Below are 111,456 nucleotides of genomic sequence, written 5' to 3'. Positions count from 1 at the left end.
CTCGCGCCGCCGCAGGCCCATCGCGAGCGACAGCCGGGTCGAGTTGCCGTCGGCGGCGACGACCAGCGGCGCGTGGAACTCGACGTCCTCGCCCTCGTACTTCGCGGTGACGCCGGTGATGCGGTCGGTGCGCTCGTCGAGGATCGGGCCGGTCACCGTGCAGCCCTGCAGCAGCCGGGCGCCGGCCTTCGCGGCGTGCTCGGCGAGGAACTGGTCGAAGTCGGTGCGCTTGCGGACGAGCCCGAAGTCGGGGAAGGACGCGAGCTCCGGCCACGGCAGCTCCACCTTCACGCCGCCGCCGTAGATGCGCAGCCCCTTGTTGCGCCCCCAGCCGGGGTCGTTGACGTCGACGCCCATCCCGATGAGGGCGCGGACGGCGCGCGGGGTGAGGCCGTCACCGCAGATCTTGTCCCGCGGGAAGGTGGCCTTCTCCAGCAGGAACACCTCGAGACCGGCCTGCGCCAGCCAGTAGGCGGTCGACGATCCGGCGGGGCCTGCCCCGACGACGATGACGTCTGCGTGTCGGGCGGAGTCGGTCACGGCGTTCCTCTTCAGCTCGTTCGCTTGTGAAGCACTTCACAAGGATCCGACGGGGAGTCTATTCCTTTATCAGGACTGGTGGGTACTTCTGGGTGGTCCGGATCTGGATCGCTCCCACCGGCCGTCCATGCCTCACCCCGGATTCACGGCGTGGTGGAGCGCGGCCACCCCGAACGTGAGGTCCCGCCAGCGCACCTCGCCCCAGCCCGCGTCCTGGAGCAGCCGCGCCAGCGCCGCCTGGTCCGGCCAGGCGAGCGTCGACTCGGCCAGGTAGCGGTAGGAGTCGGGGTTGGAGCTGACCCGCGCCAGCAGCGGCAGCCCGAACTTCAGGTGCGTCCGGTGGCCGAGCGCGAGCAGCCCGTTCGGGGGGTGGCTCACCTCGCACACCAGCAGCCGGCCGCCGGACCTCGTCACCCGCCGCAGCTCGCGCAGCGCCTGCCCGGTGTCCGCGACGTTGCGCAGCCCGAACGAGATCGTCACGGCGTCGAACACGCCGTCCGCGAACGGCAGCCGCAGCGCGTCCCCAGCCACGAAGCTCAGCCGCCGCACACCCGCTTGCCGCCGCACCCCGACCCGCAGCATGCCGAGCGAGAAGTCGCACGCGACGGTGTGCGCGCCCGCCTCGGCGAACGGCACCGAGGACGTCCCCGTCCCCGCCGCGAGGTCGAGGATCCGCTCCCCGGGGCGGGCCTCCACGGCCCGCACGACCTCCCGCCGCCACCGCCGGTCCTGCCCACCGGTCATCAGCGTGTTCAGCAGGTCGTACCGCTCGGCGGTGCCATCGAACATCGCCGCGACGTCGGCGGGCTTCTTGTCAAGGGAGGCGCGGCTCATGCCCCCACCCTAGAAGGCGCGGCACGCCGGTTACGAACCGCGGGGCGGCCGCTCCCGCTAGGCGTCTTCTTTGGTTACCGACCTTTGGAATTTCTGTCGCTGGGTGCGGACGCCGGAGACCACTACCGAGGACATCCGGTCGCGCTGTGTGGAGAGCAGGACGTAGCTGACCACTCCGCTGATGAGCAGTGCCATCAGCAGCAGGAGGAATCCGCGTGCTCCGAGCAGCGCCAGTACACCCGCGGTCGCCGCGAAGATCGCTAGCCGCGCCAAGGTATAGAGAACGACGGTACGCATGACACTCCCGAGGCTACCCCCCGCCCCCACCAGCCGGGATCCGGGCCCCCGGCGGCGCGGCGCTCCTACTTGAGGATGTCCAGGAGGAGGGCCGGGTCGATGTTGCCGCCGGAGAGGATTGACACGTACGTGCGGGCCGGGGGCAGTTCGGCTTGGCGGTGCAGGTAGGCGGCGGTGGCCACGGCGCCACCGGGTTCGGCTATCAGGCGGGCTTCACGGGCCAGGCGGCGCATTGTCGTTTCGATCTCTTCTTCTGTGACGGTGACTATGCCGTCCACGTGGGCGCGCATGTGGGCGAAGGGGAGGTCGCCGACCCGCTGGACGCGGAGGGCGTCGGCGATGGTGCGGCCGGTCTTCTCCGCGTCCCAGGTGACGGGGCGGCCGGCGCCCATGGAGTCGCGGGCGTCGGCGGCCAGTTCCGGTTCGACGCCGATGATCGTGGCCTCGGGGCGCAGGGCCTTGACGGCGGCGGAGACGCCGGCGATCAGGCCGCCGCCGCTGACGGGGACGAGCACGACGTCCACGTCGGGGCGGTCCTGGACGATCTCGACGCCGACGGTGCCCTGGCCGGCGATGACGCGGGCGTCGTCGTAGGGCGGGATCATCGCGAAGCCGTGCGCGTCGGCGAGCTTGGCGGCGGTCTCGGCGCGGGCCTGCGACGTCGGCTCGACGTAGACGACCTCGGCGCCCAGGGCGATGCACGCGTCGACCTTCACGCCGGGGGTCGTGTGCGGCATGACCACGACGGCCTTGATGCCCAGGGCGCGGGCCGAATAGGCGACGGCCTGCGCGTGGTTGCCGCTGGAGTGCGTCACGACGCCGCGTGCGCGCTCGGCCGGCGGCAGGGCGGAGATGGCGGCGTACGCGCCGCGCAGTTTGAACGCGCCGATCGGCTGCAGCGACTCGGCCTTCAGCAGAAGTGCCGACTCGCCGGCCGCCGCGGGTGCGGGGTCGCGGGGAAAAGGCACGAGCGGCGTGCGGGCCGCCACGCCCGCAATGCGTTCTGCGGCACGCTCTATCTCCGGCAGGGATACGAGGTCGGACATGTTCTGGGAGACTACTTCGCACGGCGGACAGGGGCTGCCCCGCGGCCCGTCCCGGACGTGACATGGCAGGTCAAACGGGGTCAACGTGAACGGCGTTGCCCATGTCGCGGGTACCGAGAGTCATCGCTCCTGCTCGGCGTACTACGGACCGTGATCTTTTCCGAAAACAAGGGAGAAATCGGTCTTGACCCGCCACACTGTTAAACAGTCCACCCGCGCCGAGAGCGGGACAAAGGGGGAGAGAAAACGTGGAGAGCACGAGCGAGCGCCTGCTGACCCCAGGAGAGGTCGCCGCCCTCTTCCGGGTCGACCCGAAGACGGTCACCCGGTGGGCCGCCGCGGGCCGGATCAGCAGCATCCGCACTCCGGGAGGGCACCGGCGCTTCCGCGAGTCCGAGGTGCACGCGCTGCTGCGCGGCGAGGAGCCCGTCGCCGAGCATTCGGCCCGCTGACCGGACCTCAGCCGCCCGGACCGCCGCGCCGTGGCAGTCCCCTCCGCCCGGGCGGCCGGGGCCCTTCCCTCCCCGTCACACCTGGTCTCCCGCGTCGTCCGCCTTCCACTCCTCGAACCGGCGGAGCAGGTCCGCGTCCTCGTCCCGCCAGCGGCGCCGCCGCTCCGCCAGTTCCTCCTCCGTGAGCGACTCGCCCAGGAGGCGGTCGTAGTCCGGGTCGCCCGGCCCGATCTCGACGTAGGCGTCGGCGATGATCCGTCCCTCGCCCGCTCCGGAGTCCGGCTCGCCGGGTTCGGTGAGGACGCTGTGCGGAACCCGGAGCGTGCCATCGGGGAGCCGGATCACGTACATCCTCGATCGCCCTCCTAGATCCCGTACCTGCGGTTGAAGAAGAGCATGACCTCCAGGGCCGTCCGGATGTTGCCGCCGAGCATATCCACGAGGGCGGGGCGCTGGCGGGAGGAGATCGCGGCGAAGGCGTCCGCGAAGAACTCGCGGCGCCCGAGGGCGTTCGGCTGGCGGTGGAAGTCGCTCGCCAGGTGCGGTCTGCACTCCTCGTACAGCTTCCGGAACGCGGGGCTGTCGGAGGTCCACTCGCCGTCGTCGCCGTCGATGTCGTCGAGCGCGTGGCCGACCTCGTGCAGCATCACGTCGGGGGTGGGGGACGGCCGGTCCCCCACGACGATCTTGCGGTCGCCGTACGCGCCGGCGCAGATGTCCCAGGTGGCGCGGCCGGAGGGGAGCGGCCGGTCGCGCAGGTGGCCCATGTCGTCGAGCTGCGGGACGCCGCCCGGCCCCACGTAGATCCCGTCGAGCCCGCCCGCGAGCTTCTCCTTCAGCGGCGCGGGCAGCGACGCCAGGCTGTCGATGGCGCCGATGACCTCGGGTGTCGGCGGGCCGTCCCGGACGTCCCACTGCCGGTAGAGGATGCCCTCCAGGGGGCCGCAGTGCCGGCGGCCGTCGGCGGCGTGCGGCGTGCCCGGCGGGTACGGCTCGACGCGCAGCCGGTCGTCCTCCAGCTCGAAATCGCTCCACGAGTAGTCGCCGGACCGGGGGCGGCCGAGCCTGCGGCGTACCGGCCCGCGCCGCTCCGGCCGTCCGGTGAGCTCGGTCACCGGGTCGGGGCCGCCGTCCACGGCGCCGGGGCCGAGCGCGTAGTCGTCGTCGCGGCCCGCCTTGCGGAACCGCCCGAACCGGTCGCGGGGCTGGTTGCTGCGCGGCCGCACCTGCCCCGAGTCGGGCGGCGACGAGGAGTACGCGGTGTCGTCCTTGCGGCTCCGTACGCCGCGCAGCGACTCCCGGCTCCGGAGCTCCCGGGGCTTGCGGTGGACGCCTTTGAAGCGCATCAGGCTCCTCTGTCAGCGGGCCCCGCGGGGGTCACGAGCGACGCTCGTCGAGTCCGGTGCCGGACAGGGCCCCTCCGGAAGGGTAAGCCGGGACCCGACTCGGCGTCATCCCCGCAAGTCACGGATACCCTTTTAGCGTGATATACGTGCTGGTAACCCTGCTTTTGGTTGGTTTCTGGGTCTTCTGCATCCTGGACGTGCTCCGGACCGACGCGTCCGAAGTGCAGCACCTGCCGAAGGGGGCCTGGTTCGCGATCGTCCTGGTCCCCCTCGTCGGCTCGGTGCTGTGGCTCCTTGAGGGGCGCGCACGCCGGTCGGCCGCCCCGGGCCCGCGGGTCGCCGCCCCGGCCCCGAAGGGCCCGGAGGACGACCCGGCGTTCCTCCGCGATCTGGAGCGCCGCCTCCGCGACGGGGACGGCTGAGGACGCCCCGCCGGGGTGACGGGGCGACGGGGGTGCGGGGTCAGGCGTAGGAGTGCAGCCCCGAGAACATGTAGTTGACGCCGAAGAAGTTGAACATCAGGGCCGCGAAGGCGATCAGCGAGAGGACCGCGGCCTTGCGGCCCTTCCACCCGGCCGTCGCGCGGGCGTGCAGGTAGGCGGCGTAGATGATCCACGTGACGAAGGACCAGACCTCCTTCGGGTCCCAGCCCCAGTAGCGGCCCCACGCCTGGTCGGCCCAGATGGCGCCCATGACGATCGCGGCCGTCCAGATCGGGAACGCGAACATCGTGACCCGCATCGCGAGGCGGTCCAGGCTCTCGGCGGACGGGATGCGGGCCAGCACGCCGCCGTCCGCGGCGGTCCCGCGGGACTCGGCGCGGGCCTTCAGCAGGTAGAGGATCGTGGCGGCGCCCGCGACGGTGAACGCGCCCGTCGCGACGATCGCGGCACTGACGTGGATGGCGATCCAGTACGAGTTCAGCGCCGGGGTGACCGGGCCCACCGAGTCGTACAGCCAGATGTTCGCCACACCCAGCGCGATGACGGCGGCCAGCATGACGAACGCGCCGAGGAACCGCGCCTTGTACCGGTACATCACGACCAGGAACGCGGTGACGGCGGCGAAGGCGATCGCGGTGAGGAACTCGTACATGTTCCCCCACGGCCAGCGGCTCGCGGCCAGCCCGCGGGACACCATGACGCCGAGGTGCGCGGCCCAGCCGAGCACGCTCATGAAGACCGCGAGGCGGACCCAGTCGACCTGCGGGCGCTCGCCCTCGTCCGCGGCCTCGTCCCCGGCTTCGGCGGTTGCCGGGTCGTCGGCCGCGGCGCCCGCGGCGCCCACCAGGACCTTCGCCTCGGACTTCTCCCGTGCCTCCGCCGCCGCGCGGCGGCGGCCGAAGCCGAGGTCGACGGCGTAGGCCGCCAGCGCGACCACGTACATCACCACGGTGGTCAGCATGAGCTTGTCGCTCAGGTTCGCGAGGTCGGCGTCGCTCACCTCGTCACTCCTTCGGTTCGGTCGCCGGACCGGATCCGCGGTCGGCGTCGGGCTCGGACTCGGACTCGGACTCGCTACCGGGCCCCTCATCGGGCCCCTGGTGGGACTCGTCGTCGGGCCCGTCGCCGGGCTCGTGCTGCGGACCGCGCAGCGCGGTCACGATCTCGTCGAACTCGGGGGTCGGGTTCCCCAGCGTGAGGCCACCGACCTCGACCACCGTACGCCCGCCCTCCGCGGCGCTCGCACGGACCCACACCCTGCGCCGCCGGACCATGAACGACGCCGCCACGCCCAGCACCGCGAGGATGGCCGCGACCAGGGCGGGGATGCGTCCCGGGTCCCGGTTGACCGAGAGCGTCACGTACTGCCGCAGCCCGTCGAACGTGATCGAGCCGCCGCCGGGCACGTCGAACGTCTCGCCCGGTTCGAGGAGCTTCTGGCCGTCCTTGACGGGGTGCAGCGTCTCGCCGAGCCCCTCCAGCTTGTAGACCGACTGGGGGGTTCCGGAGTCGAGGCCGATGTCGCCCTTGAACGAGGTGATCGTGACGACCGGGCGCAGCGGCGCGGGGAACCCCGAGACGATCTGCTTCCCGTCCTGGCTCGCCATCGCGGTCGGCCACAGGATCCCGTAGAAGGCGAGCTGGTCGGGCTGCGCGTCCGGGACCTTGATGACGCCCTCGGACGTCAGGTTCCGCGGCTCCATCTCCAGGAACGGCACCGAGTCCTGGAACGCGATGTCGCCCTCGGCGTCCCGCACGGTGAAGACCGGCGCGTAGCCGTGCCCGAGCAGGTACACCTTCGCCCCGCCGACGTTCAGCGGATGGTTGATCCGCAGGTCGTACGGCTTCTCGGCGGCGTCCGGGCCGGAGCGGTAGCGGATGTCGGCGTTGAACGCGGTGGCCTGGCCGCGCTTGTCGCCCTCGGTCTCGTACTCGGCCTTGAAGTCGTCCAGGGTGAGGGTGAACGGGGCCAGCTCGCCGTCCTCGAAGGCCCGCCCGGGGGTGAACTGGTCGTACAGGCTCAGCGAGTTGGCGAACGTCTTGCCCTCGGTCAGCAGCACGTTGCCCTGGTAGCCGAACAGGTTCCCGAGGCCGAGCGCGAACAGCAGCGCCAGCAGCGAGACGTGGAAGAGCAGGTTGCCGGTCTCGCCGAGGTAGCCCTTCTCGGCGGACGCGGCGCCGCCCGCCACGTCCACGCGGAACCGCCGTCCGCGCAGCACCTTGCGCGCCTCGGCGAGGACGTCCTCGGGGGACGCGTCCGTCTCGTACTTCGCGGACTGCGGCAGCCGCCCGAGGTTCCGGGGCGCCGCCGGCGGCCGGGCCCGCATCGACCGGTAGTGCTGGAACGCGCGCGGGACGACGCAGCCGGCGAGGGAGACGAACAGCAGGATGTAGATCGCCGCGAACCAGGGCGCGGCGAACACGTCGAACATCGACAGCCGGTCCAGCCACGGACCCGCGGTCTTGTGGTCCTCCAGGTAGGCCGCGACCTGCTCGGGCGCCTGCCCGCGCTGCGGCAGGATCGACCCGGGCACCGCGCCGAGCGCCACCAGGAACAGCAGGATGAGCGCCGTGCGCATCGTGGTGAGCTGCCGCCAGGCCCAGCGCAGCCAGCCGAGCGGGCCGATGCCTGCGGGACGCGGCGTCTCCCCCGGCGCCTGCCGCGCGGCGGGCGCGCGGGTGCCCGAGGCGTCGGCCGTGTCCGCCGTGTCGGCGGTGCCGGTGGCGGCGCCGGTCGTGTCCGTGGTTTCCGTGCCCTGGTAGTCAGTCATCTCAAATCACCGGTTGGAAGCCGCTGATCCACGACTTCAGCTCGATGTTCAGGTCACCCCAAAGGCCGCTCACCAGCAGCACCCCGATGAGGACGAGCATCCCCCCGCCGATCCGCATGACCAGGGGGTAGTGGCGCTTCACCGCGCCGAACGCGCCGAGCGCCCGGCGGTAGCCGATCGCGGCCGCCACGAACGGCAGCCCGAGACCGAGGCAGTACGCCAGCGACAGTAGTGCGCCGCGCCCCGCGCTCGCCTCCGTGACGGCGAGACTCTGCACGGCGCCGAGCGTCGGGCCGATGCACGGCGTCCAGCCGAGGCCGAACAGGACGCCGAGGAGCGGCGCGCCCGCGAGCCCGGCCGCGGGCAGCCGTCCCGATTTCACCGTCCGCTGCAGCCCCGGGACGAACCCCATGAACGCGAGGCCGAACAGGATCGTGATGACGCCGAGGACGCGGGTGATGGGCTCCTGGTACTCCAGCAGCCACCGGCCCAGCCCCCCGAAGACGGCGCCGTAGCTGACGAACACGACGCTGAAGCCCGCGACGAACAGCAGGACGCCGGCGAGCAGCCGGCCCCGCTTCTGCTCGGCCAGCTCGACGCCGGACATGCCCGTCACGTACGACAGGTAGCCGGGCACCAGCGGCAGGACGCACGGCGAGGCGAACGACACGAGCCCGGCGAGCGCCGCCAGCGGCGCCGCCGCCACGAGCGACCCGCTGACGACCGTATCGTCGACCGAGCTCACTGGTCCGCCGTGCTCATCGTTCGGCGGAGACCTTGGAGACCAGCGGGGCGAGCTTGGAGACGGTCGTCGCGCCGATGACGCGGGCGGCGACCCGGCCCTCCCGGTCGAGGACGAGCGTGCTCGGGATCGCGCTCGGCGGCACCTCGCGGAACGCCAGCGTCACCTGGCCGCCGGCGTCGAACAGGCTCGGGTAGGTGATCTTGAACTTGCGCTCGAACGCCTCGGCGTTGGGCTTGGAGTCCTTGAAGTTGACGCCGAGGAACTCGACGCCCTCGTCCTTCTTCTCCGTGTAGACGTGCTGCAGCGACGGCGCCTCGCCGCGGCACGGCGCGCACCAGGACGCCCAGAAGTTGACCACCACGACCTTGCCCTGGAAGTCCGACAGCTCGAACCGCTCGCCGGTCAGCAGCTCGCCGCCGACGCCCCGCACGCTCGTGCGGTCCGCGGGCTTGTACTCGGTGACGTTCCCGTCGCCCGAGATGAAGCGGTTGTCGTCACCGCCGGGCCCGCTCCCGGCCGCGCCGGTCCCGGCGCAGCCGGCCAGCAGCGCGCAGAGCGCGACCGCGGCGGCGGCCGCGCGCGGTGGGGAGACTCGGGGGCTCAACGGACCCTCCTACTACAGGACGTAGTACACAATCTACCGGCGCCGTCAGGCACCCGGGACACTGGGTCCCTTCGCGATCCCGGCGGCGGGCTCGTTGTAGGCGACCTCCACGAGCCGGCTGCCGTTGAACGTCAGGCTGGTGACGCTGGCGAGGGAGCACTCGCGCTTGTTCGGCAGGTGCCAGAGGCGGCGGCGCTCGGCGTGCAGCCGCAGCGTGTAGATGGGCAGCTGGTGGCTGACGCAGATGGCCTCGTGCCCGCGCGCCGCCTCCCGCGCCCTGATCACGGCGCCGCGCATCCGTGCGGCGAGCGCCCGGTACGGCTCGCCCCAGGACGGGCGGAACGGGTTGCGCAGGTGGTACCAGTGCTCGGGACGCTTCAGCGACCCCGCCCCGGCCCCGAACGTCAGGCCCTCGAAGTGGTTGTCGGCCTCGATGAGACGGTCGTCCACGGTCACGGGCAGGTCGAACGAGTCGGCGAGCGGCGCGGCCGTCTCCAGCGCCCGCTGCATCGGCGAGGAGAACAGTGCGGCCACGTCCCGGTCGGCGAACCATTTGGCGGCGGCCTTCGCCATGAGGACGCCGTCCTCGCTGAGGCGGTAGCCGGGCAACCGCCCGTAAAGGATCCCCTCGGGGTTGTGCACCTCGCCGTGCCGCATCAGGTGAACGATCGTCTTGTCAGTCATCGCGAGGTCAGGGTACCTTCGCCGCCCCCTCCCCCGGCCCACCGGTCCACCCGCGGCCGCGGGGCGGGCGGGTCGGGCGGGCGACTCAAGCGGAGGCGTCGGTGAAAACGGGGATGCCGGGGGGCACGGCGGCGCGCAGCGCGCCGACGACGGCGCGGATCGCGGGCCGGCGGGCGGCCTCCTCGCGCCAGAGGGCGTAGACCCGGCGCGACAGGGGGTCGGCCAGCGGGACGACCGCCACCCCCGGCGGCACGTCGCAGCGGCCGAGCCGCGGCAGGATCACGTTGCCGAACCCCGCCGCGACCAGGGACAGCTGCGAGGCGAACTCGTAGACCATGTGCTCGATGCGGGGCTCGCTGTCGACGGCGCGGAGCGTCCGCAGCAGCCAGTCGCAGCAGATGCTGTCCGGGGAGGAGCTGATCCACGGGTCGCCGGCCAGCTCCTTGAGGTCGATCGCGTCGCGGCCGGCGAGCGGGTGCCCGGCGGGCAGCGCCACGTCGGCGACGTCGTCGCAGATGACGCCCTTGCACAGGCCCTCCGGCAGCGGGAGCGGCTCGTTGTTCCAGTCCTGGACGACCGCCATGTCGAAGTCGCCGCGCGACACGAGCGGCATGCTCTGGTTCGGGTCCTCCTCGCGGACCAGGATGCGCAGGTCGGGATGGTCGGCGCGCAGGATGCCCAGCGCGGCGGGCATCAGCCCGCGGACCGCGGTCGGGAACGCGGCGACGGTGAGCTGCCCGACGACGGAGCCGCGGTGCGCCTCCAGGTCGGCCTGCGCCTGCTCCACCAGCGACAGGATGCGCTCGGCGTGCGCGACGAGCAGCTCGGCGGCGTCGGTGAGCCGGACACCGCGCCCGTTGCGCTCGAGGAGCTTCTGGCCGGTCTCCCGCTCCAGCTTCGCGAGCTGCTGGGAGACGGCCGAGGTCGTCACGTGCAGGACGTCGGCGGCCGCGCTGACCGAGCCGTAGGTCGCGACGGAGTGCAGCGCGCGCAGCCGTTCGAGATCAAGCATGAAGCAATACTAAAACGAAACGTCAAGAAATTCTCGCTTGCCCTAAAGCAAGTCGCCGACGACGATCGGACGCATGACCCCACGCCATGTCCTCCTCGCCACGCTGGTCGCCGCGATGTGGGGCTTCAACTTCGTCCCGATCAGCGTGGCGCTGGACGACTTCCCGCCGCTGCTGATGGGGGCGCTGCGGTTCACGGCCGCGGCCGTGCCCGCCGTCTTCCTCGTGCGGCGGCCGCCGGTGCCGGCGCGCTGGCTCGTGCTGGTCGGCCTGCCGCTCGGGGTGGGGCAGTTCGGCCTGCTGTTCATCGGCATGCACATGGGGATGCCGGCGGGGCTGGCGTCGGTCGTCCTCCAGGTGCAGGCGATCTTCACCGCGCTGTTCGCGGCGCTGCTGCTGCGGGAGCGGCTGGGCGCCCGGCAGGTCGCGGGCATGGTCGTCGCGTTCGGCGGCGTCGCGCTCATCGGCATGGCGCAGTCCGATGGCGGCGGCCCGGCCGGGGCGTTCCTCGTCTGCCTCGCCGCCGCCGCGAGCTGGGGCCTGGCGAACATCGCGATGCGGCGGACGAACCAGGCGGCCACCGGGCCGGTCGACGCGTTCGGGTTCATGGTGTGGGTCTCGCTGGTGCCGCCGCTCCCCCTCTTCGCCCTCTCGCTGCTCTTCGAGGGGCCGGGCGCCGTCCCGGAGGCGGCGCGGAACCTGTCGGTCGCGGGCGTCTCCTCGCTGGCGTTCATCGCCTACGCCGCGACCCTCGGCGGGTTCGGCGCGTGGGGCTGGCTGATGCGCCGGTACGAGGCCAGCACGGTCGCCATGTACTCGCTGCTCGTCCCGCCGTTCGGGCTCCTCTCCGCGGTCGTCCTGCTCGGCGAGCGGGTGGACGCGGCCCGGCTCACCGGCGCGGTCCTCGTCGTCGCGGGCGTCGCCGCCGGGACCGTCCGCCTGCGGCAGCGCGCCGCCGCCCCGCCCACCGACCTGCCACCCACCGACCTGCCACCCACCGACCTGCCCCCCGCCGACGTCAAGCTCGCGGAGACAAGGTGAGACTGATGCACGGAATCCACGCCTCGCTCGTGACGCCGTTCACCCCGTCCGGCGAGGTGGACACCGCGTCGCTCGAACGGCTCGCCGTCCACTGCCTGCGGAACGGGGCGGACGGCCTGGTGGCGCTCGGCACGACCGGCGAGGCCGCCATGCTGAGCCCGGCCGAGCAGCACACGGTGCTGGAGGTGTGCCGGGCCGTGTCGATCGAGCACGGCACGCCGCTGATCGCCGGCGCCGGGACGATGTGCACCGCGGAGTCGATCCGGCAGGCCCGCGAACGCGCCCCGCTGGCCGACGCGCTGCTCGTCGTCGTCCCGTACTACCTGCGCCCGTCGGACGAGGCCGTCCTCGACCACTTCGCCGCGATCGGCAACGCCGTGGACGTGCCGATCCTCCCGTACAACATCCCGTACCGGACGGGGAAGCACCTCGCGGCCGACACCCTAGTCCGGCTGCTGTCCCTCGGCTCCGTCGCCGGGATGAAGCACTGCGCGGGCGCCATCGACCGCGACACCCTCGCCCTGCTGGCGACCGGTACGGGCAAGGCGGTACTGGCCGGGGACGACGCGTACGTCTTCCCGATGCTCCAGCTCGGCGCGGCCGGCGCCGTCGCCGCGTCGGCCTGCCTCGCGCCGGCCGCCTACGCCGCGCTGGCGGCCGCGGCGCGCGACGGCGACGCGGCGCGCGGGCTGGCGCTCCACAACGCGCTGTTCCCGTTGGCGGAGGCGCTGTACAGCGAACCGGCCCCGGCCGTCCTCAAGGGGTGCCTCGCCGAGGTGGGCGTGATCGACGAACCCGCGGTGCGCGCTCCGCTGCTCGCACCGGACCCTGGATCGGTCTCCACGGCCCTGGCCGCCTTCCACGCGCTCCCTGCACTCGCCCTAGAAGGCGTTTAGGACGACGCTGGACGCCTTTCAGGACGCTGCGCGGGCCGCGGCTCGGGCTGCGTAGGGAAGGGCGTCCAGTACCCGTCCCAGAGCTTCCTCGTCATGCGCCGCAGACAGGAACCACACCTCGTACGCCGACGGCGGCAGGTAGACGCCGCGTTCCAGGGCGGCGTGGAAGAACGCCGCGTACGCCTTGGAGTCCTGGTGCTGCGCGGCGGCGAAGTCGCCCACCTCGCCGCGGGTGAAGAAGATCGAGAACAGGTTGCCGGCGTGCTGCGCCGAATGCGGGACGCCCTCCCGGGTCAGCGCCTCCGACGCGGCCTTCGACACGAGCTCCGCCGACCGGTCGATCGCCGCGTACACCTCGTCCGTCGCGTTGCGGAGCGTGGCGAGCCCGGCGGCGGTGGCGAGCGGGTTCCCCGACAGCGTGCCCGCCTGGTAGACGGGACCGGCGGGGGCGAGGCGGTCCATGACGTCGGCGCGGCCGCCGAACGCGGCGGCGGGCAGCCCGCCGCCCATCACCTTCCCGAACGTCATCAGGTCGCCCGGCACGCCCTCGATCCCGTACCAGCCGGACTTCGACGCCCGGAACCCGGTGAGCACCTCGTCGATCACCAGCAGCGCGCCGTACCGCTCGCACAGCCGCTTCAGCAGCGCGTTGAAGCCGTCCAGCGGCGGCACCACGCCCATGTTGCAGGGCACCGCCTCGGTGATGACGCAGGCGATGTCGGTGCCGTGGTCGTGGAACGCCGTCTCCACCGCCGTGACGTCGTTGTAGGGCAGGATCAGCGTGTCGGCGGTCGTCGCGCCCGTCACGCCCGGCGTGTCGGGCAGGCCGAACGTGGCGACGCCGGAGCCCGCCGCGGCGAGCAGCGCGTCGACGTGCCCGTGGTAGCAGCCGGCGAACTTCACGATCTTGGTGCGGCCGGTGAAGCCGCGCGCCAGCCGGATCGCCGACATCGTCGCCTCGGTGCCCGAGTTGACCAGCCGGACCTTCTCCACCGGGGTGCGCGCCACGATCTCCCCGGCGAGCTCCACCTCGCCCGGCGTGGGCGCCCCGTAGGACGTGCCGCGGCCCGCCGCGTCCCGCACCGCCTCGACGACGGCCGGGTGCGCGTGCCCGAGGATCATCGGCCCCCACGAGCACACCAGGTCGACGTACTCGTTGCCGTCCGCGTCCGTCAGGTACGGGCCGCGCCCCGACGCCATGAAGCGGGGCGTGCCACCCACGGCCCCGAAGGCCCGCACCGGCGAGTTGACGCCCCCGGGCACGAGCCCGGCGGCACGGTCGAACAACTGCTGCGAGCGCTCAATACCAGTCACGCGGTCCAGTGAACCATCCCCGTCCGGGGCGCCGTGCGCGCCCGCCGGCGCCCCGCCGCGAGCGAAATGAGGCAGTCAGTCCGTTGCAGTTCGGCGACTTGCCTTGACCTCGCACGGTACGGGCCGATATTCCACCAAGTACGACATCGGCGCCCTGTCTCGCTCACGGTCTCACGGCGCCTCCCGCACTCACCGGCTGTACTCACCGGCCGTACTCATCTGACAGGCCGTATCGGAGGGATGGCTTTCAACGTGGTTGACGGCTGGACGGTCCCGGGCTTCACCCACGACCGGGAGCTCGGCGGCGGCGCCTCGGGCCGGGTGATGCTGGCGACCGACGACCTGACCAGCACCAAGGTCGCGATCAAGTACCTCGACGGCGCGCTCGCCGGCGACGAGGCGTTCCTCGTGCGGTACCGCGCGTCCGCGCGCAGCCTGTCGCAGATCGAGGACCCCAACGTGGTCGACCTGTACGACTTCGTCGAGGCCCCGGACGGCGCCGCGATCGTGATGCAGTACGCCGAGGGCGTCAGCCTGCGCCGCGTCCTGGCCGCGCAGGGCCCCAGCGGCCCCCTGGCGGCCCTGTCGATGCTCGGCGGCACGCTCCTCGGCCTCGCGGCGGCGCACGACCAGGACGTCGTGCACGGCGCGCTGCGCCCGGCGAACATCCTCGTGGACGCGGACGGCAACGCGCGGCTCACCGACTTCGCGACGGCGCCCGCGGGCACCGAGGCGCAGTCCGCCCCGCCGTACGCCGCGCCCGAGCTGTGGGACGGCGCGCCCGCCACCGTCGCCACCGACCTGTACGCGGCCACCGCGGTCTTCTACGAATGCCTCACCGGGCGGCCCCCGTACGCCGGGCGGAACATGGCGCGGCTGCACCGCGAGGCGCCGGTGCCCGCCGAGGAGGTCCCCGGGCCGCTGCGCAACCTGATCCACAAGGGCCTCGCCAAGGACCCGGCGCAGCGGCCCCGGTCCGTCGCCGACTTCCTCGGCGCGCTGGAGGACGCGGCCGTCTCCGCGTACGGCCCGTCCTGGGAGGCGCAGGGCCGCGGGCGGCTCACCGAGCTCGCCGCGCAGGCGGCGGCGTACCCGGAGCCGCCCAAGCCGAAGCCGGCCCGCGCCAGCGGCCGCAACCCGATCGTCGCGGGCAAGCAGTCCGGTGGCGGCGGGTCCCGCGGGCGCTGGGTCCTCGCGGGCGTCGCCGTCCTCGTGGTCGCCGGCGCCGGCGCGAGCGCCATGACGCTGCTGCGGGGCGACGACAAGCCGCCGCCCGACCCGGCGCCCGCGCAGAGCAGCACACCGCAGCCCTCGCTGCCCGTCGGCGGCGTGGACCCGGCGCCGCTCGTCGCGCAGATCGACCAGGCCGTCAACCAGGCCCCCGGCGCGCTGTTCAGCTACCGGCAGTCGGGCTGCTGCGGCTTCCCCGCCACGGCCAAGGGGACGTTCGGCCTCGCGCAGGGCGGGGAGGCGTCCTACTCGCTGACGCTCGCGGGGACGGGCTCCGCGCGCAAGCCGGTGCGCGCCTTCATCGTCCAGGACCGGCTCTACGTGCGCGTGGGCCGGCAGTGGAAGGCGTCGGCGCTCGGCGGGCGCGGCTACCCGGCGGCGGCCGACCAGGTCCGCCAGGGCAGCTCGGTCGGCAACCTGACGGCGCTCCTGCGGTCGGCGACCAAGCTCACCAAGGGCGAGAGCACCGAGACGGGAACGATCTACGAGGGCGAGGCCCCGGCGGCGAAGCTCGCGGAGGCGCCCGGCATCGGCCCGGTGTACGCGCAGATGGCGCAGGCGACCGGCGCGCAGCAGCTGGCCTTCGCGATCAAGGTCGACCCGGGGTACCGGCCGACCGCGTTCTGGGTCCGCGCGGGCGCCGAGGACGGCCGCAACCAGACGATGCGCGGCTCGTACTCCAAGTGGGGCCGCAAGCCGCCCATCCAGGCCCCGCGTACTGCTTGATCAGGCGTCCTCGCAGCTGTCGGCGAGGACCTCCAGCAGCCGCAGGGGGTCGGGGAGCGGGCCGCGGGCCGGCGGCCGCAGCCAGCTGACCTCGCGCCCGTACGGGAGGACGGACGGCGGCGCCACGACGTAGCTGTCGCGGCAGTGCCACCGCATGCCCGGCGTCTCCGCGACGTCCTCCGGCAGGGTGTCGAGGTGGCAGGACCACCACTCGTCCTCGTCCACGGGCGCGCCGCGCGTCGCGACGAAGAACAGGTGCCGGTCCCCGCCGAAGGACGCGACGGGCCCGACGGGCAGGTCCTCGTCCTCGATCCGGTCGAGCGCGATCGCGCCCGCCGCGGCCGGGACGTCGAACACGTCGAACACCCGGCCGGTCGGCAGGATGATGTTCGCCAGGGGGCGCTTCACCCACCAGCGGTCGATGACGCCGGTGTCCACGCTGGCCTGGTGCGCCCAAGTCGCCGACACCGGGTGCGCGCCCGGGTCGGGGCAGCCGATCCGGTCGCACGAGCACGCCCGGTCGCCGCCGTTGGGGGGATGCGCGCCGGGGAAGGAGGGCCAGCCCAGCCCGGCGTACCGCCGCGCCGCGGAGGCCATCCGGTCACGCGCCGCCTTCTGCCGCCTGCTCCCCGACACCACCAGCATGTACGCCCCCAATACCCAAGGTCGAAGCGCGGTTCCCGACTAACGCGGTTCCTGACCAACGATGATGCCCGCCGCGCAAACCCCCGGGCACGGCAACCCCCGGATACGACCGAAAGTGACTAGGGAGTGTCCTAGGACAGGCGGCGGGCGACCTCTGTCGCCCAGTAGGTCAGGGCGATGTCCGCGCCGGCGCGGCGGATCGACAGGAGGGACTCCATGATGGTGCGCTCGCGGTCGATCCAGCCCTTCGCCGCGGCGGCCTCGATCATCGCGTACTCGCCGCTGACCTGGTAGGCGGCGACGGGCACGTCCACGGTGTCGCGGACGCGGCGGACGACGTCGAGGTAGGCCCCGGCGGGCTTCACCATGACCATGTCGGCGCCCTCGTCGAGGTCGAGGAGCACCTCGCGCAGGGACTCCTCGGCGTTCGCCGGGTCCTGCTGGTGGCTGGCGCGGTCGCCGAATCGCGGCGCGCACTCGGCGGCCTCGCGGAACGGGCCGTAGTACGCCGAGGCGTACTTCACCGAGTACCCCATGATCGCGATGTCCGGGTGGCCGGCGCCGTCGAGCGCGGCGCGGATCGCGGCGACCTGGCCGTCCATCATGCCGCTCGGGCCGACGACCGCGGTGCCCGCCTCGGCCTGCGCCACCGCGATCGACGCGTACCGCTCCAGCGTGGCGTCGTTGTCGATCTCGCCGGAGTCGGTGAGGACGCCGCAGTGCCCGTGGTCGGTGTACTCGTCCAGGCACAGGTCCGTCATGACGACGGTCGCGTCGCCCAGGTCGCTGCTCAGGTCGCGCAGCGCGAGCTGGACGATGCCGTCCGGGTCGTCGGCGGCCGAGCCCGTGCCGTCCTTCACCGCCGGGACGCCGAACAGGATGATCCCGCCGACGCCGGCCTCCGCCGCCTCGTGCGCGGCCTTGCGCAGGCTGTCGCGGGTGTGCTGGTACACCCCCGGCATGGACGAGACGGGCTGCGGCTCGGTGATGCCCTCCTTGACGAACATCGGCAGGACCAGATCGGCGGGCGCGAGCCGCGTCTCGGCCACGAGCCTGCGCAGCGCGGGCGTGCGGCGCAGCCGTCGCGGCCTGGCGACGGGGAACTGTGCGGACATGTCCTTCTCCCGGTTCGGGTGTTCCGCGCCGGCGCGCCCCGGCGGCTTCGGTCTCGTCACGGTCTCATCGGCGGCGCCGGGCGCCCCGGCGCATCTGGCTGGGCTTGCGGAGCGGGTCGCCCGCCTCGATCTGGGCGGCCCGCCGCTTGGCACCGTACTCCGCAAGCGCCGCCGCGAGGGTCGAAACGGACGGCTTCTCCGCCATGACGTCCACGCGCAGCCCGTACTCCCGCGCGGTCCGCGCGGTCTGCGGGCCGATCACGGCGATCACCGTCACGTTGTGCGGCTTGCCCGCGATCCCGATCAGGTTCTTCACCGTGGACGACGACGTGAACAGCACGGCGTCGAACCCGCCGCCCTTGATCGCCTCGCGGATCGGCGCGGGCGGCGGCGCCGCGCGGACCGTCCGGTAGGCGGTCACGTCCTCGCACTCCCAGCCGAGCTCGGTCAGCCTGGCGATGAGCACGTCGGTGGCGATGTCGGCGCGCGGCAGCAGCACCCGGTTGATCGGGTCGAGGTCCTCGTCGTAGGGCGGCCACTCCGCCGCGAGGCCCTCGCCGGACTGCTCCCCGGACGGCGTCAGGTCGGGCTGGACGCCGAACTCCACCAGCGCGGCGGCGGTCTGCTCTCCGACGGCGGCGACCTTCAGCCCGGCGAACGCGCGGGCGTCGAGGCCGTAGTCGACGAACTTCTCCCGGACGGCCTTGACGGCGTTGGTGGAGGTGAACACCACCCACTCGTACCGCCCGGTGACCAGGCCCTTGACGGCGCGGTCCATCTGCTGCGGGGTGCGCGGCGGCTCGACGGAGATCGTCGGGACCTCGTCGGGGACGGCCCCGTACCCGCGCAGCTGGTCCGACAGCGACGCGGCCTGCTCCTTCGTCCGCGGCACGAGGACCCGCCACCCGAACAGCGGCTTGGTCTCGAACCAGGACAGCTTGTCGCGCCAGCCGACCACGTCCCCGACGATGATCAGCGCGGGCGCCTCCATGCCCTTGGACGCGGACGCCAGCTTCTGCAGGGTCGACACGACGGTCTCCTGCTCGGTGGTCGTGCCGAGGCTCGTCATCGCGGCGGGCGTGGAGTCGGGGCGCCCGGCGGCGACCAGGCCCTTGCACACCTCGGCCACCGCGTGCTCCGCACCCATGATCACGAGCGTGCTGTCCGGGGCGGCGAACCGCTCCCAGTCCACCCCGCCCTCGGAGGCGTCCACGACCCGGATCTCGCGGTGGTCGGCGTCGGTCAGCGGGATGCCCGCGTACCCGGGTACGGCCGTCACCGCGGACACGCCCGGCACGACCTCGAACGGGACACCGGCCTTGGCCAGCGCGGAGCCCTCGGCGGCCAGCCCGCATCCGAGGCCCGGGTCGCCGCTCACCAGCCGGACGACCCGCCGCCCCGCCTTCGCGGCGCGCGAGGCGAACCGGACGGGGTCGCCCTCCGCCGAGTCGATGATCTCCACGTCGGGGCGGCAGTGGGCGAGGATCTCCTCCGGGCACTGGGCACGGCTCACGATCACCGTGTCGGCGCGGCCGAGCTCGGCCGCGGCGCGCAGGGTCAGCAGGCCCGGGTCGCCCGGCCCCATCCCGACGATCGAGACGGTGCCGAGCGCGGGCGGCGCCGCGGCGGGCTCGTTCGTCGCGCCGGTGCTCGTCGCCTCGATGTCCGTCACCTCGGTGTTCTCGGCCTCGGTGTGCTTCGCCTCGGTCTGCTTCGCCTCAGTGCTCTTCGCCTCGGTGCTCTTGGCGGCGGTGCTCTTCGCGGCGGGGCTCAATCGCGCTCCCCCATCAACTGGTCGGCCCCCTGCGCGAGCAGCCGGTCCGCGAGGTCGCGGCCGATCTGCTCGGCGGCATCCGGGTGGCCGCTTGCGGACAGCCTGATCTGCCGGCTCCCGTCGTACGCGGCGACGGTCGCCGTCAGATGCAGTTCTTCTTCTACTTCGGCAGCGTACGTCCCCACGGGCGCGGAGCAACCCGCCTCCAGGACGGCGAGGATCGTCCGCTCGGCGGTGACGGCCCTCCTGGTCGCGGCGTCGTTGACCGTTCCAAGCAGTTCGAGGAGGTCTGCCCTGTCGGACCGGCATTCCAGCGCGAGCGCGCCCTGTCCGGGCGCGGGCAGCATCTGGTCGGTGTCGAAGACCTCGCCGACCGCCTCGACCCGCCCGATCCGCCGGAGGCCCGCGTGCGCGAGCACGACGGCGTCCAGATCCCCGTCGGTGACCTTCGCCAGCCGGGTGTCGGCGTTGCCGCGGATCGGGATGACCTCAAGGTCGGGACGCAGCGCCCGCAGCTGCGCGATGCGGCGCGGCGACCCGGTGCCGACGCGCGCCCCGTGCGGCAGGTCGGCGAGCTTCACCGGGCTGCACAGCGCGTCCCGCGGGTCGTCGCGGGCCGGGGTCGCGGCGAGCGCGATCCCGGGCGTCTCGGACGTCGGCAGGTCCTTCAGCGAGTGCACCGCGAAGTCCACCTCGCCGGAGAGGATCTTGTCGCGGAGCGCGTTGACGAAGACCCCGGTCCCGCCCATCTGCGCGACCAGGGCCTTGGAGACGTCACCCTGGGTGGTTACCCCCACCAGCTCGACGGCACGCCCCGTGCGCTCCGTCAACAGGTCCGCGACCCGCTGCGACTGCGTCGTCGCCATCAGGCTCTTCCGGGTCCCGAGCCGCAGCGGGCCCCCGGTGGCGCCCGGCCGACCGCTCAATCCCTGACTCAATGGCTCGCTCCGCTCGGCTCCCGGCGGGCGGCGCCGCCGCCCGCGATCACGTCGTGTCTCCTTCGCGCGCCGCGACGGCGTCGCCGGCGCTGACGGCCCGGACGCTCGCGGCCTGCGCGTTCACCGTCTCCGCGCGCACGCCCTCCAGCTCGTGGGCGTTGACGTCGCGCACGCTCACTTCGTCCGTGCGCGCGTCGTCCACGGCTGCGTCGCCCATGGCTGCGTTGTCCACGGTTGCGTTGCCCATGGCGGAGTTGCCCAGGGCGGCGGTGCCCGGGGCCGCGTCGTCCGTGCCGGTCCCTCGCGCGCCCTCGGGCGGGGACGGGATGCTCACACAATCGGCTTCGGCGCACTCGGCGTCAACCTCGGCGGCCGGACGGGCCGCGGGGGCCGAAGCGTTCCAGTCCGGCGCGGCCGCCGGCTCGTCCTCGTGGATGTCGGCGTCCATGTCGGCGTCCATGTCGGCGCGGGCGACGGCCTCGGGCGCCTTCGGGTCCAGGTCGAACAGCTCGCGCAGCGCGTCGGCGTAGGAGTCGCCGCCCGGCGCCGCCGCCAGCTCCTTCACCCGGACGGTCGGCGCGTGGAGCAGCTTGTCCACGACGCGCCGGACGGTCTGGCCGATCTCCCGGCGGGCCCGCTCGTCGATCTCGGGGAGCCGGCCGCTCAGCCGGTTCAGCTCCGCCTCCACGACATCCGCGGCCTTGCTGCGCAGCGCGACGACCGTCGGGGCGACGGCGGCGGCGCGGGCCGCGCCGAGGAACGCCTCGACCTCCTCGCGCACGATCCGCCGGACGGCCTCGACGGCCTTCGGGCCGATGGCCTGCGCCGCCTCCTGCTCGGTGCGCAGGTCGTCCAGCCCGGCCAGCCGGACGCCCGGCAGGTCGCCGGCCTCCCGCTCGATGTCGTGCGGCAGCGCCAGGTCGAGCAGGAAGCGCTTGCGCCCGTCGGAGCCGACGCCCCGCGCCGCGAGCTGCGCCGCGGTCAGCACGACGCCGGTCGCGCCGGTGCAGGAGACCACCAGGTCGGCCTCGGCTATGGCGGCGTCCAGCAGCGACAGCTCGACCGCCCGGGACGGCACGTCCAGCGACTCCGCGAGCCGCACGGCCCGCTCGTGGGTGCGGTTCGCCACCACGACCTCGCGGGCGCCGGAGCGGCTCAGCGTCGCCGCGGCCAGGGAGCTCATCGAGCCGGCGCCGATGACCAGGGCGCGCACGCCGTCCAGCGGCCCGAGGTGCCGGACGGCGACCTCCAGGCCCACGCTGACCAGGGACGCGCCCGCCTTGTCGATGCCGGTCTCGTGGTGGGCGCGCTTGCCCACCCGCAGCGACTGCTGCAGGACGTCGTGCAGGGCGCGGCCGAGCGTGCCCTCGTCCTTGGCGAGCCGGAACGCCTGCCGGATCTGCCCGAGTATCTGGCCCTCGCCGACGACCATCGACTCCAGGCCGCACGCCACCGCGAACACGTGCTGGACGGCCCGCTCCTCGTAGTGGACGTAAAGATGCCGCGACAGGTCGTCCAGCGGGATGCCGGAGTGGAGGGCGAGCAGTTCGGAGATGGCCGAGACGCCGCCGTGGAACTTGTCCACGACCGCGTAGATCTCGACGCGGTTGCACGTCGACACGATGGCGGTCTCGGCGACGTTCACGGACCTGTGGACGGCGTGCAGCAGCTTGACCAGGTCGTCTCCGGCCACCGCGGCGCGCTCCAGCACCGCGACGGGTGCGCTCCGGTGGCTGAGTCCCACGACCAGAATGCTCATATGGCCTCTCCCGCGTCTCCCTGGTTACCCGGTCGGACTGCCCCGATCATGCCTCTACAGTTTCCACATACTGTGACGTACCGGGAGGCGGGTCCCCCTCCTGGAGGGGGGCGAGACCGTCCGGTCCCCCGGCCTTGCGCTGCTCGTGGAACGCAAGGATCTGCAGTTCGATCGACAGGTCGACCTTTCGCACGTCGACGCCTTCCGGCACCGAGAGCACGACCGGCGCGAAGTTCAGCACGCTGGTGACGCCCGCGGCCACCACGCGGTCGCAGACCCCCTGGGCCGCGCCCGCGGGGGTCGCGATCACGGCGATGGACACGCCGTGGTCGGCGATGATGTCCTCCAGCCGGTCGATGTGCTCCACCACCATCCCGGAGATCTCCTGGCCGACGATGGCCTCGTCCGCGTCGAGCAGCCCCGCGACGCGGAAGCCGCGGGACGCGAAGCCGCCGTACCCGGCCAGCGCACGGCCCAGGTTACCGACGCCGATGATGGCGACCACCCAGTCCTGGGTGAGGCCGAGTTCGCGGGAGATCTGGTAGACGAGGTACTCGACCTCGTACCCCACCCCGCGCGTCCCATACGAGCCCAGGTGGGAGAGGTCCTTGCGGAGCTTGGCCGAGTTGACGCCCGCCGCCGCCGCCAGCTCCTCCGAGGACACGGTGGCGACGCCGCGCTCCTGCAGCGCGGTCAGCGCGCGCAGGTACACCGGCAGCCGCGCCACGGTGGCTTCCGGGATGCCGCGGCCCGCGCGGTCGCGGGATCGGTTCTGTCGAGGTGTCACGGCCTGCTCTTCGGGCTCGTCGCTGGGCACGGGGACGCGGACCCGCGGCCCCGGTCTGGCGCGGTCCGGCAGGCGGCCTCACACCGCTTTCCGACCGCCCCGGGGCTGCCCATCAGGTTAAGCCTTTGTGAACAGACGCACAAAGTCACCCCCGCTTCCGCGGGCGCCGCCCGGCCCGCTCACGACAACGAGAACACCGCCCACCAGGGACTTTCCAGCGTACGTCGCGTTCATGAGACCGCCACGGGATGTGACCGACTCGACAAACCGGGCACCCGAAAACGGGCGTCGCGCACTGCCCGCCGCGCGGGCCGGGTGTCAGGCCGCTTCGCGCAGTTTCGCGATGGCGGCGCGGAGGCGGTCCTCGTCGACGCGCCAGAAGTCGTGCTGGACGCCGTTGACGAGCGTGACCGGGATCTGCTCCCAGTACTGCTCGGTGTCCTGCTCGGAGAGGGTGATGTCCCGCTCCTCCCACGGCACGTCCAGCTCGCGGGCGACCCGCTCGATGACCGCGCGGGCGTCGTCGCACAGGTGGCAGCCGGGCTTGCCCAGCAGCGTGATCACGATGCCGGGCGCGGCCCGCTCCGTTCCGGTCATGTCACCTCCCGGGGAACTCCGGCGCCGGGAGCGGCACCTTGGCCGCGCCGAGGCGCAGCTCGATCACGTTGGTGGCCAGCACGTGCGTCCGGGACTCCGCCAGGAACCGCTGCAGGTGCGGCTGGCGGCGGTGCGCGGCGAACGCGGCGTCGTCCCGGAAGAGCTGGTAGAAGATCCGCTGCGTGGGGGCGCCGACCACCTCGTGGCTGGCGAAGATCACGGTCTCCGGCTCCAGCGCGCGGGCGGCCTTGACGAGCTCGGCGGCGAGCCGGTCGAAGGCGTCCTCGCGGCCGTCCAGGAGCGTGTAGACGGTGATCTGCCCGCACGCCCCGCCCAGCCCGCCGGTCCGGGGCTGGTCGGCGGCCGGGAGGCCGCCCAGCGCGGCGGCGGCGCCGACCCCGTCCACGGCCGTGGGGCCGGCGGGGTTCTCCCGGAAGCGGAGGTCCTCGGCCGGGGCCGGCTCGGGGAAGCGCAGCTCGCCGCGGCGCGGGTCGCGCGAAGGGGTCGGCGCCGGGACGGGCTCGCGCCGTCCGGGCGGGTAGCCCTGCTCTTCGTATCCGGTCACCGGCTCATCCCCGTAGTCGTCCCCGTGGTCGTCATAGTCCTCGTCGTCGTACACCGGGATGGTGCGCATCGCCCCATACCAGACCAGGCCCGCCGCCCCGCCGAGCGCGAGCACCGCGAGCGGGGCGGGCAGGAACCCGCGGCTGCCGCTCACCACCAGCACGCCGCCCAGCGCGACCAGCGCGATGGGGATCAGCAGCTCGGCGGCCTCCTGGTCCTGCTTGCTCGCCAGCCACGCGGTGACCCCGGTGCACCCGGCCAGCGCGAGCACCGCGACGACGTGCGCGCCGTCGATCAGCAGCAGCGGCAGGGCGTCGTAGGTGTCGCGGGGCTTCGGCAGGTCCTTCGACAGCTTGCCCTTGAGCGGGTCCAGCAGCAGGATCACGATCGCGACGAACGTGTAGGAGATCGCGAACAGCCACGCGGCGAACCGCACCTGCACGTACCGCGCGATCAGCTCGATCATGCCGAGCGCCAGCCAGACCGGCGCGATCAGCGCGGCGCCGAGCTCCATGACGCGGAAGAACACGCCGTTGAACCCGGCGAGGAAGCCGACGCCCATGGACAGCAGCGCGAGCGACAGCCCGACCTGCGTGAACGACCACGCGATGAGGTAGAGCAGCCGGTCCTTTTGGGCGCGCTGGATCAGCAACCCGGTGACGAGTAATGCGCCGAGGGCCGCCAGGAGCGCGAGCAGAGCAGAGAGCATCGCGCCCCATGTTGCCCGATGCCGGGGGGAGACGGGTAACCGCTCACGTGAACGCTCTGGCCCGGCGGCGCCGCCCGGCCCGCGCCGGCCCCCTGCGGCGATCGCACATGCCGCGGCGTGCACGACTGCACGTACCGCTGCACGTACCTCTGCACGCACCATTGCCTGGCGTACGTATCGGTATCTAGAGTGGCAACTCACGCCGGAGGTCGCGTACGCCCCGAGGAGAACTGCATGAGCAGCCTGACCCTCGATGCCGGGTTGCTCCCGATCCCCCGGCTGTTCCGGGAGGGCGCCGCCCGCGCCCCCGGGCCCGCCTCCGGCCGGACCATCGACAAGGCCGCCGACAGCGACCGGGCCGAGGTGCTCAAGGCCCTGGTGCTGCGGGCCCGGGACGGCGACGCCGAGGCGTTCGGGTGCCTCTACGACCACTACGTCGAGCTGGTCTACCGCTACATCTACTACCGCGTGGGGACCCACTCGCAGACCGAGGACCTCACCAGCGAGACGTTCCTCCGCGCCCTGCGCCGGATGTGCGACTTCCACTGGCAGGGCAAGGACTTCGGGGCCTGGCTGGTGACGATCGCGCGGAACCTCGTCGCCGACCACTTCAAGTCCGGCCGCTACCGGCTGGAGATCTGCACCGCCGAGCTCGTCGAGCCCGACCGGCACCAGGAGGGGCCCGAGCGGACCGTCCTGGACGCGATGACGAACCGCACGCTGCTGCAGGCCGTCCGGCGGCTCGGCTCGGAGCAGCAGGAGTGCGTCGTCCTGCGGTTCCTGCACGGGCTGTCGGTCACGGAGACCGCGCTGATCATGGACAAGAAGCCGGGCGCGATCAAGGCGCTGCAGTACCGCGCCGTCCGGTCCCTGGCCCGGATGCTCCCGCCCGACCTGCTCCGTTAGCCCGCGGGGAGCCCATGCTGCCCCCATGAAGGGGTAGTGCGCGGTCTCGCCGCAGGCTTCGGCGGGCCGCGCGGCGGGCATCATTGAAAGGTCTATCAATCTGATCACCGGGCCGTAACCCGCTCCGCCGCACGATCGTTTTGCGGGCAGGAGCGCGTTCGCGTCTGGATACCGCAAGGGAGCGGCTGTTGATGACCGGGCGAGGGAAGATCGCCGAGCATGGGAACGCGCTGGCCCGGCTGCGGGTGGGCGACGCGGGGCCGGACCCGAGGTTCCGCGCCTCGCTGCGCGAGCGGCTCATGGCGGCCGCGAGCGGGCAGGGTGACGACGGTCCCAATCACGGGCGGCGCGACGATCTCGGGCAAGGGGGTTGACTAGGCTCGGCCCCATGCGGCGATTCTGGCAGCGCGCCAAGGACGAAGATCACAAGAGCGCCGGGGAGGTCGCCGCGGCCGCGGCGGCCGAGCCCGAGCCGCTTCCGGAGCCCGATCCGTCCGCGGCGGCGTTCTTCGACGTCGACAACACGATGATGCGCGGGGCGTCCATCTACTACTTCGCGCGCGGCCTCGCCGCCCGCAAGCTGTTCACCATGCGCGACCTCGCCATGTTCGCGTGGGGGCAGGCCGCGTTCCGGCTGCGCGGCACCGAGAACTCCGAGCACATCGGCAGCGCCAAGGAGGCCGCGCTGTCGTTCGTCGCCGGCCAGCGGGTCGACAAGATCGTCGCGCTCAGCGAGGAGATCTACGACGAGGTCATGGCCGACCGGATCTGGCACGGCACCCGGACCCTCGCCCTCCAGCACCTGGACGAGGGCCAGCAGGTCTGGCTCGTCACCGCCACCCCCGTCGAGGTAGCCCGGACGATCGCGCACCGCCTCGGCCTCACCGGCGCGCTCGGCACGGTCGCCGAGACGCGCGACGGCCTCTACACGGGCCGGCTCGTCGGGAACCTGCTGCACGGCCCCGCGAAGGCCGAGGCCGTCCGCGCGCTCGCGCAGCGCGAGGGCCTGGACCTGGCGCGCTGCGCCGCCTACAGCGACTCGATCAACGACCTGCCGATGCTGACCGCCGTCGGCCACCCGCACGCCGTGAACCCGGACCCCGAGCTGCGCGCGCACGCCAGGGAGAACGGCTGGCCCGTCCACGACTTCCGCACCGGCCGCAAGGTCACGATGGTGGCGCTCCCCGTCGCGGCCGGCGCGGGCGCCGTCGCGGGCGGGGTCTTCGCGGGCGTCGCCCTCCGCCGCCACTACCGCGCCTGACCGTCCCGCGGGCTTAGCCTTTCCCCGTGGCCGTCGAGCTGAGGTTGCTGTCGCGGGTCTCCTGCCGCGGGCGGGACGTCACCGGCGCCCGGCTGCGCGGCCTGCTCGCGCTCCTGGCGGACGAGCCGCGGGCGGGCGTGCCCGTCGCCCGCCTGGTCGAGGGGCTGTGGCCGGACGGGCGTCCGGAGAACCCCGCCAAGGCGCTCCAGGTCGTCGTCTCGCGGGCCCGGTCGCAGTTCGGGCCGGACGTCGTCGCGCGCACCCCGGCCGGGTACCGGCTGGGGCTGGACGAGTCCCGGGTGGACGCGTCGGCCGTGCTGCTCGCCGCGTCCGCGAGCGCGCGGTGCTCCCGCGAGGGCGACCACGCGGGCGCCCTCGCCCGCGCGGAGGCGGGCCTCGCCCTGTGGGACGCGCCCCCGGATCCGGGCACCGGCGACGACCCCCTGTCGGCGCTGCGTGCGGCACGGGCCCCGGCGTACCGGGCGCTGGCGCGCACCCGCGCCCTGGCGCTGGCCGGCCTCGGCCGGCACGCCGAGGGGGTGGACGCGCTCACCGCGGTGGCCCGCGAGCATCCCCGCGACGAGGAGGTCCTCGCCGCGCTGCTGCGCTGCGAGGCGGCGACCGCGGGGCCGTCCGCCGCGCTGACCAGGTACGAGACCTACCGGCGCGCCCTGCGCGACGAACTCGGCGCCGAGCCCGGGGCCGCGCTCCAGGACGTCCAGCGGGAGCTGCTCCGCGCGGACGCCCCGGCCGTGCGGACGGGCGTCGCGCACGAGCCGAACCCGCTGCTCGGCCGGGCCGGCGACCTCGCGGCCGTGCTCGACCTGGTGCGCACGTCCCGCGTCACCTCCATCGTCGGGGCGGGCGGGCTCGGCAAGACGCGGCTCGCGCACGCGGTGGCGCGCGACGCCCCGCAGCGGTCCGTGCACTTCGTCCCGCTCGCGGGCGTCGCCCGGGACGAGGACGTCGCGGCCGAGGCGGCGTCCGTCCTCGGCGCCGGCGACCCGCGCCGCGCCGCCCCGGGCCGCCCCGGCGCGGCGGGCGGCCCGCTCGCCGGGATCGCCGAGGCGCTCGGGCCGGGTCCCGTGCTGCTCGTCCTGGACAACTGCGAGCACGTCGCCGGCGGCGTCGCCGGCCTCGTCGGCGGCCTGGTGGCGATGACGCGGGACCTGCGGGTGCTCACCACGAGCCGCGCGCCGCTCGGCCTGTCGTCGGAGTCGGTGTACCCGCTCCCCGCGCTGGGCCTGCCGACGGCCGTCGAGCTGTTCCGGCAGCGCGCGCGTGCGGCACGGCCGGGCGCCGCCGTCCCCGCGGACGCCGTGGCGGAGCTGTGCCGCCGCCTGGACGGCCTGCCGCTCGCCGTGGAGCTGGCGGCGGCGCGCGTCCGCGTCATGTCGGTGCCGGAGATCGCCCGCGGGCTGGACGACCGGTTCGCGCTGCTGCGCGGCAACGCGCGTGACGCGCCGTCCCGGCACCGGACGATGCACGCCGTCGTGGAATGGAGCTGGAACCTCCTGTCTGCGTCCGGGCGGGCGGCCATGCGGGCGCTGTCGATCTTCTCCGCCGGTTTCACCGCCGACGCGGCACGCCCTCTCGTGGACGGCGACGTCCTGGAGACCCTGGAGGACCTCGTCGTCCAGTCCCTGCTCGAAATGACCGAGGGCGAGTCGGGGACGCGGTTCCGGATGCTGGAGAGCGTCCGCGAGTTCAGTGCGGCCCACCGCGACGCCGAAGGCGAGACGGACCGTGCGATCGGCGGGCTCCTCGCCTGGGCGCGGGAATTCGGGGCCGCGCACCAGGAGTCGCTGTTCGGCGCCGAGCCGTTCGCTCCCCTGGCGCGCGTCCGGGTCGAGCAGGACAACCTGGTGCAGGCGCTCCGCCACGCCCTCGCCCGGGACGACCGCCCGGCCGTCGCGGCGGTGGCCGCCGTGCTCGGCGGCCTGTGGACGCTGGAGGCCGCCTACAGCCGGATGATCGCCATGGCGGAGGAGACGGCCGGACCGCTGAGCCGCTTCCGTCCCGGCCCCGGGGACGTCGAGACGGCCCGGACCGCCCTCACGCTCAACGTCCTGACCGCGCTTCTGATGAAGGGGCCGCGGCCGACCCGGACCCTCGTCGCGCTGCGCCGCCTGCCGCCCGCCGCGCCGGCCGGCTTCATCCAGGCCCTGGCGACGCTGATGGCGGCCGGGCCGGAGATCCTCGATCCGGACGGCGGCGCGGCCGTCCTCGACCGGATGCGCGCGAGCGACTCGCCGGCCCTCGCCGCCACCGCGAACTGCGTCGCCGGCTACATGAGGGAACGCGACGGCGACCTGACCGGGGCGCTCAAGGCCACCGAGACGATGCTCGCGACGTCCGGCGAGCCGCACACCCCGTGGCTCACGCTGCTCGCCCACTCGCGGGTCAGCGAGCTGCTGCTGCAGCTCGACCAGGACGAACGGGCTTCGCACCACCTGCACGTGTCCCTGGACCTGCTCGAACACTACAGATGGCACGACAGCTTCGGGCTGCTGTGGGCGCTCGCCGCCGCCGACCTCCGCCTCGGCCGCCTCGACCGGGCCGAACGGCGGCTCGACCAGTCGCTCGTGTCGGGCCATGACGAGACGTTCGGCACCGCCGCCTTCCACCTCGGCGCCCGCGCGGAGATCGCCTTCGGGCGCGGCCACACCGAGACCGGCCTGCGGCTCTGGCGGCGGGCGGTCGAGCGGCTCACCGGCGACGAGGACCCGATGTCGGCGCCCGGCCTCGACCCGTGGACGCTCGAAGCGCACAGCGTCACCGTCGTCGCCCACGCGCGGCACGGCCGGCTCGACCTCGTCGAGGACATCGCGGCCGGGCTGCCCGCCAAGCTGTCCGCCCTCCTCGCCCACCCGCAGGACACGATGCCGTCGTTCCTGATGGATCTCCCGCTCTGCGGCGGCGGCCTGCTGGCGCTGGCCCTCGCCGACCTCGCCCGCGCGGGCGGCCCCTCCGGGGCTCCGCCGGACGTGCGCGCGCGGGCGGCCCGCACCATCGCGCTGGCGGACCGGCTGTATTTCGTCCGGTCCTTCCAGCCCACGATGTCTGCGTCGACGGCCCGCCGCACCGCCGAGGACGCCGACCCGCGGGCGTACTCCGCGGCCGTGTCGGAGTACGCCCGCCTGGACGGCTGCGGCCTGCGGGCCGCCGCCCGCGAGCTGGCCCGCGATCTCAGCGCGGCGCCTTCCGGTTGAACAGCGCCTTCGAGCAGGCGTAGCCGGCGATGGCGAGCCCGGCGCACCACGCGATCGAGACCACCGCGTCCCGCCCGCTCGGCGTGCCGGCCAGCAGCCCCCGCAGCGTCTCGTTGACCGGCGTGAACGGCTGGTACTCGGCGAACCACCGCACCCCCGCCGGCATCGACTCCGGCGGGACGATGGCGCTGCCGACGAACGGCAGGAACTGGATGATCAGCGGCGAGTTGCTGGCGCCCTCCGGGTTCTTCGCCAGCAGCCCCAGCGCGACCGCCACCCACGTCAGCGCGAACGTGAGCAGCATCAGCAGGGCGATCGCGGCGAGCCAGTCGAGGACGCTTCCGCTCGTCCGGAAGCCGAGCGCCACCGCGAGGCCGATCACGGCGGCCGTGCTGAGCACCGTCTGGATCATGCTGCCGGCCACGTGCCCGGTGAGCAGCGACGCCCGCGCGATCGGCATCGTCCGGAACCGGTCGATGATGCCCTCGGTCATGTCCAGGGAGACCGACACCGACGTCGTCATGCACCCGGACGCGACGGCCATCAGGATGATGCCCGGCGCCACGTAGCCGATGTAGCCGCCGCTCGCCGCCCCGCCGACGCCCGCGCCGAGCGCGTTGCCGAACACGCCGACGAACAGCAGCATGATGAAGACCGGCACCATCATCGTGCCGACGGACAGCGACGGGTAGCGCAGCGCGTGCCGCAGGTTGCGGCGCAGCATCGTCGCGGAGTCCGCCGCCGCCCGCCCGAGCGCCGTCATCGCGCGACCGCCGCGTTCTCGGGACGCCCGGTGAGGGCGAGGAAGACGTCGTCCAGGCCGGGCGTGTGCACGGACAGCTCGCCGACCTCGATCGACGCGTCCTCCAGCCGGCCGAGCAGCGCCCGCAGCGACCGGACGCTGCCGTCGCCCGGCACCTGCAGGGTGAGCGCCGCGTCGTCCCGCGTCACCGCGCCGAGCGTCCGCGCCGCCGCGTCGAGCTCCGCGGGGCCGTCGAACCGGAGCCGGACGTGCCCGCCGGGGACCAGGCGCTTCAGCTCGTCCGCCGTCCCCTCGGCGACGAGCCGGCCGCCGTCGAGCACCGCGATCCGGTCGGCGAGGTGGTCGGCCTCCTCCAGGTACTGCGTCGTCAGGAAGATCGTCACGCCGCCCCTGACCAGCCCGCGGATGATCTCCCACATCGTGCGGCGGCTCCGCGGGTCGAGCCCGGTCGTCGGCTCGTCCAGGAAGATGATCCGCGGGTTCCCGATGAGCGTCATCGCGATGTCGAGGCGCCGCCGCATTCCGCCGGAGTACGTGGCGGCCGTCCTGTTCGCGGCGTCCGCCAGGTCGAGCCGCTCCAGCAGCTCGTCGGCGGCCCTGCGCCCGGGGGCTTTGCCCAGCCGGTGCAGGTCCGCCATCAGGACGAGGTTCTCCCGGCCGGTGAGCAGCCCGTCCACCGCCGAGTACTGCCCGGTCACGCCGATCGCCCTGCGCACCCCGTCAGGGTCCTGGACGAGATCGCGTCCCGCGATCCGCGCCTCCCCCGCGTCCGCGGGGATCAGCGTGGACAGGATCCGCACCATCGTGGTCTTGCCCGCGCCGTTCGGGCCGAGCAGCGCGAAGACCGTGCCGCGCTGCACGTCCAGATCGATCCCGTCGAGGACGGCCTTCTCCCCGAACGCCTTCCTGAGGCCGGCCGCGTATATGGCCGTTTGCCGTGCTTCCGTTTTCATGTACGGAGGGTGCGGCCGCCCGCCTTCAACCGGCTTTCACCCCGGTTTCACGGCCTCCCTCTGCGGGCGCTTGAAGGTCCTGGCGGTTCACATCGAGCCCAAGGCGCATCGCCACCGCTACGGGCGCGGTCCGCTGCTGGTGTACATCGCGTCCCCGGAGATCCCCTGGTACGCCTCGCGGCGCAGTGCGCTGGCCGCGGCCACGGCCACGGTGCTGGCGACCGCGGCGGCGTTCGGGGTCGCCTACCGTTCGACGGTCCGGGCGCTGACCCCGGTCGAGCAGGTGCGCAGGGAGTTCGCCGAGATCACCGCCACCGACCTGAGCCGGCGGGTCCCGGTGCCCGACCACCAGGAGTTCCGGGCCATGGTCCAGACGCTGAACTCCACCCTGGACAGCCTGGAGGCCACCGTCACCGACCTGCGGCAGTTCACCTCCGCGGCGTCCCATGACATGCGCAGCCCGCTGGCCGGGATCCGCCTCGGCCTTGAGGAAGCCCTCATGTACCCCGAGGAGGTCGACTGGCCGCAGGTCGCCCACGACACGCTGGCCGCGGTGGACCGCCAGCACGCCATCCTGACCGACCTGGTCGAGCTGAGCCGCCTGGACTCCGGCGAGCCCCTCCACATGCAGTCCACCGACCTGACCGACCTGGTCGACGCCGAACTCCGGCACCGTCCGTCCGGCCGCGTCCCCATCACCTCGGACCTGCGCGAACACCTGACCGTCGACTGCGACCGGGGCCTCATCTGCCGCGTCCTGGCCAACCTGCTCGACAACGCCGACCGCCACGCCGCAACCTGGATCAAGGTCAGGGTCGGGCGCAGCACCCAAGGCACCGCCGCCGAACTGGAAGTCGCCGACGACGGGGACGGCATCCCACCCGACCAGCGCGAGAAGGTCTTCGAACGTTTCGTCCGCCTGAAGTCCTCCCGCGAGCTCGACCCCAGCGGCACCGGACTCGGCCTGCCGATCAGCCGCCATATAGCCAAGGTTCACAACGGCACCCTCACCGTCGAACCCAGCCACCACCCAGGGGCCTGCTTCGTCCTGCGCTTGCCCCTATCCCAACCTCGGTAAGGCGCTGCAACGTCGAGCATGCGGCACGTGCGGCCGCCGGTTTCATCGCGGGGTGAGGCGCACCACCGGGTACTCCCGCTCGGACTTGCTCTGGTACTTCGCGATACGCGGCTGGGCGGCGGCGATGCGCTGCCACGCCTCCGCACGGTCGGCGCCTTCGAGCCGCTGCGGTGTCACCGGAACGGCTTCGCCTCCGGGCAGCTCCATGGACGCCCGGTCGGCGTGCGCCATCAGATTGACGAACCAGTCCGGGTTCTGGCTGCCCCCACCCGACGCCACGATCAGCCGTGCGCCTTCCTCGTCGGGGAACCACGCCACCGGCGTCTCCCGAGGCTCCCCGCTCCGCTTGCCCACCGTGTGCAGGATCAGGACGTCCATGCCCATGAACGAGCCGCGCCCCTTGCGGACTTTGCGGTTCATCCGCGCATTGGCCCGATGCTGCATCCACCGCGAAAACGCCCCGGGCCCGCCCGCCTTCTCCTTCTGCCCCTGCGCCACCGTCTACCTCCGCCAATCGGTCGATGTCCTCGACAACAAACCTAAGAGTTCCCAGGTCAAGGCGGCTTCTTCATTCCTGATCGGTCACGCCCCAGCCCCCACGGGGGTCACTGACTTTCAGGTAACCACCCACTTCAAAGTGCGTTCTTGTGGCACGTCCCGGCCCGCTGAACAGTGGACACATGAACACGCAACGAATCAGCGTTCTCGGTCTAGGAAGCATGGGCCGCGCGCTCGCGAGCACGCTCCTCAAGGCCGGCCACGAGGTGACGGTCTGGAACCGCACACCCGGAAAGGCTGGCGACCTCTCCGCACGCGGTGCACGGGAGGCGCCGAGCCCGGAAGAGGCGATCGAGGCGAGCGACCTCACGATCGCGTGCCTCCTGGACGACGCCAGCGTCCGCGAAACGCTGGCACCGGCCATAGGGAAGTTGACCGGCAGGACGCTCGTCAACCTCACCAGCGGCTCAGCACGGCAGGCCCGCGAACTCGCCGGATGGCTTGAGAAGCACGGGGTGCGCTTCCTCGCCGGCGGCATCCTGGCCGTACCTCCGGCGGTGGGAACGGACGAAGCCGTCATCCTCTACAGCGGCCCGCGCGACCTGTTCGACCGCGTGGCCCCCGCGCTCGCGCCCCTCGCCCGTCCGCACTGGGTGGGCGAGGACCACGGTTACGCGGCGCTGTACGACATGGGCGCGCTGAGCGGCATGTACGGCATGATCGCCGGGGTGAGCCACGCCGCTGCGTTGGTCCACGCGGAAGGCGGCGACGTGGAGACGTTCACGCGCGAGGTGCTCCAGCCGTGGATGGAGCAGATGCTCCCGCTCATGTTCGCCGACGTCGACCCGGACGAGTCCAACGCCGAGATGCAGGCGACCGGCCTGGAGACGATGATCTCCACGTCCGAGGAGGCGGGGGTACCAGGCGACCTGGCCGGACACCTGCGCGCCTCACTCTGGGAGATGCGTCGCGCCACCGCCTGACCCGGACGCACAGCTGCAGGGCGGGGCATCGCGACTACCATCGGGGAAATGCGCAACCCGCCCTACATCTGTGCCCTCGACGCCGCGATGGACGTCGTCGGCGGCAAGTGGAAAGCGCTGATCCTGTGGGCGCTGGACGAGCGGCTCCACCGATTCGGCGAGTTGCGCCGCAGCCTTCCCGGCGTCAGCGAGAAGGTGCTCACCCAGCAACTGCGCGAGCTTGAGGCGGACGGAATCGTCCGCCGCACCGTCTTCGACGAGACCCCGCCCCGAGTCGAATACGAGCTGACCGACGAAGGCGCCGCCCTCCACGCGGCCCTGACCCCCTTGGGCAACTGGGCCGAACACCGCATGCGCACCCTAGCCATCACCCCCACCCACGGAAACCCCCAACCCGACCCATAGGTCGTTGACTTGCGGCGTGTTGTTGTTATGGAGCGCTCCATAACAACAACACGCCGCAAGTCAACGTCTTGGCGCGGTCGGCCTGCTGATAATGGTTGGCGACTGCGGCGCTTCCGCGTGCATCGTTTGATCATGCTTGGCGGCGCGCAGGTGCAGGCGTTCATCGAGGACGGCTTCGTCCGGATCGAGGGCGCGTTCCCTCGGGAGGTCGCGGACGAGTGCCGCGCGATCATCTGGCGGGACCTCGGCGCCGACCCCCGTGAACCGGCCACGTGGCCACGTCCAGTGGCGGCGCGCCCGGACTACGCTCAGGCGCCGTTCGTGGCCGCCGCCAACACGCCCCACCTTCATGCCGCGTTCGACGTCCTGGTGGGGAAGGGCCGTTGGAGCCCTCGCACCACCCTGGGCGGGTTCGTGATCCGCTTCCCCGGAGACGAACCGGCCGTCGTTGACGGCTGGCACGTCGACGTGAGCTACCCCGGCCCCGACTCCGCGCCGGACGACTACATGACCTGGCGCGCGAACGTCGCGTCCAGGGAGCGTGCGCTGCTGATGTTCTTCCTACTCTCGGACGTCGGGGAGGACGACGCACCCACCCGGTTGCGCCCCGGTTCCCACCTGGACGTCGCACGCGTCCTCGAACCCGAGAGGGAGCATGGCCTGGACGCCGGGGAACTCGCCCAGCGAGCAGACACCGCCACCAAACACCGTCCCACGGCCCACGCCACTGGCAGCGCAGGCGATGTCTACCTGTGCCACCCGTTCCTAGTGCACGCCGGCCAACCACACGCCGGAAAACACCCGCGCTTCCTAGGCCAGCCGAAGCTCAGCCCGTCCAAACCCAACTGGCTCAACCTCGCCGGGGAGCACCCCTCCCCAGTCGAAAAGGCAATCACCCAAGCCCTCCCCCAGTCAGGACCGGCAGACGGGCCAGCGGCCCAGGAGCACCCCGGCTCGCTGCCGCAACGTCATGGGTGAAGGGCCCTTGCGGTAAGTCGGGAGCGGCGGCGGTGGCGTCCAGCGGAGCCCCGCGTGTTCGATGTGGCGCAGCATCCAAGCGCGCCCTTCCGGGCCGCTGGTGTTCCAGACCCATGCCATGGGCCGTTCCGTCATTGCGCGGTCATGGCTGCTGACGGGTGCGCCCCGGCGAGACGGCTGCCAGCCGGGCGGCCCTGGCAATCCCTGGCATGTTGTGGCACAGGTCGGCGATCAACCTGATCCGCTCCAGGTCGTCCTCCGGCGACCAACCCTCGGGCCTCCGCCGGACGTTCCCGGCCAGATAACGGATCTCCATGAACGCCCTGGCCGACAACAGGTCAGCGACCTCCCGATCAAGCCTCGCCTCCCGCCGCCGCGACCTACGCTCCCGCTGCTGTGGGTCCACGCGCAGGCGACCAAGGGCGTCGGCATCGTCGTCAGCGTCCTCGCCACCCCCGGCCGCACGTGGGCCTACCACGAGGCGCAGTGGGGGCGCCGCGGGTACCTGTGCCTCTGCGGCGACCCTGAGGCGGCCGCCGCTCAGGTCGACCGGCTCCTCAAGCACCGGCTCTTCCCGTCAACCTGGTGACCACCGGGCCGCACCGTCCATGATCGAGTCATGCGGGTAGGGGAAGGCTGATGTCCGACGAAGACGCGCACATTGTCGACCCAGATGTCGATCTGGCGGTGCCGCAGCAGCGCGCGGAGCTGCGGCGGGCGCCGTGGACGACGCTGGGCGCGATCTCGGCCGGCGGGGTCCTCGGGTCGTTGGCGCGCTACCAGATCACCGTGGCGTTCCCCCATCGTCCGGACGCGTTCGGGTGGGCGACGTGGGGCATCAACGTGTCCGGGTGCCTGCTGATCGGGGTGCTGATGGTCGCGATCACCGAGGTGTGGCGGGCGCATCGGCTGGTGCGGCCGTTCCTGGGCGTCGGTGTGCTGGGCGGGTTCACGACGTTCTCCACGCACGTCATCGAGGCGCAAGCCTCCCTGGAGGCGGGCGCCGCCGGTACCGGGCTGCTGTACCTCGCCGCCACCCTGGCCGGAGCCCTGGTGGCCGTTTACACCGGGGCGAAGCTGACCCGGCTGGCGTTTCGCCGTGGCGGGGGGCGGTCGTGAGCGCGGTGCTGCTGGTCGCGGCCGGTGCGGCGGTGGGGGCGCCGCTGCGGTACCTGGTCGACCGGGCGGTGCAGGCCCGCCACGGCGGCCCGTTCCCGTGGGGCACCCTCACCGTCAACGTCTCCGGTTCAGGGCTGCTGGGACTGCTCGCCGCGCTGCCCGCCGGCCAAGGGCTCATGGCGCTGGCCGGGTTCGGGTTCTGCGGCGCGCTGACCACCTACTCCACCTTCGGCTACGAGACGCTGCGGCTGGCCGAAGACGGCATCCGCCTCCAGGCCGTCCTCAACGCCGTCATCTCGATCACCGCCGGGCTCGGCGCCGCCTACTGCGGCATGGCCCTGGCCGAGTTCTTGTGAACGTCCTCCGGGACGCGCCGTCATGGCGCCCCGGCACCCGTTGTCCAGGTGCGGAGCTTCTCCGGGTTGCGTATCACCCAGATGTGCTTGATCCGGTCGCCCGTCACCTGGAATGCGAACACGGTAACGACGGCGCCGTCCTGCTCGGCCACCAGGCCGGGCTGGCCGTTCACAGTGCGTTCCAGCAGCGCCATGTCGTCGGTTCTGCGGTGGGCGAGTTCGGCCCAGGCGTGTGCGATCTGCTCGCCGCCCTCGATGGGACGCGAGAAGGTGACGGCCAGTCCTCCGCCGTCGCCGGTCGCGGTGGCGTCGGGGTCGAGCAGCCGGATGAGGGCGGCGATGTCCTTGGCCTCCCAAGCCCGCTTGAAGTCCCTGACGACCCGAGCGGGCTGGGCCGCCGGAGTCGCGGAAGGCTGCGCGGCGCGGACGCGGCGGCGGGCCGAGGAGGCGAGCTGGCGGCATGCCGCCGGGGTGCGGCCGACGATCTCGGCCACTTCGGCGAAGGGGTGGCAGAACACGTCGTGCAGGATGAACGCGACGCGCTCGGCCGGGGTCATCGATTCGAGCACGACCAGGAAGGCCAGGTTGAGCGACTCGTCCAGGGTGACCCGGTCGGCCGGGTCGAGGGCCGCGGCGCCCGGACGCCCGATGGTCCACTCCGTGCGCTCGGGCAGCGGCTCGGGGGATCCACTCGCCGACGTAGGTCTCCCGCCGGACGCGCGCCGAGGAGAGCAGGTTGAGGCAGATGCGGCCGGCGACCGTCGTCAGCCACGCGCCGGGGGACTCGATGGCGTCCCGCTGCCGCGGGGTCATGGCGTACCAGCGGGCGTAGGTCTCCTGCACGACGTCCTCGGCCTCGGCGAGCGAGCCCAGCATCCGGTAGGCGAGATTGATCAGCCGGCGCCGCTCGCTCATGATCGCGTCCAGGCCCGGATCGGTCCGGTCGTGTCCCTGCGGCGGGTCGGTCATGGCGCGTACGGCTCCCTGGTCGCTTCTGCCCTCCCCCATTCGACAGGACGGCGCACTGGAATGTGAGGCCGGTGCGCCGCCTGACATTCCGGCGGGCAGTCCTGTCGAACCGATGACACGAACACGTCATCCAGCGGACAGGGAGATCAGAGGCATCATGACCACCTCCATGCCGGCCACGCCGTTCACCGAGCCCGCGCCTGCGCGGCGCTTGGAACGCGCGGCCGCCGCGCTGAGCGCCCACGGGTTCACCGTGGAGATCCTCGACGACGCCGCCACCGCGCGTACCCGCATCAAGGATCTGATACCGGACGGCGCCGGCGTATTCACCGGGGCCAGCGAAACCCTCCGCCTGTCGGGGATCGAGGAGGACATCAACGCCGGCGGGCGGTACCAGGCCATCAGGCCCCGCGTCCTGGCCATGGACCGCACCACCCAGGCGGACGACATCCGGCGGCTGGCCTCCGCACCGGACGTCATCGTGGGCAGCGTCCACGCGGTCACCGAGACCGGCTCCCTCGTGATCGCCTCCGGAAGCGGAAGCCAGCTGCCCGGCTGCGCCGGCGGCGCCGCCCGCGCCATCTGGGTCGTCGGCGCGCAGAAGGTGGTGCCCGACCTGGACACCGCGCTGCGCCGGGTCGAAGACCACTGCCTTCCGCTGGAGACCGCCCGGACCCAGTTGGCCCACGGGTGGCCCAGCGCCGTCAACCGGATCCTCGTCCTCAACGCCGAACCGCGGCCTGGGCGCGGCACCGTCCTGCTGCTCCGCGAGGCGATCGGATTCTGAACCGGCGGTGCCGGCTGTCAGAGGAAGGCGGGGCCCCGGCGGAGGAGGGTGTCGAAGAGCATCTGCTGGACGTTCTCGCGGACGTGGTCGGTGATGTTGAAGACCGTCATCGGGTCGTCGGCCGAGTCGGCGTCGTACTCGTCCAGGGTCATCGGCTCCCCGAACTGGATCATCCACTTGGACGGCAGCGGCAGGAGCCCGGCGGGGCCCAGCAGCGGGAACGTCGGGGTGACCGGGAAGTACGGCAGGCCGAGCAGCCGGGCCAGCGGGCGCACCTCGGCGATCTTGGGGTAGATCTCCTCCGCGCCGACGATCGCGCACGGGACGATCGGGACGCCCGCCCGCAGCGCGGTGCCGACGAAACCGCCGCGGCCGAAGCGCTGCAGCTTGTACCGCTCGGCGAACGGCTTGCCGACGCCCTTGTACCCCTCGGGGAACACGCCCACGAGCTCGCCCTTGGAGAGCAGGCGGGCCGCGTCGGCCTTGCAGGCCAGGGTGTGCCCGGCCTTGCGGGACAGGTGCCCGAGGACCGGGATCTGGTAGACGAGGTCGGCCCCGAGCAGGCGGACGTGCCGCCCGGCATGGTCGTGGACGCCGACCGACAGCATGAGCGCGTCGAGAGGGATCGTCCCGGAGTGGTTGGCGACCAGGAGTGCGCCGCCCTCCGGGATGTTGTCCAGGCCGACGAGTTCGACGCGGAACCAGTGCTCGTACAGGGCGCGGGCCAGCGGCAGCAGCACCGTGTCGTTGAACTCGGGGTCGAAGCCGAACTCGTCCACCTCGTACTCGCCGGACAGGCGCCGCCGCAGGAACGCCAGCCCGGACGCGATGCCGCGTTCGAGAGGACCGCGCTCGGCATGGCCGGACGGGTCGTCGTCCCTGGCCGAGGCGAGGTGGATGACCTGCGCGCCCTCGTCGTCCTCGCGGTGGGCGTTCATCATCATGGCCTCTCCTTCACGCACGTCGGATCGTTCACCGCCGTCCGAGCAGCGAGGTCATGCGGCCGTGGCCGAAGCCGTGCGCGCCGGCGAAATCGGCGAAGGCGGCCTCGGAGCTGTACTTCGGACGCCACGACAGCTCGTTCTCCAGAGCGGTGGTGTCGATCACCCGGCCGTAGGTCAGCCAGCGCAGCAGCTCCGGCGAGAAGCCGGTCAGGCCCGCGAAACGCCGTCCCACGTCCCCGAAGACCGAGTGCGCCGGCGACGGGACGGGCACGTAGGGGCGCCCGGCGCGGCGCAGCGCCTGCGACAGCAGCAGGACGCCGTCGCCCGCGACGTTGAAGCAGCCCGGGTGGTCCTCGACGGTCGTCCGGCGCAGGACCTCGACGCCGTCGTCCTCGTGCACGAACTGCAGCCGCGGGTCGAAGCCCAGCACCGTGGGGACGACCGGCAGGTGCAGGTACCGGGAGAGCGGCGAGTCGACGCCGGGGCCGAGGAAGTTCGCGAACCGCAGCACCGACACCGTGAGGTCGGACCGGCGCCGCATCAGCCCCCGGACGTAGCCCTCGACCTCCACCGCGTCCTTGGCGTACCCGGACGTGGGCGCCTCGACCGGCTCGTCCTGCTCGGTGAACACGGCGGGGTCCATCGGCGACGAGCCGTACACGGCGGCCGAGGACCGCACGACGAGCTTGCGCATGTCGGGCGACCGCTGGCACGCCGCGAGCAGCTGCATCGTGCCGATGATGTTGAGTTCCTTCACCTTCGCCCGCGGAACGGACGAGGAGGTCACCAGGTTGAGGTGGACCACCGTGTCGACACCGGCCGAGGCGATGATGTTCGCGATGCTCGGCGTGCGGATGTCGACGCGGACGAACTCGGTGCGGCCGAGCGACATCTCCGGCGGCACGGTGTCCACGCCGATGACCCGTTCGATGCCCGGGTCGGCTTGCAGGGTGTTCGCGACCCGCGCCCCCAGGAAACGGGACACGCCCGTGACGAGGACGACACGGGCCGCGGCGGCGGGCATCGAGGACACTGTGCGCCCCACCCCTTACGGCTGATCTGCCGGCGTGACGACTACTTCTTGTTGCGACGCTGGATGCGCGTCTTCTTCAGCAGCTTGCGGTGCTTCTTCTTCGCCATCCGCTTGCGGCGCTTCTTGATGACAGAGCCCACGAGACCTCGCTCGGTATGTCGGGTGTTGTGCAGGAGGCGGTCGTGCCGGCGGCGAGCATCTCTCGATACGCGCGCAGGGTCCGCCGCCCAAGGGTACCGCTGGACCGGGGGAGATCACGCCGCGCCCCGCACCCCGGCGCGGTGCGCCCCTGGGCGAGCACAACCCGGCGCCGCGCGCTGCGCGGCACCGGGCACGCTCGTTCGCGGGCGGGCGTGTTCCGCGGCCACCCGCGGGGTGGCCGTCGCCCGTCCGGCTCGGTGTCCGGACCGGCCTTCCGGTCCTCGTCCTTTATCCCCAGCTTCGGGACAGGCCCTGGGGCTCGTCCCGATGCCCCCTGCACGGCCGGGTGCGGAGTATCCGGCGGGGTCGTGGCTCATGCCCCGCCCTTACCCGTTATCCGGCTTCGATGTACGCGTCGCGCAGGTAGTCGTGAACGGCCTGCTCGGGAACCCGGAACGAACGGCCCACGCGGATCGCGGGCAGCTCGCCGGAGTGGACGAGGCGGTAGACGGTCATCTTGGACACCCGCATCACCGAGGCCACTTCGGCCACGGTCAGGAACCTGACCTCGCTCAGAGGTCGCTCGCCTGAGGTCATCGGACGCCCTCTTCCACACGTGCCGCGCACCGGCCCTTTGGGTGACTTTGATCACGCACGTGTACTTCCTCCAGCGTAAATCGCGTATCGGCAGTCGCAAGAGGGGAGTTCCGCACAATTCCGTCTCCCGACCTGACCCCAGGGACACAGTGCTGATTCCACACGGAGCGTGGACATGACGGCACATTGCGTGGCACGGCGAACGGTTGTCAACCGAAACCCCGCCCTGACCTGCGGTTCCGCCGCTCACGGTGGCGTCGCGCAAGCCCATCCGTCCCGGTACGGCCGTCTCGTCACACGCAGTGACAACCGCAGCGGTCATGGGACGCGGTGACAGCCGGTGACCGCCGCGCGCCGGGTGGGTCAGGAGGCCGGGTGGAGGCCCGCGTGATCAAGGATGTACGCGGTCAGCGGCGCGTAGTGGGGCGGAGCGATGCCGTCGTCGAGCGGCACGACCACGTCGATCTTGCCTTCGGCGGCCCCGGCGAACAGCGCCGGGTCGTTACAGTCCGCGAACCCCACGGTGTCGATGCCCGCCTGGCCGGCGGCTCCCGCCCAGCCGTGATCGGCGATGGCCAGATCCGGCCAAAAATCAGGTTTAGCTTCCGGAGATCCCTCAGAAGCGCTATCGGCCAGCTCCCGGAGCATGGCCTCCATCGGGTGCGGATCGTGGGTGTGGTGCGTCCGGTGGTCGTCGCCCTCCAGCATCGCCACGCCCGGCTCGGCGTAGACGAGGCGGCGCAGGTCGAGGCCGCCGTAGCCGACCTCGACCTCGTAGGTCCAGCCCGCCGCGGGCGTCAGCACGCGGCAGCCGGCGTCCGCCAGCGCCCGCGCGACCGCCTGGTACAGGGGCGTCAGCGTCGCCGGGTGGCCCGTCGCGAGCACCACGTTCTCCCGGCGGCGCGCCGCGGCGCCGATGCGCTCGCCCATCGCCTCCAGCGTGTCGAGCGTGATCTCGGGATCGATGGTGTCGTCGCCGTAGATGTGCCGGGGGTCGGGGTCCACGCCGCAGCGCTCGACCATCATCTCCAGCACGGACTGCTCCGTCCACGACGGCTTCAGCTCCAGGCCGAACTGGTAGTACGGGTGGCCCGCGGCCATCCGCCGGTAGTGCAGCAGGTTGTTCTGGCGCGGCGTCGCCACCCCGCCGGCGATCATCGTCCGGACGAGGTGGGCGCGCAGCTCGTCCCGCGTCGGCGCCGGCTTCGGCCCGGCGGCCGGCGGGGTCCCGGCGGCGGTCATACGTCCGTCATCGGGTCGAGGCCGTGCTCGGGGAAGACCGCCCGGCGGGTCGCCAGCACCGCCTGGTCGACCGGGCTCGCCGGGTCGATGCCGCTCGCCCACGTGCTGACCTCCACCACGTCCGTCCCGTCCGTCATCCGGCGCGGGGCGATCTCCTCCGTACGGTCCCGGGCGAACGCGCGCCAGTCCTCCGGCGTCGGCGTGTCCGGCGGGATCGGGCCGCCCGCGGCCTCGGCCAGCAGGTGCGTCCAGGCCCGCGGCACGACCTGGACCAGCTCGTAGCCGCCGCCCCCGGTGGCGATCCACCGGCCGCCCGCGGTCTCGTGCGCGAGCCTGTGCAGCAGGTTGTAGGCGGTGCGCTGGCCGTCCACGCTGAGCGTGAGGTGCGCCAGGGGGTCGAGCGCGTGGCCGTCGGCGCCGTGCTGGGTCACGAGGACGTCCGGGCGGAAGCGGCGCAGCAGCGGCGGGATGATCGCGTCGAACGCGCGCAGCCAGGGCCGGTCGCCGGTGCCGGGGGGCAGCGAGATGTTGACGGACGTCCCGTCGGCGCCCGTCTCGTCCGGGAAGCCGGTGCCGGGGAACAGCGTCCGCGGCGTCTCGTGGATGCTGATCGTCAGGACGCGCGGGTCGTCGTAGAAGGCGGCCTGGACGCCGTCGCCGTGGTGGACGTCGATGTCGACGTAGGCGACGCGCTCGGCGCCGCTCTCCAGCAGCCACGCGATCGCGATGGCCGGGTCGTTGTAGACGCAGAACCCGCTGGCGGCGCCGCTCAGCGCGTGGTGCAGGCCGCCGGAGATGTTCACGGCGTGCTCGGCGCGTCCCGTCCACACCGCCTCGGCCGCCGCGACGGAGGCGCCCGCGACCAGCGCCGACGCGTCGTGCATACCGATGAACACCGGGTTGTCGGCGGTTCCGATCCCGTACCGGACCTCGGGGAGACCGGTGGCGCCCGCGTGCTTCACCGCCGCGATGTACTGCTCCTCGTGGACGAGCCGCAGCAGCTTGTCGTCCGCGGCCTCGAACGCCGAGACGCGCACGTTGGGACGGTCCAGGACGCCGAGCTCCCGCGCGAGGGCCATCGTCAGCTCGACGCGCACGGGGTTCATCGGGTGTCCGGGGCCGAAGTCGTAGGAGACGAGCCGTTCGTCCCAGAAGACCTCGAGCCCGCAGTTCTCGGGAGCCGAGGACGGGGAGGGCGCGGCACTGCTCATGACCTCACGGTATCGCCTCGGTCACGTGGCCTGGCTCACAGCCGCCGGCACGGAGGCCGACGGGGCGGGCGCGCCCGCGACGAACCTGTGACGTGAATTACAGACCGGAAATGGGCATACCGATAAGACAGTATTTACTTACGGATGGAACGCAGATGGATCAGAGCGTCCGCAGCCGCGCGATCAGCAACGTGCTCCGCCTGGGCGTACGCCCGATCCTGCACCGCATCCCCGGCCATCCCGGCGGCATCCGCACCGCGCGCTCGACCGTGGACGCGGCGTCGCTGCTGATACGGCCCGGCTCACGCGTGCGCGTGCTGCCGCTGAACGACCCGCAGCTGGAGACCGGCCGGGACGAGCGCCCCGTCACCGGCGAGTGGGTCGTCTCCCGCGACGCCGAGGGAACCTCCGAAGGCGCGGTTCTCTACCTGCACGGCGGCGGCTACGTGGTCTGCTCGCCGCGCACGCACCGGCCGATCACGTCGCGGCTCGCCCTCGACACCGGGCTGCCCGTCCTGGCCCCGCGGTACCGCCTCGCGCCCGAGCACCCGTTCCCCGCGCCGCTGGAGGACGCCGTCGCCGCCTACCGCTGGCTCCTGGCGCGCGGCGTGCCCGCGTCGGGCATCGTCCTCGCGGGCGACTCGGCCGGCGGGCACCTCGCGACGGCGCTCGCGGGCGAGATCTGCCGGCAGGGGCTGCCGAGCCCGGCCGGGCTTGTGCTCTTCTCTCCCTGGGTCGACCTGACCTGCGAACTCTCCCTCCGCGCGCAGCGCGGCGCCCGCGACCCGTACATCAGCGCCGTCTCGGCGCAGCGGGTCGCGCGCCTGGTGGTGGGGCCGGCCGGATTCGACGACCCGCGGCTGGCCCTGCTCACCTGCGCGTGGACGGACGTCCCGCCCGTCTTCATCCAGGTCGGCGGCGACGAGGTGCTGCGCCCCGAGGCCGAGGCCCTCGCGGAGGCCCTGACCAGTGCGGGCGCGGACTGCGAGCTCCAGGTCTGGAAGGGCCAGATGCACGTCTTCCAAATTCTGAACCGCGTGCTCCCGGAGGCGGCCGCCGCCATGCGCGACACGGCCCGCTTCATCCGCTCCGTGACGGCACCCGCCGTCCCGGAACGCTCCGAAGCCGCCTGAGCTCAGACGCGGCCGGCGGGCTCGGCGGCGGGAACCTCGTCGCTCGCGCCCCCCTTGCGGCCGGCGACGAAGAAGCCGGCCAGGGCGGCGAGCGCGGCGACGCCCTCCCCGACGAGGCTGACCGTCTTCTCGGCGTACCAGACGGGCTCGTGCATGTCGGGCAGCGGGCCGAGCGCGCCCAGGTCGGCGTAGTAGTAGAGGACGAGCGCGCCGACCGCGCTGGCCGCGACGACGAAGGCCAGCGCGTACGTCCAGCGGGCCGCGCGGACGAGGACCAGGACTGCGACGGCGGCGGCGACCGCGGCCTGCACGCGGAAGAGCGCGTCTCCCCCGATGGCCCCGCCCTGGACGAAGGCCATGTCGGGCGCGAAGGCCCAGTGCACGTAGGCGTCGGCGGCGAGTCCGGCGGCGACGAGGAGGCGCAGTATGAGTCCCATGTACCTACTCACGAACGAACGCCCGGATCGGCTCAATGTTCAAAGATGAACTTTTCCGCCGGGCCGGTCAGCCGCCGGCCAGCTCGCGTCCCCGGTTGCGGGCGGCCTCGATCGCCTCCAGCACGGCCGCGCGGACGCCGTGCCGCTCCAGCTCGCGGATCGCCGAGATCGTCGTCCCGCCGGGGGACGTGACGGCCTCGCGCAGCAGCACCGGGTGCTCGCCGGAGTCGCGGAGCATGACGGCGGCGCCCACGGCCGACTGGATGACCATCTCCAGGGCGGCGGCGCGGGGCATGCCGAGCAGGATGCCCGCGTCCACCATCGCCTCGACCAGGTAGTAGAAGTACGCGGGGCCGCTGCCGGACAGGGCCGTCGCGCCGTCCTGGAGCGACTCGGGGATGCGCAGCACCTTGCCGACCGGGGCCAGCAACTCCTCGGCGAGCTTGAGGTGCTCCTCGCCCGCGTGCGACCCGGGCGAGATCACGCTCATCGCCTCGTCCACGAGGACGGGCGTGTTCGACATGACGCGGACGACCGGCACGCCCTCCGGCAGCCGCTCCTGGAGGAACCCGGTCGTGATGCCCGCCGCCATCGAGATCACCAGCCGGCCGGGCGGGACCTTCGGGCCGACCTCGTCCAGCAGGACGCCCATGTCCTGCGGCTTGACCGCGAGGATCAGCGTCTCGGCCCTGGCGGCGGCCTCGGCGTTCGGCACGATCTCGATGCCGTACCGCTCGCGCAGCAGCGCCCCGCGCTCCTCCCGGCGCACGGTGGCCATCAGCTCGGACGGGCGGCGGCCGGCCCGGAGGACCCCGGACAGCAGCGCCTCGCCCATCTTCCCGGCACCCAGAATCGCGATCATCGATACACCTTGACGTGGGGTTTCTGACGACCGGTCCAGCCTATAGGCGGGCGGGGTCTAGGCCCGCCCCGCCAGGGAGCGCATGAAGAACCGGAGGTTGGCGGGCCGTTCCGCGAGCCGGCGCATGAAGTACGGGTACCACTCCCGCCCGTACGCGACGTACACCCGGACCTGCGCGCCCTGCGCCGCGAGCCGCCGCTGCTCCTGCGGGCGGATCCCGTAGAGCATCTGGTACTCGAAGGAGTCCGCGTCCCGGTCGTGCAGCACGGCCAGGGCGCCCGCGATCTCGATCAGCCGCGGGTCGTGCGTGGCGAGCATCGGGTAGCCCCTGCCGGCCATCAGGACCTTCATGCATCGCACGAACGACTTGTCGACTTCTTCCTTGTCGGTGAAGGCCACCGCCGAGGGGGCGGCATAGGCGCCCTTGCAGAGCCGGACGCGCGAACCCTCGTAGGCGAGTTCCGCGCAGTGCTCTTCGGCCCGACGCAGGTACGCCTGGATGACGACCCCCACGTCAGGGAAGTCGCGTCGTAGTTGGTGGACGATCCTCAGGGTCGAGTCGACCGTCGTGTGCTCTTCCATGTCGAGAGTCACCGTCGTACCGGCGGAACGCGCGGCGTCGCAGATCCGGTACGCGTTGTTCAGGGCGAGGTCCTCGTCGAACGTCTGCCCCATGGCGGACAGCTTCACCGACACCTCGGCACGCGTCCCGAGACCGGCGGCGCCTATGCGCTCCAGCAGCTCGATGTAGTGCTGGGTGTTCTCTTCGGCCCGCCCTTTGCCGTGGGTGTCCTCGCCGAGGACGTCCAGGGTGACGAGCAGCCCTTCGCCGGTGAGCTCACCGGTGACGCGTGCCGCGTCCTCGATGGTCTCTCCCGCGATGAACCTGCGGACCATGTCGCTGCTGAACGGCGCGGTCTCCAAGACCCTGCGCACGCCGTCACTGCGCGACGCGACGAGCAACGCCTGACGAAGCACTGTGCGAACCCCTCGGTGGACCTGCCGACTCCGTCAAGGTTATGCCCGCCCGGGGCGGGCGATCACGACACGCTGCCCAGGCCGCCGGCGCCGCCGTGCTGGCTGACGTACTCGGCCATGTGGGCGGTCTTCACGGCGTTGAACAGCTGCTTCGACTTGGCCGGGTCCAGGAAGACCACGCTCTGCCTGGCGCGGCTGCCGGTGCCCTTGTGCGGGGTCGTCATGAACATCACGTCCGACGCCCGGACGCTGCGCATGCTCAGCGCGAGCGAGCGGAGGTCGCCCGCCGACACGCCCTCGTCCACGCTGATCGACTTGGTGAGCGCGGACAGGAACCGGTCGAGCTTCAGCGGGTTGGTGAGCGTCCCGCGGTCCGCGGCCTGCTTGGCGAGGGCGCCGAGGAACTGCTGCTGCCGCTTGATCCGGTCGAAGTCGCCGTTCGGCAGGTTGTACCGCTGCCGGACGAACAGCAGCGCGTCCTCGCCGTTGAGCTTCTGCTTGCCCGCCGCCCACTGCTTCTTGCGGGCCGGGTCGTACACCGTCTGCTTGATGTTGACGGTGACGCCGCCGAGCGCGTCCGTCATCGACTTGAAGCCCTCGAAGTCGATGGCGCCGTAGTGGTCGATCCGGATGCCGGTGAGGTTCTCGACGGTCTCGATCAGCAGCGTCGGCCCGCCGTAGGAGAACGCCGCGTTGATCTTCTGGTTGCCGTAGCCGGGGACCTCGACCCACGCGTCGCGCGGGAACGAGACGACGTACGCCTTCTTCCGGTCCGCCGGCAGGTGCAGCAGCATGATCGTGTCGGTGCGCTGCTGGCCGGGCTTCCAGCCCCGGCCGCCCGCGCCGGTGGTGTTCTGCTCCCGGGAGTCCGACCCGACGAGCAGCCAGTTCTCGGTGCCCTTCACGTTCGGCCCCGGCCGCGCGGACCCCTTCTCCGGCATGACGCCTTCGATGCGGTCGATGTTGCCGTTGTAGGACGACTGCCGCTGCCACGCCAGACCGCCGATCCCCGCGACGACCAGCGCGGCGAACACCCCGATCGCGATCAGGACCCGCGGCCACCGGCGCTTGCGCCCGGCCGGCCCGTCGCCGTCCGACCCGCCCCAGAACGCGTTCTCGGTCTCCCCCTTCGGCCCCGGAACCCCGTCCGGCGCCTGCGGAGGCTGAGGTCGATCGGCCCCCGCCCCCGGCCCCGCGGCCTCACCGGACGGCGGCGAAACGGGCGTACCAGGAAGATCTCGCGCGGTCATGGCGCCGAAGCTACCAGTCCGATCCGAGCACGATGGCCCACTTAGAACCAGGTGTCCGATTCAGGCGACCCCCACCCCCCATGTAAACCGACCCCCACCCCCAAGGGTCCCCGAAACTGCCGGATTCGTTGACTTGCGGCGTGTTGTTGTTATGGCGCGCCGGATAACAACAACACGCCGCAAGTCAACGGTTTCTTCGGCCTGGCGGCACGCACTACGCGGTTCTGCGGCGCAAGGTCACCGCGCCCAGGAGCAGGGCTACGACTGTGAAGGCGGCTATTACCGCTACGTCGAGGGCCAGGGTGGGGGTGAAGTCGGTGCGGGTGCTGATCTCCTGCATGCCTTCGACCGCGTAGGAGAGCGGCAGGACGTCCGAGATCACCTGCAGCCAGGTGGCCATGTCGTCGCGCGGGATGATCAGTCCGCAGAGCAGGAGCTGCGGCAGGACGAAGGCGGGCATGAACTGCACGGCCTGGAACTCCGTCCGGGCGAACGCGCTGGCGAACAGGCCGAGGGACATGCCGAGCAGCGCGTCCAGGACGGCGACGAGGACCAGGGAGCCGAGCGAGCCGCTCAGGTCGAGGCCGAGCCAGGTCAGCGAGATCAGCAGGACGACGCCCACCTGGACCAGCGCGATCACCCCGAAGGCGAGCGCGTAGCCGAGCAGGAGGTCGAGCCTGCCGAGCGGCATCGTCATCAGCCGTTCCAGGGTGCCGCTCGTCCGCTCCCGGAGCGTGGCGACGCTGGTCACGACGAACATGACGGTGAACGGGAACAGGCCGAGCAGCATCGGCCCGATCCGGTCGAAGACCATCGGCTGGTCGAACACGTAGCGCAGCAGGATCATCAGCAGCGCCGGCACGCCGATCAGCAGCGCGAGGGTGCGGTGGTCGTGCCTGAGCTGCGCCAGGATGCGGCGCATCGTGGCGAGGGTGATCGCGATGCTCATGTCGGGCTCCCGGCCTTCTCGGCGATCAGGTGGAGGAACGCCTGCTCCAGGTCGGACGTGCCGGTGCGGGAGCGCAGGCCGTCCGGTGTGCCGTCGGCGAGGATCCGGCCCTCGCGCATGAGCAGGAGCCGGTCGGTGCGGCCCGCCTCGTCCATGACGTGGCTGGACACGACGAGCGTGCGGCCCTGTTCGGCGAGTCCGCGGAACAGTTCCCACAGCTCCTGGCGCAGCACCGGGTCGAGGCCCACGGTCGGCTCGTCCAGGACGAGGACCTCGGGCGTGCCCAGCAGCGCGACGGCGAGGTTTGCGCGGCTGAGCTGGCCGCCGGACAGCGTCGCGGTGACCTGGTCGCGGCTCGTGCCGAGCCCCACCTCGTCGATGACGCGGTCCACGTCGGTACGGGGGGCGCCGAGGACGGCGCCGAAGTAGCGCAGGTTCTCGGCGACGGTCAGGTCGGCGTACACGGCGGGCGTCTGCGTCGCGTACCCGACGCGGCGCCGCAGGCCGGGCGACCCGGCGGGTTCGCCGAGGACGGTCACCGTGCCGCCCTTGACGATCTGCACGCCGACCAGCGCCCTCATCAGCGTGGTCTTCCCGCAGCCGCTCGGGCCGAGCAGTCCCACGACCGAGCCCCGCGGCACGTCGCAGGTGATCCCGTGCAGGACCTCGCGGCCTCCGCGGACGACCCGCAGGTCCCGCACGCTCACCGCCGAGCTATAACTCATCATGTGTTGAATTTATGCGGACGCGCAGGGCCCGGTCAAGGGCGTCGGGCAAGGGGAAAGGAGGCTTCCCGGATCAGGGCACGAGGTACCGCTGGAGGGTCGGGGCGACCAGCTCGACCAGCTCGTCCTCGGAGGCGGAGGCCAGCGGCTCGATCCGCACCACATGGCGCAGGATCATGATGCCGATCATCTGGCCGACGGCCGCCTGGATGCCCAGCGGAGGCGCGTCGGTCGCCTCCTTGGCGCGTCCGAGCAGGGCGGCCGTGACGAACTCGCGCAGCAGCGCCGCCGCCCGCTCGTTGGTCATCGCCGAGCGCAGCATGGCCAGCAGCGGCGCGCGGCGCTCGTCGTCCCCCCAGATCTCCAGGAAGACGCGGACCATCGTCTCCCCGAGCCGCTCCCTCGGGGCGCCCAGGATGCGCGGGAGCACGACGGCGGGGTCGGCCGGGAAGCGCATCGCCTCGACGAACACGCCCTCCTTGTTGCCGAAGAAGTGGTGGACGAGGGCGGGGTCGACCCCGGCGGCGCGGGCGATGGCGCGCAGCGAGGCGCCGTCGTACCCCTTCTCGGCGAACAGGGCGCGCGCCTCGGCGAGGATCTTCTCGCGGGTCTCGGTGGGGCCGGGCCGGCGCCCGGGTCCCCGGGACATCCGCCGCTGCACGGCTCCGTCTTGCGGGCGCGCCGCGTCGGTCACCGCACACCCCGGCGGGTGATCTCTCCCGCCGAGGTCACCTCCCAGGTGTGGGGGGCGGCGGCAAGGTGCAGGCGGGCGAAGGCCAGTGCCTCGGCGAGGTCCTCCATCCGCTCCACGCGGCTGGACGCGCGGCGCGTGTTGACCTCCAGGACGATGTGCCCGCGGAAACCGCTCTCGGCGAGGTTCTCCAGCATCACGCCGCACGGCTGGTTCCCGCGGCCGGGCACGAGGTGCTCGTCCTTGTTGGTGATGCCCACGCCGTCGGCCAGGTGGATGTGACGCAGACGGTCACCCAGGCTCCCGGCCATGTCGAGGGGGTCCGAGCCGGATACGGCGGTGTGGGACAGGTCGAGGGTGACGTACGGGAAGTCCTGGTCGACGGGGTTCCAGTCGGGCAGGTACATGCCCGCCTCGGCCCCGCGCGCCTTCAGCGGGAACATGTTCTCCACGGCGAACAGGACGTCCGTCTCGTCCTGCATGCGGGCGAGGCCGTCGACGAACTCCTTGGCGTAGTCGCGCTGCCACCGGAACGGCGGGTGGACGACCACGACCTCCGCGCCCAGTTCCTCCGCGACCTCCTTGGAGCGGACGAGCTTGCCCCAGGGCTCGCGCCCCCAGACCCGCTGCGTGAGCAGCAGGCAGGGCGCGTGGATCGACTTGATGGGCATCTGGTGGTAGTCCGACAGTCGGCGCAGGACGTTCAGGTCCTGCGACGAGGCGTCCGTGGAGACCATCACCTCGATGCCGTCGTAGCCCAGCAGCGCGGCGATCTCGAACGCGCTCGGCACCTTCTCCGGGTACACCGACGCGGTCGAGAGCGTGATCGGCGCGTCCGGAACGCGGAGGGCCGGTGAATAGACGCCGTTGTGCTGCGGAGTCAAGGCTTCCTCGCCAGGAATGGTCGCTTCGTGATGTTCGCAGGGGCGATGTACGCAAGGCAAAGCCTATGCGGCCGCGGCGGTGATGAAACCCTCGCCCCGCGTGATACTGATTGCTCTCCGTGATCTTGACCGGCCGGCGGGTGGCGGTGGCTACCCTCTGGTCCCGTGGCCGAGATCGCCCGGGGCGCCGTGCCGAGCCCCAACATCTGGAACTCCCCCCGAATCTACGAGCTGGAGAACCGCGCCGTCGACCCGGACGGCGTCCTCGCCGAGGCGATGCGCGCCATCCGGCCGTGGAAGGGTGCGGACGTCCTCGACGTCGGCTGCGGAACCGGCTACCACCTGCCGTTCTTCGCCGAGGACGCGAACCGGGTGATCGGCGTGGAGCCGCACGCGGGGCTGGCGTCCGCCGCCGCGCGCCGCGTCCGCGACCTGCCGGGCGTCACCGTCCGGGTGGGCGCGGCGCAGGCGCTGCCGCTCCCGGACGCCTCGGTCGACGTCGCCCACGCCCGCTGGGCGTACTTCTTCGGGCCGGGCTGCGAACCGGGCCTCGCCGAGCTCGCCAGGGTCGTCCGTCGCGGCGGCGCGATCTTCATCATCGACAACGACGCCACGCGCTCCACGTTCGGCCGCTGGTTCCGGCGCAGCCTGCCGAAATACGACCCGGAGGCCGTGGAGCGCTTCTGGACGCGGCACGGCTTCAACCGTGAGCCGCTGACGATCCGGTGGTCGTTCGAGCGCCGGGACGATCTGGCCGCCGTCCTGAGCATCGAGTTCCCGCCAGACTTCGCCGAAGCGTGCCTGCTCGAACAGGACGGCCGGGAGTCGCCCCTTGAGGTGGACTATGCCGTTAATTTGTGGTGGCGTTGCCCCTGAAGTTACTGACTGGTCGGTCATTGCCGGAACGGAGGAACGGACCATGGGCCGTGCCGCCAGGACGAGCCGCGTCGCCCCCGCCGAGCCGCCGCGGAGCGGCCGCGCCGCGCTCCTGAAGGGCCTCGGCGGCCTGCTCGCCGTCACGGCGGCCGGCGCGGCCGGCGCCGGTGCCGGGCTCGCCGTGCAGCGCCGCGCCATGCGCCGCCTGCAACTGCGTCCCGACCCGCACGCGGGCGAGCCGTTCGGGTCGCTGCGCGGACGCCCCGTCGCCGTCCGCGCCGACGACGGCACCCGCCTGTACGCCGAGATCGACGGCGCGGACCGCACCGACCTGGCCGTCGTGTTCTGCCACGGCTGGACCCTCACCCAGGACTCCTGGCACTTCCAGCGCAAGGCCCTGCGCGGCCTCGGCCGTCTCGTCTTCTGGGACCACCGCGGCCACGGCCGCTCCGACGGCGGCGCCCGCGACGGCTACACCGTCTCCCGGCTGGCCGCCGACCTCGCCGCCGTGATCGACGCCACGGTCCCCGCGGAGACGCCGGTCGTCCTCGTCGGCCACTCCATGGGCGGCATCACGATCATGCGCTACGCCGACGAGAACCCCGAGCTGGTCGGGCGCAAGATCGTCGCCACCGGGCTGCTCTGCACGTCGTCCGCCGGCCTCGGCGAGGTCACCCTCGGCATGCCGGCCCTCCTCGCCCGCGTCGGCCACCGCGTCATGCCGCGCGTCATCGCCGCCCTCGGCGCAGGCTCCGGCGCCGTCGAGAAGGTCCGCCACCTGAGCCGCGGCTCCGCCATCCTCGTCGAGGACCAGATCGCCTTCGGCCCGGACGCGAGCCCCGCCGCGGTCGCGTTCGCCGAGCAGATGATGTCCGACACCCGCATGGACGCCTTCGCCGGCTACCTGCACTCCATGATCACGACGGACGTGATCAGCGACTGCGCCTCGCTCGCCGGCGCCGACAACCTCGTCATCGGAGCCGAGAACGACCTCCTCACCCCCGTCGAGCACAGCCTCCGGATCGCCGGCTGCGTCCCCGACTCCCGCCTGGAGATCGTCCCCACCGCGGGCCACATGGCGATGATGGAACGCCCCGGCATCGTCAACGACCACCTAGGCGACCTGATCGCCCGTGCTGCTGCCTATGGCGGTGGTGTGGAGGCCAGGCCCCGGGGGGCCTGACCTCCACACCATCGCGTGCGATCGCTGCATCGCTCCGTCTCGCCCTGGGGGCTCGCTGCGCGATCAGGTTTCTCGCTTCGCTCGCAACCTGCCTTCGGACGCGATCGCGAGGGTTGAGGTCGTGGCGGGGTTGCGGAGGTGGCTGAGGCCGCACGGGCGGGATGTCGCAGGGGGGCTCTACGCTTCCGCGCATGGCTAAGGCTAAGACCGCGAAGGCGAGCTACCGGTGCGCCGAGTGCGGGTGGCAGACGTCCAAATGGGTCGGGCGCTGCGGCGAGTGCCAGACGTGGGGGACGGTCACCGAGGCCGCGTCCGCCACTCCGGCGCGGGTCGTGCCGGCCGGGCCGGTCAGCGCGCCGGCGCGCCCGATCGGGCAGGTGGACGTGCGGTCGGCGCAGTCGAAGCCCACCGGCCTGGACGAACTCGACCGGGTGCTCGGCGGCGGCATCGTCCCCGGCGCCGTCCTGCTGCTGGCCGGCGAGCCGGGCATCGGCAAGTCGACGCTGCTGCTGGAGGTCGCCGCGCTGGCCTCGACGCAGTCACAGGGCTCGACGCAGTCACAGGGCTCCGCCGATGAGACGAAGCACGTGCTGTACGTGACGGGTGAGGAGTCGGCGGAGCAGGTGCGGCTGCGCGCCGACCGCGTGGGGGCGATCACCGACGGGCTGTACCTGGCGGCGGAGTCGGAACTGTCCGCCATCCTCGGGCACATCGACGCCGTGGAGCCGGAGCTGCTCGTCGTCGACTCCATCCAGACGATCGGCACGTCCGAGGTGGACGGCGCGCCCGGCGGCGTCACCCAGGTCCGGGAGGTCGCCGCCAACCTCATCCGCGTCGCCAAGGAACGCGGCATCACCGTCGTCCTCGTCGGCCACGTGACCAAGGAAGGCGCCATCGCCGGGCCGCGCCTCCTGGAGCACCTCGTCGACGTCGTCCTCTACTTCGAGGGCGACCGGCACTCGCGGCTGCGCATGATCCGCGCCGTGAAGAACCGCTACGGGCCGACCGACGAGCTGGGCTGCTTCGACCTGTCCGAGGTCGGCATCGTCGGGCTGCCCGACCCGAGCGGGCTGTTCCTGACCCGCCGCGACGAGGCCGTCCCCGGCACCTGCGTGACCGTCACGCTGGAGGGGCGCCGCCCCCTCGTCGCCGAGGTGCAGTCGCTCGTCGCGAAATCGCACCTGCCGGCGCCGCGGCGCGCCACGTCCGGGCTGGAGACCTCGCGGGTCGCGATGGTCCTCGCCGTCCTCGCCCAGCGGTGCAAGATCTCCATGCACGAGCAGGACGTGTACGTCTCGACCGTCGGCGGCGTGCGGCTCACCGAGACGTCCGTCGACCTCGCGCTCGCGCTGGCCGTCGCGGGCGCGTCCGTCGAGCAGGCCCTGTCCACCAGCCTGATCGCGCTCGGGGAGGTGGGCCTCGCCGGGGAGGTCCGCGTCGTCCCCGGGGTGCAGCGGCGGCTCGCCGAGGCGGCGCGGCTCGGGTTCAAGCACGCCGTGGTCCCGCGCGGCTCCCTCGAACTCGCCGACGGATCGCCGCTGAAGCGCGCCGACCCGCAGCTCACCAGCTACGAGGGCATGAAGGTGATGGAGGTCGACAGCCTGAAGCAGGCGCTGCAGGTGTCCTTTACGGCGCCCTAACCTGGGTCACGCCAGAGTATTACGCCAAGCGACGCATGCTTGCGACCTGGGGAGGAACCGGTGCGCGAACCTCCTCGGTAAACTGACGCCGTCCAGCGACCTCCGGGGGTCAGGTGCCATCACACGACAAGGGTCATGACGAACGACGCCGCGCCACGTTGGCCGCGGTGGCCCCGGGCACCCAGATCCGCGACGGACTGGAGCGGATCCTGCGGGGCCACACCGGCGGCCTGATCGTGCTCGGCTACGACAAGACGGTCGAGGAACTGTGCTCGGGCGGCTTCGAGCTCGACGTCGAGTTCTCCGCCACCCGGCTGCGCGAGCTCGCCAAGATGGACGGCGCGATCGTCCTCGACGGCAGCCACAGCCGCATCGTCCGCGCCGCCGTCCACCTCGTGCCGGACTCGACCATCCCCACCGAGGAGTCGGGCACCCGCCACCGCACCGCGGAGCGCGTGGCCCGCCAGACCGTCTACCCGGTCATCTCGGTCAGCCAGTCGATGCACATCATCGCGCTGTACCTGGACGGCATCCGGTACGTCCTCGAAGACTCCGCGGCGATCCTCTCGAAGGCCAACCAGGCCCTCGCCACGCTCGAGCGCTACAAGCTGCGCCTGGACGAGGTGTCCGGCACGCTCTCGGCGCTGGAGATCGAGGACCTCGTCACCGTCCGGGACGTCAGCGCCGTGGTGCAGCGCCTGGAGATGGTCCGCCGCATCGCGGACGAGATCGAGGGCTACGTCGTCGAACTCGGCACGGACGGCCGGCTGCTGTCCCTCCAGCTCGACGAGCTCGTCTCCGGCGTCGACGTCGACCGCGAGCTGATCGTCCGCGACTACCCGTCCGACGACACCCGCACCCGCGGCGTCGCCGCCATCCTCTCGGACCTGGACACGCTGTCGGCCAACGAGCTGCTCGACCTGTCCACCGTCGCCGAGGTGATGGGCTTCGCCGGCCCGGACGCCCTCGACCTGCCCGTCAGCCCCAAGGGCTTCCGGCTCCTCGCCAAGGTCCCGCGCCTGCCGAGCATGGTCATCGAGCGGCTCGTCGAGCATTTCGGCGGCCTGCAGAAACTGCTGGCGGCGAGCATAGACGATCTCCAGGCCGTCGGCGGAGTCGGCGAATCCCGCGCCCGCAGCGTCCGCGAGGGCCTCTCCCGCCTGGCCGAATCCTCAATTTTGGAACGCTATGTGTAGCTTCGCATCGCCCTTGGCGGTCAGTCGCTAGAACGCCTTCACTGCGCGCGATCGCTGCATCGCTCCGGTGGACGTGATCAGGGGCTTGGAAATGGATAGGCGCAGGTCAGCGTAGGTGGAAGACCTGCTTCTTCGCCTTTTTTCCTTTGAGGTCTGCCACGTATGTGCCGGGGCGGGCCGGGTCTCCGCCGTCGCAGCCGCGCTCGCGGCCCCAGGTGACGGTTTCCACGTGGGGGATGCCGCGTCTGAGGGTCTTCTTCGATGAATCGCCCCGACGGCATTCGGTGGATGACCAGATGTCGTCGGAGCCGGAGGTAATGCGGACGTTCAGCGAACCCGTGTCGAATGTGCAGGAGCCTTTCCCCGTGTTGACCACCGTGACGCGGAACTGGGGCCGCTCGGAGCCCGCGAAGGTGTCCTGGGGGGCCGACATGGTGAAAACGAGGTCCTTGCCGGTGCACGGGCCGCCGTCCTTCACCGGTTTCGGCTCGGGGCTGGCGGTCACGGTCACGGTGACCGTCGGCATGGCGGTCGGCGGCGGCGGAGGGCTCGTGCTCTCAACTGCGTTCGCGTTATGGACCGGCGGCTCGTTTCCGTCGCCGGTGCAAGCCCAGGCCAGCAGCCCGACGCTTCCGACGACTCCGGCCAAGGCGAGCGCACGACGCCGCCAGTATTGATCGACACTACGCCCTGTGTCAGCCCCCATACGTTAAGTATGCAATCGACGATCCGGAAAGAGGGGACGACCCGCCGCGTGCCACAATGGCGACGCGCCATGAAACCGAACTCCGCCTACACCGCCCCGATCCTCGACTGGTACGGGGCGAACGCCCGGGATCTCCCCTGGCGGGCACCGGACGCGACCCCGTGGGGCGTCCTGGTCAGCGAGATCATGCTGCAGCAGACTCCGGTGGCCCGCGTCCTGCCCGTCTGGCACGCCTGGATGACGCGCTGGCCCACGCCGGCCGCGCTCGCGGGCGAACCATCGGGCGAGGCCGTCCGCGCCTGGGGACGGCTCGGCTACCCCCGCCGCGCGCTGCGCCTACACGAGAGCGCCCGCGCCATTACCGAGCGGCACGGCGGCGAGGTCCCCTCCTCGCACGCCGAACTCCTCGCGCTTCCCGGGATCGGCTCCTACACCGCCGCGGCCGTCGCCAGCTTCGCGTACGGGCAGCGGCACGCCGTCCTCGACACCAACGTCCGGCGCGTCCTGGCCCGGCTCGTCTCGGGCGAGGAGTACCCACCGACATCGCAGACGAAGGCCGAGGTGAGGATGGCGGAGGGCCTCCTCCCCCTCGATCCCCCGACCGCCGCCCGCTGGGCCGTCGCGGTCATGGAACTGGGCGCGCTGGTCTGCACCGCCCGCACGCCCCGCTGCGTCGACTGCCCGGTGTTCGACCACTGCTCCTGGCGCCTCGCGGGCCGTCCCGCCTACGACGGGCCGCCGCGCCGCGGCCAGACGTACGCGGGCACCGACCGGCAGTGCCGGGGACGCATCCTCGCCGTCCTCCGCGAAGCCGAAGGGCCGGTCGGGAAACCGGCCCTCGACGTCGTCTGGCCGGACGCCGTCCAACGCGAGCGCGCCCTCGACGCCCTCATCGCGGACGGCCTGGTCGACCCCCTCGAAGACGGCCGCTACGCCCTCCCCGGCTGACCGCGCCGGTCATTCGGCACGGAGGTTCACCGGAGCGGCGGCCCGGGTGAGGAGCCGGTTCGACAGGGCCGTCACCGCCGCCGCGGCCGCGACCGCCAGCGCGACCATGAACAGGGCGTGCCCGGCCGTCCAGGCGACCATCGGCAGGTCCGGTGTCAGGAAGAGGCCGGGTGCCATGCCGAGCAGCGCGGTCAGCGCGCCGATCGCGCAGACCGGGGTCGCCGCGATGAGCGTCTGGCGCAGCGTCGACCTGCGCAGCGACGCCACCGGGGCTCCGGCCGCGGCCAGCGCCGCCATCGACCGGCCGCTCTCCAGCAGCGCCTCCGCCCGGTGCACCACCAGCGCCGTGACCGCCACGAGCAGGGCGAACAGCAGCGCCCCATAGGTCAGGCCCAGGCTGACGAGCCAGAACCGGTCCTCCGGATCGTCGAAGATGCCTCCGGTCCGCACCACGTCCCAGGTGACGACACCGGTGGCCGTGCCGAAGAAGACGACCAGGGCGACGACCGCCATGGTCCGGCCTCCCGCGCGGGGGTCGGCCTCCAGTGCGCGCGCCGCCAGGAGCGTCTCGGGGGTGCGGGCCCAGCGGCCGGCCAGACGGGCCGATTCGAGGATGACGCGGGCGGCGCCCGCCGCGATGCCGACGATCGCGAGGACGGCGCCGAGCGCGAGCAGCCACAAGTTCCATGCGGCGTCGATGAAGGCGCTCGCGACGACGATCGGCAGGCCGAGGGCGAGCGGAATGATCGTGTACGGGGACGGCGCAGGACGGGACGCACGCCGCGCGACACTCAGCGGCGAGACGACGACGTGGCGGGACACCCGCAGGCTGACCAGCGCCGCGGCGGCCACCACCAGGGCCATGACGGCCGGGACCGGCCACGGCGGGATCGCATACCGGCCGGTATCACCCACCCCGAGGGCGGCCATCGCCGCCTGCTGCCCGGCCACGTAGCCGACGGTCCCGATCAGCGCCCCGACCGTGCCGACGCGGAGTGCCTCGGCCACGCCGAGCAGCCGGACGTCCCGCGGAGTCGCACCGGCCAGCCGCAGCGCCGCCAGCCGCCGCTCCTGCGCGGCCTGCGCGACCCGGCCGACCTGGTGCAGCAGCGCCAGCACCGGGACGACGAGCAGCGCCAGCGCCAGCGCGGTGCCCGGCCGCAGCCCCTCCTCGGCCACGAGCCCCGCCCACTCGGTCTGGGTCGTCCCCCGTATCAGCAGCAGGTTCGCCGCGCCGAGCAGGAAGAACGTGGCCAGCGCGGCACCGGAGACCAGCAGGCGCCGGCGCCGCCGCTCGCCGCGGGAGGTGCCGCGGGCGAGCATCCCGGCGACGGCGAACAGGTCGCGCGTCCGGCCGCCGGTCATCGGGTCACCACCGGGCTCGCCGCCACGGCGCCGTCGCGGACCACGATCTCGCGGTCGGCGTAGGCGGCGATCCGGTTGTCGTGGGTGACCAGGACGACGGTGGTGCCGTGGTCCCTGGCCGTCCCGAGCAGCAGGCCGAGGACCTCTTCCCCGGCGACGCTGTCGAGCGCGCCGGTCGGCTCGTCCGCGAAGACGACCTTCGGGCCGTGGGCCAGCGCCCGCGCCATCGCGACCCGCTGCACCTGGCCGCCGGACAGGTCGCCGGGACGCAGCGGCGCGCAGTCGTCCACACCGAGCCGGCCCAGCCAGTCCAGCGCGGCCGCGGCCGCCTCCGCACGGCCGAGCCCGCCGAACATCAGCGAGACGGCCACGTTCTCCACGGCGGTCAGCTCCGGCACCAGCCCGCCGAACTGGAAGACGATTCCGAACACCTCTCGCCGCAGGCGGGTGCGGGAGTCCTCGTCCAGCTCGTCGAGGCGCGTCTCGCCGTAGCGGATCTCCCCGTCATCGGGGACGAGGATGCCGGCCAGGCAGTGCAGAAGCGTGCTCTTGCCCGACCCGCTCGGACCGGAGATCGCCACGATCTCCCCGGCGCCGATCGCGAGCGAAGCGCCGCGCAGCGCCCGCGTCCGGCCGAACGACACGCTCACATCACGCGCTTGCAGCAGTGGTGTCATCGGTTCATCTCCTCGGTCAGGTCGGCCAGGCGGCGCACGGCCAGTTCCATCCACCGCAGATCGGCGTCCAGGTGCAACAGGGCGAAATCCGAGGCCAGCACCGCGGCGGCGGACGCGTCGGAGGCGGTCTTGGCGCGGGTCAGCTCCCGCATCCGCTCCAGGTGAGCCGCGCGCTGCCGATCCAAAGCGGCACGCGCGTCGCCGCCGGCCACCAGCGCCATGATCACCCGGGCGAACAGGGCGCCCCCGACGTAGGGCAGGGGCGGTTCCGTCTCGGCGAGCCACGCCTGCAGCTTCTCGGTGCCCTTCGGGGTCAGCTCGTAGACCGTGCGCTCGGGCCCACCCTCCTGCACGACTCCGGCGACGGCCACGAACCCGTCCCGCTCAAGCCGCTGCAGCGTCGAGTAGACCTGCCCGTACGGCAGCGGCTTGGCCCCGGGCAGCCGCTCGTCATGCTCGCGCTTCAACTCGTACCCGTGCTTGGCCCCCTCGGCAAGCAAGGCAAGCAACACCAGCGGAGTAGCCATGCCGAGCACTATACACTCAGTACATATACTGAGTGAATAGCTCGCCATGGCGTGGCGCTGACCACGGGCAACGGCCGACGTGGGTGCGCTCAGTGCGAGGTTGTGGGCCCCGGGCCTGGCGGTTGGGGTGCGCCGTCCAGGTAGGCGAGGACTGCCCGGACGCGGCGGTGGCCGGAGTCGTCCGGTGCCAGGCCGAGCTTGGCGAAGATGTTGCCGATGTGCTTGTGGACGGCGTTGCCGGAGATCCGCATTCGCTCGGCAATGGTGGCGTTGTCGTGCCCCTGCGCCATGAGGGCGAGCGACTCCCGCTCGCGGGGCGTGAGGGCCTCCAGCGGGGAGCCGGCCCGGTGCGTGAGGAGCTGGGCGACGACCTCGGGATCCATGGCGGTGCCGCCGGACGCGACACGGCGCAGGGCATCGACGAATTCGGCCACCCGGCCGATGCGGTCCTTGAGGAGGTAGCCGATGCCGCCGCGGCCGTCGGAGAGGAGCTCGCCGGCGTACTCGCGCTCGACGTACTGCGACAGCACGAGGATCGGCAGCGCCCCATGCTCGCGGCGGGCCCGCAGCGCGGCGTGGATGCCCTCGTCGCGAAAGGACGGCGGCAACCGCACGTCCACGATGGCGATGTCGGGGCTGTGCTCGGCGACGGCGTCGAGAAAGGCATCCCCGTCGCCGACGACCGCCACGACCTGGCAGCCCTTCTTCTCCAGCAGCAGCTCCAGGCCGCTGGACAGCAGGACGTTGTCCTCGGCGATCACGACCCGCACCGAACCTCCCGAACGATCACTGTGCGCAGGGCATCCGGACGGCGAGCGTGGTGGGGCCGCCCGGCGGGCTGTCGAGGCGGACGCTGCCGTCCAGGGCGGCGACCCGCCGGCGTATCCCGGTGATCCCGGTGCCGCGCCCCTCGTCCGCGCCGCCCCTGCCGTCATCCGTGACCTCGACGGACAGCACGTCGTCGGCGCGCTCGACCCGGAGGGACGCCCGCGTCGCGGCCGCGTGCTTGGTCACGTTCGTCAGCGCCTCGGCGATCACGTAGTAGGCCACCGCCTCCGCAGCCGCCGGAAGCGTCCCCACGTCGGCGAGCTCGATGTGGACCGGCACGCTCGACCGGGCGGCCAGCGCCGTCAGCGCCCCGCCGAGCCCGCGGTCGGCGAGGATCGGCGGATAGATCGTCTGCAGCACCGTCCGGAGCTCGGCCATCGCCTCCTCCGCCGTCTCATGCGCCTGCTCGATCAGCGTCGCCACCGTCTCCGGGTCGTCGGCCAGCGACTCCCGGGCGATGCCCAGCTGCATGGCGATCGACACGAGTCGCGCCTGCGTCCCGTCATGCAGATCGCGTTCGATGCGCTGGAGCTCGGCACCATGGGCGTCGACGACGCCCACCCGGCTCTTGGTCAGGACGTCGACCCGCTCGGTGAGCCGCCGCTCGCTGTCCGACTGCGCGAGCACCGCCAGGCACATGCGCGCATGGGCTCGCGCCAGCACCGGAAGCACCCACCAGGCCACCGCACCGAGGACGGCGATCTGCACGACTCCCCCGAGCAGCGCAGTCGCCCAATCGTCCACTCGAACATCGAAGACCGAGAACAACGTAGGACGCGCCTCGACTGGAAACGCCCACCACGACGACAACGCCACCGCGGCGACCAGAATGTTGCCCAGGCAAATCAGGGCGGCCAGCCCAAGCGGAAACCCGACGGCGACGTGCGCGAGCGCCCAGGCGAGATCCCTCCACCCGCGCCCCCGCCCGCCGACCGGAACGCCGAGCAGCCTCCCGGCCCGCCGCAGATGCCACCCCGCCCACCCACGCGCCACCGACGGCACAATCAGCCCCGGCAACACGACCACCGTCACCAAAGCCGTAACCAACGCGCCCAACAAATAACCCGAGCCACCAACTACCCGATTACGCATGTGCACCTCCCGGCGCGCCGGCATGGAGATGATTGTCCGCTATCGGGTCTCGGTCGGGCAGTACAGCAGGCTGTACCAGGACGCGTGCCCCCAGCCGTATCGTGACGGATGTCCGGCCGAATTAGCGTCCTCGCTCATGAAATCGATTACTGCGAGAACCTGCGGACGCCTGACCCCGGTCGTGGCCCTGCTCGCTCTGTCCGCCGCCGTCGCGCCCCTCGCCGAAGCCGATGGCGTCCCGCCGCAGAGGCTGAACTGGAAGCCCTGCGCCCAAGGCCCCGACGACAGCGCCGGCAAAGATCTCGACCGGGCGGGCGCACGGTGCGCGGAGCTCACCGTGCCGCTCGACCACTCCAGGCCGGGCGGCCGCACCATCAAGCTCGCGCTGTCCCGCCTGCCTGCCACTGACCGCGCCCACCGCATCGGCACCATGGTCCTCAACAACGGCGGCCCCGGCGAACCCACGCTGGGCATGCCCCTGCAGGTGCGCACGGCCATGAAGGACGTCGCCACCCGTTACGACCTCGTCGGCCTGGACCCGCGCTTCGTCGGACGCAGCACACCGCTCGACTGCGGCTGGCCCAGCGGCATGTTCCTCCGCTCGGCCGGCCCGACCCGCACCCGGTTCGATCACCAGGTGGCGGTGCAGCGCGACCTGGCCGAACGCTGCGCCCAGCGCCACTCCGACGTGCTCCCGTACGCCAACACGCGCGACACGGCCCGCGACATCGACCTCGTGCGCCGCGTCCTCGGCGAGCGCCGCATCTCCTTCCTCGGCTACTCCTACGGCGCCTACCTGGGCGCGGTCTACACCCAGATGTTCCCCGGCCGCACCGACCGCGTCGTCCTGGACAGCGCAGGCGACCCGGACAAATGGGGCCCCCGGGCCTTGCAGGGCACCGAAGACGAGACGGAACGCGCCCTGCGCGGCTGGGCGGCCTGGGCCGCCGAACGTCACGGCGCCTACGGCCTCGGCGCCACCCCCACCCGAGTGCTCGCCACCGTGAACGCGATCGTCACCGCCGCGGAGAACCACCCGCTCCGCATCGGGCCCTACGAGGTGGACGACCAAACGGTCCCCTACCTCCTCTCCATCGGCCCCGGCGACGACCGCCCCGCCGCTCGCGCGGGGTTCGCCTCCATCGTCCAGACCTTGAACGAGGCCGCGCACCGCCGCCCAGCCGAGCCCGGCCCCGAACTCGACGGACTCCTCAGATTCGTCCTGACAAGCGCAGGCTCTTCCCTCGCCAGCCCGACCGCCGCGATCGCCTGCGGCGACCGCGCCGCACCACGCGACCCCGACACCTACTGGAACGACATCCAGCGCAGCCGAGCCCGCCACCCCCTCTTCGGCCCCCTCAAGAACAACATCTGGCCGTGCGCCTTCTGGCCCAACCTCCCGCGAGAGCGTCCCACGCACATCGCCAACCCCACCCCCGCTCTGATCGTGTCCGCCACCGGCGACCCTGCCACCACATACGAGGGCAGCAAGGCCATGCACCGGGCAATGACCGGCTCCCGCCTACTCACCCTGCGCAACACCACCGCCCACGGCATCTACGGCGAATACGGCAACGCCTGCGTGGACACCAAGGTCAACACCTACCTGACCACCGGCACCCTCCCCCCGACCAACCCAACCTGCCAATCCTGACCAACCCCCACCCGAGGCCGCGATCCGGCGGCCACGTGGGGAGTGATAAATGGCTGGTGGCGTGGGGTGGTGGGGTCGTAGCGTGCGGGCGTGCGTGACTTGATAAGCCTCCCCAAAGTCCATCTGCACGTTCATCTCGAGAGCACGGTGCGGTGGGGCACGCTTCGCGAGATCGGCGCCGCCAACGGCGTGACGGTTCCGGAGGACGGCGTGCGTTTCGGAAGCTTCGCAGAGTTCTTCGCGCAGAACGACCTCGTCCGCGCGTGCCTGCGCCGTCCCGCCGACTTCCGCAGGGTCGCCTACGAGTTCTGCGAGGACGAGGCCGCGCAGGGCACCCGCTACGCCGAGGTCTCCTTCACGGCGGCCGGCCACGGTGAGCGCCTCGGCGACCTCGGCATGCCGCTCGCGGCCGTCCTGGAGGGTCTGGAGGCCGGGCAGGAGGCATTCGGCATCGAGTGCCGCCTTATCCTCGACCACTCCCGCCGCCGCTCCGTGGAACGCGCCTGGCGGACGCTCGATCTCGCGCGCCGCCATGACGGTGTGGTCGCGGTCGGCCTGGCGGGCGACGAGGCCCACTCCGGCGACCCGTTCGATGACGTGTTCGCCGCCGCGCGGGACGCGGGCCTGCACGTCGTCCACCACGCGGGCGAGGGCGAAGGACCCGCCAGCATCCGGCAGGCGCTCGGCCCCGGCCGCACCGAACGACTAGGCCACGGCATCCGCGTCCTGGACGACCCGGACCTCGTGGCCGAAGTCCGCGAACGCGCGGTCCCGCTTGAGGTCTGCCCCTCCTCGAACGTCGCCCTCGGCTTCGCCGCCTCCCTCGACGACCACCCCCTCCCCCGCCTCCGCGAGGCGGGCCTGGTCGTGACCCTCAACACCGACATCCCCGCCCTGATCAACACCCCCCTGGCCACCGAGTACGCCCGCGTACGAGACACCTTCGGCTACGACGACCCGACCCTTGCCGACCTGGCCCACGCCGGCGTCGAAGCCTCCTTCGCCCCCACCGAAACCAAGGCGCGCCTCCACCGGGAAATCGAAAGCTGGTTGTCCTGACCCAGCCGGGATCTGTCCCGGTCGCGGGCCTCGGGCTGCCCTGGAACTAGTGCGCACGGGACCGGCAAGCACCGCGTGGAGCACTTGCGCGGATTTGTGCGGGGCAGCGGCGCGGGGGTGGTTATGAGGGGTGGAGTTTGGTTAGGGGGCCGGCTCGGATTTCTCGGAGGAAGGGGTCCGTGTCGTCTTGCCATTGGGTCTGTGTACGGACTACCGGGTGGACGGGGAGGCCCAGGCGGGCGGCGGCCTCTTGGGCGGCGTCGTGGGCGACGGTGCTGGTGACGTTGCCGATGACCAGTACTTCGACGTCTGTGGGCTGGTCGCTTGGGGCGCCTTCGTAGCGCGCCGCCCAGGGGCCGAACAGGTATATGGCGCTCAGGGAGGGCAGGCGGCCGAACTCTTCCGCCACCACGGCCGCTGGGCCGAACGTCAGCATCAGGAGGCGGGTCAGGGGTTCGTACAGGGGGCTTTCGGTGTTCCGAGCGACCAGGCGGCCGGCAAGGGTGCGGCGGAAGGTGAGGAGGTCTGCGCGGGCCAGCCGTTCCACCTCGCGCATCACTGATGCGAGGTCGACTCGGAGCATCACGGCCAGGTCGAGCATCGACATCTCGCGCTCCGGGCCGAGGAGGAGGCGTGCGAGGAGTTCGCCTTGCAGGTTCGAGCGGAAGATCGGGAGGCGGGCGGGGGCGCGGGCTCGTACGTCCCGCAGGAATGCCTCGGTCACCTTCTCTGCTCCCGTCGTGGCGCGGACGCGGCTTCTCGTGGGCCCGGCCGCCGAACCGATTGCATTCGATCGCATGTTCGAATGCTATGGGGCGGGTACGACGGATCCCGGCGTCATCACAGGTTGTGGATAAGTCGCGGTGGAGCCCGGTCGGGCTCCACCGGCTGCGCCGCGTTGTCCCCGCCTGGCGGCATGCGGAAGGGCCCGCGCCGGTGGGTACCGGTGCGGGCCCTTCTGCTGCGGACGTCAGTCCTTGTTGAAGTTGACCGCGCCCTCGATGGGCGGCGGGCTGTCGGGGACGGTGTCCGGCTTCGGGACGCCCTTGAAGGTGAACTTGGCGGTCTCCGCCGTCGCCTCCTTGTTCTCAAGGTCGAAGCCCTCGGTGCCGACGATCACGATCTGGCCGGGCTTGAGCTCGCTGAACAGGATCTTCTCGGACAGGCTGTCCTCGATCTCCCGCTGGATCGTGCGGCGCAGCGGCCGGGCCCCGAGGACGGGGTCGTAGCCCTTCAGCGCCAGCAGGTCCTTGGCCTCCTGCCGCAGCTCGATGCCCATGTCGCGGTCGCGCAGCCGCTCGTCCACCTTGGCGATCATCAGGTCGACGATCTGGATGATCTCCCGCGGGGTGAGCTGGTGGAACACCACGGTGTCGTCGACGCGGTTGAGGAACTCGGGACGGAAGTGCTGCTTGAGCTCCTCCGACACCTTCGCCTTCATCCGCTCGTACGAGCCCTGCTCGTCGTTCTGACGGGCGAAGCCCATCGACACGCCCTTGGAGATGTCCTTGGACCCGAGGTTGGTCGTCATGATGATGACGGTGTTCTTGAAGTCCACGACACGGCCCTGCGCGTCGGTCAGGCGGCCGTCCTCCAGGATCTGCAGCAGCGAGTTGAAGATGTCCTGGTGGGCCTTCTCGATCTCGTCGAAGAGCACGACCGAGAACGGCTTGCGGCGCACCTTCTCCGTCAGCTGGCCGCCCTCCTCGTACCCGACGTAGCCGGGCGGGGAGCCGAACAGCCGCGAGACCGTGTGCTTCTCCATGAACTCGGACATGTCGAGCTGGATCAGCGCGTCCTCGTCGCCGAACAGGAACTCCGCCAGCGTCTTGGACAGCTCGGTCTTACCGACACCGGACGGGCCGGCGAAGATGAACGAGCCGCCGGGGCGCTTGGGGTCCTTCAGGCCGGCGCGGGTACGCCGGATCGACTGGGACAGCGCCTTTATGGCGTCCTCCTGGCCGATGACCCGCTTGTGGAGCTCGTCCTCCATGTTCAGGAGGCGCGTGCTCTCCTCCTCGGTCAGCTTGAAGACCGGGATGCCGGTGGCGGTGGCGAGGACCTCGGCGATCAGCTCGTCGGTGACCTCGGCGACGACGTCCATGTCGCCGGCCTTCCACTCCTTCTCCCGCTGCGCCTTCTGGCCGAGCAGCTGCTTCTCCGAGTCGCGCAGCGCGGCGGCCTTCTCGAAGTCCTGCGCGTCGATCGCGGACTCCTTGTCGCGCCGGACGTCGGCGATCTTCTCGTCGTACTCGCGCAGGTCCGGCGGAGCGGTCATCCGGCGGATGCGCATCCGGGAACCGGCCTCGTCGATGAGGTCGATCGCCTTGTCGGGCAGGAACCGGTCGCTGATGTAGCGGTCCGCGAGTTGCGCCGCGGCGACCAGCGCGCTGTCGGTGATCGACACGCGGTGGTGCGCCTCGTAGCGGTCCCGCAGGCCCTTGAGGATCTCGATCGTGTGCGACAGCGACGGCTCGGCGACCTGGATCGGCTGGAAGCGCCGCTCCAGCGCGGCGTCCTTCTCCAGGTGCTTGCGGTACTCGTCCAGCGTGGTCGCACCGATGGTCTGGAGCTCGCCGCGGGCCAGCATCGGCTTGAGGATGCTGGCGGCGTCGATCGCGCCCTCGGCGGCGCCCGCGCCGACCAGGGTGTGCAGCTCGTCGATGAACAGGATGATGTCGCCGCGGGTGCGGATCTCCTTGAGGACCTTCTTCAGGCGCTCCTCGAAGTCACCGCGGTACCGGGAGCCGGCGACAAGGGCGCCCAGGTCGAGGGTGTAGAGCTGCTTGTCCTTCAGCGTCTCGGGCACCTCGCCCTTGACGATCTTCTGCGCGAGGCCCTCGACGACGGCGGTCTTGCCGACGCCGGGCTCGCCCACGAGGACGGGGTTGTTCTTGGTGCGGCGGGACAGCACCTGCATGACCCGCTCGATCTCCTTGTCCCGCCCGATGACCGGGTCGAGCTTGCCCTCACGTGCGGCCTGGGTCAGGTTGCGGCCGAACTGGTCGAGCACAAGGGAGGTGGACGGAGCCGACTCCGAGGGACCGCCGGAGGCGGCCGGCTCCTTGCCCTGGTAACCGTGCAGCAACTGGATGACCTGCTGGCGCACACGGTTCAGGTCGGCGCCGAGCTTCACCAGGACCTGGGCGGCGACGCCCTCGCCCTCACGGATCAATCCCAGCAGGATGTGCTCGGTGCCGATGTAGTTGTGGCCGAGCTGCAGCGCCTCGCGCAGTGACAGCTCAAGGACCTTCTTGGCGCGCGGAGTGAACGGGATGTGGCCCGACGGCGCCTGCTGACCCTGGCCGATGATCTCTTCGACCTGCTGGCGCACCGCTTCAAGGCTTATCCCCAGGCTCTCCAGAGCCTTGGCAGCGACACCCTCACCCTCGTGGATCAGACCCAGGAGGATGTGCTCGGTGCCGATGTAGTTGTGGTTGAGCATCCTGGCTTCTTCCTGAGCCAGGACGACAACGCGCCGCGCGCGGTCGGTGAACCTCTCGAACATCTCGTCGCTCCTCACAGAGCGGTTGGGCAGAGTCCGGAACGTCCGGAACTGTCCTTCCGCATGCTAGCCCGCCCCGAGGAGGCCACCCGGTGCACTCCCACCAGGAGACGTTCCCCAGCTATGCGCTGTTCAGTCTCATCCAACTACCGCATCGGTGCGTCATGTTCCCGCTACGCCCCAAGCGAACGGGGGCTTTTCGCAGGTAGGCCAAGGCGCGGGCCGAGAGTGCCGAATGGGGGTGGTGTTCCACCCGCGCGCCCTGTTTACCGCGCGGCGCCGATCGCGAACCGTCCATCCGCTACGCCGAAAGCGAACGGAGGACGGAGGCGAACCGGCGGCCCCTCGGGACGGACTCCGGGCAACGCGAAGCCGCGATGAACATGCGTCAGGCGACTCGGTGCCCGAGAGAACTCGGCCGGGCCGAAGTCCGCGCCCGGCCGGAAGGGGAACGGCCGGAAGGGGAACGGCCGGACGGAGAAGGGCCGCCGGCGGACGCTAACGGCCGTCGGAAGCGAACGGCCCGCCTCGCGTGAACGAAGACGGGCCGTCGGCTGTTGAACCGGGTCAGTTGGCCGCCTCGTACTGCTCGATCACATGGGCCGGGATCCTGCCGCGCTCATTGACCTTGATGCCATTGTTCTTGGCCCAGGCGCGGATCTCGGCACTGCGCTCGCGGCTGGACGCACCGCGCTGCCGGCGCTTGCGCGTGGAACTTCCCGCCTTGCGTGACTTCTCCACGAACGGCCGAAGAGAATCCCGCAGCTTCGCCGCGTTGGCGTCACTCAGGTCGATCTCGTAGGAGGCGCCGTCGATCGAGAACGCTACGGTCTCGTCCGCCTCGCCACCGTCGAGGTCGTCGACGAGAAGCACCTGAACCTTCTGTGCCATGGGGACAGACCCTTTCGGCTTGAGCAAACTTCATTCGGTCGCCAAAGATATCCGAGAAGTCGACTGATGACAATTCAGGGCCGCGCCCTTGAACCGGTACTCCGCGGGAAGTCCCGTTGCACGTGACCGGGCGTAATCGGCGCCTCATGTTTCCGTACGTCCGGGGCGCGGCGGCAGGGCACGCCGACGGGGCGGCGTGATTTTTTTCGCGCCGCGGGGAGCTCCGATGCGGTTTTCGGGCGGGGCCGCAGCCGCGGCGCACCTCGCTGACCTGGGAGGGTGGTCGCGCATTGGCCCTGGTTTGCGAGCCTTCCGGCATTCGGACGTGCCCGCCGGCCGAGGAGTGCGGACCGGCGCAAAAGGCCCTGTCGCCGACCTTAACAGGCCCTGCACCCCCGCACGGTCTTCCCCGATTAAACCTGACGTAACGACACTAACCACGCCGACGTCGATATGCGCGGGTGCCTCCGCTCCCCGGGACGGCCGGTGATCAACGCCCTCACCGGCCTATGTGGACGGATAACCACTGACCGGCCGGAGGCGAAAATCAGTTGCGGCCGCCATCGCGAGGGGAAGTCCCCATCTGCGGGCCACGGCCGGAAGCCGCCCGGAGTCTCCCATCCCCAAAAACGGGAGATTGCCGCACAATCCCGCCACCGTACCGGGCATCTTCCCGCCTGCGCCAAGCCCGGCTCCGGCCTGCGGCGGCCCGCTCGGGCCCCGAGGAGCACGAGAACTAAAGGCCCCTTCCTGGTGAGACCCGATCCCATCCGGGAGTAACTCTCAGCACTATGCGGCCGGGACCCCGGCCCGAAGGCCAACGGGTTCCGGATGCACATCTCAAAGCGGAGGGCACGTCCGGGAAGAGACACATCCCGCGGCGATTCGGGGCCGTAACCGGAACCACCTGGCATTGGCCGTCCGCCCCGGCGGCGGACCGAAACAAGCCGGGCGACTCCACGAAAACCCGCCCCGCACGGACACGGCGCTCCCATCCCGCCGTGAGGACGGGACGAGAGCGCCGTGTATCAACGCCCGGTGCGCGGCCGAGGACGCCTGAGAGGGCCTCAGAAGGCCGACGAATCAGCCGGCGGCCGCTTTACCACGACCGTCCCTGCGAGCCTGTCATGGAGGGCTTGACGGCTGTCGCCCTCGAAGAGGAGCCCGGCGTTCGCGACCCAGAAGATGCCCGCCAGTAGGCCGAGAACGGGAATCGGGCGTGCCGCGATCGGCAGCGAATAGACCGCGGCTCGCAGAACGGCACGCGGGACCCCCAATGGGCCTTCGCCGCCGGCTTCCCCGGCGGGTCGTTCGTCACCCGCGGGGAGGGTCACTACTACCTCAATGCCCGCGAAACGCTTGCCTAGGGTCCGCCCCCAGAGCGCGAGTTGGATCGACTCGTACAGGAGTAGGCATCCGGCCACGGCGGGCGGAGCGATGACGTCCAGCGCAGGGCCGGACGCTAGGGCTCGGACGACGATGATTACGGGCAGGCCGACTATGAGGGTGTCGACAATGCGCGCCAAGAGGCGCTGCCCCGGCTCAGCGAGCGGTGCCCCCGCCATCGCTGCTTATTCCGCGTACTCGTCGTACTCGGCGTAGCCGTCCCGCTCGTCGATGACGAGCGTCCCGGCGAACCGGTCGTGGAGGGCCTGATGCATGGGCTGGTCCCAGATGGCCCACAGGTAGGCCATCAGCGCGCCCGCCCAGACCAGCACCATTCCGTACGCCGCGTAGTCCCACACCATCACGGCCAGGGCGAGGAAGAAGAAAACGCCGATCTGGTAGACCACGTGGATGATCCCAGCGCGCCATATGGCCTGCGTCGTGGTCAGGGGTTCGCCCGCAGGGCGCACCTGGACGACCCCAAGGTGCATGATGCGCTTCCCAAGCGTCCGTCCTGACATGGCGAGCTGGACGGCCTCGTAGAGGAACGGAAGGACCGACAGGACGGCGAAGAGGGTGAAGATGATGGGCCAGTTCCAGATGCCCCCCTCGTCCTCCGTCTGGCTGCCGGGCTTGCCGAGGCCGAGCACACCGATCGTCACGGGAAGGACGAGCGCGAAACCGAAGACCGCGACGAGCGCGTTGTCGATGAGCCTGGCGCCCGCACGCCGCATAATCGGGGCCAGGACCATCTCACCGCCGTGGGCATCCCCGTAGTGGGCGTCACCGTAGTGGGCGTCACCGTATTGGTCGTAGGACGCCTCGTACGTCTCGTTGTACGGCGGCTGCCCTCCCCACTGCTGCTGCTGGGGCTGCTGCCATTGCTGCTGCTGCGGCTGCTGCCGCCGCTGGGGCTGCCCCTGGGGACCTTGGTACGGGGGCGGCGGACCGTAGGAACCGTGCCCTTGAGGCGGCTGCTGGCGTCGCCGCCCGCGGTAGGGGGAATCGCTCATTGGGTCAGTCCTCCAGGCGAAGCAACATGCGGGTGTTGCCCAACGTATTGGGCTTGACCCGATCGAGGTCCAAGAACTCTGCCACGCCTTCGTCGTAGGAGCGGAGAAGCTCCTCGTACACCTCTGGCGACACCGGCGTCCCAAGGATCTGCTGGAAGCCGTGGCGCGCGAAGAACTCCACCTCGAAGGTAAGACAGAACACCCTCCGCACACCGAGTTCCCGCGCCGTCTCCAAGAGGCGGGAGACGATGCGGTTCCCGATTCCGCGTCCGCCGTAGCCTTTGTCCACCGCCACCGAGCGGACCTCGGCGAGGTCCTCCCACATCACGTGCAGGGCGCCGCAGGCTATGACCGGGCCCGGGCTCCCGTCCCGGACGTCCTCGGCGACCCAGAACTCCTGGACGTCCTCGTACAGCTTCACCGTGCTCTTCTGCAGCAGGCGCCGTCCCGACTGGGCGTACAGATCGACCAGCCTGCCGATCTCCTGAACGTCGGCGGTACGGGCACGCCGGATCTCGAACTCCACAAACAGGCGAGATTATCCAACGCGCACCTGGCCACAGGTACGCCTCCCCTCGTAGAAGCGCCTGCAGAAGGGCCCGCACCGCACGAGGGACTAGATAAAAGCGACTAGGCAAGCGTCGGCGTCCGGAGAAAAAGTGACTCATAGCACAGCGGCATGCCGGGGCGGAACCCCTCCAGCGCCGCCAACGCTCCCGGCGACCTGGGATTTCGCTTGTTCTAGTTGGCATCCAATGCCGGTTCCGTTAGTGTCCCGCTGACGTCGGCCCATCGCACGACAGCGGCCGGCCCCCGCTCCGCGCTTCCGCGGACGGGGACTCCCGCCCCGACCCATCGTTGATTCGGTAGGCGGACGAGGAGAGGAGAATCCGTGGAGCCCCCGCGCCCCGCTCTCTTTTCACGATCTGCACGCTCCCCCCGTACGACGTCCCCCAGTGCGGCAACGCACGACCGGGCGGCACCGCGCCGCGGCAGGGCCCGTCTCGGCGTCAGGACGGCGACCGCGGCCGGCGCGCTCCTCGCCGTCACGGCCGCGCCCGTCTCGTTCGCGCCGGGCACCCTCCCCGCCGCCCACGCCGATCCTGAGCCGTCGACCAACGAGCTCCGCTCCAAGGCGCTCGAACTCGCCGACGAGCTGGAGAAGCTGACCGAGCAGTACAACGGGCTGAAGGTCAAGCTCGCGCAGTCCGAGCGCGCCGCCAAGGTCGCCGCCGCCAACGCCAAGCGGCAGCAGAAGTCGCTGCAGGCCGTCCGGGAGAAGGTCAGCACGCTGGCCGCCACCAGCTACATGCAGGGCGGCACCGACCCCACGGTCTCGTTCGTCGCCTCCCAGGACCCGCAGGCCGTCCTCGACCAGGCCGCCACCCTCAGCTACTTCGCCAAGCAGGACAGCACGAAGGTCCTCGGCCTGATGCAGGCCATGCAGGCCGCCGAGCGCGCCCGCAAGTCCGCCGAGTCCCGCGCCAAGCAGGTCAAGGAGCTGCGCACGCAGCTCGAGGACCAGCGCAAGAAGGTCACCGCGACCTACGAGAAGGTCCGCGGCAAGCTCGTCAAGCGGGACCCGACGCAGCTCGCCAAGCTGCCCGTCGTCGGCAACGGCAAGGCCGCCCAGGCGCTGCGGGCCGCGATGTCCAAGATCGGCCGCCCGTACGTGTGGGGCGCCGCCGGACCGAGCAGCTTCGACTGCTCCGGCCTGACCATGTGGGCCTACAAGCAGGTCGGCATCAACCTGCCGCACTACACCGGCAGCCAGTGGACCGCGGGCACGCACGTGGACCGGAGCCAGCTCCAGCCGGGCGACCTCGTGTTCTTCTACTCCGACCTGCACCACATGGGGATGTACGTCGGTGACGGCAAGATGCTGCACGCGCCCCGCACCGGCGACGTCGTGAAGATCGCCCCGATGGCCGGCCGCCCCTACGCGGGCGCCGTCCGAGTCGCCTGACCGAGCCGCCCGACCCCGGTGACGTCCAGCAGCCCGTCCTCACCCGAGGAGACTGCGGACATCCTTCGCGGAACAACTGGCGGATGGACCATGGGCGGGTCTCCGAACGCCGTCCGCGGCGACGCCACCTGCAGGGACCTACCTGTCAGTGCGCCGGCGCCGCCGCTGCGGGGTCGGACGGGTTCAGCTCGACTCGCCACCTGGTTTCCTGGTGACGCTCGCCGTCCCCCGGCGAGCGTCAGGGGGGTCGCCGCTAGATGAGCTGCCTTCGAGCCGCCCACACCACGGCCTCGATAGGGGTGTTGACCTCCAGCCGGTCGCAGATGGTCCGCAACCGGCGCCGCAAGGTCCGCGCGCTCAGCTCCAGCTTGCGTGCCGCCACATCGGCGGTGACACCGGTGGCGATCTGGGCGAGCAACCGGATCTCCTCTTCGCTCAGCCCGAAATCGTCGGTGCCACGACGTGCGAGTGTGGCTGTTTCCACTCCGTCCTCCCTCGTCCGTGGTGATGACCGCGGGGATGCAGCCGGTCCGCTGCACAGGCACGGGTTGGGCCTCGATCTGTACACGCGTTGGGTTGCCGGGTCCGGAGGCGTCCGGACTAGATCATCGGTTTCCTTTGCTGTCTCACGAGCTTGGCCGGAGGTGGCCGCCTGGCCGATTGCGGGGTCGTTCGGGGGAACTCCGGGTGACGATTCACTCGTTGGCCGGCCGAGGGGGTCGGGATGAGATCGCCAGCCATCCGCACCCGCCCCTTCTCGTCGGACCCGCCAGATCTCGCCGCGGACGAAGATCGTGAATCGTTTCAAGCTACGCTTCGGCTCGGAACGCTAGGCGGCCGGATCCGGCCCGTCAAGCGCCGATTCGATGCACTGCGTACACGATTGGTCGCGATGTGTGACCGGCGCTTCGCCGGCGCGCCACGAATAACGCCACTACCTGGGGAAACCCCCCTGGAGCGGGACGAGGAGCGAGTTGCCACAGACCAGTATTCGCGAGGTCGCGAAACGCGCCGGCGTCTCAGTTGGGACCGTTTCGAATGTCCTAAACCGGCCAGATCTCGTGGCCGAAGCGACCCGTGACCGAGTTCGCGCCGCGATCGAGGAGCTGGGATTCGTCCGGAACGAGTCCGCCAGGCGGCTCCGCAGAGGTCCCGAGCGCACCGCCGGCGAGTTCGGCGACCAACCCCGCCGCGCCTTCGGCGTCGTCGTCGAGGACCTCACCAACCCGTACGCGACGGACGTCGCGCGGGGCGCCGAGGCGGCGCTCAACGCGTCCGGCCACGACGCCCTCTGGCTCTCCAGCGACTACTCCGCCGCCAAGGAGCGGCGCTCCCTCGAACTGCTGGAGGAGCAGCGCGCCGCGGGCGTCCTGATCATCCCCGTCGACCTGTCCGCCCGCGACATCTCCGGGCTGCGCACGGCGGGCATGAGCGTGGTGCTGATCGACCGGCACACGCCGGACGTCTGCTCCGCCCAGGTCGACCACGTCGCGGGCGGGGAGATCGCCGCCGCGCACCTGCTCGGCATCGGCCGCGAGCGGATCGCCTTCGTCACCGGCGTGCCCGAGCCGGAACCGTGCGTCGAGCGCCGCGACGGCGCGTCCCGCACGATCACCGAGGCCGGTTCCGCGAAGCCCGCGACGCTGATCCAGGACGCGATGAGCCCCACCGAGGGCCAGGCCGCCGCGCACCAGCTCCTGGAGCTGTCGCCGCGTCCCGACGGCGTGTTCTGCGCCAACGACCTGCTGGCCATCGGGCTGATCAACGAACTCACCCGCCTCGGGATCCGCGTCCCGGAGGACATCGCCGTCATCGGCTACGACGACATCGAGCTCGCCGCGAGCGCCGCCGTCCCGCTGACCACCATCCGCCAGCCGCGCCGGGAGCTCGGCTGGGAGGCCGCCGAACTCGCCATGGCCGAGCTGGGGGAGGGCAAGTCCCACCAGCACCGCCAGGTCGTGCTCCGGCCCGAGCTCGTGATCCGGGAAAGCGCTTAGCAGACCGCGCCGCCGGGGCGCGGACGGCGCCCCGGGCCGCTCACTGCTCCGGCTTGACCAGCGGGAACAGGATCGTCTCGCGGATGCCCTTGCCGGTGAACGCCATGATCATCCGGTCGATCCCGGCGCCCATCCCGCCCGTGGGCGGCATCGCGTACTCCAGGGCGCGCAGGAAGTCCTCGTCGAGCTGCATCGCCTCCGGGTCCCCGCCCGCGGCGAGCAGCGACTGCTCGGTGAGCCGGCGGCGCTGCTCGATCGGGTCGACCAGCTCGGAGTAGGCCGTGCCGAGCTCCGTCCCGAAGCCGATGAGGTCCCACTTCTCCGTGAGCAGGGGCTCCTCGCGGTGCTGGCGGGTCAGCGGGGACGTCTCGACCGGGAAGTCCATGACGAACGTCGGCTGGACGAGGGTGTGCTCGATCAGCTCCTCGAACACCTCCTGGACGAGCTTGCCCTGGCCCCACTTGGGGTCCCAGGAGACGCCCCTGGCGTCCGCGAGCTTCCGGACGTCCTCGATGGGCGTGTGCGGGGTGATCTCCTCGCCGAGCGCCTCCGACACCGACCCGTACAGCGTGATCCGCGGCCACTCCGCCAGGCCGAGGTCGACCTCGGTGCCCTCGTGGACGACGACGGTCGTGCCGAGGGCCGCGACGACCGCGTTCTGGTACATCCGCTGGGTCAGGTCGGCCATGTCGTTGTAGTCGAGGTAGGTCCCGTAGGCCTCGAGCATCGTGAACTCGGGGTTGTGGGTGGAGTCCGCGCCCTCGTTGCGGAAGTTCCGGTTGACCTCGAAGACCTTCTCGATGCCGCCGACGACGAGCCGCTTCAGGTACAGCTCGATCGCGATGCGGAGGTAGAGGTCCATGTCGTAGGCGTTGATGTGCGTCTTGAACGGACGCGCCGCCGCGCCGCCGTGGATCGGCTGCAGCATCGGCGTCTCGACCTCGAGGTAGCCCTCGTCGTGCCAGAAGTCGCGGACGGCGCGGACGGTGGCGCTGCGCAGCCGGGCCATCTTCCGGGCCTCGTCGTTGACGATGAGGTCGACGTAGCGCTGCCGGACCCGCGCCTCCGGGTCGGTCAGCCCGGCGTGCTTCTCGGGCAGCGGGCGCAGGCACTTCGAGGTGATCGCGAACCGGTCCGCCATGATCGACAGCTCGCCGCGGCGGGACGTGATGACCTCGCCCTCGACGCCGATGTGGTCGCCGAGGTCGACGTCCCGCTTCCAGGCGTCGAGCTGCTCCTGCCCGACCTTGGCCAGCGACAGCATGATCTGGATCTCGCCCGCGCCGTCCCGGACGGTGGCGAAGCACAGCTTGCCGGTGTTGCGCAGCAGCATGACGCGCCCGGTGACGCCGACCTTCTCGCCCGTCTCGGTGCCCGGCTCCAGATCCGGGTGTTTCGCGCGGATCTCGGCGGTCGTCGCCGTCCGCGGGAAGGTCACCGGGTAGGGGTCGATCCCGCTCTCGCGGAGCCGGTCGAGCTTCTCCCGGCGCACGCGCATCTGCTCCGGGAGCTCGTCGAAGGTCTCGTCACTCACCCGGTAAGGCTATCCAGCCCGCCGGACGCGCCGCGAACGGCTTCCGCCGCTACGGGGTGTTGCGCTCGTAGATCAGGCGGAGGCCGATGAGGGTGAGCCACGGCTCGAACACGTCGATGCTGCGGGACTCCTCCAGGACGAGGGGCGCGAGACCGCCGGTGGCGATGATCGTGACCTCCTCGGGGTCGTCGGCGAGCTCCTCGGACATGCGCTCCACGATGCCGTCCACCTGGCCGGCGAACCCGAAGATTATGCCGGACTGCAGCGCCTCGACGGTGTTCTTGGCGATCACGCTGCGCGGCCTGACCAGCTCGATCTTGTGCAGCTGGGCACCGCGCGACGACAGTGCGTCTATTGAGATCTCTATGCCTGGGGCGATCGCGCCGCCGACGTACTCGCCCTTGGCGGAGACGGCGTCGAAGGTGGTGGCGGTGCCGAAGTCGACGACGAGCGCGGGCCCGCCGTGGGTGTGCACGGCGGCCAGCGCGTTCACGATGCGGTCGGCGCCGACCTCCTTGGGGTTGTCCATCCGGACGGGGACGCCGGTCTTGACGCCCGGCTCCACGATCACGGCGGGCACGTCGCCGTAGTAGCGGCGGCACATCTCCCGCATCTCGTGCAGGACGGACGGGACCGTGGAGCACAGCGCGATGCCGCTGATGTCGGTCTCGGCGAGCAGCGGGCTCTGCTGGACGAGGCCCTGCAGGACGACCGCGATCTCGTCGGCCGTGCGCCGCGGATCGGTGTTGATCCGCCAGTGCTCGATCACCTCGTCGCCCTCGAAGAGGCCGAGGACGGTCTGGGTGTTACCGACGTCTATGGTGAGCAGCATCAGGTCCCCGCTGGTCAGGTGAAGTCAAGGCCGATGTCGAAGACGGGCGCCGAGTGCGTCAGCGCGCCGACGGCAAGGTAGTCCACCCCGGTCACGGCGACGTCTCGGGCCCGGTCCAGGGTAAGGCCACCGCTCGCCTCGACCCCAGCCCGCCCCGCGACGAGCCGCACCGCCTCGGCCATCTGCGCGTCCGTCATGTTGTCGAGCAGGATGCTCGTCGCGCCGGCGGCGAGTGCCTCCTCCACCTGGGCGAGGGTGTCGCACTCCACCTGGACGTGCAGGGACGGGTACACGGCGCGGATGGCCTCGTACGCCTTGGTGACGCTTCCGGCCGCGGCGACGTGGTTGTCCTTGATGAGCGCGGCGTCGTACAGGCCCATCCGGTGGTTGACGCCCCCGCCGCACTTCACGGCGTACTTCTGGAGGGCGCGCAGGCCGGGCAGGGTCTTGCGGGTGTCGCGGACCTTGGCCTTCGTGCCGGCGATGGCGTCCGCCCACCTGCGGGTGGCGGTCGCGATACCGGACAGGTGGGTGAGCAGGTTCAGCGCCGTCCGTTCCGCGCGCAGGACTGCCCTGGTTTGCCCGCTGACGGAGATGAGGACCTGCCCGGGCGCTACGCGCTCCCCATCCGATGCGCGCGTCTCGTAAGCCACGTCAAGGGCCTCGAAGACGACGCAGGCCACCGGGACGCCGGCGACGACGCCGTCCTGGCGGGCGGTGAGGTTCCCGGTCGCGGTGTCGTCCGGTCCGAAGATCGGCATGCTGGTGACGTCGACTTCACCGTCCTCGGCCAGTGCCGCGTGGACGAGGTTATCCACAGCTTGTGGATCGAGCCCGGCGTCGCTGAGCCTCTGCGAGAGTTCCGGTGTCATGAGCGCCTTCCTTCCAGAGGTTCATAGCGGGTCGTCAGATCGTTCCCGACCAGCCGCGTCACGAGGTGACCGCGCCACGTGCCGTCCGCGCGCTCGGGGAAGTCCTCTCGCCAGTGACTCCCCCGCGTCTCCGCGCGCCGCCCCGCCGCGGCCACGATCGCGGACGCCACGGTGTGCAGGTTGGTGGCCTCCCAAGCCTCCACCCCGGGCTCCGCACGCGCATCCTGCCCCAGCCCGTCCAGCTCACGGGCCGCCCGCGCCAACCCGTCCGCCCCGCGAAGCACCCCGGCACAGGAAGTCATGATCCGCTGTATCTCCCCCCGAGCCTCGCCCCCGACCAACCCGGCCCCCACCGGCACGCCCGCTTCCATCTGCTGGCCGTCTAGGTCCCGGTCCGGTTCGGGAGGTGGGCGGAGGGAGGGGGCCGCCAGGTCCTCTTCCAGGACGGTGGCTATGCGGGCGGCGAAGACGAGGCCCTCCAGGAGGGAGTTGGACGCCAGGCGGTTCGCCCCGTGGACGCCCGTGCAGGCGACCTCGCCGCAGGCGTAGAGGCCGGGGACGGTCGTGCGGCCGTGCAGGTCGGTGCGGACTCCCCCGCTCGCGTAGTGCGCGGCCGGGACGACCGGGATGGGCTCGGTCACGGGGTCGATGCCGTGGTGCCGGCAGGCGGCGAGGATGGTCGGGAAGCGGTTCTCCCACATCGCGGCGCCGAGGTGGCGGCCCTCCAGCAGCATGTGGGACGCGCCGGTCTCGCGCATCCGGTTCATGATGCCCTTGGCCACGACGTCGCGCGGGGCGAGTTCGGCGAGGTCGTGGCGGCCGAGCATGAACCGCTCGCCGGCGTGGTCGACGATGTGCGCGCCCTCGCCCCGGACGGCCTCGGAGATCAGCGGCTGCTGGCCCCGCGCGTCCTCACCGAGCCACAGCACGGTCGGGTGGAACTGGACGAACTCCAGGTCGGCGACCTCGGCGCCGGCGCGCAGGGCGAGCGCGACACCGTCGCCGGTCGAGACCTCGGGGTTCGTCGTGGCGGAGAACACCTGCCCGAGGCCGCCGGTGGCGAGCACGACCGCGCGGGCGCGGACGGCGCCCACACCGCAGGGCTGGCCCTCGCCCATGACGTGCAGGGTGATTCCGGCGGCGCGTCCGGCGCCGTCCTTCAGCAGGTCGAGGACCAGCGCGTGCTCGATGACCTCGACGCCGGAGTCCTTGAGCGCGGCGAGGAGAGCACGGCTGATCTCCGCGCCGGTGGCGTCCCCGCCGGCGTGGGCGATGCGGCGCCGGTGGTGGCCGCCCTCGCGCGTCAGCGCGATCTCGCCGCCGTTGGAACGGTCGAAAGCGGCGCCGAGCCCGATGAGGTCGCGGACGGCGTCCGGCCCCTCGGTGACCAGTGCGCGGACGGCGTCCACGTCGCACAGCCCGACACCGGCCGTGAGCGTGTCGGCGAGGTGCTCTTCGGGGGAATCGTCGGGTGCGAGCGCGGCGGCGATCCCGCCCTGGGCCCAGCGGGTGGATCCAGCGTCCAGCAATGCCTTGGTGACCAGGAGCACGCGCCCGCGAGAACGGCAGCGGAGCGCGGCGACGAGCCCGGCGATGCCGGAGCCGATGACGACGACGTCGGTGTCGGTGGTCCAGCCGGGGGCGGGGGCGTACAGAACCGAAGGGATCACGAGCCCTCCTCGGGATCGGTTCTCGTCATTATGACCCTAACCCCGATCCCGCCACCCGCCCGCCCCCCGCACAGTGGCCGTAATCACCCCCGCCCACCCGAACACCGCCAAGGTGGTGGGGTCAGGGGTGGACCAGGTCGCCTCGGGTGGTTTGGGTGCCGGGGACGGGGGCGGCCGGGTCGGAGTCGAGGGAGATGATCTTGTTGGAGCGGTCGACGTGCACGACGCTGGGCACGAACTCGCGGGCCTCGGCGTCGCTGAGCTGGGCGTAGCTGATGATGATCACCAGGTCGCCGGGCTGCACGAGGCGGGCGGCGGCGCCGTTGATGCCGATCACGCCGGAGCCGCGCTCGCCCGCGATCAGGTAGGTCTCCAGGCGGGCGCCGTTGTCGATGTCGACCACGTGCACCTGCTCGCCCGGGAGGAGGTCCGCGGCGTCCATCAGGTCCTGGTCGATGGTCAGCGACCCGACGTAGTGCAGGTCCGCCTGCGTCACGGTGGCGCGGTGGATCTTGGACTTGAACATCGTCCGGAACATCAGTGCTCCTTGCCGAGCTGGAGGGAAACGTTGTCGATCAGATGGGTGGCGCCGACCCGGCCCGCGACGGCGAGGACGGCCGGGCCGGTGCGGGGGCCCGAGATCGTGGTGAAGGTGGTGGGGTCGACGAGGACGAGGTAGTCGAGGACGAGGGGCGGGTCGGCGGTCGCGGCCTTGTCCAGGACGGTATTCGCGGCGTCCAGGACCGCCTCGGGGCCGTCGGCGGCGGCGTCCGCGCCGGCGTGCAGCGCGCGTGACAGGGCGGCGGCCGTCCGGCGTTCGTCCGGGGAGAGGTAGCGGTTGCGGCTGGAGAGGGCCAGGCCGTCGGGTTCCCGGACGGTCGGCCCGCCGGCCACCTCGACGGGGAGGTCCAGGTCGAAGACCATGCGGCGGATCATCGCGAGCTGCTGCGCGTCCTTCTCCCCGAAGATCGCGACGTCCGGCCGGACGAGGTTGAGCAGCTTCAGCACGACGGTGAGCATCCCGTCGAAGTGACCGGGCCGCGCGGCGCCCTCCACGATCTCGCCCATCGGCCCCGACTTGACCGTGACCTGCGGCTCGCTCGGGTACATGACGTCGCGGGTGGGGGCGAACACGAGGTCCACGCCTTCGGCGGCGCAGGCTTCGAGGTCGGTGTCGAACGTCCGGGGGTAGCGGTCGAAGTCCTCGTCCGGCCCGAACTGCAGAGGGTTGACGAAGATGCTGACCGCCACGGCGTCGGCCGACCGGCGGGCCTGCCGCATCAGGGAGAGGTGGCCATCGTGCAGGGCGCCCATGGTCGGGACGAAGGCCAGCGTGCCCTCGATCCGGGAGCGGGCCTCGGCCAGCTCCTGCCGTGTGCGCGCGACGACCGGGGTCACGAGACGTCCCCTTCCTCGGGTACCGGGTCCTGTGGCCGCGTCCCGCGAGGTGGGGGGCGGCGGGTCAGCGCCGTGTCAGGCCGCATTCGTGTTCTCCCTGGTCAATCGGCCAGTGCTTCGAGGAGGCGTTCGGCGTCCTCGGGCTTGAGCATCCCGGCGGCGAGGGCCCGGTCGGCGGTGAGCCGGGCCAGCGCGATGTAGGCGCGGCGGCTCTCCGGCGACACCTTGGCCAGCTCGTCGACGTGGCCGGACACCGTCCCGGCGTCGCCCCGCGCGACCGGTCCGGTGAGGCCGTCGATGCCGAGCCGCAGGCCGTTGTCGAGGGCGGCGCCGAGCAGCGGGCCGAGCATCCGGCCGGGGTCGGCGACCCCGGCGGCGCGCAGCAGGTCCATCGCCTCGACGACCAGCGTGACCAGGTGGTTCGCGCCCCCGGCGAGCGCCGCGTGGTAGAGCGGGCGCGCGGCCTCGGTGATCCAGACGGGTTCGCCGCCCATCTCCAGGACGAGCGCCTCGGCGACCGGCCGCAGCGGCTCGGGAGAGGTGACGCCGAACGAGATGCCGGTGAGGCGGTTGACGTCGTCGGGGCGCCCGGTGAACGTCATGACCGGGTGCAGCGCGAGCGGCAGGGCGCCGGCGCGGGTGAGCGGGTCCAGGACGGCGGTCCCGTACCGGCCGCTGGTGTGCATGATCAGCTTGCCGGTGACGTCGACGCCCGCGGCGACGAACCCGGCGGCCAGTTCGGGGAGCTCGTCGTCCGGGACGGTCAGCAGCACCAGGTCGGCGGCCGCGACGACGTCCGGCGGGGCCGCCACCTCCGCGCCCGGGAGGCGTTCCGCGACGCGCGAACGCGACCGCTCGGACACGGCGGTCGCGGCGACCACCCGGTGGCCCGCACGGGCCAGCGCGGCGCCGAGCGCCGTGCCGACCCGGCCGGCGCCGACGACGCCGACCGCGAGCCGGGCGGGCCGGTCCTCCGGCGTCTCCGGTTCGGGCCGGGGGGCGCGGGGGGGCGTTCCCGCACCGGGAACCGGCCCGTCTCCGGGCGCGGCGGAGCCGGGCGTGACGTCAGGGTCCATCGGTTTCGTTCCAGTCCTCGGGTAGGTACCGGACGTGCGCGACCCAGGGTACCCGCGGGATCCCGGCACGGAGTCCGGTGGGTGACGATCGCCACCCCACCCCATTCAGTCATGCGCGAGGGCCTCCACGATGGACGTGCGGGCGGCGCGCCGCGCCGGCAGCACCGCGGCGGCCATGCCCGCGGCGCCCGCCAGGAGGACGTAGCCCGTCACCTGCAGGTAGGGCAGCGCGAAGCGGGAGTCGTCGGCCATCGCGTTGGTCGCGGCCCAACCGAACGCGATGCCGAGGACGACCCCGGTGACCGCGCCGATCACGGCCATGACCAGGGCCTCGACGGACAGCATCCGGCGGAGCCCGCGCCGGGTGAGGCCGAGCGCCCGCAGCAGCGCCGACTCCCGGGTCCGCTCGACGACCGAGAGCGTGAGCGTGTTCGCGATGCCGAACAGCGCGATGACGATCGCGAGCCCGAGCAGCCCGGCGAAGATCATCAAAATCGTGTCGATCGCCCGGGTCATCGTCTCCTCGAACTCGGCTGCGGAGACGACCTTCGCGGCCGGGTAGGGCTTCGCGGCGTCCTCGACGGCGCCGCGGGCGGCGGACGCCGGGACGTCGTCGCGGGCCTTCACGAAGAGGTTCGACGGGTCGACGGCGCCGAAGTACCCGGTGAAGTCGGCCTCCGGGACGATGATCCCGGAGATCTGGGCGCCCCCGCCGTAGACGGCGGTGATCTTCACCGGGACGGTGCCGCGCGAAGTCTCGACCTGGATGGTGTCTCCGAGGCCGCGGCCCGGCTGGGCGGCGGTCCCCTCGTCCACCATCGCGGTTCCCGGTTCGCGGGCGGCGGCGAGCGAGCCCGCCTTCATCTCGGGGTTCACGATCGTGCCGAGCGCGGACGGGGTGACCGTGCCGAGCTCCTCCTTCTCGCCGCCGACGCGCGCGTCCTGCCTGCGGGTCTCCACGACGGCGGCGATCTCCGGACGCTCGCGCACCGCCGCCGCGAGCGATGGTGGAACGCGTCCGTCCAGGTTCTGCGTCCTGATCTGGAACTCGACCGGGAACTGCTCCGCCAGCTGGTGCGCCGCGGTCGCCTTTCCGCTCGCCGCGACCACCGCGAACAGGCTCATCAGCCCGACGCCGACGGTCAGCGCGATCGTCGTGGTCGCGGTGCGGCGCGGCGCGCGCTGCGCGTTCGCGACCGCGAGCCGCCCGGGGACGCCGCCGAGCCGCGCCGGGACCGCGCCCGCGAGCCGCGCGAGCGGCCGGACGAGCGCCGGCATCGCCGCGATCACCGCGAGGAAGAACACGGTTCCGGCGAGCGCGACCGAGTACATCGCCGCCTGGCCCTTCTCCATGCCGAGCGATCCGAACGCGCCGATGGCCAGGCCCGCGGTGCCGAGCAGCACCGCGATCACCGTTCGCGCCCGGCCCAGGCGGAACCGGCCGCCGCCCGGCTCCAGCTCCGAGCGCAGCGCGGCGACGGGCGCGACCCGGGTCGCGGCGCGGGCCGGCAGCAGCGCCGACAGGACGGTCACGACGACGCCCACCGCCAGACCGAGCACGACCGTCCGGGCCGACAGGGACGGTGCCGTGACCTGCACCGCCGCGTCCAGCCTGGTGACGCCGGCGAGCGCGGCCGTGCCGAGGCCGGCGCCGGCGGCGAGGCCGAGCAGCGACCCGGCGAGCCCGACCGCCGCGGACTCGGCGACGACGCCGCCGAACACCTGCCGACGGGTCGCGCCGACGCAGCGCAGCAGGGCCGTCTCCCGCATCCGCTGCGCGATGAGGATCGCGAACGTGTTGTAGATGACCAGGGCGGACACCAGCATCGCCACCAGGCCGAAGATCAGCAGCCCGGTCCGGATGATCTCGGTGTCGGCGCCCGCGGACTTCGCCAGCTCCGCGCCGAGCTCCGTCCCGGTGTAGACCCGGTCGGCCGGGCCCGCGGCGGCCTCGATCGCGCGCCGGTCGCCGCCCGCGATGTCGATCTCGCGGTAGGTCCGCTCGCCGGTCATCGTGATCGTGGTGGGGGTGTCGAAGCCGACCGCGCCGAAGAACTTGGCCTCCTGGTCGATGCCGAAGTCGATCAGGCCGACGACGCTGAACCGGTGCGGCCGGTCGTTTCCGTCCAGGATCGTTACGGTATCGCCGACGGTGAAGCCCTCCCGCTTGGCGAGCGCGCCGTCAAGGACGGTTTCGCCAGCGCCGGACGGAGGTCGTCCCTTGTCGACGTCGTAGCGCAGCAGTGACCCGGACGGCACCGAGATGCCGACCGTGGGGAAGTCGCCGACCGCCTTACCGTCCTTGCCCACCAGGGCGGCGTCACCCTTCACCACGCCGTGCACGTCGGTCACGCCCGGCAGCGCGCTGATCTTGCGGAACGTATCGGCGGAAATGCGTTCATCCGGGTCAGGGCTGCTCGGCAGCACCGCGAAGTCGACCTTGTCGGCGGACCGCGCGAACGTCTTGGCGACGCCCTCGTTCATCGTGTCGGTCAGCACGAACGTCCCGGAGATGAACCCGACGCCGAGGGTGATGGCGACCGCCGTGAGCAGCAGCCGCAGCTTGTGGGCCCGCAGGCCCGCGAGGGTCGTCCGCAGCATCACGCCTCCAGGCTCTTGAGCCGGTCGAGGACGGCGGCGGGCGTCGGCCGGACGATCTCGGTCACGATCTCCCCGTCCCGCAGGAACACGACCCGGTCGGCGTACGAGGCGGCGACCGGGTCATGGGTGACCATCACGACCGTCTGCCCCATCTCGCGGACCGAGGAGCGCAGGAACCCCAGCACCTCGGCGCCCGCCCGGGAGTCGAGGTTGCCGGTCGGCTCGTCCGCGAAGATCACCTCGGGGCGGGCGACGATCGCGCGGGCGCACGCGACCCGCTGCTGCTGGCCGCCCGACAGCTCGCTCGGCCGGTGCCCGAGCCGGTCGCGCAGGCCGAGGGCGTCCACGACCCGGGCGAACCACGCGCGGTCCGGCCTGCGGCCCGCCAGCTGCAGGGGCAGCAGGATGTTCTGCTCGGCGGTGAGCGTCGGGAGCAGGTTGAACGCCTGGAACACGAACCCGACGCGGTCGCGGCGCAGGAGCGTCAGCCGCCGGTCGCCCATCCCGGTGATCTCCGCGTCGCCGAGGACGATGCGTCCGCCGGTGACGGTGTCCAGCCCGGCCAGGCAGTGCATCAGCGTCGACTTCCCGGACCCGGACGGCCCCATGATCGCGGTGAACGCGCCCCTGGCGAACCCGGTGCTGACCCCGCGCAGGGCGTGCACGGCCGCGTCACCGGACCCGTACACCTTCGACACGTCCTCGGCCGTGACGGCGGCCTGTACCGCGGCGGCGGCCGGGGAGTTCCCGGGCGGATCGGCGAACGTGCTGGTCACAGTGGCTCCCTGCGGGTCGTGGGTCACGGTCCTGATCTTTCGGGGACCACGCTAGGAAGCCGCCGCGCGGCCGCCATCGGCCCGGCGGCCACGCTTTCCGTCAGCCTCACGGCTGGCCGGCGCCCGCTCGTACGACCTGAGTCGTACGAGCCCGTCACTCCTCCCACGGACCGGCCTCGGTGCACGCGTAAGCGCCGGTGACCCTGGCGGGTCACCGGCGCTTACGCGATGGGCGCGAACGCTCATCTTCGGAGGGTCAGTGAGATCCCTGCACGCTGCGCGGTGCGGAACCTAGCACCCGTCGCCCCGATGGGGTGCGGGGGCTCAGTCGTCGACTTCGGCGATGCCCTTGCACTGCGCGTTCGCGAGGCCGATGACGGCGACGGCGTTGCCGCAGACGTTGGCGGCGGCGGAGATCGGCACGATCACCTGGTTGCCGGTGAGGATCCCGATGTTGCCCGCGCTGGTGTTGTGCGAGCCGTCGCCCCCGTGCCCGCCGCCGTAGGTGGCGGCCTGGGCGGGGGCGGCGGCCAGCGCCGAGGCGGCGACGGCGAAACCGAGGATGCCGGTCGCGGCAAGCTTCTTGATCACGAGAGTCCTCCCGTACTAGGGCCGGAATGGCCCGATCTGACAGTTGCCGACGCCGCCCGTGCGGGCGGCGTCGCGTACGGTAGTTATTCAGCTACTCTCAGGTAGATCAATGCGAAACGTAAGGTCGAGGACAAGAAGTCATCATGGAGTAATCAAGCTGTTACACGGTGTTGTCGGTTTGGCCGCTTTTCGCCAGACCTGTCTCGTAGGCGAACACGACCGCCTGGACCCGGTCGCGCAGGTTCAGCTTCATGAGGATCCGCCCCATGTGCGTCTTCACCGTCGCCTCCGACACGAACAGCCGCTCCGCGATCTCCGCGTTGGACATCCCGCGCGCGACGAGCCGGAGCACCTCCCCCTCCCGGTCGGTCAGGCTCTCCAGCGCCCCGACCGCCTTCTGCTCCGCGTCCGGCAGGTGCACCGCGAACCGGTCGAGCAGCCGCTTGGTCGTGCTCGGGGCCACCACGGCGTCCCCCGAGTGCACCGCCTTGATCGCCTCGATCAGCTGGGCCGGGCCCGCGTCCTTCAGCATGAACCCGCCCGCCCCGGCCTTGATCGCGGCGAAGGCGTACTCGTCCAGGTCGAACGTGGTCAGGATGATGACCTTCGGCCCGGACTGCGCCACCACCCGGCGGGTCGCCTCGATCCCGTCCATGCGCGGCATCCGCACGTCCATGAGGACGACGTCCGCCCGCGTGCCCCGCAGCAGTTCCAGCGCCTGCACCCCGTCGCCGGCCTCGCCGACGACCTCGATGTCGGGCTGCGCGTCCAGGACCATCGTGAACCCGGCGCGCACCAGTTCCTGATCGTCGACCAGCACCACCCGGATGGGCGCCGCCGTGTCCTCAGCCTCCGTCATGCACACTCCCGTCGAATGACGCCGCGTCGCTCACGAGGCGGCCACCTCCTCGCGGACCGGGATCCGCGCGAGCACTTCGAACCCGCCGCCCGGACGCGGTCCCGCGTGGACGGTGCCGCCGTACACCGCGACGCGCTCACGCATGCCGGCGATGCCGTGACCACGCCCGTCGTCCGGCGCGGCCGCTCCCCGCCCGTCGTCGTCCACCCGGACCTCCAGGGCGTCGCCGGTGTACCGGAGCCGTATCGCCACCGCCGCACGCGGACCGCCGTGCTTGAGCGTATTGGTCAGCGCCTCCTGGACGATCCGGTAAACGGTGAGCTGCCGCCCCTCCGACATGGGCGCCGGCGTCCCGTCGACCTCGAACGCCACCGCCAGTCCCGACGCGCGGACGTGCTCGACCAGTTCCGCCAGCTCCGCCACCCCCGGCTGCGGCGCGAACGCCCCGGCGTCGTCGTCCTCGCGCAGGACGCCGAGGAGCCGCCGCATCTCCGCCAGCGCCAGCCGTCCCGTCGAGGAGATCGTGTCGAGCGCCTGCCTGGCCCGTCCGACATCGGTGTCGATCGCGTAGGACGCCCCGTCCGCCTGCACCACGATCACGCTGACGTTGTGCGCCACCACGTCGTGCAGCTCGCGGGCGATACGCGCCCGTTCGGCGGCCATGGCCATCTTGACCTCGTTGTCGCGTTCGCGCTCCAGGCGTTCGGCGCGCTCCTCCACCGAGCGCAGGTAGGCGCGGCGCGTCCGCATGTGCAGGCCGAGCAGCCACACGCCCGCCACCACCACCGTGAGCATGGCGAACACGTACTTCCGGTCGTCGGCGCTGTTCGGGTACCGGACGGTCACCAGCAGCGCGCCCAGCTCGGCGACCAGCGCCGCCGCCAGCCCCCAGCGGAAGGAATTGCTGGCCGTGACGGTATAGAGGCCCATCAGGACGGCGATATTGGCCTGCACGGGCTCCACACCCACCAGGCACTGCACGGCCGAGATGAGCGCGACCGTGGCGAAGACCGCGCGGGGGAACGTCCGGCGCAGGACGAGCGGCGCGAGAAGCCCGAACGTCAGCAGCGCGAGCCCCCACGCGCCGATCCCGTGATGCCCGCCGACCAGCGAAGGCGCGGAGAAGACCACCAGCGGCATCGCGTAGAACGCATCGACCAGCGGCTTCTTACGCCGCAGCCAGTCCCACGCGCCCGCCACCATACGGACAGGGTACGGACGCCCGCCCGACCCCAGAATCAACCGCAGGTCGGACCCGGCCTCCACCGAAGGGACACCGCCGGGGCCCAGGCCGCAAAGGCGCAGCGGGCGGGGTCGCTCGCGGTAACGTCGCAGTCGTGGCGGCGTTGGAATGGCTGACATGGCGCACCGCTATGGAACGGGCGCTCTACGGGGAGAACGGTTTCTACCGGCGCGGGGAGCGTCCCGCCGAGCACTTCCGCACCTCGGTGCACGCCTCCCCGCGCTTCGCCGCGGCCATCGCCCGCCTGCTGGTCGAGGTCGACGTCCTGCTCGGCCACCCCGAGCGGCTGGACGTCGTCGACATCGGCGCGGGGTCGGGGCACCTGGTGAGCAACATCCTGGCCTGCGCCCCCGCCGATCTGGTGCCGCGGCTCGTTCCGACCGCCGTGGAGATCGCACCGCGTCCGGCCGAGATCTCACCGCGGATCGTCTGGCGCCCGGACCTGCCCGACCGCATCACCGGCCTCGCCGTGGCGAACGAGTGGCTCGACAACATCCCGCTGGACGTCGTCGAGCGGACACCGGACGGCGTCCGGACCGTCCTGGTCGACCCGTCCACCGGCAGCGAGCGGCCGGGGCCCGTCCCGTCCGCCGAGGACCGCGCGTGGCTGGACCGCTGGTGGCCGCTCCGCGAACCCGGCGACCGCGCCGAGATCGGCCACCCCCGCTGCGCCGCCTGGGCCTCGGTGATCGGACGGCTCTCCCGGGGACTCGCGCTCGCCGTCGACTACTCGCATACGCGGGAGTCGCGTCCGGTGTACGGAACCCTGACCGGCTACCGCGACGGGTCGACCGTGCCCGCCGTCCCGGACGGCTCCTGCGACGTCACCGCCCATGTCGCACTGGACGCCTGCACGACCGCCGGCGAACGCGCCGGCGCCACGGCCACCCTCCTGACGACCCAGCGCGACGCCCTGCGCGCCCTCGGCCTCACCGGAACCCGCCCACCCCTGGACCTGGCCCACCGCGACCCCCGCGCCTACGTCGCCGCCCTGTGCCACGCCGGCGAGGACGCCGAACTGACCGACCCCTCCGGCCTGGGCGGCTTCGGCTGGCTGGCCCAAACCACCAACATCCCGATCCCTCCCCCACTGACCCCAGGACGCGACGCCCTGCATAGCGGTAAGCCGAGATGCTGAAGCCAGCACTCCCCTTGGGGCAGTGCCTGCAAGCCGCAAAATCAAACCCGGCCCAGCAACCGGACGCGAGACGCCTGCTGAAGGCTTCCGCGCGGCCAGCGACGAGGACCCGCACCTAGGCGTGGAGCACCTCGACCCGGACGCACTCGCGCAGGCGTGCGCGGACGATCACCCGAGGGCAGCACCGAGTGCCACAGCGGGTAGCGCAGCGGAGCCCGCCGGATAGGCCGTCTCGCGCAGCGGAGCGCGGCGAGGATCACCGGCGCGGGGACACACCGCGAAGGTGAAGCGGTGAGGTCAGCACTCCACGTGGAGGGACTGCAGGCCGCGTAGGACGTAGCCGGGCTTCCACTTCGGTTCTGTAGACAAGCGCAGGCCAGGGGCTTGCCGGAGCAGTGCGCCGAAAGATTCGGCGAGTTCGATGCGGGCCAATGGGGCGCCCAGGCAGTAGTGGATGCCGAGACCGAAGGTGATGTGCGGGTTCGGGTCGCGGGACAGGTCGAACCTGTTCGGATCGGCGAAGACCTCGGGGTCGCGGTTGGCGGACGCGAATTGCAGTGCGACCTCGGCGCCACGCGGGATGTCGACACCGGCGACCGTGATGTCCTCCAGGACCCAGCGTTCGAACATGGGCGCCGGAGTGTCGTAGCGCAGCAGTTCCTCAACGGCCGTCGGGATGAGCGACGGGTCGGCGCGGAGGCGCTCCAACTCGCCGGGGTTGCGGAACAGCGACCACCAGCCGTTGCCGGTCGCGTTGACCGTGGCCTCATGTCCGGCGTTGAGCAGGAGGACGCAGGTTCCGATCAGCTCGTCCTCGGTGAGCCGGTCGCCCTCGTCCATGACCTGGGTGAGCGCGGTGATGAGGTCGTCGCGCGGCTCGTCCCGCCGGGTGCGTGCCAGGCCGCGCAGGTAGTCGGAGAAGTCCACGGCGGCGCGGACGGCCGTCCGCTGCGCCTCGAGCGGCGGGTTCAACTCGTACATCCCGCAGATGTCGGCCGACCACGGACGCAGGAGATGCCGATCCTCCACGGGGACGCCGAGCATTTCCGCGATCACGTTCACCGGCAGGGGCTCGGCGACCTCGGCGAGCAGGTCACCGCCGCCCTTGGCCACAAGTTCCGCGGCCAACTCCCCGGCGAGCCGCCTGATCGTCGGGCGCAGGCCCTCCACCATGCGGGCGGTGAACGCCTTGGACACCAGACGCCGCAGCCGCGTGTGCGTGGGCGGCTCGACGTCCAGCATCCCGGCGCGGATCAGGTCCCAGAACGGCTTGAGGAAGTCGGCCTCCGGCTCACGCCCGAACTCCTCATGAGTCGCGACATGGAGATACGACCGTCCGAGCCGCCGATCCCGCAGCAGCGCGTCGACGTCCTCATACCGGCTGATCACCCATTGGTCGGTGGCCTCGTGGTAGAACACCGGACGCTCGGCACGGAGCCGCTCGAACACCGGATAGGGGTCCGCGACGAACTCGGGGGACCAGGGGTCATACGCCAGATCAGACATGATCCGACCATAATCGTCCTTCGCACCAGTCCGAAGCAGCGCGAAGACGGGCGGGCGCCGGCCGCCGACACCAACGGCTCGGTTGCTCCCACAACTCGGCCGACCCAATCCACGGCGACCGACGCCCTGCTCATCCCCGCCTCACCCCACCGCCCACCTCACGCCCCCCCAACTCCCCTCCCACAAACAACCCTCGCCGCCTCATCTGAAGCCGAAGGTCGGGGGTAGGGGCCTGTGTTGGAAGAGTCGGGCCGGGACTGCGTCCGCCAGGGCCTTGTATCCGGCGGGGCTCAGGTGCAGGTGGTCGCCGGTGTCGAGGGCCGGGTTCAGGCGTCGCGGGTCGGCCGGATCGCGTGCGGCGCGGTCGAAGTCGATGACCGCGTCGAAGCGGCGGCTGGTGCGGATCCAGTCGTTGACGGTCTTGCGGGCGTCCTCGCGGTATCCGTTCTCGTCGTCGTACATGGTGTTGCCGCCGAACGGCGTGAGCGTAGCTCCGTACACGCGGATGCCCTGCGCATGGGCACGGACGATGATCTGTTCGTAGGCCGCGATCAGCCCGTCGGCGACCTTCTTCTGCGCCGCCGGGGTGGCCTCGGCGGTGCCGATGTCGTTGACGCCCTCGAAGACGACCAGCCATTTGACGCCGCTCTGCGCCAGCACGTCCCGGTCCAAGCGCGCGAGGACGTTGGGACCCAGCCCGTCATTGAGGACCCGGTTGCCGCCGGCCGCTTGGTTCACGACCGCGATGTCGGACGTGGCCGGATGTGACTGCAGACGGTCCAGCAGCTGGTCGGGCCAGCGGTCGTTCATGTTGGTCGTCGAGCCCCGCCCGTCGGTGAGCGAGTCGCCCAGCATGACGGCCGCCGCAGTCGACGGCTTGGCCCACGTTTCGATACCGCTGAGGAAGTACCAGTGGTCCGTCCCGGTCGCCCCAGGGAGATCGGTGTCTTCGACGTGGTCTCCGGCCACCAGGTAGGACGTGGTCCTGGACCCGGGGTGAGACGTGATGTCGGTGGACGCTTGTCCTTCCGCAAGGTAGAGCGTCACGGTGAGGATGGATCGGGGCGCCACCGGGAAGCTCAGCGGATCGGTGACCATCTGCGCGCCGACCGGGATGACGACCGACGGCTTGCCGTTGAAGGTCACCGGACGGGACGTACCGGGCTGGATCGAGTCGACGCCCGCCTGCCCGCCGTCCGGCAGCGCCACCGAGACCCTGGTGATGGGCAGGTCCGCACCGCCGAACGCATTGGAGAACCGAAGCCGCATGTTGCGTCCGCCGACCGCCACGCGGATGGTCTGGCGCAGCGTGGCGTCCTTGAGCACGACGTCGTCCTGCGTGAACGGCGGGGGCGGCATGTTGTGGGGCTCGGTCAGCTGCGGCATCGAGACCCACGTGTCGACCCAGTGGCCATGAATCTTCGGTGCCGCCCGGCCTTCGGCCGCACGGGGCGTCCCCTCCGCGCCGGGGGCAGAGAGCGAGAACGATGCCAGCACGAGGGCCGCCACAAGTACCGCGAGGGCGGCCGGACGGCCACGCATGGACGCTTCGTACCCCCGGACGGGGAGTGCGCCCGCCTGAAGCGTCCGCCAGCGGCTCCGGAGGGATGGGATCAGCGGGAATGTTCTTGGACGGGAGCGTCTCACCACGGGTCTCCGATCGACTCCGCGAACGGGATAGAGAGTTCGAAAACTTTCGAAGTTTTTCGAATTCCCGAAGAACGTACGTCGCCACAATCAGTCCGTCAAGGATCAACTCCTCTCCATGTGCCGCACCTTGCCGACGAACCTCCGGACAGGCAGAGACGTAAGGCTGTCGGGCTTCTAGAGGTACAGGGAGATGCCCATTGACCATGTGTACGGACCGGGCGTACCGTACCGATCAATCCGCCGAGAGTTTTTCGAAATGTTTCGCGGGAGATGTTTCGCGCAATGTCTCCAGACGCCCTAGCACCGCGCCGCAACCTCCGCGAGCATGCACCCACGTCCGCGTCCACGTCCGCGGGGGAGTTCGAGGACAGGGCGCCTCAGGGCCCGGCGAGTTGGCCGAAGCCGGCGCAGCATTCGCGGAGTTTGCAGAGTTCGCGTGATCCGTGGGGGTCACGGAACTTGGAGGAACTCGTCAGCTCCCATGTCCGTCATTTCGCTGCGATGGACCGGCTGCCGGTGTCGTGGTCCGCCGCCTCAGCTGATACCGCGCGCGGGGAACCGGGAACCTCCCATCCGGAGGCGGGGCGTGAGGACCCCAGCGGGCATGTCGCGCTCACCTTTGATGACGGGCCGACGCCGGCGACGTTGCCAACCCTGCTGGACAAGTTGCTGACCGCCGGCGCCAGGGCCACCTTCTTCAACCGGGGCGACCACGCCGAAGCCCGGCCCGACCTAGTGCGCGCCCAGCAGAAGGCCCGGATGTGGATCGGCAACCACACCGAGACGCATCCTCACCTCCCTGACATCTCCGAATCCGCCTCCTTCACGGAGATCCTCCGCGCCCAGCAGATCCTGCATCGCATCACCGGCGAGTGGACCTCGCTTTTCCGGCCGCCCTATGGCGAGACGAATGACCAGGTCAGGGCCGCTGAAGTGCGCCTTAACCTGCTCGAGGTGCTCTGGACGGTCGATTCCCGAGACTGGGCCGGAGCGACCCCGGACGAGATCGTGGCCGCCGCCCGCGCGCTCCGCCCCGGCGGCATCTTCCTGATGCACGACTGGGCGCAGGCGTCCATCGACGCTCTTCCGCAGATCATCAGCGAGCTGCGCGACCGCGGGCTCCACCCCGGCAAGATCGCCTTCACTTCACGCCAGATCGCCTTCGCCGACACCCCCTTCCACGCGATCGCGGTCGCCCCGTGACTCCGACGCCCGGCGCCTTCCGGCCGGGGCGTCGTGGAGCCGGCCCGCCCCCCGGCCATGAGCGGGCCGACCGGGTTCCATGCTCGGGGGTCCCGGCAGCGCCGGGAAGAGGAACGCGAGGTTGTGGATAACTCCTCAGCGCGCCCAGCGGGTCGGATCCCCGCCGCCCGACCGGCGGGCGGCGAGGGCCCGGCGGGCGGTCGATTCGACGATCGCGCGAGCCTCGCCCAGATCCCGGTCGGCGGCGGCGACCTGGACAGGCCCTGGGGGCGCGTCCACGTGGACGGTCGCGAGGCCGAGGAGACGCTGGAACGGGTTCACCGTGAGCCGAACCGACTGCGCCCGGGCGTGGGCGATCACGTCGGTGCGGCGGCAGGGCCAGCCGTGCCGGGCCACGAAGACCACGTCGTCGGTTCCGGCGCCGTCCGCCCGGTCGATCGCCACCCCCTTGGAGGACGCCGGGATGAGGGAGACGGCGTCAATGTTCGTCCCGGGGAACACCTGGGAGACCAGGTGCATGGCGACGTGCCGGGGCGCGACGGGCAGGAGCGTGGAGGACAACGCCTGGCGCTCACCCGCGTACCCCGCGACGGTGACCTCGATCCGGGCCCAGCCGAGAGTGCGCCAGAGCGCCGGTTCGATGATGCTGACCGCCTGGACGCGTCCCGGAGGAAGCGTCTGCATCCGTGTCTCCAGGAGGCCGTAGCGGAGGCGGATACCGTCCGGCGACATCGCGACCGTGAAGTTGGCGTACATCACCAGTGGCGCGATAACCGCCCGGATGAGCCCGAGCATGACCGGGATGGTGACGGCCAGGATGCCGCCCTCCGCGTACATCAGCAGGAACAGGAGGGACGCGAAGAAGAGCAGGGACGTGCCAAGGACGGGCAGTCGCAGGATCAGGGACGCCAGCAACGTGCCGAAGGAGACGCGCCACACGTGCCGTTCGGGCGCCTCGGGCGTCTGGCCGGGGAGACCTGCGGCGAGGGCGAGGAGTTCGGCGCGCAACTGCTGGGCGGAGTGGCGTCCGAGGTAGCGCAGCGCGATCTCGCTCCGCTCACCGCCGGCCAGTTCGACCCGCACCTCGGCCAGCGCGAACACCCGTGTCACCAGGGGACGGACGAGGTCGATGGCCTGGATGCGTGAAAGCGGAATCCGGCGCTTGTTCTTACGCAGCAGACCGGTCTCGACGACGAGGTCGTCACCGTCGACACGGAAGCGCAGGGCGAGCCACGTCCAAAGCCCGGTTCCGACAGCGATCAACCCCATGGGGATGGTCACGATGAGGAACCTGGCGAGCACGTCCGGGGTGAGCGCCAGGACGATGCCGTCTTCCGTCTGGGTCAGCAGTAGCGGGAAGCCGAGCAGGACGAAGTAGATGATGAGGAAGATGAACGCGCGCAGTGGCACCGTCGCCCAGTGGAGCCTGTGCGTGCCCTCCGAGAACCGCACCGGTGGCCGGTAGCCCGGTGGAGGGCCATGACCGTACGGAGGACGAGGCGGCCCGTAAGGGGGACCGGGGGGCGGACCAGGCGGCGGTCCATACGGCGGACGCGCGCCGTAGGGAGGCCCAGGATGCCCTTGGGGCCCAGGAGGCCGCGGAGGACCTGGAGGCCCCGGACGGCCTTGCGGACCGTACGGGCCATAAGGCCCGGGTGGCCCGGGCGGGCCGTAGGGGCCGCTCATAGCCCCATGCTCCGTTCCTCACCCTTCTGCGCGAGTCGGTCGCGCAGGAGGGCTGCCTCGGCGGTCGGCAGGCTCGGGATGGTCGCGTCCGTTGCCGCCGCGGCGGTGTGCAGCCGGACGGTGGCGATGCCCATCCACCTCTCCAGCAGCCCAGCCGTGACGTCCACGAACTGCATGCGCCCGTACGGGACGACGATGAGGCGCCTGACGAACACTCCGTGAGTGACGATGAGGTCGTCCGCACGCTCGACGTACCCGTACGTGCGGCGGTCAAGTTCGGCCAACAGCCACGCTAGGACGACCGCCAGCCCGACGGCGGCGACCCACATGACGGCCGGTACGAGGCCACCGTTGCCCCAAACGATGAACGCGCCCACACCGCCGATCGGTATCGCCCAGAGAATCGCGGTGAGGAGTCTGTGCCAGCCGTGGCGCTTGGAAATGGGCGACCATTGGAGGCCGCCGCCAGGCGCGAACGCCTGGTCCGCCTGATAGGCGGGCGGTCCGGACGGCGGCTGGTGCGGCGGGTAGTGTGCCGGTACTTGACCGGGTTGGCCTGGCGGTCGACCGCCATGCCCCTGACCCGACGGCGAGGGCGGGTGCGCCGCTCCCTGCTGTCCAGGGTTGGCGGCGGGCTCGTAAGGCGGTTCGCCATGGCTCGCGTTCATCGCCCCCTAGTCAACCGGATAACGAGTACCGCTCGCCATGCGACCATGAAGCCGTGATCGGAGCTGCGGAGGCGCGACCATGACCACCGAACGGATCGTAGGGATCGGTGCGGGCGCCAAGGAGCTCGCCACCGAGGACATGACCCTGAACATCGGTCCCCAGCACCCGTCCACGCACGGTGTGCTCCGGCTCAGGCTCACCTTGGACGGCGAACGCATCTCGGCGGCCGAACCCATCGTCGGCTACATGCACCGCGGGGCGGAGAAGCTCTTCGAGGTCCGCGACTTCCGGCAGATCATCGTGCTGGCGAACCGTCATGACTGGCTGTCGGCGTTCTCCAGCGAGCTCGGCGTCGTCCTCGCCGTGGAACGCATGCTCGGCATGGAGGTCCCGGTACGCGCCGTATGGACGAGGACCCTGCTGGCGGAACTCAACCGGATCCTCAACCACCTGATGTTCCTCGGCTCGTATCCCCTTGAGATGGGCGCCATCACGCCGGTCTTCTACGCGTTCCGTGAGCGTGAGGTGCTGCAGCGCGTCATGGAGGAGATCTCCGGCGGGCGGATGCACTACATGTTCAACCGGGTCGGAGGGCTCAAAGAGGAACTTCCCGCCGGTTGGACGGCGCGCGCGCGGACCGCGGTCTCCGACGTCCGTGCCCGCATGGGCGACATCGACGACATCATCATGGGCAACGAGATCTTCCGTGCGCGGACGAGGGGCGTCGGAGTACTCACCCAAGAGCAGATCCTGCAGTACGGGGCGTCAGGCCCCATCGCGCGCGCGTCCGGCCTGGACTTCGACCTCCGCAGGGACGAGCCGTATCTCGCCTACGGCGACCTCGACGTCCGCGTGGTCACCCGGTCCGAGGGAGACTGCCTCGCACGGTTCGAGTGCCTGCTCGACCAGGTCCACGCGTCCCTCGACCTCGCCGACGCCTGCCTCGACCGCCTGGCCGAACTTCCCCCCGGCCCCATCAACCAGCGGCTGCCGAAGGTGCTGAAGGTCCCAGAGGGCCACACCTACGCCTGGACGGAGAACCCGCTGGGCATCAACGGCTACTACCTCGTGTCCCGCGGGGAGAAGGTCCCGTGGCGAATGAAGCTGCGGTCCGCGTCGTTCAACAACATCCAGGTCCTGAAGGAGCTCCTGCCCGGCAATCTGGTCGCCGACATGATCGCCATCCTGGGCTCCATGTTCTTCGTCGTAGGCGACATCGACAAATAGCCGGTAGTGCCCCTGACGGTGAGGCGACGCCCTAGGCGAGCCTCACCGTCAGGTCACGCAGCGAGTGCAAGCGAGCCAAGTAGGCCTGGGTTGAATTACGCGCGAGAGGCGCCCCGGCCTTCTTCCTCATCGTCCGGGCCTTTGGGGACGCGGCACGCGTACTCCAGGAAGACCGCGGCCCCCACCAGGACGACCGCCGCCAGGAAGGTGCCACCGCTGACAAAGAAATCATGGCGTGGGGTCGCCTTGTCGAGGGACGAGGTCAGGCTGACGGCGAATCCTCCGAACACGCCGGCGATGACCGCGGCGGAGTGCGCGCTGGCCTTGCCCAGAGCGGCCAGCCGGGCCACCGCCATGGGCTCCAGCGGCTTGGGCGGCGGCTTCCGTCCGGGTTGGGGGCGATAGCGCTCGTCCGGCTTACTGCGGAGGCGGCGCAGCACGTTCAGGCCCGTGGACGCCTCCCCCAGGGCGAGCAGGAGCAGCGTCGGCACAGCCGTCCACGGCAGGGGAGGCAGCGACATGTAGGCGGAACGCAGCACCGCCCAGGTGACCACCGCGACGACGACCACGAGGGCGATGAGGAACAGCGGCCGGGACGGTTTCATGCAGGCTGCTGAAGGACCAGGTCCTCCCGGCGGCGAACGGCCGACGGACCACCCTCCGACTGCTTGGCCTGGGCGAGGTCGCCGACGCGGCCGTGCCCGGGCAGCAGAACGTCCGGCTCGATGTCGGCCCAGGGGACGAGCACGAACGCCCGCTCGTGCGCGCGGGGATGCGGGAGCGTCAGATCGGGGTCGTCGGACGTGACGTCGCCGAAGACGACGATGTCGATGTCGAGCGTGCGGGGACCCCAGCGCACCACGCGTTCCCGGCGCATCGACGTCTCGATGTTCAGGACGCGTTCGAGGAGGTTCTCCGGGGGCAGGCGGGTGTCGGCCACCAGGACGACGTTGAGGAAGTCGCCCTGCTCGGGGAGGGTCTCGCCGGGCGGCGCGTACGGCGCGGTCTCGTAGACCGGGGAGAACGCCACGAAATGCAGGCCCGGTGCGTCGAACAGCGCGTCCACCGCCTCCTGGATGTTGTCCAGGCGGTCGCCTAGGTTGCTGCCGATCGAGAAAACGACGCGGTGCTGGACCAGCATGTGGCCGCCGGTGGCGGTGCGGTCGGGCATGCGGTCGGACGCTGTCATGGGCGACTCCTCCTGATCTTCACGGCGATGTCCGTGAAGGGGTGCGGCACCGGGGCGCTCGGCTTGTGGACGGTGATCTCGACCTCGCTCACCGTCGCATCTTCCAGACATATTGTCGCCAGCCGGTCGGCGAGCGTTTCAAGGAGGTTGACGGGCTCCCCCTCGATGACCGCGACGAGGCGGCCGGCGAGTGCTCCGTAATCGACGGTACGCGAGAGGTCGTCCCCGGCGGCGGCCGGACGGGTGTCGAGCCCCAGGACGGCGTCCACCACGAACTCCTGTCCCAGCTCGCGTTCCGCGGGCAGGCATCCGTGCCTGCCACGCGCGCGCAGGCCGCGCAGCTCGATGTGGTCCAAGCTCATTCTTCCTCTGCATCCACCACGTTGAGGACGGGCGAGCCATGGTGCAGCAGAAGCCGCCACTCCCCCTCCGACCGGACGAACACGTTCGTGGCGACGATGCTTCCGCCGGCGAGGAAACCCGCTTCGGTGTCCTCGTCGGCGGTGAGGACGTTCTCCTTGCACGTCACCACCGCGTGGTCGCCGTACACGTCGGTCTCGACGTCGGTGAGCACGAACTGGATGTAGGTCGTGTTGGCCATGATGAGCGCCCACGAACGGAGCACTTCCTCACGCCCGCGCAGCATCGTCCAGCCGGGGTGCACGCAGGAGACGCCGTCCGCGTACGGGCCGTCCGCCCATACGTCCGACATGCGGTCGAAGTCACCGGCCTCGAACGCGGCGTAGAACTCGGCGTGGACCTCGTCCACGTCAGCGCGGTTCACGGCACGGCTCATAGGCGGGGACTCCCGTGTTCTGCGCGACCGTCCGCCGCGGCTTTTCCGAAGCTCTCTTCATGGGTGGGACGTGCAGCGCGCATGGCGGCCGCCACACGCACCGCGTCCGCGTTGGGCCGGACGCGGTGGACGCGCACGCACCACGCACCGGCCGCCGCCACCAGGGACGTGACGGCCACGGTGGCGTCGTCGCACTCGCCGAACGGGCGCGGCGTCCCGTCGGAGGCGGCAAGCAACCTGGTCAGGAACCCTTTGCGGGACGCGCCCACCAGGACCGGATGCCCGGTGCGCGTGAAAGCGTCCAGGTGGGCCAGCAGCGACCAGTTGTGCCCTGCCTCGGGGCTCTTGGCGAACCCCAGCCCGGGATCCAGCACGATCATGGAGGGGTCGACGCCCTCCCGGAGTACCGCGTCGACCCTGTGCAGCAGCTCGTCGCGGACCTCACGGACCACGTCGGTGTAGATGGCACGCGTCTGCATGTCATGGCTGTGCCCCCGCCAGTGCATCACCACGTAGGGGACGCCCGTCGCGGCGACCACTCGCGGCATGGCCGGATCGGCAAGACCGCCGCTGACATCGTTCACCAGCCGGGCTCCGACACCCAGCGCGGCCTCTGCGACCTCGGCGCGCATGGTGTCGATGCTCACCGGAACGTTCTCGGCCACGAGCGCCTCTATGACGGGCACCACGCGACGCAGTTCCTCGTCCTGTGACACACGCTGCGCGCCCGGACGGGTGGATTCACCACCCACGTCCACGATGTCGGCGCCCTCCGCGACAAGATCGAGGCCGTGCCGGATCGCCTTGTCCGGGTCGAACCAGGCGCCGCCGTCGGAGAACGAATCCGGGGTGACGTTGACCACGCCCATGACGAGGCACCGCCCTGGGGAGGGCAGGCCCGGAACGACGGCACTGGTCATAACACCCAACCCTATGCCTTGATCTCAACCCGGTTGCCGCAGCGCCTTCGCCGCCGTTTCCGGACCTCGTGACACCCGGCGCCCGCCCTCGAACACATGCGCTCGTCACACCCGGCACGCGCCGCACGCCGTCCCTCTCCGTCACTCCGGCCGCCCGGTTGCTCGCCCGGTGGCAGCAGAAGGGCCTCAGCGCGCCGCTGAGGCCCTTCCAGGTGCTTCGGTGCCCCGAGTCGGGGCGGACGGTCAGTAGCGACCGAGAATCAGGCTCATCGCCTCGGACCGCGTCTCCGCATGATCACGGAAGTCGCCGCGCACCGCCGACGTGACCGTCTTGGCGCCCGGCTTCCGCACTCCGCGCATGGTCATGCACAGATGCTCGGCTTCGATCACCACGATCGCGCCCCGCGGCTCCAGCACCCGCATCAGCGCGTCCGCGACCTGGCTTGTCAGCCGTTCCTGGACCTGGGGGCGACGCGCGTAGACGTCCACCAGCCGCGCCAGCTTCGACAGGCCGGTGATCTGGCCCTTCTTGTTGGGCGTGTAACCCACATGGGCCACCCCGTGGAAGGGCACCAGGTGGTGCTCGCACACTGAGTAGACCTCGATGTCCTTGACCAGGACCATTTCCTCATGGTCGGCGTCGAAGACCGTGGTGAGGGCGTCCTCCGGCGTCTGCCGCAGGCCGGCGAACTGCTCGGCGTACGCCCGCGCCACCCTGGCGGGCGTTTCGCGGAGGCCGTCCCTGTCGGGGTCCTCCCCGATGCCGATCAGGATCTCGCGTACCGCCTTCTCGATCCGCGCGTGATCGAAGCCTGGTGGCTCCTCAAGGATGCTTGCCTCGCCCTCGATGAACGCACGTCCCGCGTCCTTCGCGGCCTCTTCCGACTGCAGGCTCTCCGGCGGACCGAGGGACGGCCCTGGGGACGGTGTCCCGCCCCCAGGTTCGCCATTCGCCGACGTCTCGTCTTGCGGTTCAGCCAAGGCGATCAGCTTTCGCCCTGGGCCGGGTCTTTGACCTCCGCGCCGACCCCGCCGCTCTGGCCGTTGCCCTTGGTCAGGTCGGTGACCTCCTGCGGGCCCATCAGGGCCAGTTCCTTGCGCGTCAGGATGGGCGGACGGTCGGACGGGAGACGCTTGCCGTAGCCGGTGTAGGACTTCTGGTGCGGCCGCTTCTGGATCGGCGCGAAGATCTCCAGGACCATGTCCTTGGAGAGGGTCTCCTTCTCCATGAGATTGACCACCAGCTCGTCCAGGACGTCCCGGTACTCCATGAGGATCTCCCACGCCGTGTCGTGCGCGGCCTCGATATAGCGGCGGACCTCGTCGTCGATGGCGGACGCTATGTCCTCCGAGTAGTCACGCTCGTGGCCCATGTCGCGCCCGAGGAACACCTCGCCCTGACCGGAGCCGAACTTGCGCGCGCCGAGGCGTTCGCTCATGCCGTACTCGGTCACCATCTTGCGGGCGATCGCGCTGGCCTTCTCGATGTCGTTGGCCGCACCCGTCGTCGGCTCGTGGAACACGAGCTCCTCCGCGGTGCGCCCGCCGAGCAGCATGGCGAGCTGGTCGGTCATCTCCGAGCGGGTGGTGAGGAACTTGTCCTCCATCGGGAGGGTCATGGTGTAGCCCAGGGCCCGTCCGCGCGGAAGGATCGTCACCTTGTGCACGGGGTCGGAGTTCGGCAGCGCGTGCGCCACCAGAGCGTGCCCGCCCTCGTGGTAGGCGATGATCTTCTTTTCCTTCTCCGACATCACCCGGGTCTTCTTCTCCGGCCCGGCCATGACGCGGTCGATGGACTCCTCGAGGGTGTCCATGTCGATCAGCTTGCGGTCGAAGCGCGCGGTGAGCAGCGCGGCCTCGTTGATCACGTTGGCCAGGTCGGCGCCGGTGAAGCCGGGGGTGCGCCGCGCGATCGTGTCGAGGTCGACGTCCGGCGCGAACGGCTTGCCGCGGCCGTGCACCCTGAGGATGCCCTTGCGGCCCTCCAGGTCCGGGCGGTCCACGGTGACCTGGCGGTCGAACCGGCCGGGGCGCAGGAGCGCCGGGTCGAGGATGTCGGGGCGGTTCGTCGCGGCGATCAGGATCACGCCGCCCTTGACGTCGAAGCCGTCCATCTCGACGAGGAGCTGGTTGAGGGTCTGCTCGCGCTCGTCGTGGCCGCCGCCGAGACCCGCGCCGCGGTGCCGGCCGACGGCGTCGATCTCGTCGATGAAGATGATCGAGGGGGCGTTCGTCTTGGCCTGCTCGAACAGGTCGCGGACACGGGAGGCGCCGACACCGACGAACATCTCCACGAAGTCCGAACCGGAGATCGAGTAGAACGGCACCCCGGCCTCACCGGCCACGGCCCGCGCCAGGAGCGTCTTACCGGTGCCGGGCGGGCCGTACAGGAGCACGCCCTTGGGAATCTTGGCGCCGATCGACTGGAACTTGGCCGGGTTCTGGAGGAAGTCCTTGATCTCCTCCAGTTCCTCAAGGGCCTCTTCCGCGCCGGCCACGTCGGCGAAGGTGGTCTTCGGGGTGTCCTTGGTGATGAGCTTGGCCTTGGACTTGCCGAAGTTCATCACCCGCGAGCCGCCGCCCTGCATCTGGTTCATGATGAACAGGAAGATCAGCACGATGATGATGATGGGCAACAGGCTGAACAGCAGGCTCATCAGGAAGCTCTGCTGCGGGACCTCGACGTCGTAGCCACCGGAGAGCTTGCCCTCGTCGGCCTGCTTCTGCAGCGCCTGCTGGAGCTGGTGCCCCTGGCCCCCGACCCAGGACGTCTGCTGGTGCTCACCGTTGTTGAGCGTCAGCTCGATTCGCTGGTCTTTGTCAATGATCTTGGCGGACTTCACCTGTCCCGCGTTGATCTCCTGCACGACCTTGGAGGTGTCGACCTTCTCGTAGGAAGGGCCAGGGTTGATGCCCCACATGAGAAGGGCGACCAGGAGGCCGAACAGCAGGATCCACAGCAGCGGCCCGCGAAAGTAGCGCTTCACGTCCATTTATCCGGTTACCCCTCCGGGGCCCGTCCCTCCTGACCAACATCTGTGTACGATCCTCGTCCGTCCCGGGGGACGGATGCCGGGGCGACCAACAGTAAGACTCACGAGGAGTCCGTCACCCGGGGGCTCCGGACCCATCGCAGCGGCTTCCCGCGTGTGCCTCCCCGACCCAAGGGTCCGGGACACCGACGGTACACCGCAGGGCGCAGAAGACGCAGCCGACGCTGTTCCCCTGCATCCCCTCCATATACCCGTCAACGACCTTTGCAACGATTCGTCACGGTCCCTTGTTCCCTGGAGACGGCTCGTATCCCCCAGGCTGCACGGTGTACGGGCCTCTGTGCAGGGGCCCTATCTATGCGCCGTCCCCGCCGTAGACATGGGGGGCGAGCGTGCCGACGAACGGCAGGTTCCGGTACTTCTCCGCATAGTCGAGCCCGTAGCCGATGACGAACTCGTTGGGGATGTCGAACCCGACGTACTTCACGTCGACGTCGGCCTTGACCGCCTCCGGCTTGCGCAGCAGCGCACAGATCTCCAGCGAGGCGGGCCCGCGCGAACGCAGGTTGCTCACCAGCCACGACAGGGTCAGGCCGGAGTCGACGATGTCCTCCACGATCAGGACGTGCCGGTCGAGGATGTCGGTGTCGAGGTCCTTGAGGATGCGCACGACCCCTGAGGACTTCGTCCCCGAGCCGTAGGACGAAACGGCCATCCAGTCCATCGAGGCAGGCGTGTGCAGGGCCCGTGCGAGGTCCGCCATGATCATGACGGCGCCCTTCAGGACGCCCACCAGCAGAAGGTCCTTGCCCGCATAGTCGGCGTCGATCTGCTCGGCGAGCTCCCGCACCTTAGCCTGCAGGTCCTCCTCGGGGATCAGCACCTTCGCCAGGTCCGTGCCCAGGTCCTTCTCGTCCACAACCACACCCTCATAGTTCAGACCTCGCCCGTCCGGCCGAGGAGCAGCTTCCCATACCGCCGGACGGCCCGTACCCCCCCGGGCAGGTCTACGTGACGCTGCCCGCGCCAGGCCGTGACCAGTCGTTCCACTGCATCGACATGGACGGCCGCGAGCGTACCTGCTGGGCTGCCCGCTTTGAGCGCTGCCATCCGCAGGACCCGGGTACGGATGGCTCTGGGCTGTTCCTTCAGCCCGTCCAGGCGGAGGGCCACGCGTTCTCCGTCGTCGGGGGCTTCCAGGTCGGTGAAGGCCCTTGCGGCGACCTCTTCTAGGTAGTCCGCGTCTTCGCGCAGCATTTTCGCCGTCCGAGCCAATGCCTCCGCTACACCGGGGCCGAGCGTCTTCTCCAGGACGGGCAGCGCTTCATGGCGTACACGTACGCGTGCATAGGCGGGGTCGACGTTGTGCGGGTCGTCCCAAGGGTCCAACCCCATCGCCTTGCATGCCCTGCGGGTGGTCGCACGGTCGAGCTCTAGGAGGGGCCTCAGATAGAGGACGTCGGATCGGCGTCGGAACTCGGCCGGCATCCCGGACAGCGATCGGGTTCCGGAACCACGCGCCAGCCCGAGCAGGACGGTTTCGGCCTGGTCGCCTTGGGTGTGCCCCAAGAGGACGGCTGCGGCTCCCAGCCGCTCTGCGGCCTCGTCAAGGGCGGTGTAGCGGGCTTCTCGGGCGGCGTTCTCTGGGCCGCCTGTCCCGTCCACTGTGACCGCTATTGATCCGGAGGGGTCCAGGCCCAGGTCGGCCATGGTTCGTACTACGGCGTCGGCACGCTCGCCGGAACCGGCCTGTAGGCCGTGGTCGATCGTGACACCACCGGCCTGGCGGCCCGCTCTGGGGGCCTCGAAGGCCAGCGCACCGGCCAGCGCCAATGAGTCGGCGCCTCCGCTGCACGCGGCGAGCACCATCGCCCCTTCGGGAAGTTCCTCCAGGACGCGGCGCACCGCGAGACGTACGGCGGCCACCGCCGGATCAGGCCCCATGCAAAACCTTTACCACCGCGTGGCGCCCGATACGCGCGGCACGCCCAGGGGCAGGGCTTGATTCCGTCGCTGGGGTCAGGCTTCGTTCGCCTCGGTGGGGGCGTCAATGGCGCGGGGACCCAGGACCCTGTCCATCCACAGAGCCGGTTCCTTGATCTCATCGTGGGTGGGCAGCGTATCCGGCGACTGCCAGATCTGGTTGAAGCCGCCCATGCCGACCTCGGTGACGACCCGGCGGACGAACCGCGAACCCTCCGCGTACTGCTTCATCTTCAGGTCGATGCCAAGGAGGCGCCGGATCGTCTTGTCGAGCCTGGAACCACCGTCGCGGCGTCCCTGGAAACGGGACCGGATCTGCTTGACCGACGGCACCACTTCGGGGCCGACCGCGTCCATCACGTAGTCGCCGTGCCCTTCGACCAGCGTCATCACCGCGGTGAGACGGTCGAGGATCTCGCGCTGCTCCGGGCTCTGGATCGCGTCGATGAGGTTGGAGTCGCCCCCACGCACGGCGTCTGCGACGGCCTCCGCCGCGTCCCTGATGCGGTCCAGCATGACGCCAGGGTCGAGGTCGGACGCGAGCAGGAACTGGGTCATCTGGTCCTGCACGTACTCGCGCAGCCATGGGACACCGGTGAACTGGGCACGGTGCGTCTCCTCGTGGAGGCAGACCCAGAGCCGGAAGTCACGCGAATCCACACCGAGCTCCTGCTCGACATGGACGATGTTGGGCGCGACCAGCGTCAGCCTTCCGGTCGGTGCCCGGCCGGACGGGTCCGGCGGCAGGAACAGCTCGTACTGGCCCAGTACACGGCTGGCCATGTACGCGAGGATGGCGCCGACCTGCATGCCGGTCACGCGGGAGCCGACGGCCTGCACCATGACGTTGCCCGCACCGCCGAGAGGGCCGGGCGCACTCCGCGCCGACATCTGCTCCATGAGCGGTTCGAGCACCACGCGGAAGCCGTCCACGTTCGCCCGGATCCAGCCGGGCCTGTCCACGACCGTCGCGGGCTCCGGATCGAGCTCGGAGGCCATGCCGGTGAAGTCCCGGACATGGCCGTGGGCGATCTTCGACAGCTCGCGCAGCTCCGCCACGGCCGCACGGGCCTCGGCATGGCTGACCTGCGGTCCCGGCCTGACCAGCCGGGTCCCGGCCTGGACCGCCACGTTCCAGTCGATCATTGAGGCGCTCATGTACTCCACCGTACGTTTCGGACGCGGCGCCGGAGCGCCCCTGCTCGGTCGTTCAACGAACAACCGTCCTGGTTATCTCCCATATGACCGGACCCACACCCGGATCAGCCCCCGGCCGACGGCGCGTTGCCGCAACCGCAGGCGGCGACGACGGCCGCTAGCCGGTCGAGCTTCCCGGGATCGACCGGGCCCTCGCCGTCCCCGGCCATGAAGGCGAAGGCGAGCAACCGGCCGTCCGCGTCCTGGGCGAGCCCGGCCAGCGTGCTGACGCCCGCCAGCGTGCCGGTCTTGGCGCGAACCGTCCCGACCCCGGGCTGGCTGAGCGCCGAGGTGAAGCGCGGAGGGCTCAGCGTTCCGGAGAACCCCGCGACCGGCAGGCCCGTGATGGCGGAGCGGAGCTCCGGGTGGTCCTCGCTTGCGGCGAGCGAGACGATCTCGGCGAGCGCCTTGGGGGTGATGCGATTGCGCGTGGACAACCCGCTGCCGTCGTTGAGCGCGATCCCTGTGGTCACTCCCATGCCGGCGAGGGTCTGGACCACGGCCTGAGCGGAGTCGGCGAACGTCGGCGGGCGCCCCTGGTTAATGGCGACCTGCCTGGCCACCGCCTCGGCCACATCGTTGTCGCTCTCGGTCATGAGGTGCTCCACGAGCGCGGACATCGGCGGTGACTGGACGGCGCCGATCTGCGCCGCTCCGTCCGGCGCGACCGTCCTTCGTCCTGGCTTCGCGCTCACTCCGCTCTCGGACAGGAACCGTGCGAAGAGCTTCGCGGCAGCGGAAGGCGGATCGGAAACCCGCGACCGCTTGGACGGATCTCCTGGAGACACGCGCCCTTCGTCGACCATCAGGGCGGCGACTGGAGCGACCTCACCGTCGGGCACGTAATTGGGTTTCCACCCTGCGGCCATGCGAGGACCTTCGTAGGCGGACACGTCGTAGTCGACGCGCACCTGCTGGACACCGGACGCCTTCAACGCCGCGGCCGCCTGCTGAGCCAGCTCCTGGAGCGACGCCCAGGACGGATGGCCGGCCTCAGGGCGCGGCGGCAGCGCCGTCAAGGTAGTATCCCCGCCTCCGACCAGTACGATTCGGCCACCCCCGCCTTGCACGACCTGCGTGGTGATCCTGTACGCGGGCCCGAGCGACGCCAGCGCCGCCACCGACGTCACCAGCTTCGTCGTCGAGGCCGGGGTGGCGGGCCGGTCGGCCTGCCTCTCGAACAGGGAACGGCCGGTCGCCACGTCGATCACCACGGCGTTCATCTTCGCGCGGGGGCCGCCGATGATCCCCGACAGCCGTCCGGCCAGGGTGGACGCGTCCGGCAGCGGACCCGACCCGGGATCGGCCGGCGGGATCGCCATCGAGGCGGCCTGCACCAGGTCACGCTCCGCCACGCTCGGCGGCTGCGGGGAAAGGTGACGGTCGGGTGTGAGTTTGGCCACTGCCAGCCCGGCGGTGACGGTGAAAACGTTAAGGAGGGACAGCGACAGGACCATGAGGGCACGGCCCCGTCCAGGCACGTGACCGCCCCTCTCCCACTCAGCACTCACCAACGTGCGACATCCTTAGACAAGGGAACACCCTGTGTGGACGGCCTCGCCCACGGGTTCCCGAAAGACTATTCACTGCAGCGCGCAGGGAGCGGAGGACATCTTGGATTTCGACGTCACCATTGAGATCCCGAAGGGCCAGCGGAACAAGTACGAGGTGGACCACGAGACCGGGCGCATCAGGCTCGACCGCATGCTGTTCACCTCGACGCAGTATCCGGCCGACTACGGGTTCATCGAGAACACCCTCGGTGAGGACGGCGACCCCCTCGACGCGCTGGTCCTCCTGCAGGAGCCGACGTTCCCCGGCTGCCTCATCCGCTGCCGCGCCGTGGGGATGTTCCGGATGACCGACGAGGCCGGTGGTGACGACAAGGTCCTGTGCGTCCCCTCCACCGACCCCCGCATGGAGCACCTGCGCGACATCCACCACGTGGCCGAGTTCGACCGGCTGGAGATCCAGCACTTCTTCGAGGTCTACAAGGACCTGGAGCCGGGCAAGTCCGTCGAGGGCGCCAGCTGGGTGGGGCGCGTCGAGGCGGAACTGGAGATCGAGCGGTCCCTCAAGCGCGCGACGGACCAGGGCGCCCACTGAGCGCCGCCCGCCCGGCCGGCCGGACCCCCGCTCGGCCGACCGGCCGCACCGCTCCGGCGGTACCGGGCACGCGGCCCGAAGTCGCGAGAGGCGCCGATCCGCTCCCGTGCCCGCGCGACACGACTCACGAGGACCCCTTCCGCACGGGTGACCGCGCGGAAGGGGCTCCGCATTCCACACTCCTCGCACGGTCAGCCGGAGGGACGGGTCGCACCGATCAAGTCCCCTCGGTGAATGCTGGACATGCGCACCCGCCCGCCTGTGTAGGGCGCCTCCACCATCTGGCCCTCGCCGACGTAGATGCCCACATGGTGGATGGTCTCCGGGTCGGACGTGTCGTTCGCGAAGAAGACGAGATCACCCCGTCGTAGCGCGTCGATGGGGACGTGTGGTCCCGAGGTCCACTGCGTACCGGTCCAGTGGTCGAGGGCCACTCCGGCCTTGTACCACGCGTACATCGCCAGGCCCGAGCAGTCGAAGCCGCGGATTCCGGCGCCCTGGGCTATGCCGTAGCTAGGGCCGGCCGTGGTTCCCCCGCCCCAGGAGTAGGGCGTGCCCAGCCACTTGAGCGCGGCCCGCACCGCGACCGCTCCCCGCGCAGCCGAGGTGGTCGGCCCCAGTGCGGCGGGTCGTCCTGGGCTGACAAGGGTTGCGCGTGCTTCGTGTGCTTTCGCTTTCTCCGATGCGCGCTCCCGCGCGCGCTTGAGCTGAGCGCTTCGGGCTTGGGCGGCCCCAAGCCCGCGTTCCAGGTGGCGCTTCTCCGCCTCTATGCGGTGCACGGACTCCTGTTGCCTGGCTACCGCGTCCTGCGCCAGTTGGCGGGCTTCCTCGGCCCGCTCCATCGCCGCCTGTTGTTCACCGAGCGCTTTCTCCGCCTGGCGACGGAACACATCGGCCACGTTCTTGGACGCCTCCACGCGGCCGACCATCGCCGTGCGCCTCTTGACGAGCATCTCCGCCATCGCGGCACGGTCCATGAAGCCCTGCGGCCCACCGTCCCCGACGAGTGCCGACGAGATC

The 111,456-nt window shown here is 71.4% G+C and carries 109 protein-coding genes and 2 pseudogenes (2 of these 111 running past the window's edge); 31 read left to right on the top strand and 80 right to left on the bottom strand.

What is annotated here, in order from left to right; translation table 11 throughout:
* The 4 genes from IEZ03_RS28455 to IEZ03_RS28440 form a co-directional block, all read right to left on the bottom strand.
* Window positions 1-540 carry the 5' portion of a geranylgeranyl reductase family protein gene (locus tag IEZ03_RS28455; RefSeq protein ID WP_184889321.1) on the bottom strand. 717 nt of this gene lie to the left of the window's left edge, so only the first 540 of its 1,257 coding nucleotides appear in the window; the start codon lies at window positions 538-540; its stop codon lies off the left edge, out of view.
* A gap of 132 nt (window positions 541-672) precedes the next feature.
* Window positions 673-1,374: a demethylmenaquinone methyltransferase gene (locus IEZ03_RS28450; protein WP_184889323.1), complete on the bottom strand. Its 702-nt coding sequence runs from the start codon at window positions 1,372-1,374 to the stop codon at window positions 673-675.
* Between the two features lie 57 nt (window positions 1,375-1,431).
* Window positions 1,432-1,671: a DUF4229 domain-containing protein gene (locus tag IEZ03_RS28445; protein ID WP_132043266.1), complete on the bottom strand. Its 240-nt coding sequence runs from the start codon at window positions 1,669-1,671 to the stop codon at window positions 1,432-1,434.
* Window positions 1,672-1,736: 65 nt separating this feature from the next.
* Entirely contained in the window at window positions 1,737-2,717 is a 981-nt protein-coding gene (locus tag IEZ03_RS28440) for a threonine ammonia-lyase (RefSeq protein ID WP_184889325.1), read from the bottom strand.
* A gap of 248 nt (window positions 2,718-2,965) precedes the next feature.
* Here IEZ03_RS28440 and IEZ03_RS28435 point away from each other — a divergent pair, with 248 nt between their 5' ends.
* Window positions 2,966-3,169, top strand: coding sequence for a BldC family transcriptional regulator (locus IEZ03_RS28435; protein WP_021593176.1), 204 nt, complete (start codon window positions 2,966-2,968; stop codon window positions 3,167-3,169).
* Between the two features lie 75 nt (window positions 3,170-3,244).
* Here IEZ03_RS28435 and IEZ03_RS28430 read toward each other — a convergent pair whose 3' ends face one another.
* Window positions 3,245-3,520, bottom strand: a complete 276-nt coding sequence (locus IEZ03_RS28430) for a hypothetical protein (protein ID WP_184889327.1) — start codon at window positions 3,518-3,520, stop codon at window positions 3,245-3,247.
* 14 nt (window positions 3,521-3,534) lie between these two features.
* Window positions 3,535-4,515: a hypothetical protein gene (locus tag IEZ03_RS28425; RefSeq protein WP_184889329.1), complete on the bottom strand. Its 981-nt coding sequence runs from the start codon at window positions 4,513-4,515 to the stop codon at window positions 3,535-3,537.
* A 137-nt stretch (window positions 4,516-4,652) separates the two neighbouring features.
* Here IEZ03_RS28425 and IEZ03_RS38645 point away from each other — a divergent pair, with 137 nt between their 5' ends.
* Complete coding sequence (locus IEZ03_RS38645) at window positions 4,653-4,937, top strand: PLD nuclease N-terminal domain-containing protein (RefSeq protein ID WP_184889331.1); 285 nt, start codon at window positions 4,653-4,655, stop codon at window positions 4,935-4,937.
* A gap of 40 nt (window positions 4,938-4,977) precedes the next feature.
* Here the strand turns inward: IEZ03_RS38645 and ccsB are convergent, their stop codons facing one another.
* The 6 genes from ccsB to IEZ03_RS28390 all read right to left on the bottom strand — a co-directional run bounded on the left by ccsB (window position 4,978) and on the right by IEZ03_RS28390 (window position 10,774).
* A complete protein-coding gene (gene ccsB, locus IEZ03_RS28415; RefSeq protein WP_229808638.1) occupies window positions 4,978-5,958 on the bottom strand; it encodes a c-type cytochrome biogenesis protein CcsB in 981 nt (326 codons plus the stop codon).
* A 4-nt stretch (window positions 5,959-5,962) separates the two neighbouring features.
* The gene (resB, locus tag IEZ03_RS28410) at window positions 5,963-7,729 is read right to left on the bottom strand and encodes a cytochrome c biogenesis protein ResB (protein ID WP_184889335.1); all 1,767 of its coding nucleotides are present in this window, start codon (window positions 7,727-7,729) and stop codon (window positions 5,963-5,965) included.
* A gap of 1 nt (window position 7,730) precedes the next feature.
* The gene (locus tag IEZ03_RS28405) at window positions 7,731-8,474 is read right to left on the bottom strand and encodes a cytochrome c biogenesis CcdA family protein (RefSeq protein WP_184889337.1); all 744 of its coding nucleotides are present in this window, start codon (window positions 8,472-8,474) and stop codon (window positions 7,731-7,733) included.
* 13 nt (window positions 8,475-8,487) lie between these two features.
* Window positions 8,488-9,078: a TlpA family protein disulfide reductase gene (locus IEZ03_RS28400; protein ID WP_184889339.1), complete on the bottom strand. Its 591-nt coding sequence runs from the start codon at window positions 9,076-9,078 to the stop codon at window positions 8,488-8,490.
* A 45-nt stretch (window positions 9,079-9,123) separates the two neighbouring features.
* A complete protein-coding gene (locus IEZ03_RS28395) occupies window positions 9,124-9,762 on the bottom strand; it encodes a histidine phosphatase family protein (protein ID WP_184889341.1) in 639 nt (212 codons plus the stop codon).
* Between the two features lie 85 nt (window positions 9,763-9,847).
* On the bottom strand, window positions 9,848-10,774 hold the full coding sequence (locus tag IEZ03_RS28390; RefSeq protein ID WP_184889343.1) for a LysR family transcriptional regulator: 927 nt from the start codon (window positions 10,772-10,774) through the stop codon (window positions 9,848-9,850).
* A 73-nt stretch (window positions 10,775-10,847) separates the two neighbouring features.
* Between IEZ03_RS28390 and IEZ03_RS28385 the strand changes: the two genes are divergently transcribed.
* Together IEZ03_RS28385 and IEZ03_RS28380 are read left to right on the top strand one after the other, a co-directional pair.
* Window positions 10,848-11,813 carry an EamA family transporter gene (locus IEZ03_RS28385; protein WP_184889345.1) on the top strand — a complete coding sequence of 322 codons (966 nt, stop codon included), beginning with the start codon at window positions 10,848-10,850 and terminating at the stop codon, window positions 11,811-11,813.
* Window positions 11,814-11,818: 5 nt separating this feature from the next.
* Window positions 11,819-12,709 carry a dihydrodipicolinate synthase family protein gene (locus IEZ03_RS28380; RefSeq protein WP_184889347.1) on the top strand — a complete coding sequence of 297 codons (891 nt, stop codon included), beginning with the start codon at window positions 11,819-11,821 and terminating at the stop codon, window positions 12,707-12,709.
* Between the two features lie 18 nt (window positions 12,710-12,727).
* Here IEZ03_RS28380 and hemL read toward each other — a convergent pair whose 3' ends face one another.
* The gene (gene hemL, locus IEZ03_RS28375) at window positions 12,728-14,023 is read right to left on the bottom strand and encodes a glutamate-1-semialdehyde 2,1-aminomutase (RefSeq protein ID WP_184889349.1); all 1,296 of its coding nucleotides are present in this window, start codon (window positions 14,021-14,023) and stop codon (window positions 12,728-12,730) included.
* 240 nt (window positions 14,024-14,263) lie between these two features.
* Here hemL and IEZ03_RS28370 point away from each other — a divergent pair, with 240 nt between their 5' ends.
* The gene (locus IEZ03_RS28370; RefSeq protein WP_184889351.1) at window positions 14,264-15,979 is read left to right on the top strand and encodes a serine/threonine-protein kinase; all 1,716 of its coding nucleotides are present in this window, start codon (window positions 14,264-14,266) and stop codon (window positions 15,977-15,979) included.
* Here the strand turns inward: IEZ03_RS28370 and IEZ03_RS28365 are convergent, their stop codons facing one another.
* The 8 genes from IEZ03_RS28365 to IEZ03_RS28330 form a co-directional block, all read right to left on the bottom strand.
* Window positions 15,980-16,624 (bottom strand): bifunctional DNA primase/polymerase, encoded by a 645-nt coding sequence (locus tag IEZ03_RS28365; RefSeq protein WP_132043296.1) that lies wholly within the window; start codon window positions 16,622-16,624, stop codon window positions 15,980-15,982. It abuts the gene before it with no gap.
* A 131-nt stretch (window positions 16,625-16,755) separates the two neighbouring features.
* The gene (gene hemB / locus IEZ03_RS28360) at window positions 16,756-17,739 is read right to left on the bottom strand and encodes a porphobilinogen synthase (protein ID WP_184889353.1); all 984 of its coding nucleotides are present in this window, start codon (window positions 17,737-17,739) and stop codon (window positions 16,756-16,758) included.
* Between the two features lie 64 nt (window positions 17,740-17,803).
* Window positions 17,804-19,402, bottom strand: coding sequence for a bifunctional uroporphyrinogen-III C-methyltransferase/uroporphyrinogen-III synthase (locus tag IEZ03_RS28355; protein WP_373293692.1), 1,599 nt, complete (start codon window positions 19,400-19,402; stop codon window positions 17,804-17,806).
* 107 nt (window positions 19,403-19,509) lie between these two features.
* Window positions 19,510-20,379, bottom strand: coding sequence for a hydroxymethylbilane synthase (gene hemC / locus IEZ03_RS28350; RefSeq protein ID WP_184890961.1), 870 nt, complete (start codon window positions 20,377-20,379; stop codon window positions 19,510-19,512).
* Between the two features lie 118 nt (window positions 20,380-20,497).
* Window positions 20,498-22,210 (bottom strand): glutamyl-tRNA reductase, encoded by a 1,713-nt coding sequence (locus tag IEZ03_RS28345; protein ID WP_184889355.1) that lies wholly within the window; start codon window positions 22,208-22,210, stop codon window positions 20,498-20,500.
* A gap of 46 nt (window positions 22,211-22,256) precedes the next feature.
* A complete protein-coding gene (locus IEZ03_RS28340; protein WP_184889357.1) occupies window positions 22,257-22,997 on the bottom strand; it encodes a redox-sensing transcriptional repressor Rex in 741 nt (246 codons plus the stop codon).
* Between the two features lie 318 nt (window positions 22,998-23,315).
* Window positions 23,316-23,594, bottom strand: coding sequence for a glutaredoxin family protein (locus IEZ03_RS28335; RefSeq protein ID WP_184889359.1), 279 nt, complete (start codon window positions 23,592-23,594; stop codon window positions 23,316-23,318).
* Between the two features lies 1 nt (window position 23,595).
* The gene (locus IEZ03_RS28330) at window positions 23,596-24,867 is read right to left on the bottom strand and encodes a putative quinol monooxygenase (RefSeq protein WP_184889361.1); all 1,272 of its coding nucleotides are present in this window, start codon (window positions 24,865-24,867) and stop codon (window positions 23,596-23,598) included.
* 234 nt (window positions 24,868-25,101) lie between these two features.
* Here IEZ03_RS28330 and IEZ03_RS28325 point away from each other — a divergent pair, with 234 nt between their 5' ends.
* The 4 genes from IEZ03_RS28325 to IEZ03_RS28310 all read left to right on the top strand — a co-directional run bounded on the left by IEZ03_RS28325 (window position 25,102) and on the right by IEZ03_RS28310 (window position 30,246).
* Window positions 25,102-25,773: a sigma-70 family RNA polymerase sigma factor gene (locus IEZ03_RS28325; protein ID WP_184889363.1), complete on the top strand. Its 672-nt coding sequence runs from the start codon at window positions 25,102-25,104 to the stop codon at window positions 25,771-25,773.
* A gap of 191 nt (window positions 25,774-25,964) precedes the next feature.
* Window positions 25,965-26,147, top strand: a complete 183-nt coding sequence (locus IEZ03_RS28320; protein ID WP_132043308.1) for a hypothetical protein — start codon at window positions 25,965-25,967, stop codon at window positions 26,145-26,147.
* Between the two features lie 14 nt (window positions 26,148-26,161).
* Window positions 26,162-27,034, top strand: coding sequence for an HAD family hydrolase (locus IEZ03_RS28315; RefSeq protein WP_184889365.1), 873 nt, complete (start codon window positions 26,162-26,164; stop codon window positions 27,032-27,034).
* 26 nt (window positions 27,035-27,060) lie between these two features.
* Window positions 27,061-30,246 (top strand): ATP-binding protein, encoded by a 3,186-nt coding sequence (locus IEZ03_RS28310; protein ID WP_184889367.1) that lies wholly within the window; start codon window positions 27,061-27,063, stop codon window positions 30,244-30,246.
* Here the strand turns inward: IEZ03_RS28310 and IEZ03_RS28305 are convergent.
* Together IEZ03_RS28305 and IEZ03_RS28300 are read right to left on the bottom strand one after the other, a co-directional pair.
* The gene (locus IEZ03_RS28305; RefSeq protein ID WP_184889369.1) at window positions 30,224-31,009 is read right to left on the bottom strand and encodes an ABC transporter permease; all 786 of its coding nucleotides are present in this window, start codon (window positions 31,007-31,009) and stop codon (window positions 30,224-30,226) included. The two genes, IEZ03_RS28310 and IEZ03_RS28305, sit on opposite strands and share 23 nt — an antisense overlap.
* Window positions 31,006-31,962, bottom strand: coding sequence for an ATP-binding cassette domain-containing protein (locus IEZ03_RS28300; protein WP_184889371.1), 957 nt, complete (start codon window positions 31,960-31,962; stop codon window positions 31,006-31,008). The genes IEZ03_RS28305 and IEZ03_RS28300 overlap by 4 nt, the downstream gene beginning before the upstream one ends.
* A gap of 70 nt (window positions 31,963-32,032) precedes the next feature.
* On the opposite strand from IEZ03_RS28300, the gene IEZ03_RS28295 reads away from it, so the two are divergent.
* The gene (locus IEZ03_RS28295) at window positions 32,033-33,040 is read left to right on the top strand and encodes a sensor histidine kinase (RefSeq protein ID WP_184889373.1); all 1,008 of its coding nucleotides are present in this window, start codon (window positions 32,033-32,035) and stop codon (window positions 33,038-33,040) included.
* A gap of 42 nt (window positions 33,041-33,082) precedes the next feature.
* Here the strand turns inward: IEZ03_RS28295 and IEZ03_RS28290 are convergent, their stop codons facing one another.
* A complete protein-coding gene (locus tag IEZ03_RS28290; RefSeq protein WP_229808637.1) occupies window positions 33,083-33,538 on the bottom strand; it encodes a nitroreductase family deazaflavin-dependent oxidoreductase in 456 nt (151 codons plus the stop codon).
* A 182-nt stretch (window positions 33,539-33,720) separates the two neighbouring features.
* Here IEZ03_RS28290 and IEZ03_RS28285 point away from each other — a divergent pair, with 182 nt between their 5' ends.
* From IEZ03_RS28285 to IEZ03_RS28260, 6 genes are all read left to right on the top strand, one after another.
* Window positions 33,721-34,521 (top strand): NAD(P)-dependent oxidoreductase, encoded by an 801-nt coding sequence (locus tag IEZ03_RS28285; protein WP_184889375.1) that lies wholly within the window; start codon window positions 33,721-33,723, stop codon window positions 34,519-34,521.
* 48 nt (window positions 34,522-34,569) lie between these two features.
* A complete protein-coding gene (locus IEZ03_RS28280) occupies window positions 34,570-34,926 on the top strand; it encodes a winged helix-turn-helix transcriptional regulator (RefSeq protein WP_184889377.1) in 357 nt (118 codons plus the stop codon).
* Between the two features lie 132 nt (window positions 34,927-35,058).
* Complete coding sequence (locus IEZ03_RS28275) at window positions 35,059-35,904, top strand: phytanoyl-CoA dioxygenase family protein (RefSeq protein ID WP_184889379.1); 846 nt, start codon at window positions 35,059-35,061, stop codon at window positions 35,902-35,904.
* Between the two features lie 214 nt (window positions 35,905-36,118).
* Complete coding sequence (locus IEZ03_RS28270; protein WP_184889381.1) at window positions 36,119-36,493, top strand: hypothetical protein; 375 nt, start codon at window positions 36,119-36,121, stop codon at window positions 36,491-36,493.
* A 50-nt stretch (window positions 36,494-36,543) separates the two neighbouring features.
* On the top strand, window positions 36,544-37,023 hold the full coding sequence (locus tag IEZ03_RS28265) for a fluoride efflux transporter FluC (RefSeq protein ID WP_184889390.1): 480 nt from the start codon (window positions 36,544-36,546) through the stop codon (window positions 37,021-37,023).
* A complete protein-coding gene (locus IEZ03_RS28260; RefSeq protein WP_184889391.1) occupies window positions 37,020-37,379 on the top strand; it encodes a fluoride efflux transporter FluC in 360 nt (119 codons plus the stop codon). Before IEZ03_RS28265 ends, IEZ03_RS28260 begins: the two co-directional genes overlap by 4 nt.
* 20 nt (window positions 37,380-37,399) lie before the next feature.
* Here the strand turns inward: IEZ03_RS28260 and IEZ03_RS38225 are convergent, their stop codons facing one another.
* Entirely contained in the window at window positions 37,400-37,948 is a 549-nt protein-coding gene (locus tag IEZ03_RS38225; RefSeq protein ID WP_229808636.1) for a sigma factor-like helix-turn-helix DNA-binding protein, read from the bottom strand.
* A gap of 208 nt (window positions 37,949-38,156) precedes the next feature.
* Window positions 38,157-38,255, bottom strand: a pseudogene (locus tag IEZ03_RS38220) (sigma factor); the annotation flags it as partial.
* A gap of 250 nt (window positions 38,256-38,505) precedes the next feature.
* Between IEZ03_RS38220 and IEZ03_RS28250 the strand changes: the two are divergent.
* A complete protein-coding gene (locus IEZ03_RS28250) occupies window positions 38,506-39,135 on the top strand; it encodes an LUD domain-containing protein (RefSeq protein WP_184889392.1) in 630 nt (209 codons plus the stop codon).
* Between the two features lie 17 nt (window positions 39,136-39,152).
* Here the strand turns inward: IEZ03_RS28250 and IEZ03_RS28245 are convergent, their stop codons facing one another.
* From IEZ03_RS28245 to IEZ03_RS28220, 6 genes are all read right to left on the bottom strand, one after another.
* Window positions 39,153-40,079: a lysophospholipid acyltransferase family protein gene (locus IEZ03_RS28245; RefSeq protein WP_229808635.1), complete on the bottom strand. Its 927-nt coding sequence runs from the start codon at window positions 40,077-40,079 to the stop codon at window positions 39,153-39,155.
* A 28-nt stretch (window positions 40,080-40,107) separates the two neighbouring features.
* Complete coding sequence (locus IEZ03_RS28240; RefSeq protein ID WP_184889393.1) at window positions 40,108-41,103, bottom strand: NAD-dependent epimerase/dehydratase family protein; 996 nt, start codon at window positions 41,101-41,103, stop codon at window positions 40,108-40,110.
* A 50-nt stretch (window positions 41,104-41,153) separates the two neighbouring features.
* Window positions 41,154-41,252 carry a 30S ribosomal protein bS22 gene (locus tag IEZ03_RS28235; protein WP_018654693.1) on the bottom strand — a complete coding sequence of 33 codons (99 nt, stop codon included), beginning with the start codon at window positions 41,250-41,252 and terminating at the stop codon, window positions 41,154-41,156.
* 394 nt (window positions 41,253-41,646) lie between these two features.
* Window positions 41,647-41,850 (bottom strand): helix-turn-helix domain-containing protein, encoded by a 204-nt coding sequence (locus tag IEZ03_RS28230; protein WP_131877351.1) that lies wholly within the window; start codon window positions 41,848-41,850, stop codon window positions 41,647-41,649.
* Window positions 41,851-42,213: 363 nt separating this feature from the next.
* Window positions 42,214-43,092: a phosphatase gene (locus IEZ03_RS28225; RefSeq protein ID WP_184889394.1), complete on the bottom strand. Its 879-nt coding sequence runs from the start codon at window positions 43,090-43,092 to the stop codon at window positions 42,214-42,216.
* The gene (locus IEZ03_RS28220) at window positions 43,089-44,303 is read right to left on the bottom strand and encodes an acetoin utilization protein AcuC (RefSeq protein ID WP_184889395.1); all 1,215 of its coding nucleotides are present in this window, start codon (window positions 44,301-44,303) and stop codon (window positions 43,089-43,091) included. Before IEZ03_RS28220 ends, IEZ03_RS28225 begins: the two co-directional genes overlap by 4 nt.
* Window positions 44,304-44,458: 155 nt before the next feature.
* Between IEZ03_RS28220 and IEZ03_RS28215 the strand changes: the two genes are divergently transcribed.
* On the top strand, window positions 44,459-45,436 hold the full coding sequence (locus IEZ03_RS28215; RefSeq protein ID WP_229808634.1) for an alpha/beta hydrolase: 978 nt from the start codon (window positions 44,459-44,461) through the stop codon (window positions 45,434-45,436).
* A 2-nt stretch (window positions 45,437-45,438) separates the two neighbouring features.
* On the opposite strand, the gene IEZ03_RS28210 is transcribed toward IEZ03_RS28215, so the two are convergent.
* The 8 genes from IEZ03_RS28210 to IEZ03_RS28175 all read right to left on the bottom strand — a co-directional run bounded on the left by IEZ03_RS28210 (window position 45,439) and on the right by IEZ03_RS28175 (window position 52,212).
* A complete protein-coding gene (locus IEZ03_RS28210; RefSeq protein WP_184889397.1) occupies window positions 45,439-45,873 on the bottom strand; it encodes a hypothetical protein in 435 nt (144 codons plus the stop codon).
* Between the two features lie 67 nt (window positions 45,874-45,940).
* Window positions 45,941-46,735, bottom strand: a complete 795-nt coding sequence (proC, locus tag IEZ03_RS28205; protein ID WP_132043361.1) for a pyrroline-5-carboxylate reductase — start codon at window positions 46,733-46,735, stop codon at window positions 45,941-45,943.
* A gap of 57 nt (window positions 46,736-46,792) precedes the next feature.
* Entirely contained in the window at window positions 46,793-47,713 is a 921-nt protein-coding gene (locus tag IEZ03_RS28200) for a proline dehydrogenase family protein (protein WP_184889398.1), read from the bottom strand.
* 62 nt (window positions 47,714-47,775) lie between these two features.
* The gene (locus IEZ03_RS28195; protein WP_221480912.1) at window positions 47,776-48,963 is read right to left on the bottom strand and encodes an LCP family protein; all 1,188 of its coding nucleotides are present in this window, start codon (window positions 48,961-48,963) and stop codon (window positions 47,776-47,778) included.
* A gap of 214 nt (window positions 48,964-49,177) precedes the next feature.
* Window positions 49,178-49,912 carry an ABC transporter permease gene (locus tag IEZ03_RS28190; RefSeq protein WP_184889399.1) on the bottom strand — a complete coding sequence of 245 codons (735 nt, stop codon included), beginning with the start codon at window positions 49,910-49,912 and terminating at the stop codon, window positions 49,178-49,180.
* On the bottom strand, window positions 49,909-50,640 hold the full coding sequence (locus tag IEZ03_RS28185; RefSeq protein WP_221480913.1) for an ABC transporter ATP-binding protein: 732 nt from the start codon (window positions 50,638-50,640) through the stop codon (window positions 49,909-49,911). The genes IEZ03_RS28190 and IEZ03_RS28185 overlap by 4 nt, the downstream gene beginning before the upstream one ends.
* Window positions 50,641-50,710: 70 nt before the next feature.
* Complete coding sequence (locus IEZ03_RS28180) at window positions 50,711-51,286, bottom strand: TetR/AcrR family transcriptional regulator (RefSeq protein WP_184889400.1); 576 nt, start codon at window positions 51,284-51,286, stop codon at window positions 50,711-50,713.
* A gap of 41 nt (window positions 51,287-51,327) precedes the next feature.
* Entirely contained in the window at window positions 51,328-52,212 is an 885-nt protein-coding gene (locus IEZ03_RS28175) for a sugar phosphate isomerase/epimerase family protein (RefSeq protein WP_184889401.1), read from the bottom strand.
* A 165-nt stretch (window positions 52,213-52,377) separates the two neighbouring features.
* On the opposite strand from IEZ03_RS28175, the gene IEZ03_RS28170 reads away from it, so the two are divergent.
* From IEZ03_RS28170 to disA, 4 genes are all read left to right on the top strand, one after another.
* On the top strand, window positions 52,378-53,088 hold the full coding sequence (locus tag IEZ03_RS28170; protein ID WP_184889402.1) for a class I SAM-dependent methyltransferase: 711 nt from the start codon (window positions 52,378-52,380) through the stop codon (window positions 53,086-53,088).
* Window positions 53,089-53,131: 43 nt separating this feature from the next.
* On the top strand, window positions 53,132-54,271 hold the full coding sequence (locus tag IEZ03_RS28165) for an alpha/beta fold hydrolase (protein WP_184889403.1): 1,140 nt from the start codon (window positions 53,132-53,134) through the stop codon (window positions 54,269-54,271).
* Window positions 54,272-54,462: 191 nt separating this feature from the next.
* On the top strand, window positions 54,463-55,911 hold the full coding sequence (gene radA, locus IEZ03_RS28160) for a DNA repair protein RadA (RefSeq protein ID WP_184889404.1): 1,449 nt from the start codon (window positions 54,463-54,465) through the stop codon (window positions 55,909-55,911).
* A 113-nt stretch (window positions 55,912-56,024) separates the two neighbouring features.
* Window positions 56,025-57,107, top strand: coding sequence for a DNA integrity scanning diadenylate cyclase DisA (gene disA, locus IEZ03_RS28155; RefSeq protein WP_184889405.1), 1,083 nt, complete (start codon window positions 56,025-56,027; stop codon window positions 57,105-57,107).
* 106 nt (window positions 57,108-57,213) lie between these two features.
* Here the strand turns inward: disA and IEZ03_RS28150 are convergent, their stop codons facing one another.
* On the bottom strand, window positions 57,214-57,813 hold the full coding sequence (locus IEZ03_RS28150; RefSeq protein WP_184889406.1) for a hypothetical protein: 600 nt from the start codon (window positions 57,811-57,813) through the stop codon (window positions 57,214-57,216).
* A 69-nt stretch (window positions 57,814-57,882) separates the two neighbouring features.
* On the opposite strand from IEZ03_RS28150, the gene IEZ03_RS28145 reads away from it, so the two are divergent.
* Window positions 57,883-58,761, top strand: a complete 879-nt coding sequence (locus tag IEZ03_RS28145) for an iron-sulfur binding domain-containing protein (protein ID WP_184889408.1) — start codon at window positions 57,883-57,885, stop codon at window positions 58,759-58,761.
* Between the two features lie 9 nt (window positions 58,762-58,770).
* On the opposite strand, the gene IEZ03_RS28140 is transcribed toward IEZ03_RS28145, so the two are convergent.
* The 5 genes from IEZ03_RS28140 to IEZ03_RS28120 all read right to left on the bottom strand — a co-directional run bounded on the left by IEZ03_RS28140 (window position 58,771) and on the right by IEZ03_RS28120 (window position 62,902).
* Window positions 58,771-60,126, bottom strand: a complete 1,356-nt coding sequence (locus tag IEZ03_RS28140; RefSeq protein WP_184889410.1) for an FtsX-like permease family protein — start codon at window positions 60,124-60,126, stop codon at window positions 58,771-58,773.
* Window positions 60,123-60,803 (bottom strand): ABC transporter ATP-binding protein, encoded by a 681-nt coding sequence (locus tag IEZ03_RS28135; RefSeq protein WP_184889412.1) that lies wholly within the window; start codon window positions 60,801-60,803, stop codon window positions 60,123-60,125. The genes IEZ03_RS28140 and IEZ03_RS28135 overlap by 4 nt, the downstream gene beginning before the upstream one ends.
* Window positions 60,800-61,330: a PadR family transcriptional regulator gene (locus IEZ03_RS28130; RefSeq protein WP_184889413.1), complete on the bottom strand. Its 531-nt coding sequence runs from the start codon at window positions 61,328-61,330 to the stop codon at window positions 60,800-60,802. The genes IEZ03_RS28135 and IEZ03_RS28130 overlap by 4 nt, the downstream gene beginning before the upstream one ends.
* Before the next feature lie 89 nt (window positions 61,331-61,419).
* Complete coding sequence (locus IEZ03_RS28125) at window positions 61,420-62,100, bottom strand: response regulator transcription factor (protein WP_184889415.1); 681 nt, start codon at window positions 62,098-62,100, stop codon at window positions 61,420-61,422.
* A 16-nt stretch (window positions 62,101-62,116) separates the two neighbouring features.
* Window positions 62,117-62,902, bottom strand: coding sequence for a sensor histidine kinase (locus tag IEZ03_RS28120; RefSeq protein ID WP_308428000.1), 786 nt, complete (start codon window positions 62,900-62,902; stop codon window positions 62,117-62,119).
* Window positions 62,903-63,386: 484 nt separating this feature from the next.
* Between IEZ03_RS28120 and IEZ03_RS28115 the strand changes: the two genes are divergently transcribed.
* Both IEZ03_RS28115 and add read left to right on the top strand, forming a co-directional pair.
* On the top strand, window positions 63,387-64,904 hold the full coding sequence (locus IEZ03_RS28115; protein WP_184889417.1) for an alpha/beta hydrolase: 1,518 nt from the start codon (window positions 63,387-63,389) through the stop codon (window positions 64,902-64,904).
* Window positions 64,905-64,994: 90 nt separating this feature from the next.
* Window positions 64,995-65,963 (top strand): adenosine deaminase, encoded by a 969-nt coding sequence (add, locus tag IEZ03_RS28110; RefSeq protein WP_184889419.1) that lies wholly within the window; start codon window positions 64,995-64,997, stop codon window positions 65,961-65,963.
* A 121-nt stretch (window positions 65,964-66,084) separates the two neighbouring features.
* Here add and IEZ03_RS28105 read toward each other — a convergent pair whose 3' ends face one another.
* From IEZ03_RS28105 to IEZ03_RS28080, 6 genes are all read right to left on the bottom strand, one after another.
* Window positions 66,085-66,762 (bottom strand): ArsR family transcriptional regulator, encoded by a 678-nt coding sequence (locus IEZ03_RS28105; RefSeq protein WP_184889421.1) that lies wholly within the window; start codon window positions 66,760-66,762, stop codon window positions 66,085-66,087.
* 171 nt (window positions 66,763-66,933) lie between these two features.
* A complete protein-coding gene (locus IEZ03_RS28100) occupies window positions 66,934-69,471 on the bottom strand; it encodes an ATP-dependent Clp protease ATP-binding subunit (RefSeq protein ID WP_131984023.1) in 2,538 nt (845 codons plus the stop codon).
* A 564-nt stretch (window positions 69,472-70,035) separates the two neighbouring features.
* Window positions 70,036-70,359: a histone-like nucleoid-structuring protein Lsr2 gene (locus tag IEZ03_RS28095; RefSeq protein ID WP_132052054.1), complete on the bottom strand. Its 324-nt coding sequence runs from the start codon at window positions 70,357-70,359 to the stop codon at window positions 70,036-70,038.
* A 1,067-nt stretch (window positions 70,360-71,426) separates the two neighbouring features.
* A complete protein-coding gene (locus IEZ03_RS28090) occupies window positions 71,427-71,924 on the bottom strand; it encodes an RDD family protein (protein ID WP_184889423.1) in 498 nt (165 codons plus the stop codon).
* Window positions 71,925-71,930: 6 nt separating this feature from the next.
* Window positions 71,931-72,758 (bottom strand): RDD family protein, encoded by an 828-nt coding sequence (locus tag IEZ03_RS28085; RefSeq protein ID WP_184889425.1) that lies wholly within the window; start codon window positions 72,756-72,758, stop codon window positions 71,931-71,933.
* A 4-nt stretch (window positions 72,759-72,762) separates the two neighbouring features.
* Window positions 72,763-73,284 carry an amino-acid N-acetyltransferase gene (locus tag IEZ03_RS28080; protein ID WP_184889427.1) on the bottom strand — a complete coding sequence of 174 codons (522 nt, stop codon included), beginning with the start codon at window positions 73,282-73,284 and terminating at the stop codon, window positions 72,763-72,765.
* Window positions 73,285-73,650: 366 nt separating this feature from the next.
* On the opposite strand from IEZ03_RS28080, the gene IEZ03_RS28075 reads away from it, so the two are divergent.
* Complete coding sequence (locus IEZ03_RS28075; RefSeq protein WP_184889429.1) at window positions 73,651-74,724, top strand: C40 family peptidase; 1,074 nt, start codon at window positions 73,651-73,653, stop codon at window positions 74,722-74,724.
* 253 nt (window positions 74,725-74,977) lie between these two features.
* On the opposite strand, the gene IEZ03_RS28070 is transcribed toward IEZ03_RS28075, so the two are convergent.
* On the bottom strand, window positions 74,978-75,208 hold the full coding sequence (locus IEZ03_RS28070; protein ID WP_131984035.1) for a transcriptional regulator: 231 nt from the start codon (window positions 75,206-75,208) through the stop codon (window positions 74,978-74,980).
* A gap of 490 nt (window positions 75,209-75,698) precedes the next feature.
* Between IEZ03_RS28070 and IEZ03_RS28065 the strand changes: the two genes are divergently transcribed.
* Window positions 75,699-76,721 (top strand): LacI family DNA-binding transcriptional regulator, encoded by a 1,023-nt coding sequence (locus tag IEZ03_RS28065; protein WP_184889431.1) that lies wholly within the window; start codon window positions 75,699-75,701, stop codon window positions 76,719-76,721.
* A 40-nt stretch (window positions 76,722-76,761) separates the two neighbouring features.
* On the opposite strand, the gene lysX is transcribed toward IEZ03_RS28065, so the two are convergent.
* The 11 genes and pseudogenes from lysX to IEZ03_RS28005 form a co-directional block, all read right to left on the bottom strand.
* Window positions 76,762-78,255, bottom strand: coding sequence for a bifunctional lysylphosphatidylglycerol synthetase/lysine--tRNA ligase LysX (lysX, locus tag IEZ03_RS28060; protein ID WP_184889433.1), 1,494 nt, complete (start codon window positions 78,253-78,255; stop codon window positions 76,762-76,764).
* A gap of 49 nt (window positions 78,256-78,304) precedes the next feature.
* Window positions 78,305-79,087, bottom strand: a complete 783-nt coding sequence (locus IEZ03_RS28055; protein WP_131984045.1) for a type III pantothenate kinase — start codon at window positions 79,085-79,087, stop codon at window positions 78,305-78,307.
* Window positions 79,088-79,101: 14 nt separating this feature from the next.
* Window positions 79,102-81,629: pseudogene (locus tag IEZ03_RS28045) on the bottom strand (L-aspartate oxidase).
* 121 nt (window positions 81,630-81,750) lie between these two features.
* On the bottom strand, window positions 81,751-82,167 hold the full coding sequence (gene panD / locus IEZ03_RS28040; protein ID WP_132053473.1) for an aspartate 1-decarboxylase: 417 nt from the start codon (window positions 82,165-82,167) through the stop codon (window positions 81,751-81,753).
* Complete coding sequence (gene panC, locus IEZ03_RS28035; RefSeq protein ID WP_184889440.1) at window positions 82,167-83,027, bottom strand: pantoate--beta-alanine ligase; 861 nt, start codon at window positions 83,025-83,027, stop codon at window positions 82,167-82,169. The genes panD and panC overlap by 1 nt, the downstream gene beginning before the upstream one ends.
* 101 nt (window positions 83,028-83,128) lie before the next feature.
* On the bottom strand, window positions 83,129-84,103 hold the full coding sequence (locus tag IEZ03_RS28030) for a Rossmann-like and DUF2520 domain-containing protein (RefSeq protein WP_184889442.1): 975 nt from the start codon (window positions 84,101-84,103) through the stop codon (window positions 83,129-83,131).
* A gap of 105 nt (window positions 84,104-84,208) precedes the next feature.
* Window positions 84,209-86,704, bottom strand: coding sequence for an ABC transporter permease (locus IEZ03_RS28025; protein ID WP_184889444.1), 2,496 nt, complete (start codon window positions 86,702-86,704; stop codon window positions 84,209-84,211).
* Window positions 86,704-87,480, bottom strand: coding sequence for an ABC transporter ATP-binding protein (locus tag IEZ03_RS28020; RefSeq protein ID WP_184889445.1), 777 nt, complete (start codon window positions 87,478-87,480; stop codon window positions 86,704-86,706). The genes IEZ03_RS28025 and IEZ03_RS28020 overlap by 1 nt, the downstream gene beginning before the upstream one ends.
* A gap of 324 nt (window positions 87,481-87,804) precedes the next feature.
* Window positions 87,805-88,071 carry a chaplin gene (locus IEZ03_RS28015; RefSeq protein ID WP_184889447.1) on the bottom strand — a complete coding sequence of 89 codons (267 nt, stop codon included), beginning with the start codon at window positions 88,069-88,071 and terminating at the stop codon, window positions 87,805-87,807.
* A gap of 160 nt (window positions 88,072-88,231) precedes the next feature.
* Complete coding sequence (locus tag IEZ03_RS28010; protein WP_184889449.1) at window positions 88,232-88,930, bottom strand: response regulator transcription factor; 699 nt, start codon at window positions 88,928-88,930, stop codon at window positions 88,232-88,234.
* A gap of 30 nt (window positions 88,931-88,960) precedes the next feature.
* The gene (locus IEZ03_RS28005) at window positions 88,961-90,133 is read right to left on the bottom strand and encodes a sensor histidine kinase (RefSeq protein ID WP_184889451.1); all 1,173 of its coding nucleotides are present in this window, start codon (window positions 90,131-90,133) and stop codon (window positions 88,961-88,963) included.
* A gap of 134 nt (window positions 90,134-90,267) precedes the next feature.
* Between IEZ03_RS28005 and IEZ03_RS28000 the strand changes: the two genes are divergently transcribed.
* The gene (locus tag IEZ03_RS28000; protein ID WP_308427999.1) at window positions 90,268-91,311 is read left to right on the top strand and encodes an SAM-dependent methyltransferase; all 1,044 of its coding nucleotides are present in this window, start codon (window positions 90,268-90,270) and stop codon (window positions 91,309-91,311) included.
* 297 nt (window positions 91,312-91,608) lie between these two features.
* Here the strand turns inward: IEZ03_RS28000 and IEZ03_RS27995 are convergent, their stop codons facing one another.
* On the bottom strand, window positions 91,609-92,817 hold the full coding sequence (locus IEZ03_RS27995) for a cytochrome P450 (RefSeq protein ID WP_184889453.1): 1,209 nt from the start codon (window positions 92,815-92,817) through the stop codon (window positions 91,609-91,611).
* Between the two features lie 201 nt (window positions 92,818-93,018).
* A complete protein-coding gene (locus IEZ03_RS27990) occupies window positions 93,019-94,359 on the bottom strand; it encodes an SGNH/GDSL hydrolase family protein (RefSeq protein WP_184889455.1) in 1,341 nt (446 codons plus the stop codon).
* Window positions 94,360-94,926: 567 nt separating this feature from the next.
* On the opposite strand from IEZ03_RS27990, the gene IEZ03_RS27985 reads away from it, so the two are divergent.
* On the top strand, window positions 94,927-95,670 hold the full coding sequence (locus IEZ03_RS27985) for a polysaccharide deacetylase family protein (RefSeq protein ID WP_221480915.1): 744 nt from the start codon (window positions 94,927-94,929) through the stop codon (window positions 95,668-95,670).
* Window positions 95,671-95,805: 135 nt separating this feature from the next.
* On the opposite strand, the gene IEZ03_RS27980 is transcribed toward IEZ03_RS27985, so the two are convergent.
* Together IEZ03_RS27980 and IEZ03_RS38215 are read right to left on the bottom strand one after the other, a co-directional pair.
* The gene (locus tag IEZ03_RS27980; protein WP_229808632.1) at window positions 95,806-97,122 is read right to left on the bottom strand and encodes a PH domain-containing protein; all 1,317 of its coding nucleotides are present in this window, start codon (window positions 97,120-97,122) and stop codon (window positions 95,806-95,808) included.
* 230 nt (window positions 97,123-97,352) lie between these two features.
* A complete protein-coding gene (locus IEZ03_RS38215; protein WP_229808631.1) occupies window positions 97,353-97,733 on the bottom strand; it encodes a PH domain-containing protein in 381 nt (126 codons plus the stop codon).
* Between the two features lie 370 nt (window positions 97,734-98,103).
* Here IEZ03_RS38215 and IEZ03_RS27970 point away from each other — a divergent pair, with 370 nt between their 5' ends.
* Entirely contained in the window at window positions 98,104-99,252 is a 1,149-nt protein-coding gene (locus IEZ03_RS27970) for an NADH-quinone oxidoreductase subunit D (RefSeq protein WP_184889462.1), read from the top strand.
* Between the two features lie 95 nt (window positions 99,253-99,347).
* On the opposite strand, the gene IEZ03_RS27965 is transcribed toward IEZ03_RS27970, so the two are convergent.
* The 11 genes from IEZ03_RS27965 to dacB all read right to left on the bottom strand — a co-directional run bounded on the left by IEZ03_RS27965 (window position 99,348) and on the right by dacB (window position 109,685).
* A complete protein-coding gene (locus tag IEZ03_RS27965; protein ID WP_184889463.1) occupies window positions 99,348-99,857 on the bottom strand; it encodes a DUF3180 domain-containing protein in 510 nt (169 codons plus the stop codon).
* On the bottom strand, window positions 99,854-100,441 hold the full coding sequence (gene folK, locus IEZ03_RS27960) for a 2-amino-4-hydroxy-6-hydroxymethyldihydropteridine diphosphokinase (RefSeq protein WP_132050209.1): 588 nt from the start codon (window positions 100,439-100,441) through the stop codon (window positions 99,854-99,856). The genes IEZ03_RS27965 and folK overlap by 4 nt, the downstream gene beginning before the upstream one ends.
* Window positions 100,438-100,803 (bottom strand): dihydroneopterin aldolase, encoded by a 366-nt coding sequence (gene folB, locus IEZ03_RS27955; RefSeq protein WP_184889465.1) that lies wholly within the window; start codon window positions 100,801-100,803, stop codon window positions 100,438-100,440. The genes folK and folB overlap by 4 nt, the downstream gene beginning before the upstream one ends.
* The gene (locus tag IEZ03_RS27950) at window positions 100,800-101,237 is read right to left on the bottom strand and encodes a nuclear transport factor 2 family protein (protein ID WP_131986004.1); all 438 of its coding nucleotides are present in this window, start codon (window positions 101,235-101,237) and stop codon (window positions 100,800-100,802) included. The genes folB and IEZ03_RS27950 overlap by 4 nt, the downstream gene beginning before the upstream one ends.
* Complete coding sequence (gene folP / locus IEZ03_RS27945; RefSeq protein ID WP_229808630.1) at window positions 101,234-102,157, bottom strand: dihydropteroate synthase; 924 nt, start codon at window positions 102,155-102,157, stop codon at window positions 101,234-101,236. Before folP ends, IEZ03_RS27950 begins: the two co-directional genes overlap by 4 nt.
* Window positions 102,158-102,400: 243 nt before the next feature.
* Window positions 102,401-103,006 (bottom strand): GTP cyclohydrolase I FolE, encoded by a 606-nt coding sequence (gene folE / locus IEZ03_RS27940; RefSeq protein ID WP_131986017.1) that lies wholly within the window; start codon window positions 103,004-103,006, stop codon window positions 102,401-102,403.
* A 137-nt stretch (window positions 103,007-103,143) separates the two neighbouring features.
* A complete protein-coding gene (gene ftsH / locus IEZ03_RS27935) occupies window positions 103,144-105,150 on the bottom strand; it encodes an ATP-dependent zinc metalloprotease FtsH (RefSeq protein ID WP_184889467.1) in 2,007 nt (668 codons plus the stop codon).
* A gap of 355 nt (window positions 105,151-105,505) precedes the next feature.
* A complete protein-coding gene (gene hpt / locus IEZ03_RS27930; RefSeq protein ID WP_132050215.1) occupies window positions 105,506-106,069 on the bottom strand; it encodes a hypoxanthine phosphoribosyltransferase in 564 nt (187 codons plus the stop codon).
* Between the two features lie 17 nt (window positions 106,070-106,086).
* Window positions 106,087-107,094 carry a tRNA lysidine(34) synthetase TilS gene (tilS, locus tag IEZ03_RS27925; RefSeq protein ID WP_184889469.1) on the bottom strand — a complete coding sequence of 336 codons (1,008 nt, stop codon included), beginning with the start codon at window positions 107,092-107,094 and terminating at the stop codon, window positions 106,087-106,089.
* Window positions 107,095-107,169: 75 nt separating this feature from the next.
* On the bottom strand, window positions 107,170-108,279 hold the full coding sequence (locus tag IEZ03_RS27920) for an Rv3626c family coenzyme F420 biosynthesis-associated protein (protein ID WP_184890970.1): 1,110 nt from the start codon (window positions 108,277-108,279) through the stop codon (window positions 107,170-107,172).
* 116 nt (window positions 108,280-108,395) lie between these two features.
* Window positions 108,396-109,685 carry a D-alanyl-D-alanine carboxypeptidase/D-alanyl-D-alanine endopeptidase gene (dacB, locus tag IEZ03_RS27915; RefSeq protein WP_229808629.1) on the bottom strand — a complete coding sequence of 430 codons (1,290 nt, stop codon included), beginning with the start codon at window positions 109,683-109,685 and terminating at the stop codon, window positions 108,396-108,398.
* Window positions 109,686-109,944: 259 nt separating this feature from the next.
* On the opposite strand from dacB, the gene IEZ03_RS27910 reads away from it, so the two are divergent.
* The gene (locus IEZ03_RS27910) at window positions 109,945-110,436 is read left to right on the top strand and encodes an inorganic diphosphatase (RefSeq protein ID WP_132050219.1); all 492 of its coding nucleotides are present in this window, start codon (window positions 109,945-109,947) and stop codon (window positions 110,434-110,436) included.
* A gap of 191 nt (window positions 110,437-110,627) precedes the next feature.
* On the opposite strand, the gene IEZ03_RS27905 is transcribed toward IEZ03_RS27910, so the two are convergent.
* A protein-coding gene (locus IEZ03_RS27905; protein ID WP_229808628.1) for a C40 family peptidase crosses the window boundary here: on the bottom strand, window positions 110,628-111,456 show its 3' portion. Its footprint extends 395 nt past the window's final position; only the last 829 of its 1,224 coding nucleotides appear in the window; its start codon lies beyond the right edge, outside the window; its stop codon occupies window positions 110,628-110,630.

It is taken from the genome of Actinomadura livida (assembly GCF_014648675.1).
In the GTDB taxonomy this organism is placed as follows: Bacteria; Actinomycetota; Actinomycetes; order Streptosporangiales; family Streptosporangiaceae; genus Spirillospora; species Spirillospora livida.
This window is presented reverse-complemented; position numbering and strand designations above follow the sequence as displayed.

Excerpts from the sequence above, each read along its gene's own strand:
- IEZ03_RS28450 (WP_184889323.1), bottom strand. The coding sequence starts at position 1,374 with ATGAGCCGCGCCTCCCTTGACAAGAAGCCCGCCGACGTCGCGGCGATG.
- IEZ03_RS28445 (WP_132043266.1), bottom strand. The coding sequence starts at position 1,671 with ATGCGTACCGTCGTTCTCTATACCTTGGCGCGGCTAGCGATCTTCGCG.
- IEZ03_RS28440 (WP_184889325.1), bottom strand. The coding sequence starts at position 2,717 with ATGTCCGACCTCGTATCCCTGCCGGAGATAGAGCGTGCCGCAGAACGC.
- IEZ03_RS28430 (WP_184889327.1), bottom strand. The coding sequence starts at position 3,520 with ATGTACGTGATCCGGCTCCCCGATGGCACGCTCCGGGTTCCGCACAGC.
- IEZ03_RS28425 (WP_184889329.1), bottom strand. The coding sequence starts at position 4,515 with ATGCGCTTCAAAGGCGTCCACCGCAAGCCCCGGGAGCTCCGGAGCCGG.
- resB (WP_184889335.1), bottom strand. The coding sequence starts at position 7,729 with ATGACTGACTACCAGGGCACGGAAACCACGGACACGACCGGCGCCGCC.
- IEZ03_RS28395 (WP_184889341.1), bottom strand. The coding sequence starts at position 9,762 with ATGACTGACAAGACGATCGTTCACCTGATGCGGCACGGCGAGGTGCAC.
- IEZ03_RS28390 (WP_184889343.1), bottom strand. The coding sequence starts at position 10,774 with ATGCTTGATCTCGAACGGCTGCGCGCGCTGCACTCCGTCGCGACCTAC.
- IEZ03_RS28385 (WP_184889345.1), top strand. The coding sequence starts at position 10,848 with ATGACCCCACGCCATGTCCTCCTCGCCACGCTGGTCGCCGCGATGTGG.
- IEZ03_RS28380 (WP_184889347.1), top strand. The coding sequence starts at position 11,819 with ATGCACGGAATCCACGCCTCGCTCGTGACGCCGTTCACCCCGTCCGGC.
- IEZ03_RS28370 (WP_184889351.1), top strand. The coding sequence starts at position 14,264 with ATGGCTTTCAACGTGGTTGACGGCTGGACGGTCCCGGGCTTCACCCAC.
- IEZ03_RS28365 (WP_132043296.1), bottom strand. The coding sequence starts at position 16,624 with ATGCTGGTGGTGTCGGGGAGCAGGCGGCAGAAGGCGGCGCGTGACCGG.
- hemB (WP_184889353.1), bottom strand. The coding sequence starts at position 17,739 with ATGTCCGCACAGTTCCCCGTCGCCAGGCCGCGACGGCTGCGCCGCACG.
- hemC (WP_184890961.1), bottom strand. The coding sequence starts at position 20,379 with ATGGCGACGACGCAGTCGCAGCGGGTCGCGGACCTGTTGACGGAGCGC.
- IEZ03_RS28345 (WP_184889355.1), bottom strand. The coding sequence starts at position 22,210 with ATGAGCATTCTGGTCGTGGGACTCAGCCACCGGAGCGCACCCGTCGCG.
- IEZ03_RS28335 (WP_184889359.1), bottom strand. The coding sequence starts at position 23,594 with ATGACCGGAACGGAGCGGGCCGCGCCCGGCATCGTGATCACGCTGCTG.
- IEZ03_RS28330 (WP_184889361.1), bottom strand. The coding sequence starts at position 24,867 with ATGCTCTCTGCTCTGCTCGCGCTCCTGGCGGCCCTCGGCGCATTACTC.
- IEZ03_RS28325 (WP_184889363.1), top strand. The coding sequence starts at position 25,102 with ATGAGCAGCCTGACCCTCGATGCCGGGTTGCTCCCGATCCCCCGGCTG.
- IEZ03_RS28320 (WP_132043308.1), top strand. The coding sequence starts at position 25,965 with ATGACCGGGCGAGGGAAGATCGCCGAGCATGGGAACGCGCTGGCCCGG.
- IEZ03_RS28315 (WP_184889365.1), top strand. The coding sequence starts at position 26,162 with ATGCGGCGATTCTGGCAGCGCGCCAAGGACGAAGATCACAAGAGCGCC.
- IEZ03_RS28305 (WP_184889369.1), bottom strand. The coding sequence starts at position 31,009 with ATGACGGCGCTCGGGCGGGCGGCGGCGGACTCCGCGACGATGCTGCGC.
- IEZ03_RS28300 (WP_184889371.1), bottom strand. The coding sequence starts at position 31,962 with ATGAAAACGGAAGCACGGCAAACGGCCATATACGCGGCCGGCCTCAGG.
- IEZ03_RS28285 (WP_184889375.1), top strand. The coding sequence starts at position 33,721 with ATGAACACGCAACGAATCAGCGTTCTCGGTCTAGGAAGCATGGGCCGC.
- IEZ03_RS28280 (WP_184889377.1), top strand. The coding sequence starts at position 34,570 with ATGCGCAACCCGCCCTACATCTGTGCCCTCGACGCCGCGATGGACGTC.
- IEZ03_RS28275 (WP_184889379.1), top strand. The coding sequence starts at position 35,059 with ATGCTTGGCGGCGCGCAGGTGCAGGCGTTCATCGAGGACGGCTTCGTC.
- IEZ03_RS28265 (WP_184889390.1), top strand. The coding sequence starts at position 36,544 with ATGTCCGACGAAGACGCGCACATTGTCGACCCAGATGTCGATCTGGCG.
- IEZ03_RS28250 (WP_184889392.1), top strand. The coding sequence starts at position 38,506 with ATGACCACCTCCATGCCGGCCACGCCGTTCACCGAGCCCGCGCCTGCG.
- IEZ03_RS28245 (WP_229808635.1), bottom strand. The coding sequence starts at position 40,079 with ATGATGATGAACGCCCACCGCGAGGACGACGAGGGCGCGCAGGTCATC.
- IEZ03_RS28240 (WP_184889393.1), bottom strand. The coding sequence starts at position 41,103 with ATGCCCGCCGCCGCGGCCCGTGTCGTCCTCGTCACGGGCGTGTCCCGT.
- IEZ03_RS28230 (WP_131877351.1), bottom strand. The coding sequence starts at position 41,850 with ATGACCTCAGGCGAGCGACCTCTGAGCGAGGTCAGGTTCCTGACCGTG.
- IEZ03_RS28225 (WP_184889394.1), bottom strand. The coding sequence starts at position 43,092 with ATGACCGCCGCCGGGACCCCGCCGGCCGCCGGGCCGAAGCCGGCGCCG.
- IEZ03_RS28220 (WP_184889395.1), bottom strand. The coding sequence starts at position 44,303 with ATGAGCAGTGCCGCGCCCTCCCCGTCCTCGGCTCCCGAGAACTGCGGG.
- IEZ03_RS28215 (WP_229808634.1), top strand. The coding sequence starts at position 44,459 with ATGGATCAGAGCGTCCGCAGCCGCGCGATCAGCAACGTGCTCCGCCTG.
- IEZ03_RS28210 (WP_184889397.1), bottom strand. The coding sequence starts at position 45,873 with ATGGGACTCATACTGCGCCTCCTCGTCGCCGCCGGACTCGCCGCCGAC.
- proC (WP_132043361.1), bottom strand. The coding sequence starts at position 46,735 with ATGATCGCGATTCTGGGTGCCGGGAAGATGGGCGAGGCGCTGCTGTCC.
- IEZ03_RS28195 (WP_221480912.1), bottom strand. The coding sequence starts at position 48,963 with ATGACCGCGCGAGATCTTCCTGGTACGCCCGTTTCGCCGCCGTCCGGT.
- IEZ03_RS28190 (WP_184889399.1), bottom strand. The coding sequence starts at position 49,912 with ATGAGCATCGCGATCACCCTCGCCACGATGCGCCGCATCCTGGCGCAG.
- IEZ03_RS28185 (WP_221480913.1), bottom strand. The coding sequence starts at position 50,640 with ATGATGAGTTATAGCTCGGCGGTGAGCGTGCGGGACCTGCGGGTCGTC.
- IEZ03_RS28180 (WP_184889400.1), bottom strand. The coding sequence starts at position 51,286 with ATGTCCCGGGGACCCGGGCGCCGGCCCGGCCCCACCGAGACCCGCGAG.
- IEZ03_RS28165 (WP_184889403.1), top strand. The coding sequence starts at position 53,132 with ATGGGCCGTGCCGCCAGGACGAGCCGCGTCGCCCCCGCCGAGCCGCCG.
- radA (WP_184889404.1), top strand. The coding sequence starts at position 54,463 with ATGGCTAAGGCTAAGACCGCGAAGGCGAGCTACCGGTGCGCCGAGTGC.
- IEZ03_RS28150 (WP_184889406.1), bottom strand. The coding sequence starts at position 57,813 with ATGGGGGCTGACACAGGGCGTAGTGTCGATCAATACTGGCGGCGTCGT.
- IEZ03_RS28145 (WP_184889408.1), top strand. The coding sequence starts at position 57,883 with ATGAAACCGAACTCCGCCTACACCGCCCCGATCCTCGACTGGTACGGG.
- IEZ03_RS28140 (WP_184889410.1), bottom strand. The coding sequence starts at position 60,126 with ATGACCGGCGGCCGGACGCGCGACCTGTTCGCCGTCGCCGGGATGCTC.
- IEZ03_RS28135 (WP_184889412.1), bottom strand. The coding sequence starts at position 60,803 with ATGACACCACTGCTGCAAGCGCGTGATGTGAGCGTGTCGTTCGGCCGG.
- IEZ03_RS28130 (WP_184889413.1), bottom strand. The coding sequence starts at position 61,330 with ATGGCTACTCCGCTGGTGTTGCTTGCCTTGCTTGCCGAGGGGGCCAAG.
- IEZ03_RS28115 (WP_184889417.1), top strand. The coding sequence starts at position 63,387 with ATGAAATCGATTACTGCGAGAACCTGCGGACGCCTGACCCCGGTCGTG.
- IEZ03_RS28105 (WP_184889421.1), bottom strand. The coding sequence starts at position 66,762 with ATGCGATCGAATGCAATCGGTTCGGCGGCCGGGCCCACGAGAAGCCGC.
- IEZ03_RS28100 (WP_131984023.1), bottom strand. The coding sequence starts at position 69,471 with ATGTTCGAGAGGTTCACCGACCGCGCGCGGCGCGTTGTCGTCCTGGCT.
- IEZ03_RS28095 (WP_132052054.1), bottom strand. The coding sequence starts at position 70,359 with ATGGCACAGAAGGTTCAGGTGCTTCTCGTCGACGACCTCGACGGTGGC.
- IEZ03_RS28090 (WP_184889423.1), bottom strand. The coding sequence starts at position 71,924 with ATGGCGGGGGCACCGCTCGCTGAGCCGGGGCAGCGCCTCTTGGCGCGC.
- IEZ03_RS28085 (WP_184889425.1), bottom strand. The coding sequence starts at position 72,758 with ATGAGCGATTCCCCCTACCGCGGGCGGCGACGCCAGCAGCCGCCTCAA.
- IEZ03_RS28055 (WP_131984045.1), bottom strand. The coding sequence starts at position 79,087 with ATGCTGCTCACCATAGACGTCGGTAACACCCAGACCGTCCTCGGCCTC.
- panD (WP_132053473.1), bottom strand. The coding sequence starts at position 82,167 with ATGTTCCGGACGATGTTCAAGTCCAAGATCCACCGCGCCACCGTGACG.
- IEZ03_RS28030 (WP_184889442.1), bottom strand. The coding sequence starts at position 84,103 with ATGGACCCTGACGTCACGCCCGGCTCCGCCGCGCCCGGAGACGGGCCG.
- IEZ03_RS28025 (WP_184889444.1), bottom strand. The coding sequence starts at position 86,704 with ATGCTGCGGACGACCCTCGCGGGCCTGCGGGCCCACAAGCTGCGGCTG.
- IEZ03_RS28010 (WP_184889449.1), bottom strand. The coding sequence starts at position 88,930 with ATGACGGAGGCTGAGGACACGGCGGCGCCCATCCGGGTGGTGCTGGTC.
- IEZ03_RS28005 (WP_184889451.1), bottom strand. The coding sequence starts at position 90,133 with ATGGTGGCGGGCGCGTGGGACTGGCTGCGGCGTAAGAAGCCGCTGGTC.
- IEZ03_RS27995 (WP_184889453.1), bottom strand. The coding sequence starts at position 92,817 with ATGTCTGATCTGGCGTATGACCCCTGGTCCCCCGAGTTCGTCGCGGAC.
- IEZ03_RS27990 (WP_184889455.1), bottom strand. The coding sequence starts at position 94,359 with ATGCGTGGCCGTCCGGCCGCCCTCGCGGTACTTGTGGCGGCCCTCGTG.
- IEZ03_RS27970 (WP_184889462.1), top strand. The coding sequence starts at position 98,104 with ATGACCACCGAACGGATCGTAGGGATCGGTGCGGGCGCCAAGGAGCTC.
- IEZ03_RS27965 (WP_184889463.1), bottom strand. The coding sequence starts at position 99,857 with ATGAAACCGTCCCGGCCGCTGTTCCTCATCGCCCTCGTGGTCGTCGTC.
- folK (WP_132050209.1), bottom strand. The coding sequence starts at position 100,441 with ATGACAGCGTCCGACCGCATGCCCGACCGCACCGCCACCGGCGGCCAC.
- folB (WP_184889465.1), bottom strand. The coding sequence starts at position 100,803 with ATGAGCTTGGACCACATCGAGCTGCGCGGCCTGCGCGCGCGTGGCAGG.
- IEZ03_RS27950 (WP_131986004.1), bottom strand. The coding sequence starts at position 101,237 with ATGAGCCGTGCCGTGAACCGCGCTGACGTGGACGAGGTCCACGCCGAG.
- folP (WP_229808630.1), bottom strand. The coding sequence starts at position 102,157 with ATGACCAGTGCCGTCGTTCCGGGCCTGCCCTCCCCAGGGCGGTGCCTC.
- ftsH (WP_184889467.1), bottom strand. The coding sequence starts at position 105,150 with ATGGACGTGAAGCGCTACTTTCGCGGGCCGCTGCTGTGGATCCTGCTG.
- tilS (WP_184889469.1), bottom strand. The coding sequence starts at position 107,094 with ATGGGGCCTGATCCGGCGGTGGCCGCCGTACGTCTCGCGGTGCGCCGC.
- IEZ03_RS27920 (WP_184890970.1), bottom strand. The coding sequence starts at position 108,279 with ATGATCGACTGGAACGTGGCGGTCCAGGCCGGGACCCGGCTGGTCAGG.